109 protein-coding genes, 5 pseudogenes and 1 riboswitch (2 of these 115 running past the window's edge) are annotated in these 112489 nt (G+C 72.4%); of the genes and pseudogenes, 61 read left to right on the top strand and 53 right to left on the bottom strand.

The annotated features are described in order from the left end of the window. Positions 1–658, bottom strand: partial view of a hypothetical protein gene (locus tag AB0F89_RS03355; RefSeq protein WP_367132425.1) — the beginning only. 767 nt of this gene lie to the left of the window's left edge; only the first 658 of its 1425 coding nucleotides appear in the window; the start codon lies at positions 656–658; the stop codon falls past the left edge of the window. Positions 659–907: 249 nt separating this feature from the next. Here AB0F89_RS03355 and AB0F89_RS03350 point away from each other — a divergent pair, with 249 nt between their 5' ends. Next, the gene (locus AB0F89_RS03350; protein WP_367132423.1) at positions 908–1708 is read left to right on the top strand and encodes a Bax inhibitor-1/YccA family protein; all 801 of its coding nucleotides are present in this window, start codon (positions 908–910) and stop codon (positions 1706–1708) included. 67 nt (positions 1709–1775) lie between these two features. On the opposite strand, the gene AB0F89_RS03345 is transcribed toward AB0F89_RS03350, so the two are convergent. Both AB0F89_RS03345 and AB0F89_RS03340 read right to left on the bottom strand, forming a co-directional pair. Further along, entirely contained in the window at positions 1776–1982 is a 207-nt protein-coding gene (locus tag AB0F89_RS03345) for a hypothetical protein (RefSeq protein ID WP_367132421.1), read from the bottom strand. A gap of 56 nt (positions 1983–2038) precedes the next feature. Then, on the bottom strand, positions 2039–3262 hold the full coding sequence (locus AB0F89_RS03340) for an acetyl-CoA C-acetyltransferase (protein WP_367132419.1): 1224 nt from the start codon (positions 3260–3262) through the stop codon (positions 2039–2041). 236 nt (positions 3263–3498) lie between these two features. On the opposite strand from AB0F89_RS03340, the gene AB0F89_RS03335 reads away from it, so the two are divergent. From AB0F89_RS03335 to AB0F89_RS03325, 3 genes are all read left to right on the top strand, one after another. Beyond that, positions 3499–4869: a cystathionine beta-synthase gene (locus AB0F89_RS03335; protein ID WP_367132417.1), complete on the top strand. Its 1371-nt coding sequence runs from the start codon at positions 3499–3501 to the stop codon at positions 4867–4869. A 144-nt stretch (positions 4870–5013) separates the two neighbouring features. Next, on the top strand, positions 5014–6114 hold the full coding sequence (locus AB0F89_RS03330; RefSeq protein WP_367132415.1) for an RDD family protein: 1101 nt from the start codon (positions 5014–5016) through the stop codon (positions 6112–6114). Positions 6115–6196: 82 nt separating this feature from the next. Then, entirely contained in the window at positions 6197–7354 is a 1158-nt protein-coding gene (locus tag AB0F89_RS03325) for a cystathionine gamma-synthase (RefSeq protein WP_367132412.1), read from the top strand. A 48-nt stretch (positions 7355–7402) separates the two neighbouring features. Here AB0F89_RS03325 and AB0F89_RS03320 read toward each other — a convergent pair whose 3' ends face one another. The 3 genes from AB0F89_RS03320 to hppD form a co-directional block, all read right to left on the bottom strand. After that, positions 7403–7675 (bottom strand): DUF2277 domain-containing protein, encoded by a 273-nt coding sequence (locus AB0F89_RS03320; protein WP_367132410.1) that lies wholly within the window; start codon positions 7673–7675, stop codon positions 7403–7405. 22 nt (positions 7676–7697) lie between these two features. After that, entirely contained in the window at positions 7698–7928 is a 231-nt protein-coding gene (locus tag AB0F89_RS03315; RefSeq protein WP_367132408.1) for a hypothetical protein, read from the bottom strand. Between the two features lie 141 nt (positions 7929–8069). Continuing rightward, positions 8070–9251: a 4-hydroxyphenylpyruvate dioxygenase gene (hppD, locus tag AB0F89_RS03310; RefSeq protein ID WP_367132406.1), complete on the bottom strand. Its 1182-nt coding sequence runs from the start codon at positions 9249–9251 to the stop codon at positions 8070–8072. A 74-nt stretch (positions 9252–9325) separates the two neighbouring features. Here hppD and AB0F89_RS03305 point away from each other — a divergent pair, with 74 nt between their 5' ends. After that, the gene (locus tag AB0F89_RS03305) at positions 9326–9838 is read left to right on the top strand and encodes an Lrp/AsnC family transcriptional regulator (protein WP_367132404.1); all 513 of its coding nucleotides are present in this window, start codon (positions 9326–9328) and stop codon (positions 9836–9838) included. A gap of 75 nt (positions 9839–9913) precedes the next feature. On the opposite strand, the gene greA is transcribed toward AB0F89_RS03305, so the two are convergent. Together greA and AB0F89_RS03295 are read right to left on the bottom strand one after the other, a co-directional pair. Continuing rightward, positions 9914–10408, bottom strand: coding sequence for a transcription elongation factor GreA (gene greA, locus AB0F89_RS03300; RefSeq protein WP_367132403.1), 495 nt, complete (start codon positions 10406–10408; stop codon positions 9914–9916). A 185-nt stretch (positions 10409–10593) separates the two neighbouring features. After that, a complete protein-coding gene (locus tag AB0F89_RS03295) occupies positions 10594–11004 on the bottom strand; it encodes a DUF4307 domain-containing protein (protein ID WP_367132401.1) in 411 nt (136 codons plus the stop codon). A gap of 111 nt (positions 11005–11115) precedes the next feature. On the opposite strand from AB0F89_RS03295, the gene mca reads away from it, so the two are divergent. Continuing rightward, complete coding sequence (gene mca / locus AB0F89_RS03290; RefSeq protein WP_367132399.1) at positions 11116–11997, top strand: mycothiol conjugate amidase Mca; 882 nt, start codon at positions 11116–11118, stop codon at positions 11995–11997. A gap of 14 nt (positions 11998–12011) precedes the next feature. After that, positions 12012–12275, top strand: coding sequence for a hypothetical protein (locus tag AB0F89_RS03285; RefSeq protein ID WP_367138676.1), 264 nt, complete (start codon positions 12012–12014; stop codon positions 12273–12275). Between the two features lie 12 nt (positions 12276–12287). On the opposite strand, the pseudogene AB0F89_RS03280 reads toward AB0F89_RS03285, so the two are convergent. After that, positions 12288–13013, bottom strand: a pseudogene (locus AB0F89_RS03280) (metallophosphoesterase); the annotation flags it as partial. A gap of 68 nt (positions 13014–13081) precedes the next feature. Here AB0F89_RS03280 and AB0F89_RS03275 point away from each other — a divergent pair. From AB0F89_RS03275 to AB0F89_RS03230, 10 genes are all read left to right on the top strand, one after another. Continuing rightward, a complete protein-coding gene (locus tag AB0F89_RS03275) occupies positions 13082–15049 on the top strand; it encodes a thioredoxin domain-containing protein (protein ID WP_367132397.1) in 1968 nt (655 codons plus the stop codon). 75 nt (positions 15050–15124) lie between these two features. Next, positions 15125–15682, top strand: a complete 558-nt coding sequence (locus tag AB0F89_RS03270) for a hypothetical protein (protein WP_367132395.1) — start codon at positions 15125–15127, stop codon at positions 15680–15682. 747 nt (positions 15683–16429) lie between these two features. Continuing rightward, the gene (locus AB0F89_RS03265; protein WP_367132393.1) at positions 16430–17200 is read left to right on the top strand and encodes a GntR family transcriptional regulator; all 771 of its coding nucleotides are present in this window, start codon (positions 16430–16432) and stop codon (positions 17198–17200) included. 179 nt (positions 17201–17379) lie between these two features. After that, a complete protein-coding gene (locus AB0F89_RS03260; RefSeq protein ID WP_367132392.1) occupies positions 17380–17739 on the top strand; it encodes a hypothetical protein in 360 nt (119 codons plus the stop codon). Between the two features lie 9 nt (positions 17740–17748). Further along, on the top strand, positions 17749–18066 hold the full coding sequence (locus AB0F89_RS03255) for a hypothetical protein (protein ID WP_367132390.1): 318 nt from the start codon (positions 17749–17751) through the stop codon (positions 18064–18066). Then, positions 18063–18317 (top strand): transcriptional regulator, encoded by a 255-nt coding sequence (locus tag AB0F89_RS03250; RefSeq protein WP_367132388.1) that lies wholly within the window; start codon positions 18063–18065, stop codon positions 18315–18317. Before AB0F89_RS03255 ends, AB0F89_RS03250 begins: the two co-directional genes overlap by 4 nt. A 411-nt stretch (positions 18318–18728) precedes the next feature. Continuing rightward, positions 18729–20129 (top strand): FtsK/SpoIIIE domain-containing protein, encoded by a 1401-nt coding sequence (locus AB0F89_RS03245; protein WP_367132386.1) that lies wholly within the window; start codon positions 18729–18731, stop codon positions 20127–20129. 32 nt (positions 20130–20161) lie between these two features. After that, positions 20162–21775 carry a replication initiator gene (locus AB0F89_RS03240; RefSeq protein WP_367138674.1) on the top strand — a complete coding sequence of 538 codons (1614 nt, stop codon included), beginning with the start codon at positions 20162–20164 and terminating at the stop codon, positions 21773–21775. A 14-nt stretch (positions 21776–21789) separates the two neighbouring features. Then, on the top strand, positions 21790–21978 hold the full coding sequence (locus AB0F89_RS03235; RefSeq protein ID WP_367132384.1) for a helix-turn-helix transcriptional regulator: 189 nt from the start codon (positions 21790–21792) through the stop codon (positions 21976–21978). Between the two features lie 36 nt (positions 21979–22014). Next, the gene (locus tag AB0F89_RS03230) at positions 22015–23238 is read left to right on the top strand and encodes a tyrosine-type recombinase/integrase (protein ID WP_367132382.1); all 1224 of its coding nucleotides are present in this window, start codon (positions 22015–22017) and stop codon (positions 23236–23238) included. A gap of 1 nt (position 23239) precedes the next feature. Here the strand turns inward: AB0F89_RS03230 and AB0F89_RS03225 are convergent, their stop codons facing one another. Both AB0F89_RS03225 and AB0F89_RS03220 read right to left on the bottom strand, forming a co-directional pair. After that, the gene (locus AB0F89_RS03225; protein ID WP_367132381.1) at positions 23240–23560 is read right to left on the bottom strand and encodes a hypothetical protein; all 321 of its coding nucleotides are present in this window, start codon (positions 23558–23560) and stop codon (positions 23240–23242) included. Between the two features lie 112 nt (positions 23561–23672). Beyond that, positions 23673–24350 (bottom strand): hemolysin III family protein, encoded by a 678-nt coding sequence (locus tag AB0F89_RS03220; protein WP_367132379.1) that lies wholly within the window; start codon positions 24348–24350, stop codon positions 23673–23675. Between the two features lie 82 nt (positions 24351–24432). Between AB0F89_RS03220 and AB0F89_RS03215 the strand changes: the two genes are divergently transcribed. Beyond that, positions 24433–25215 carry an isoprenyl transferase gene (locus AB0F89_RS03215; protein ID WP_367132377.1) on the top strand — a complete coding sequence of 261 codons (783 nt, stop codon included), beginning with the start codon at positions 24433–24435 and terminating at the stop codon, positions 25213–25215. Positions 25216–25334: 119 nt separating this feature from the next. Here the strand turns inward: AB0F89_RS03215 and AB0F89_RS03210 are convergent, their stop codons facing one another. Further along, complete coding sequence (locus AB0F89_RS03210) at positions 25335–25694, bottom strand: hypothetical protein (protein ID WP_367132375.1); 360 nt, start codon at positions 25692–25694, stop codon at positions 25335–25337. Positions 25695–26022: 328 nt separating this feature from the next. Next, positions 26023–26352: a hypothetical protein gene (locus AB0F89_RS03205; protein WP_367132373.1), complete on the bottom strand. Its 330-nt coding sequence runs from the start codon at positions 26350–26352 to the stop codon at positions 26023–26025. Positions 26353–26586: 234 nt separating this feature from the next. Here AB0F89_RS03205 and AB0F89_RS03200 point away from each other — a divergent pair, with 234 nt between their 5' ends. After that, complete coding sequence (locus AB0F89_RS03200; protein ID WP_367132372.1) at positions 26587–27825, top strand: DUF885 domain-containing protein; 1239 nt, start codon at positions 26587–26589, stop codon at positions 27823–27825. A 452-nt stretch (positions 27826–28277) separates the two neighbouring features. Further along, a complete protein-coding gene (locus tag AB0F89_RS03195; RefSeq protein ID WP_367132370.1) occupies positions 28278–29567 on the top strand; it encodes a PhoH family protein in 1290 nt (429 codons plus the stop codon). Here the strand turns inward: AB0F89_RS03195 and AB0F89_RS03190 are convergent. The 4 genes from AB0F89_RS03190 to AB0F89_RS03175 all read right to left on the bottom strand — a co-directional run bounded on the left by AB0F89_RS03190 (position 29555) and on the right by AB0F89_RS03175 (position 34981). After that, positions 29555–30295 carry a Pr6Pr family membrane protein gene (locus AB0F89_RS03190; protein ID WP_367132368.1) on the bottom strand — a complete coding sequence of 247 codons (741 nt, stop codon included), beginning with the start codon at positions 30293–30295 and terminating at the stop codon, positions 29555–29557. The two genes, AB0F89_RS03195 and AB0F89_RS03190, sit on opposite strands and share 13 nt — an antisense overlap. Before the next feature lie 166 nt (positions 30296–30461). After that, positions 30462–31901, bottom strand: coding sequence for a GuaB1 family IMP dehydrogenase-related protein (locus tag AB0F89_RS03185; protein WP_367132367.1), 1440 nt, complete (start codon positions 31899–31901; stop codon positions 30462–30464). A gap of 133 nt (positions 31902–32034) precedes the next feature. Beyond that, complete coding sequence (locus AB0F89_RS03180; protein WP_367132365.1) at positions 32035–33570, bottom strand: ATP-dependent DNA ligase; 1536 nt, start codon at positions 33568–33570, stop codon at positions 32035–32037. Between the two features lie 37 nt (positions 33571–33607). After that, positions 33608–34981 (bottom strand): PLP-dependent aminotransferase family protein, encoded by a 1374-nt coding sequence (locus tag AB0F89_RS03175; RefSeq protein ID WP_367132363.1) that lies wholly within the window; start codon positions 34979–34981, stop codon positions 33608–33610. A 47-nt stretch (positions 34982–35028) separates the two neighbouring features. Here AB0F89_RS03175 and AB0F89_RS03170 point away from each other — a divergent pair, with 47 nt between their 5' ends. Beyond that, entirely contained in the window at positions 35029–35931 is a 903-nt protein-coding gene (locus tag AB0F89_RS03170; RefSeq protein ID WP_367132361.1) for a DMT family transporter, read from the top strand. Positions 35932–36009: 78 nt separating this feature from the next. Here AB0F89_RS03170 and AB0F89_RS03165 read toward each other — a convergent pair whose 3' ends face one another. Next, positions 36010–37404: a class II fumarate hydratase gene (locus tag AB0F89_RS03165; RefSeq protein WP_367132359.1), complete on the bottom strand. Its 1395-nt coding sequence runs from the start codon at positions 37402–37404 to the stop codon at positions 36010–36012. Positions 37405–37483: 79 nt separating this feature from the next. On the opposite strand from AB0F89_RS03165, the gene AB0F89_RS03160 reads away from it, so the two are divergent. Next, entirely contained in the window at positions 37484–38455 is a 972-nt protein-coding gene (locus AB0F89_RS03160) for an NAD(P)/FAD-dependent oxidoreductase (protein ID WP_367132357.1), read from the top strand. 12 nt (positions 38456–38467) lie between these two features. Here AB0F89_RS03160 and AB0F89_RS03155 read toward each other — a convergent pair whose 3' ends face one another. From AB0F89_RS03155 to AB0F89_RS03120, 8 genes are all read right to left on the bottom strand, one after another. Continuing rightward, on the bottom strand, positions 38468–38899 hold the full coding sequence (locus AB0F89_RS03155; protein ID WP_367132355.1) for a L,D-transpeptidase: 432 nt from the start codon (positions 38897–38899) through the stop codon (positions 38468–38470). Positions 38900–38954: 55 nt separating this feature from the next. Continuing rightward, positions 38955–39410 (bottom strand): L,D-transpeptidase, encoded by a 456-nt coding sequence (locus AB0F89_RS03150; protein ID WP_367132353.1) that lies wholly within the window; start codon positions 39408–39410, stop codon positions 38955–38957. Positions 39411–39600: 190 nt separating this feature from the next. Further along, positions 39601–40368 (bottom strand): trypsin-like serine protease, encoded by a 768-nt coding sequence (locus AB0F89_RS03145; protein ID WP_367132351.1) that lies wholly within the window; start codon positions 40366–40368, stop codon positions 39601–39603. A 126-nt stretch (positions 40369–40494) separates the two neighbouring features. Further along, the gene (gene glpX / locus AB0F89_RS03140) at positions 40495–41550 is read right to left on the bottom strand and encodes a class II fructose-bisphosphatase (RefSeq protein WP_367132349.1); all 1056 of its coding nucleotides are present in this window, start codon (positions 41548–41550) and stop codon (positions 40495–40497) included. 52 nt (positions 41551–41602) lie between these two features. Then, a complete protein-coding gene (locus tag AB0F89_RS03135; protein ID WP_367132347.1) occupies positions 41603–41812 on the bottom strand; it encodes an exodeoxyribonuclease VII small subunit in 210 nt (69 codons plus the stop codon). Beyond that, complete coding sequence (locus tag AB0F89_RS03130; protein WP_367132345.1) at positions 41809–42216, bottom strand: sugar ABC transporter substrate-binding protein; 408 nt, start codon at positions 42214–42216, stop codon at positions 41809–41811. The genes AB0F89_RS03135 and AB0F89_RS03130 overlap by 4 nt, the downstream gene beginning before the upstream one ends. After that, positions 42197–43501 (bottom strand): exodeoxyribonuclease VII large subunit, encoded by a 1305-nt coding sequence (gene xseA, locus AB0F89_RS03125; protein WP_367132343.1) that lies wholly within the window; start codon positions 43499–43501, stop codon positions 42197–42199. The genes AB0F89_RS03130 and xseA overlap by 20 nt, the downstream gene beginning before the upstream one ends. Continuing rightward, positions 43498–43983 (bottom strand): lipid droplet-associated protein, encoded by a 486-nt coding sequence (locus tag AB0F89_RS03120; protein WP_367132341.1) that lies wholly within the window; start codon positions 43981–43983, stop codon positions 43498–43500. The genes xseA and AB0F89_RS03120 overlap by 4 nt, the downstream gene beginning before the upstream one ends. A gap of 64 nt (positions 43984–44047) precedes the next feature. On the opposite strand from AB0F89_RS03120, the gene AB0F89_RS03115 reads away from it, so the two are divergent. Then, positions 44048–44992, top strand: a complete 945-nt coding sequence (locus AB0F89_RS03115) for a 4-hydroxy-3-methylbut-2-enyl diphosphate reductase (RefSeq protein WP_367132339.1) — start codon at positions 44048–44050, stop codon at positions 44990–44992. A 56-nt stretch (positions 44993–45048) separates the two neighbouring features. On the opposite strand, the gene AB0F89_RS03110 is transcribed toward AB0F89_RS03115, so the two are convergent. After that, positions 45049–45972, bottom strand: coding sequence for a hypothetical protein (locus tag AB0F89_RS03110; protein WP_367132337.1), 924 nt, complete (start codon positions 45970–45972; stop codon positions 45049–45051). 295 nt (positions 45973–46267) lie between these two features. Between AB0F89_RS03110 and AB0F89_RS03105 the strand changes: the two genes are divergently transcribed. Both AB0F89_RS03105 and AB0F89_RS03100 read left to right on the top strand, forming a co-directional pair. Continuing rightward, a complete protein-coding gene (locus tag AB0F89_RS03105) occupies positions 46268–48160 on the top strand; it encodes an ABC transporter ATP-binding protein (RefSeq protein WP_367132335.1) in 1893 nt (630 codons plus the stop codon). Positions 48161–48444: 284 nt separating this feature from the next. Beyond that, on the top strand, positions 48445–51294 hold the full coding sequence (locus AB0F89_RS03100; protein WP_367132333.1) for a BTAD domain-containing putative transcriptional regulator: 2850 nt from the start codon (positions 48445–48447) through the stop codon (positions 51292–51294). Between the two features lie 72 nt (positions 51295–51366). Here AB0F89_RS03100 and AB0F89_RS03095 read toward each other — a convergent pair whose 3' ends face one another. Both AB0F89_RS03095 and AB0F89_RS03090 read right to left on the bottom strand, forming a co-directional pair. Then, positions 51367–54246, bottom strand: coding sequence for an AAA family ATPase (locus tag AB0F89_RS03095; RefSeq protein ID WP_367132331.1), 2880 nt, complete (start codon positions 54244–54246; stop codon positions 51367–51369). After that, positions 54243–55736 carry an exonuclease SbcCD subunit D gene (locus AB0F89_RS03090; protein ID WP_367132329.1) on the bottom strand — a complete coding sequence of 498 codons (1494 nt, stop codon included), beginning with the start codon at positions 55734–55736 and terminating at the stop codon, positions 54243–54245. Before AB0F89_RS03090 ends, AB0F89_RS03095 begins: the two co-directional genes overlap by 4 nt. A gap of 95 nt (positions 55737–55831) precedes the next feature. Between AB0F89_RS03090 and AB0F89_RS03085 the strand changes: the two genes are divergently transcribed. Both AB0F89_RS03085 and AB0F89_RS03080 read left to right on the top strand, forming a co-directional pair. Then, positions 55832–56770 (top strand): DNA recombination protein RmuC, encoded by a 939-nt coding sequence (locus tag AB0F89_RS03085; RefSeq protein ID WP_367132327.1) that lies wholly within the window; start codon positions 55832–55834, stop codon positions 56768–56770. Between the two features lie 37 nt (positions 56771–56807). Beyond that, on the top strand, positions 56808–57650 hold the full coding sequence (locus tag AB0F89_RS03080) for a DUF6542 domain-containing protein (protein WP_367132326.1): 843 nt from the start codon (positions 56808–56810) through the stop codon (positions 57648–57650). 24 nt (positions 57651–57674) lie between these two features. On the opposite strand, the gene AB0F89_RS03075 is transcribed toward AB0F89_RS03080, so the two are convergent. Together AB0F89_RS03075 and AB0F89_RS03070 are read right to left on the bottom strand one after the other, a co-directional pair. Then, positions 57675–58172: a methylated-DNA--[protein]-cysteine S-methyltransferase gene (locus AB0F89_RS03075; protein ID WP_367132324.1), complete on the bottom strand. Its 498-nt coding sequence runs from the start codon at positions 58170–58172 to the stop codon at positions 57675–57677. Then, positions 58169–59437: an AlkA N-terminal domain-containing protein gene (locus AB0F89_RS03070; protein WP_367132322.1), complete on the bottom strand. Its 1269-nt coding sequence runs from the start codon at positions 59435–59437 to the stop codon at positions 58169–58171. The genes AB0F89_RS03075 and AB0F89_RS03070 overlap by 4 nt, the downstream gene beginning before the upstream one ends. 80 nt (positions 59438–59517) lie before the next feature. Here AB0F89_RS03070 and ychF point away from each other — a divergent pair, with 80 nt between their 5' ends. The 3 genes from ychF to AB0F89_RS03055 all read left to right on the top strand — a co-directional run bounded on the left by ychF (position 59518) and on the right by AB0F89_RS03055 (position 61142). Next, positions 59518–60597 carry a redox-regulated ATPase YchF gene (gene ychF, locus AB0F89_RS03065; RefSeq protein ID WP_367132320.1) on the top strand — a complete coding sequence of 360 codons (1080 nt, stop codon included), beginning with the start codon at positions 59518–59520 and terminating at the stop codon, positions 60595–60597. A 78-nt stretch (positions 60598–60675) separates the two neighbouring features. Next, the gene (locus tag AB0F89_RS03060; protein ID WP_367139193.1) at positions 60676–60810 is read left to right on the top strand and encodes a hypothetical protein; all 135 of its coding nucleotides are present in this window, start codon (positions 60676–60678) and stop codon (positions 60808–60810) included. Next, on the top strand, positions 60807–61142 hold the full coding sequence (locus tag AB0F89_RS03055; RefSeq protein ID WP_367132318.1) for a type II toxin-antitoxin system death-on-curing family toxin: 336 nt from the start codon (positions 60807–60809) through the stop codon (positions 61140–61142). Before AB0F89_RS03060 ends, AB0F89_RS03055 begins: the two co-directional genes overlap by 4 nt. 243 nt (positions 61143–61385) lie before the next feature. Here AB0F89_RS03055 and AB0F89_RS03050 read toward each other — a convergent pair. Continuing rightward, positions 61386–61745: pseudogene (locus AB0F89_RS03050) on the bottom strand (Uma2 family endonuclease); the annotation flags it as partial. Between the two features lie 409 nt (positions 61746–62154). Here AB0F89_RS03050 and AB0F89_RS03045 point away from each other — a divergent pair. Continuing rightward, entirely contained in the window at positions 62155–63354 is a 1200-nt protein-coding gene (locus tag AB0F89_RS03045) for a mannosyltransferase (protein WP_367132316.1), read from the top strand. Here the strand turns inward: AB0F89_RS03045 and AB0F89_RS03040 are convergent. Further along, positions 63313–63606, bottom strand: a complete 294-nt coding sequence (locus tag AB0F89_RS03040) for a 4a-hydroxytetrahydrobiopterin dehydratase (protein ID WP_367132314.1) — start codon at positions 63604–63606, stop codon at positions 63313–63315. The genes AB0F89_RS03045 and AB0F89_RS03040 overlap by 42 nt on opposite strands. A gap of 33 nt (positions 63607–63639) precedes the next feature. Continuing rightward, positions 63640–63756: riboswitch (TPP riboswitch) on the top strand. On the opposite strand from AB0F89_RS03040, the gene AB0F89_RS03035 reads away from it, so the two are divergent. The 3 genes from AB0F89_RS03035 (at position 63744) to AB0F89_RS03025 (ending at position 67335) form a co-directional block, all read left to right on the top strand. Then, positions 63744–64775 (top strand): thiamine ABC transporter substrate binding subunit, encoded by a 1032-nt coding sequence (locus AB0F89_RS03035; RefSeq protein WP_367138672.1) that lies wholly within the window; start codon positions 63744–63746, stop codon positions 64773–64775. Its footprint overlaps the riboswitch before it by 13 nt. Before the next feature lie 41 nt (positions 64776–64816). Further along, on the top strand, positions 64817–66364 hold the full coding sequence (locus AB0F89_RS03030; protein WP_367138670.1) for an ABC transporter permease: 1548 nt from the start codon (positions 64817–64819) through the stop codon (positions 66362–66364). Next, positions 66364–67335 carry an ABC transporter ATP-binding protein gene (locus tag AB0F89_RS03025; protein WP_367132312.1) on the top strand — a complete coding sequence of 324 codons (972 nt, stop codon included), beginning with the start codon at positions 66364–66366 and terminating at the stop codon, positions 67333–67335. Before AB0F89_RS03030 ends, AB0F89_RS03025 begins: the two co-directional genes overlap by 1 nt. Positions 67336–67693: 358 nt before the next feature. Here the strand turns inward: AB0F89_RS03025 and AB0F89_RS03020 are convergent, their stop codons facing one another. From AB0F89_RS03020 to AB0F89_RS03000, 5 genes are all read right to left on the bottom strand, one after another. Beyond that, positions 67694–69280, bottom strand: a complete 1587-nt coding sequence (locus AB0F89_RS03020; RefSeq protein WP_367132310.1) for a DUF6345 domain-containing protein — start codon at positions 69278–69280, stop codon at positions 67694–67696. A gap of 186 nt (positions 69281–69466) precedes the next feature. Next, complete coding sequence (locus AB0F89_RS03015; RefSeq protein WP_367132309.1) at positions 69467–69973, bottom strand: GNAT family N-acetyltransferase; 507 nt, start codon at positions 69971–69973, stop codon at positions 69467–69469. Between the two features lie 14 nt (positions 69974–69987). Beyond that, positions 69988–70821 (bottom strand): ABC transporter permease, encoded by an 834-nt coding sequence (locus AB0F89_RS03010; protein ID WP_367132307.1) that lies wholly within the window; start codon positions 70819–70821, stop codon positions 69988–69990. Next, positions 70818–71831: an ABC transporter ATP-binding protein gene (locus AB0F89_RS03005; RefSeq protein WP_367132305.1), complete on the bottom strand. Its 1014-nt coding sequence runs from the start codon at positions 71829–71831 to the stop codon at positions 70818–70820. Before AB0F89_RS03005 ends, AB0F89_RS03010 begins: the two co-directional genes overlap by 4 nt. After that, the gene (locus tag AB0F89_RS03000; RefSeq protein ID WP_367132303.1) at positions 71828–72964 is read right to left on the bottom strand and encodes an outer membrane lipoprotein carrier protein LolA; all 1137 of its coding nucleotides are present in this window, start codon (positions 72962–72964) and stop codon (positions 71828–71830) included. Before AB0F89_RS03000 ends, AB0F89_RS03005 begins: the two co-directional genes overlap by 4 nt. A 138-nt stretch (positions 72965–73102) precedes the next feature. Between AB0F89_RS03000 and AB0F89_RS02995 the strand changes: the two genes are divergently transcribed. Genes AB0F89_RS02995 through AB0F89_RS02985 form a run of 3 tightly spaced genes read left to right on the top strand, consistent with a single transcriptional unit; the run spans position 73103 to position 75959 of the window. Beyond that, positions 73103–73837, top strand: coding sequence for a response regulator transcription factor (locus tag AB0F89_RS02995; RefSeq protein WP_367132301.1), 735 nt, complete (start codon positions 73103–73105; stop codon positions 73835–73837). Beyond that, a complete protein-coding gene (locus AB0F89_RS02990) occupies positions 73834–75117 on the top strand; it encodes a sensor histidine kinase (protein ID WP_367132299.1) in 1284 nt (427 codons plus the stop codon). The genes AB0F89_RS02995 and AB0F89_RS02990 overlap by 4 nt, the downstream gene beginning before the upstream one ends. A 26-nt stretch (positions 75118–75143) precedes the next feature. Then, positions 75144–75959, top strand: coding sequence for an NUDIX domain-containing protein (locus tag AB0F89_RS02985; protein ID WP_367132297.1), 816 nt, complete (start codon positions 75144–75146; stop codon positions 75957–75959). A 150-nt stretch (positions 75960–76109) separates the two neighbouring features. Here the strand turns inward: AB0F89_RS02985 and trpS are convergent, their stop codons facing one another. Then, positions 76110–77075, bottom strand: a complete 966-nt coding sequence (gene trpS / locus AB0F89_RS02980; RefSeq protein ID WP_367132295.1) for a tryptophan--tRNA ligase — start codon at positions 77073–77075, stop codon at positions 76110–76112. A 280-nt stretch (positions 77076–77355) separates the two neighbouring features. Continuing rightward, positions 77356–77529, bottom strand: coding sequence for a hypothetical protein (locus tag AB0F89_RS02975; protein WP_367132293.1), 174 nt, complete (start codon positions 77527–77529; stop codon positions 77356–77358). A 146-nt stretch (positions 77530–77675) separates the two neighbouring features. Here AB0F89_RS02975 and typA point away from each other — a divergent pair, with 146 nt between their 5' ends. The 10 genes from typA (at position 77676) to AB0F89_RS02925 (ending at position 89975) form a co-directional block, all read left to right on the top strand. Continuing rightward, positions 77676–79577, top strand: coding sequence for a translational GTPase TypA (gene typA, locus AB0F89_RS02970; RefSeq protein ID WP_367132291.1), 1902 nt, complete (start codon positions 77676–77678; stop codon positions 79575–79577). Between the two features lie 116 nt (positions 79578–79693). Beyond that, the gene (locus tag AB0F89_RS02965; protein ID WP_367132289.1) at positions 79694–81364 is read left to right on the top strand and encodes an ABC transporter family substrate-binding protein; all 1671 of its coding nucleotides are present in this window, start codon (positions 79694–79696) and stop codon (positions 81362–81364) included. A gap of 291 nt (positions 81365–81655) precedes the next feature. Beyond that, positions 81656–83482 (top strand): ABC transporter family substrate-binding protein, encoded by a 1827-nt coding sequence (locus AB0F89_RS02960; protein ID WP_367132287.1) that lies wholly within the window; start codon positions 81656–81658, stop codon positions 83480–83482. A 149-nt stretch (positions 83483–83631) separates the two neighbouring features. Next, positions 83632–84630 (top strand): ABC transporter permease, encoded by a 999-nt coding sequence (locus AB0F89_RS02955; RefSeq protein ID WP_367132285.1) that lies wholly within the window; start codon positions 83632–83634, stop codon positions 84628–84630. Further along, on the top strand, positions 84623–85579 hold the full coding sequence (locus tag AB0F89_RS02950) for an ABC transporter permease (RefSeq protein WP_367132283.1): 957 nt from the start codon (positions 84623–84625) through the stop codon (positions 85577–85579). The genes AB0F89_RS02955 and AB0F89_RS02950 overlap by 8 nt, the downstream gene beginning before the upstream one ends. After that, positions 85576–86757 carry an ABC transporter ATP-binding protein gene (locus AB0F89_RS02945; RefSeq protein ID WP_367132281.1) on the top strand — a complete coding sequence of 394 codons (1182 nt, stop codon included), beginning with the start codon at positions 85576–85578 and terminating at the stop codon, positions 86755–86757. Before AB0F89_RS02950 ends, AB0F89_RS02945 begins: the two co-directional genes overlap by 4 nt. Next, the gene (locus AB0F89_RS02940) at positions 86754–87815 is read left to right on the top strand and encodes an ABC transporter ATP-binding protein (RefSeq protein ID WP_367132279.1); all 1062 of its coding nucleotides are present in this window, start codon (positions 86754–86756) and stop codon (positions 87813–87815) included. The genes AB0F89_RS02945 and AB0F89_RS02940 overlap by 4 nt, the downstream gene beginning before the upstream one ends. Before the next feature lie 222 nt (positions 87816–88037). Beyond that, the gene (gene mshB / locus AB0F89_RS02935) at positions 88038–88877 is read left to right on the top strand and encodes an N-acetyl-1-D-myo-inositol-2-amino-2-deoxy-alpha-D-glucopyranoside deacetylase (protein WP_367132277.1); all 840 of its coding nucleotides are present in this window, start codon (positions 88038–88040) and stop codon (positions 88875–88877) included. Then, complete coding sequence (locus AB0F89_RS02930; RefSeq protein ID WP_367132275.1) at positions 88874–89266, top strand: hypothetical protein; 393 nt, start codon at positions 88874–88876, stop codon at positions 89264–89266. Before mshB ends, AB0F89_RS02930 begins: the two co-directional genes overlap by 4 nt. Next, positions 89247–89975: a hypothetical protein gene (locus tag AB0F89_RS02925; RefSeq protein ID WP_367132273.1), complete on the top strand. Its 729-nt coding sequence runs from the start codon at positions 89247–89249 to the stop codon at positions 89973–89975. The genes AB0F89_RS02930 and AB0F89_RS02925 overlap by 20 nt, the downstream gene beginning before the upstream one ends. Here the strand turns inward: AB0F89_RS02925 and AB0F89_RS02920 are convergent. Then, positions 89951–90694, bottom strand: a complete 744-nt coding sequence (locus AB0F89_RS02920) for a GNAT family N-acetyltransferase (protein WP_367132271.1) — start codon at positions 90692–90694, stop codon at positions 89951–89953. The genes AB0F89_RS02925 and AB0F89_RS02920 overlap by 25 nt on opposite strands. A gap of 146 nt (positions 90695–90840) precedes the next feature. Here AB0F89_RS02920 and fdxA point away from each other — a divergent pair, with 146 nt between their 5' ends. Then, the gene (gene fdxA / locus AB0F89_RS02915; RefSeq protein WP_367132269.1) at positions 90841–91167 is read left to right on the top strand and encodes a ferredoxin; all 327 of its coding nucleotides are present in this window, start codon (positions 90841–90843) and stop codon (positions 91165–91167) included. Continuing rightward, positions 91164–92261 carry a succinyldiaminopimelate transaminase gene (dapC, locus tag AB0F89_RS02910; protein WP_367132267.1) on the top strand — a complete coding sequence of 366 codons (1098 nt, stop codon included), beginning with the start codon at positions 91164–91166 and terminating at the stop codon, positions 92259–92261. The genes fdxA and dapC overlap by 4 nt, the downstream gene beginning before the upstream one ends. Positions 92262–92430: 169 nt before the next feature. Here dapC and dapD read toward each other — a convergent pair whose 3' ends face one another. Next, positions 92431–93402 carry a 2,3,4,5-tetrahydropyridine-2,6-dicarboxylate N-succinyltransferase gene (gene dapD / locus AB0F89_RS02905; protein ID WP_367132265.1) on the bottom strand — a complete coding sequence of 324 codons (972 nt, stop codon included), beginning with the start codon at positions 93400–93402 and terminating at the stop codon, positions 92431–92433. A gap of 25 nt (positions 93403–93427) precedes the next feature. On the opposite strand from dapD, the gene dapE reads away from it, so the two are divergent. From dapE to AB0F89_RS02890, 3 genes are read left to right on the top strand one after another with little or no spacing between them, the layout of a single operon-like run. Further along, on the top strand, positions 93428–94489 hold the full coding sequence (gene dapE, locus AB0F89_RS02900) for a succinyl-diaminopimelate desuccinylase (protein WP_367132263.1): 1062 nt from the start codon (positions 93428–93430) through the stop codon (positions 94487–94489). Positions 94490–94516: 27 nt separating this feature from the next. Beyond that, positions 94517–95281, top strand: coding sequence for a TIGR00730 family Rossman fold protein (locus AB0F89_RS02895; protein WP_367132261.1), 765 nt, complete (start codon positions 94517–94519; stop codon positions 95279–95281). Then, a complete protein-coding gene (locus AB0F89_RS02890; RefSeq protein WP_367132259.1) occupies positions 95278–95814 on the top strand; it encodes a TIGR00730 family Rossman fold protein in 537 nt (178 codons plus the stop codon). Before AB0F89_RS02895 ends, AB0F89_RS02890 begins: the two co-directional genes overlap by 4 nt. Here the strand turns inward: AB0F89_RS02890 and AB0F89_RS02885 are convergent. From AB0F89_RS02885 to AB0F89_RS02875, 3 genes are read right to left on the bottom strand one after another with little or no spacing between them, the layout of a single operon-like run. Further along, positions 95807–96853 carry a crosslink repair DNA glycosylase YcaQ family protein gene (locus AB0F89_RS02885; protein WP_367132257.1) on the bottom strand — a complete coding sequence of 349 codons (1047 nt, stop codon included), beginning with the start codon at positions 96851–96853 and terminating at the stop codon, positions 95807–95809. The genes AB0F89_RS02890 and AB0F89_RS02885 overlap by 8 nt on opposite strands. Next, positions 96846–97226, bottom strand: coding sequence for a DUF3224 domain-containing protein (locus AB0F89_RS02880; RefSeq protein ID WP_367132255.1), 381 nt, complete (start codon positions 97224–97226; stop codon positions 96846–96848). Before AB0F89_RS02880 ends, AB0F89_RS02885 begins: the two co-directional genes overlap by 8 nt. A gap of 57 nt (positions 97227–97283) precedes the next feature. Then, entirely contained in the window at positions 97284–98774 is a 1491-nt protein-coding gene (locus tag AB0F89_RS02875) for a CocE/NonD family hydrolase (RefSeq protein WP_367132253.1), read from the bottom strand. A gap of 126 nt (positions 98775–98900) precedes the next feature. Between AB0F89_RS02875 and folP the strand changes: the two genes are divergently transcribed. Continuing rightward, entirely contained in the window at positions 98901–99761 is an 861-nt protein-coding gene (gene folP / locus AB0F89_RS02870) for a dihydropteroate synthase (RefSeq protein WP_367132251.1), read from the top strand. Then, on the top strand, positions 99762–100658 hold the full coding sequence (locus AB0F89_RS02865; RefSeq protein WP_367132249.1) for a glucosyl-3-phosphoglycerate synthase: 897 nt from the start codon (positions 99762–99764) through the stop codon (positions 100656–100658). It begins immediately after the preceding gene. Between the two features lie 197 nt (positions 100659–100855). On the opposite strand, the pseudogene AB0F89_RS02860 reads toward AB0F89_RS02865, so the two are convergent. The 5 genes and pseudogenes from AB0F89_RS02860 to AB0F89_RS02840 form a co-directional block, all read right to left on the bottom strand. After that, positions 100856–102046: pseudogene (locus tag AB0F89_RS02860) on the bottom strand (ATP-binding cassette domain-containing protein); the annotation flags it as partial. Between the two features lie 74 nt (positions 102047–102120). Beyond that, positions 102121–102264 (bottom strand): hypothetical protein, encoded by a 144-nt coding sequence (locus AB0F89_RS02855; RefSeq protein ID WP_367132247.1) that lies wholly within the window; start codon positions 102262–102264, stop codon positions 102121–102123. Further along, positions 102261–103775, bottom strand: coding sequence for a thiol reductant ABC exporter subunit CydD (gene cydD, locus AB0F89_RS02850; RefSeq protein WP_367132245.1), 1515 nt, complete (start codon positions 103773–103775; stop codon positions 102261–102263). Before cydD ends, AB0F89_RS02855 begins: the two co-directional genes overlap by 4 nt. After that, a complete protein-coding gene (locus AB0F89_RS02845; protein WP_367132243.1) occupies positions 103762–104586 on the bottom strand; it encodes a cytochrome d ubiquinol oxidase subunit II in 825 nt (274 codons plus the stop codon). The genes cydD and AB0F89_RS02845 overlap by 14 nt, the downstream gene beginning before the upstream one ends. 35 nt (positions 104587–104621) lie before the next feature. Next, positions 104622–105788, bottom strand: a complete 1167-nt coding sequence (locus AB0F89_RS02840) for a cytochrome ubiquinol oxidase subunit I (protein ID WP_367132241.1) — start codon at positions 105786–105788, stop codon at positions 104622–104624. Positions 105789–105876: 88 nt separating this feature from the next. Here AB0F89_RS02840 and AB0F89_RS02835 point away from each other — a divergent pair, with 88 nt between their 5' ends. From AB0F89_RS02835 to AB0F89_RS02815, 5 genes and pseudogenes are all read left to right on the top strand, one after another. Beyond that, entirely contained in the window at positions 105877–106215 is a 339-nt protein-coding gene (locus AB0F89_RS02835) for a PadR family transcriptional regulator (RefSeq protein ID WP_367132239.1), read from the top strand. Further along, positions 106197–106874: a permease prefix domain 1-containing protein gene (locus AB0F89_RS02830; RefSeq protein WP_367132237.1), complete on the top strand. Its 678-nt coding sequence runs from the start codon at positions 106197–106199 to the stop codon at positions 106872–106874. The genes AB0F89_RS02835 and AB0F89_RS02830 overlap by 19 nt, the downstream gene beginning before the upstream one ends. Positions 106875–106902: 28 nt before the next feature. Then, positions 106903–107181: pseudogene (locus tag AB0F89_RS02825) on the top strand (DivIVA domain-containing protein); the annotation flags it as partial. A 223-nt stretch (positions 107182–107404) separates the two neighbouring features. After that, positions 107405–107818, top strand: a complete 414-nt coding sequence (locus AB0F89_RS02820) for an SRPBCC family protein (protein ID WP_367132235.1) — start codon at positions 107405–107407, stop codon at positions 107816–107818. Beyond that, a complete protein-coding gene (locus tag AB0F89_RS02815) occupies positions 107815–108366 on the top strand; it encodes a DNA-3-methyladenine glycosylase I (RefSeq protein WP_367132233.1) in 552 nt (183 codons plus the stop codon). Before AB0F89_RS02820 ends, AB0F89_RS02815 begins: the two co-directional genes overlap by 4 nt. Here the strand turns inward: AB0F89_RS02815 and AB0F89_RS02810 are convergent. Next, positions 108353–109132, bottom strand: a complete 780-nt coding sequence (locus tag AB0F89_RS02810; RefSeq protein WP_367132231.1) for an enoyl-CoA hydratase-related protein — start codon at positions 109130–109132, stop codon at positions 108353–108355. The genes AB0F89_RS02815 and AB0F89_RS02810 overlap by 14 nt on opposite strands. Positions 109133–109145: 13 nt before the next feature. Further along, positions 109146–109925, bottom strand: coding sequence for a PaaX family transcriptional regulator C-terminal domain-containing protein (locus tag AB0F89_RS02805; RefSeq protein WP_367132229.1), 780 nt, complete (start codon positions 109923–109925; stop codon positions 109146–109148). Between the two features lie 262 nt (positions 109926–110187). Here AB0F89_RS02805 and AB0F89_RS02800 point away from each other — a divergent pair, with 262 nt between their 5' ends. Then, a complete protein-coding gene (locus tag AB0F89_RS02800) occupies positions 110188–110355 on the top strand; it encodes a DUF3117 domain-containing protein (RefSeq protein ID WP_012783412.1) in 168 nt (55 codons plus the stop codon). A 130-nt stretch (positions 110356–110485) separates the two neighbouring features. Continuing rightward, on the top strand, positions 110486–111937 hold the full coding sequence (locus tag AB0F89_RS02795) for a M17 family metallopeptidase (RefSeq protein ID WP_367132226.1): 1452 nt from the start codon (positions 110486–110488) through the stop codon (positions 111935–111937). A 274-nt stretch (positions 111938–112211) separates the two neighbouring features. On the opposite strand, the pseudogene AB0F89_RS02790 reads toward AB0F89_RS02795, so the two are convergent. Then, a pseudogene (locus AB0F89_RS02790) lies at positions 112212–112489 on the bottom strand (LysR substrate-binding domain-containing protein) (its annotated part continues 52 nt past the right edge of the window); the annotation flags it as partial.

Here is a 112489-nt window from a genome sequence, read left to right as displayed (position 1 = left end):
CCGGGACGCCGGCCGCCTGGCCGCCGTCGGTCTTGGTGATGTCCACCACCCACGTGTCCGGGGTGCCGATGACCTGGTCCTCCTCGGGCGCGGTGACCTTCGCCGCCCACGGGCCGCGGTTGGCCTTCGCCTCGGCCAGCATCCGGTCGGCGATCCGCTGCGACTCGCCGAACCGGCCGAGCTGCTGGTAGTGGAAGTCGACGTTGTAGGCGATGTGCCGGTAGTCGTTGTTCGGGTCGAGGGTGATCCCGTTGGCCGGGTCCTCGTAGGCCGTCCACGCGTGCAGCAGGTGGGCCAGCGCCGCCGACTCGTCCGGCGACTGCGTGTCCGCGTACTTCAGCAGCAGGTAGGAGATGTAGCCCGCGACGTCGTCGGGCAGCTTCGCGCCGCCCTTGGAGAGCAGTTCGTCGCCGTCCTGGTACTCCACGTTGCCGTCCGGCGCGAGCAGCGAGTACTGCACGCACCAGACCTGCTGGTCACGCCACTTGTAGGAGCCGAGCCAGTCACCGGTGCCCGGCTTCTTGCCGCGGTAGCCCTGGGGGTCGGCCATGTGCCCCGCGCCGGGTCGCACGTCGGGCTCCGCCACGGCCGCGCCGGGCACGGCGAGCAGGGTGAGGCCGGCTGCGAGCACCGCGCCGGCGAGTCGTCTCCACGCCATGATGTCCCTGAACCCCTCGGGCGCGCCGGTGGGCGACGCCGGTCGGTGACAACTGCAGTGGTGAGCCTTACGTGTCCGCGATCACCGCCACAATCCCCTAGCGGGGTGGGATGCCGACTACGCTCCGCAGCGCGGGGTGTGGATTCGAGATCGACAGCCCGAGTAAAGTCGCTTTTACCCGACGGGAACCGATCGACTCGTGTGGTCGTTGAACCCCGTGACGGCGTCAGCACGCCACAGGAGGACGAGGTGCGTACCACCAGCAACCCCGCGTTCCGCAACCTGCCGACCAGCGGCGGTAGCGGTAACTACGCAGGCTTCGGCCAGCCCTACGAGGCGCAGCAGCACGGCGGCTACCAGGGCCCGCCGCCCGCCACCGGCGAGCGCCCGATCACGATCGACGACGTGGTGACCAAGACCGCCACCACGCTCGGCGTCGCCCTGGTCACCGGTTTCATCTCGGCGTGGCTGGTGCTCTCCGGCCAGGTCGCGCCGTTCGCGCTCGCGGTCCCCGGCATGCTCGTCGGCCTGGTCCTGGCGCTCATCATCATCTTCAAGCGCACGCCCAGCGGTCCGATGGTGCTCGCCTACTCGGCGGCTGAGGGCGTGTTCCTCGGCGCCATCACCGGCGTGTTCGAGGCGATCTTCCCCGGTATCGCCTGGCAGGCGATCCTCGGCACGTTCGGCGTGTTCGCCGCGATGCTCGTGGTCTACAAGACGGGTGCGATCCGGGTCACCCCGCGCCTGACCAAGTGGATCATCGGCGCCACCGTCGGCGTGGTCATCCTCATGCTGGGCAACCTGGTCATGGGCCTGTTCGGCGTGAACATGGGCCTGCGCGACGGCGGCACGCTGGCGATCGTGTTCAGCCTCGTCGTGATCGGCATCGCGGCGTTCAGCTTCCTGCTGGACTTCGAGGCGGCCAACGAGATGATCCGCGGCGCGCTGCCGGCGAAGTACGCCTGGCTGGCGGCGTTCGGCCTGATGACCACGCTCGTCTGGCTGTACCTGGAGATCCTGCGCCTGCTGTCGTACTTCCAGAACGACTAGCGGCGCCGCTGCTGTCCCCCGAAGGGCGTCCCGGCCTCGGCCGGGACGCCCTTCGGCGCGTTCCGGGTCAGTCGCGCCAGCGGTGGTCGTCCTCGGCGGTCGTGCCCACCTCGACCAGGCACGGCACGCACAGCGCCCCGCTCGGCGACCGGACCACGAGGTCCGGCGGCACCGAGTGGGCGCACGCCGCCTCGAAGTAGGCCGTCGAGGACTGCTCGGCGGCGAAGGCGTGGCACTGCCGGTCGTAACCGCTGTGCCACCACGCGTACGGCATCGTCCCTCCCCTTGCTCACAGGGTAGGACGCGGACCGGCGTTCGGCGTGACGCGGTTCAGCTCAGCCGCTCCAGCACCATCGCCATGCCCTGGCCGCCGCCGACGCACATGGTCTCCAGGCCGAACTGCTTGTCGTGGAACCGCAGCGAGTTGATCAGCGTCGTGGTGATCCGCGCCCCGGTCATCCCGAACGGGTGACCCACGGCGATCGCGCCGCCGTTGACGTTCAGCCGGTCCAGGTCGACGCCCAGGTCCCGGTAGGACGGGATGACCTGCGCCGCGAACGCCTCGTTGATCTCCACCAGGTCGATGTCCGAGATCGACATCCCGGCCAGCGCCAGCGCCCGCCGCGACGCCTCGACCGGCCCGAGGCCCATGATCTCCGGCGACAGCCCGGACACGCCGGTCGACACGATCCGCGCCAGCGGCGTGATGCCGAGCTCCTTCGCCCTGACGTCGCTCATGATCACCAACGCCGCCGCGCCGTCGTTCAACGGGCAGCAGTTGGCCGCGGTGACCCGGCCGTCCGGCCGGAACACCGGCTTGAGCCCGGACACGCCCTCGATCGTCACGCCCGGCCGCGGGCCGTCGTCGGTCGACACGACCGTGCCGTCCGGCAGGGTGATCGGCGTGATCTCGCGCGCCCAGAAGCCGTTGGCGATGGCCTTCTCGGCGAGGTTCTGCGACCGCACGCCGAACTCGTCCATCTCCTGCCGCGTGACGCCCTTGGTCAGCGCCAGGTTCTCCGCCGTCTGGCCCATGGCGACGTAGATGTCGGGCACCTGCCCGTTCCGCCGCGGGTCGACCCACTCGGAGGCGCCCGACTGGGCGACGGCCGCGGTGCGGGCCTCGGCGTCGGCGAACGCGGGGTTGTGCGTGCCCGGCCACGAGTCGGACGACCCGCGCGCGAAGCTGGACACCGTCTCCACGCCGGCGCTGATGAACACGTCGCCCTCGCCGGCCTTGATGGCGTGCAGCGCCATCCGGGTCGTCTGCACGCTGGACGCGCAGTAGCGGGTGACCGTGGTGCCGGGCAGGTTGTCGTACCCCGCCAGCACGGACACCACGCGGCCCAGGTTGAAGCCCTGCTCGCCGCCGGGCAGGCCGCAGCCGAGCATCAGGTCGTCGATGTCCTTGTCGGGGTCGAGCTGCGGGACCTGCGCCAGCGCGGCCTGGAGGACCTGCACGGTCAGGTCGTCGGCGCGCACATCCTTGAGAGAGCCCTTGCCCGCGCGCCCGATGGGCGACCGGGCGGCGGAGACGATCACGGCCTCAGGCATTGCGGAACTCCTTCGTTTCGCCGCAACGTGTGACGTGCAGCCTAGTTAACGCCCGTTCAGCGCGGCCAGCACTCGTGACGAAGGACGCTGAGCAGCGTCGACCCGCCCAACGCCCTCGCGGCCACCGCAACCACCGCACCGAAGCCTCCCCGTCCCAAGCCCGATCGTCCACCCGGCCGCGCGCCGGGTCACCGATATACGCTCAGCGGGTCATCTCAAGAAGTGGAAGGTCCGTCGTGGAGTACGTCGAGAGCGTCGTAGACCTGGTCGGCAACACGCCGCTGGTGAAGCTGAACGGTGTGGCAGACGGCCTCCGGCCGCTCATCCTGGCGAAGGTCGAGTACCTCAACCCGGGCGGCAGCGTGAAGGACCGCATCGCGCTGCGCATGGTCGAGGCGGCCGAGCGCTCCGGCGAGCTCAAGCCCGGCGGCACCATCGTCGAGCCGACGTCGGGCAACACCGGTGTGGGCCTGGCGCTGGTGGCCCAGCGCAAGGGCTACAAGTGCGTGTTCGTCTGCCCGGACAAGGTCAGCGTGGACAAGCGCAACGTGCTCAAGGCGTACGGCGCCGAGGTCGTGGTGTGCCCGACCGCGGTCGCGCCGGAGCACCCCGACTCCTACTACAACGTCTCCGACCGGCTGGTCGCCGAGATCCCCGGCGCGTGGAAGCCCAACCAGTACGCCAACCCGGAGAACCCGGCCAGCCACTACCACGGCACCGGTCCCGAGGTGTGGCGGCAGACCGGGGGCCGGGTCACGCACTTCGTCGCGGGCGTCGGCACGGGCGGCACGATCTCGGGCACCGGCCGCTACCTCAAGGAGGTCTCCGAGGGCCGGGTGAAGATCATCGGCGCGGACCCGGAGGGCTCGGTGTACTCCGGCGGCTCCGGCCGGCCGTACCTGGTGGAGGGCGTCGGCGAGGACTTCTGGCCGGACGCCTACGACCGCACGGTGTGCGACGAGATCGTGGCGGTGTCGGACGCCGACTCGTTCGAGATCACCCGGCGGCTGGCCCGCGAGGAGGGCCTGCTCGTCGGCGGCTCGTGCGGCATGGCGGTCGCGGCGGCGCTGCGGGTGGCCGAGGACGCCGGCCCGGACGACGTGATCGTGGTGCTGCTGCCCGACGGCGGCCGCGGCTACCTGTCGAGCGTGTTCAACGACAAGTGGATGGCGCAGTACGGCTTCCTGTCGCCCGACACGTCCGGCGCGACCGTCGGCGACGTGTTGCGGCGCAAGGACGGCACCGTGCCCGACCTCGTGCACGGCCATCCCAACGAGACGGTCGCCGAGGCGGTCGCGATCATGCGCGAGTACGGCGTCTCGCAGATGCCGGTCGTCAACGCCGAGCCGCCGGTGATGGCCGCCGAGGTCGCCGGCGCGGTCAACGAGCGGGACCTGCTCGACGCGCTGTTCACCGGCAAGGCGCAGCTGACCGACCGGTTGGACCGGCACATGTCGTTGAAGCTGCCCACGATCGGCGCGGGCGAGTCGATCAGCTCCGCGATGTCCGCACTGTCCTCAGCGGACGGGGCACTGGTGCTGGACGACGGCAAGCCCGCGGGCGTGGTCACCCGTCAGGACATCCTGGGCTTCCTGGCCGGCCGCTGATCGGAGCGCCCCCACCCGCCGGTGACCCGTGTCGCGGATCTCCGGCGGGTTCTCCGGTTGCCCGTGGCCAGGGCGGTGCCATCCGCTAGCGTTGGCCACCGACTCATACACCTACGGCCCGTGCCAAGGGGGTTGGAAACTCCGATGAACGCTCCGCAGCCGCCAGGGAACCAGCAGTTCGGCGGTCACGACCAGCAGGAGCAGGGGCAGGGTGCCCAGCCCTCGAACGCCGACGCGACCCAGGTCGTGCCGAGCGGCGGCCAGCCCCCTGCCTTCCCGCCGCCGGAGGCGACCCAGGTGGTGCCCTCCGGCCAGCAACCCCAGCAGCCGCCGTCGAACCCGGACGCGACCCAGGTCGTCGCACCCGGCATGACCCAGCAGCCGCCGTCGAACCCGTACGGCCAGCCCGCGCAGCAGCCCGGCTCGGGCGCGTTCCCGGCCCAGCAGAACCCCTACGGCCAGCAGCCGCCCGCGCAGTACGGCCAGCAGCCCTACGGCCAGCAGCCGCCGTCCAACCCGTACGGCCAGCCGCAGGCGAACCCGTACGGCCAGCAGCCGTCCAACCCGTACGGCCAGCCGCAGCTGAGCAACCCGTACGGGCAGCCGCAGCAGCAGGCGTGGGGCGCGCAGCCGTCCTACGGCCAGCCCGCTTACGGCGCGCCCACGGGCGGTTACGCGGAGTGGGGCAGCCGCGCGGTCGGCTTCCTGATCGACTACGCCGCGCCGGGCGCCATCTTCGGCGTCCTCGCGGGCATCGGCGCGGCCACCGGCGACATGACGATCTACTTCATCCTCGCCGGCGTCGGCGCGCTGGGCATGCTCGGCTTCATGATCTACAACTCGTGGTACCTGGCGGGCACCACCGGCCAGTCGATGGGCAAGAAGGTCGCCAAGGTCAAGCTCATCAGCGAGGAGACGGGGCAGCCGATCGGCTTCGGCAACGCCTTCGTCCGGCACCTGTGCCACTTCGTCGACTCGCTGCCCTGCTACGCGGGCTGGTTCGCGCCGCTGTGGGAGGCCAAGAAGCAGACGTGGGCCGACAAGATCATGGGCACGGTCGTGGTGAACGCGCCCGCCGGCGCGGCCCCCGGCGGCTACCCCGGCGCCGGTGGCGGTTACGGCCAGCCGAACCCGTACGGTCAGGCGCCCGCGTCGAACCCGTACGGCCAGCCGCCCGCGTCGAACCCGTACGGCCAGCCGCAGCAGCAGAACCCCTACGGCCAGCAGCCGCCGCAGCAGTGGTGAGCGCGTTACCCGGGGTCACCCGACCGCCCGTCGGCATCCAGCCGACGGGCGGTTGCCTTTTCGGCCGCCGTACTCTAGGGGCATGACGGACACCGGCCAGTACGGTTTCGCGACCAGGGCCATCCACGCCGGGCAGGAGCCCGACCCCACGACGGGCTCGGTCATCGTGCCGATCCACGCCACCTCGACCTACGCCCAGGACGGCGTCGGCGGGCTGCGCGGCGGGTTCGAGTACTCGCGCACCGGCAACCCCACCCGGGCCGCGCTGGAGGAGTGCCTGGCGGCGCTCGAAGGCGGCAGGCACGGTCGCGCGTTCGCGTCCGGCATGGGCGCGACCGACACCGCCCTGCGCGCGATGTGCCGTCCCGGCGACCACGTCGTCATCCCGAACGACGCGTACGGCGGCACGTTCCGGCTGATCGACAAGGTGCTGTCGCACTGGGGCGTCGAGCACACGCCGGCGCAGGTGTCCGACGTCGACGCGGTGCGCGCGGCCATCCGGCCGAACACCAAGGTGGTCTGGATCGAGACGCCGACCAACCCGCTGCTGAACATCGCCGACATCGCCGCGCTCGCGCAGGTGGCGCACTCGGCGGGGGCGAAGCTGGTGGTGGACAACACGTTCGCGTCGCCGTACCTGCAGAGCCCGCTGGAGCTGGGCGCCGACGTGGTGCTGCACTCGACCACCAAGTACGTCGGCGGGCACTCGGACGTCATCGGTGGCGCGCTGGTCACGTCGGACGACGAGCTGGACGCGCAGTTCGGGTTCCTGCAGAACGGCGCGGGCGCGGTGCCGGGGCCGTTCGACGCGTGGCTGACGCTGCGCGGGATCAAGACGCTCGAAGTGCGCATGGAGAAGCACTCGGACAACGCGGAGAAGATCACCGAAGCGCTGCTGCGGCACCCGCGGGTCACCGGGGTCTACTACCCGGGCCTGCCCGACCACCCCGGCCACGAGGTCGCGGCGAAGCAGATGCGCCGGTTCGGCGGCATGATCTCGTTCACCGTCGAGGGCGGCGAGCAGGCCGCGCTGGACGTCTGCTCCCGCACCCGCCTGTTCACCCTGGCGGAGTCGCTGGGCGGCGTCGAGTCGCTGATCGAGCACCCGGGCCGGATGACCCACGCCAGCACCGCCGGCTCCCTGCTCGAAGTCCCCGCCGACCTGGTCCGCCTCTCCGTGGGCATCGAATCGGCCGACGACCTGATCGCCGACCTGACCACCGCCCTCACCCCCCGCTAACCCCCGCGAGTCGAACCTCCACGTCCCGCGAGTGTTCGACTCGCGGGGTCAGCGGGGGCCGAAGCGGACGGCGTTGCGTTCGCGGGCCTTGGCGGCTTCGACGTCGCGGTCGCGCGGTGGGGCGTTGGTGACCAGCGAGGCCAGCAGGGTCCGGGTGGCCTCGGCCACCGCCTCGACGGCGGCGTCGAACGCCTCCTGGTTCGCCGCCGACGGGCGGGTCGACCCGCTCACCTTGCGCACGTACTGGACCGCCGCCGCGCGGATCTCGTCCTCATCCGCCGGCGGCTCGAAGTTGTGGAGCACCCTGATGTTGCGACACATGGCTCCACTATCGCCCATCGGCTCAGGGCTTGACGTCGTACCGCGCGTTCTCCACCCGCGGCACGGCGGGCAGCTCGTGCCCGTCCACGCACCCGCCGACGAACTCCACCACGCCGTCGCGCTCCACGAACCGGCCGGTCTCCGCGCACCCCGCGTGGGCCACGGTGAAGAAGGCCGCGCCGGTCAGCGCCACGGCCGTGACCACCGCGCCGACGAGCGGGAGCACCGCGGTGACCCGTGCCGCGAGCGCCATGCCACCCTCCAGGTGAATGCTGTGTGAGCCGACCCGGAACCGAGCGTACCGGTCCCGGAGCACCTGGTAGGGCGTCGTCGGCGTTCCGACGACGACGGGCCGGCCCGGAGGCGCCCGGACCGGCCCGTCGACGCACGACCGTCAGAGGTTGCCCCGACGCTCCTGCTCGCGCTCGATCGCCTCGAACAGGGCCTTGAAGTTGCCCTTGCCGAAGCCCAGCGACCCGTGCCGCTCGATCAGCTCGTAGAACACGGTCGGCCGGTCGCCGATCGGCTTGGTGAAGATCTGCAGCAGGTAGCCGTCCTCGTCCCGGTCGACCAGGATGCGGTGCTCCTTCAGCACCTCGATCGGCACCCGCACCTCGCCGATCCGCGCCCGCAGCTCCGGGTCGTCGTAGTACGAGTCCGGCGTCTCCAGGAACTCCACCCCGGCGGCCCGCATCGCGGTCAGCGTGGTGACGATGTCGTTGGTCGCGAGCGCGATGTGCTGCACGCCCGCGCCCTCGTAGAACTCCAGGTACTCGTCGATCTGCGACTTCCGCTTCGCCACCGCGGGCTCGTTGAGCGGGAACTTCACCCGGTGGTTGCCGTTGGAGACGACCTTGCTCATCAACGCCGAGTAGTCGGTGGCGATGTCGTCGCCGACGAACTCCGCCATGTTCACGAAGCCCATCACCCGGTTGTAGAACTCGACCCAGTGGTCCATCCGGCCGAGCTCGACGTTGCCCACGCAGTGGTCGACCGCCTGGAACAGCCGCTTCGGCGCGCCCGCCGGCCGCACGACCGTGCTCTCCCGCGCCTCGTACCCCGGCAGGTACGGCCCGCTGTAGCGGGACCGGTCGACCAGGCTGTGGCGGGTCTCGCCGTACGTCGCGATGGCGGCCACCCGGACGGTGCCGTGCTGGTCGGTGACGTCGTGCGGCTCCTCCAGCACGGTGGCGCCCTGCGCCCGCGCGTGCTCCACGCACCGGTCGACGTCGGCGACCTCCAGTGAGAGGTCCACCACGCCGTCGCCGTGCTTGCGGTGGTGGTCGAGCAGCGGGCTGCCCGGCCGCACGCCGCCGTTGATCACGAACCGCGCCGAGCCGGACTTCAGCACGAAGGACTTGTGGTCCCGCTGCCCGGTCTCCGGTCCGGCGTACGCGACGAGCTGCATCCCGAAGGCGACCTGGTAGAACCACGCGGTCTGGGTCGCGTTGCCGACCACGAAGACCACGGCGTCCATCGAGCGGACGGGGAACGGGTCGCGCGTCCCGTCGTAGTCGACCAGGCCCACGAGTTGGCGGAGCTGGTCGTAGCTCACGTCGTCAAGCTGCTGCGTCATGCTTCCCAGGATGTGCAAGCTGGTCAGGATGAGCAACACTCTGTTGTTTTACTGGTCACCTTGTACAGTGGTACATGGCTTCCGATTCGCAAGCTGAACACTCTGACCAGGCCGTCGACGCCCTGGACGCGCGGCTGTTGCTGCTGCTCACGGACGAGCCGAGGTTGGGCGTGCTGGAGTGCTCGCGACGGCTGGGCGTGGCCCGCGGCACGGTGCAGGCGAGGCTGGACCGGCTGGTGGCGCGCGGCGTGCTGACCGGCTTCCCGCCGGCGCTCGACCTGGCCGCGATGGGCTACGGGCTGACCGCGTTCGCCGTGCTGGAGATCGCCCAGGGGCGGCGGCACGAGGTGTCCGAGGGCCTGGCCGCGATCAACGAGGTGTGCGAGGTGCACGCGACGACCGGGCCGGGCGACCTGTTCGCGCGGGTCGTGGCCCGGTCCAACGCCGACCTGCAGCGGGTGATCGACTCGATCGTGGACGTGCCGGGCGTGCAGCGGCTGTCCACGTCGATCGCCCTGTCGACCCCGGTCGCCCCCCGGGTCCGCCCCCTGCTGGAGCGCACCACGCGACCGGAGCGCGCCAAGTGACCGGGGCGAGCCGGTGACGTGACAGCAGAAGGGCGGCCACCCCGCGCGGTGGCCGCCCTCCCGGTGTCCGGGTGATCAGCCGGCGTACGGCACGGCCTTGATCAGGGTGACCTTCATCGTGCTGCCGTTGGGCAGCTCGTACTCCCGCGCCTCGCCCTCCTTCGCGCCGAGCAACGCCTTGCCCAGCGGTGACGACGGCGAGTAGACCTCCAGGGCGCCGTGCGCGCCCTCCTCACGGGTGGCGAGCAGGAACTCCTCGGTCTCGTCGTCCCCGTCGTAGCGGACGGTCAGCACCATGCCGGGAGCCGCGACCCCCGACACCGTGGGCGCCTCGCCGACCTTGGCGACCCTCAGCAGCTCCTGCAGCTGGCGGATGCGGGCCTCCTGCTTGCCCTGCTCCTCACGGGCCGCGTGGTACCCGCCGTTCTCGCGGAGGTCACCCTCTTCACGACGCGCGTTGATCTCCGCAGCAATGACCGGGCGATTCTCGATCATCTCGTCCAGCTCCCCCTTGAGCCGGTCGTAGGCCTCCTGGGTCAGCCAGGTCACCTCAGTGTCGCTCACGGTCACCAACTCCTCGTCTTGCTCCGGCCCACGGCGTGGGCTGGCAGTTCCCGGGCGCACCAGCCCGGAACGGAAAAACACGGCCCGCGTCGGGGCCGTGCTGGAACGTCAGAGTAACACGTGCACAACGATCGGCGACGGCGTTTTGTTCCCGGATCCGCCCCTAAACGCGCAGATCACCCGCTTGGCCGCTACCTCGTGGACAGGTACGCCGGAACCTGGTAGGAGCAGCCGAACACCTCGCCGGTGACCGGGACCTTGGACGTCCGGAGCACGGTCGTGGCGCGCACGGTGTCGGCGCCGGGCTCGACCAGCACCTCGCGCCGCCCCGCCTCGTCGCCGTCCTGCGCCCGGGCGCGCACGATGCACACCACCGGCCGCTCCGGCGTCTCCCTGACCACCTCGAACGTGATCTCGACGGAGCTGTCGCCCACCACCTCGAACGCCGTCTGCTTGGCCTCGACGGGCATGGTGCCGAGGTTGCGGTAGCCGACCCACGCGACCAACCCGCCCACCAGCACCGCGATCACGGGCAGTGACCAGCGCGCCCACCGGGGCAGGGTCCTGCGCGGCGCGCCGTACCGGCCCTCCGGCAGTGCCACTGTCCGATCCCTTCCCGCCCGTGGGGAACAATGTCCCTCGACCACTGCGTTGAGTGTCGCAGGGGCCGGACCGGACGGGTTCGGCAGGGGCCGAGGAGGAGCACCACCGCCATGCTTGAGAAGCTGCGCCTGATGGCGGTGCACGCGCACCCCGACGACGAGTCCAGCAAGGGCGCCGCCACGATGGCCCGCTACGTCGCCGAGGGCCACGAGGTCATGGTCGTGACCTGCACGGGCGGTGAGGCGGGCAGCATCCTGAACCCCGCCATGGACCGCCCCGACGTGCTGGAGAACATCGCCGACGTGCGGCGCGCCGAGATGGCCCGCGCCGCCGAGATCCTGGGTGTGCGGCACCGCTGGCTGGGTTTCGTCGACTCGGGCCTGCCCGAGGGCGACCCGCTGCCGCCGCTGCCCGAGGGCTGCTTCGCCCTCGTCCCGCTGGAGGAGTCGACGCCCCCGCTGGTCGAGGTGATCCGCGAGTTCCGCCCGCACGTGATCGTCACCTACGACGAGAACGGCGGCTACCCGCACCCCGACCACATCCGCTGCCACGAGGTGTCGGTGGCCGCGTTCGACGCGGCGGGCGACCCGGAGCGCTACCCCGAGCTGGGTGAGCCGTGGCAGCCGCTGAAGCTGTACTACTCGCACGGGTTCTCCCGCGCGAAGCTCGTGGCGTTCCACGACGCCCTGCTCGCGGAGGGCCTGGAGTCCCCGTACGCCGAGTGGCTGGCGGGCTGGGACGCCGACAAGCCGGACGTGATCGAGCGGGTGACCACCCGGGTCGAGTGCGCCGACTTCTTCCCGGTGCGCGACGAGGCGCTGAAGGCCCACGCCACCCAGATCGACCCGGAGAGCCGCTGGTTCGCCGTGCCGCTGGAGATGCAGCGCTCGGTGTGGCCGACGGAGGAGTACGAGCTGGCCCGGTCGCTGGTCGACAGCACCGTGCCCGAGGACGACTTGTTCGCGGGCGTCCAGGAGAGGGTGACAGCGTGACCTCGTTCGACCCGATCCCGTGGGAGCGGACCACGGCGGTCGTCCTGGCCGGGCAGCCGTCCACGGACAAGGACCCGGGCGGCCAGCAGGAGGACTTCGGCAAGTCCTCCCCGCTGGGCCTGCTGATGCTGGTGCTGTTCTTCATCGCGGTGGTGTTCCTGGTGAAGTCGATGAACAAGCACCTGCGCAAGCTGCCCGCCTCGTTCGACGAGCCGGGGGAGAAGGCGGGCGGGAAGGCGGCCGACGAGGCGGTTGACGAGGCGGTCAAGAAGGACTAGCCGGGCCTACTGCTCGTACCAGGTCCGGCGGGCCGGCACCGAGACCACCTCCCGCTCCGGGTAGCGCAGCGCGGTCAGCCGGCCGCCGAACACGCAGCCCGTGTCCAGGCACAGGGTCCCGTTCACCCACTCCGGTTCCTCGACCGGCGTGTGCCCGTACAGGACCATCGCGGCGCCGCGGTAGTCCCGCGCCCACGGGTGGCGGACGGGGAAGCCGCGGGCGTCGAACTCGCCCGTGCCGACGCCCCACAGCGCCAGCGACCGCATCCGCGCCGACTCGCGGCCGTGGTAGCGCTCGGGCAACCCGGCGTGCGCGATGACCAGCTTGCCGCCGTCCAGCACGTAGTGCGGCACCAGGGAGTCGCAGAACGCCAGCGCCTCGGCGCGGAACTCGGGCGTCTCGCGCGCCAGCTGGGCCAGCGAGTGCTCCAGGCCGTGGTTGACCTGGACGTCGTGCCCGCGCAACGCCCGCACCAGCTTCTCCTCGTGGTTGCCCCGCACGGAGATCGCGTTGCCCGCCGCCGCCATCGCCATCGCCAGCCGCAGCACGCCCGGCGTGTCGGGCCCCCGGTCGACCAGGTCGCCCAGGAACGCCACCTTGCGGCCGTCCGGGTGCACGCCCTCGGCGGAGTAGCCCAGCTCGCTCAGCAGGTCCAGGAGTTCCACCAGGCACCCGTGCACGTCGCCGACCACGTCGAACGGTCCGGTCTCGTGGCGCAGGTCGTGGGGTAACGGCTCGTCGGGGGGTTCCACGGGCCCAGTCTGGTCGACCGGTCCGGCGGTTGTCCGGGAATTACTGTGGAGCCATGACGAACCGGCTCGCGTCCTCGACCAGCCCGTACCTGCTCCAGCACGCCGAGAACCCGGTGCACTGGTGGCCGTGGTCGCCGGAGGCGTTCGCGGAGGCGCGCTCGCGGAACGTGCCGGTGCTGCTGTCGGTCGGGTACGCGGCGTGCCACTGGTGCCACGTGATGGCGCACGAGTCGTTCGAGGACGAGGGCACCGCGGCGTACATGAACGAGCACTTCGTCAACGTCAAGGTGGACCGCGAGGAGCGGCCGGACGTGGACGCGGTCTACATGGCGGTGACGCAGGCGCTCAGCGGCCAGGGCGGGTGGCCGATGACGTGCTTCCTCACCCCCGGCGGCGAGCCGTTCTACGCGGGCACGTACTACCCGCCGACGCCGCACCCCGGCCTGCCGTCGTTCCGGCAGGTGCTGGAGGCCATCGAGCACGCGTGGCGCGAGCAGGGCGACCAGGTGCGCGAGTCGGCGGCGGGGATCGTGGCGCAGCTGGCGTTCCAGCCGCTGCCGCAGTCCACTGTGGACGAGGAGGTGCTGGCGGGCGCGGTGGTGTCGCTGCTCGGCCACTTCGACCGGGTCAACGCCGGGTTCGGCGGCGCGCCGAAGTTCCCGCCGTCGACGGTGCTGGAGTTCCTGCTGCGCCACCACGAGCGGACCGGGTCGGTCCAGGCGCTGTCGATGGCGCGGGCGACGTGCGACGCGATGGCGAACGGCGGGCTGTACGACCAGCTGGCCGGCGGGTTCGCGCGCTACAGCGTGGACGCGGCGTGGGTGGTGCCGCACTTCGAGAAGATGTTGTACGACAACGCCTTGCTGCTGCGTGCCTACACGCACCTGAGCCGCCGTGACGACAACCCGCGGTACCGGGCGGTGGTGCGGGAGACCGCCGACTTCCTGATCCGCGACCTCGGCACGCCGGAGGGCGGGTTCGCGGCGTCGTTGGACGCGGACACCCAGGGTGTGGAGGGCGCGACCTACGTGTGGACGCCCGCGCAGTTGGTCCAGGCGCTGGGGTTGGCGACCGGAGCGCGCGCTGCGGCGCTCTACGGCGTGACGGACGAGGGCACGTTCGAGCACGGCACGTCGACGTTGCGGATGCTCGGCGAACCCGACCCGGAGATCGCCGCGAAGCTGCTGGAGGTGCGCGACCGCCGGCCGCAGCCGGGGCGTGACGACAAGGTCGTGACGGCGTGGAACGGGATGGCGATCGGCGCGCTGGCCGAGGCGGGCGCGGTGTTCGGCGAGCCGCGCTGGGTCGAGGCGGCCGTCGCGGCGGCGTCGCTGGTGCTGGACGTGCACCTGGTCGACGGGCGGCTGCTGCGCACGTCGCGCAACGGCGTCGCGGGCCCGGCGGCGGGGGTGCTGGAGGACTACGGCTGCTTCGCCGACGGCCTGCTGGCGCTGCACCAGGCCACCGGCGACGTCCGGTGGTTCACCGCCGCGTGCGCGCTGCTGGACACCGCGCTGGCGCGGTTCGCGGGCGACGAGCCCGGCGTCTACTTCGACACCGCCGACGACGCCGAGGCACTGGTGCAGCGGCCGTCGGACCCGTCGGACAACGCGACGCCGTCCGGCGCGTCGTCGCTGGCGTCCGCGCTGGTCACGGCGTCCGTGCTGGGCGGGCCGTCGAGCTACCGGGAGGCCGCCGAGGCCGCCGTCGCGCGAGCCGGGCTGCTGGCCGCCAGGGAGCCCCGGTTCGCCGGGCACTGGCTGAGCGTGGCCGAGGCGCTGGCGCTGGGCCCGGTGCAGGTGGCCGTGGTCGGCGACGCGCCGGACCTGGTCGCCGCCGCGCGGACCGGCGTGCACGGCGGCGGCGTGGTCGTCGCGGGCGCCCCCGACTCCGCACCGCTGCTGGCCGACCGACCGCTGGTGGACGGCGGCCCGGCGGTCTACGTGTGCCGGGGGTACGTGTGCGACCGGCCCGTGACGACGGTGGGCGAGCTGGCGGAGGCGCTGACCGTCCACCGGTAGCGAACCCGGGTCCGCGGCGTGGGCTGCGGGCGTAGCGTCTGCATCGACGTAATCATGTAATCAAGGTGGTGCGAGATGCGACGTGCTTGGGGAGGACGGGGCGGCTGGCAGCAGGCTGACCACCCGCCGGCGGACGACGCGGCGGCCTGGTTCAGCGGCCGGCTGCCCGACGGCTGGTTCACCGGGACGCCGGACGTCACGGTGGACCGGGAGGAGATCCTGGTCGTCGGCGCGCTGCCCCCACTGGACGGCGGGTTCTCCGACGACGCCGAGCGCGCGGCGGCCGAGTCGGGCCGAATCAGCCGGTTCCGCGAGCAGACCAGGGACGAGCGGATCGAGATCGCCCGCCAAGCCGAGCACCGGTACCGGCGCAAGGTCGCCTGGGGCGCGCGGCTCGGTGGCACGGAGGAGCTGTTCACCACGCTGTCCGTGCCGGTGATGACGCGGCTGCGGCAGCCGGAGCGGGTGGTGCTGGACACCCTGGTCGCGGCCGGGGTGGCGCGGTCGCGGTCGGAGGCGCTGGCGTGGGCGGTGCGGCTGGTCGGCGAGCACGCGGACACGTGGCTGACCGAGTTGCGCGAGGCGATGACCAGGGTGGACGACCTGCGCGCCCAAGGCCCCGACCTGGGCTGACCAACCACCACCCACTTCGTCGGCCCGAGCCCCCGCGCCGACCTACCCACCCACCAGACCGGCGCCGGTCAGGAGTAGATGGCGAACCAGATGGCGATGATCTGACCGCCGGTCGGACGCCTTGTGCCTGAAGACGTCTGAAACAGCGTTCTAGCTGGGCATACGTCGTTCGTGATTTCTCGCTCGGTCTCGCCGTCTTCGGACGTTCGACGGCCTGAGGACGGCCTGGTCCTGGTCTGTCCGCGCCACGGGCACCACCTCGCCGCCAACCGGTCGAGGTGGTGCCCGTTCGCGTGTCGGGCACTTCCTCACTCGGACACCCCTCCCGGTGGCAAGGCGGCGAAGCCGTCGCGGCAGTCGATCGCCGTGCCCGGCCCGCCCGAACCACGTGACCGCGCGATCGTCCCGACCGGTGCCGCTGGCAGGCTCATGGTTCTGGCGGCCGTTGTCGCCCGGCGCGCCGCCACCCGGCCACGTGCACCGGCTCCGCGCACGGCCGACGGGCGGAGCGGAGCGGGAGCCCGGCGTGCCGTGATGCGGGGAGTCGGTGCCAACGTGCGCCGGACTGCGTCGAGCGCCGCCGCAGGCGGCGCGCCTTGATCTCATACAGCGCAATTCGTCAACGCTCAGTACCGGGCCGGGGTGTCCATCCATTCGGGATGCATTCATCGTGGCCCGAGGTCTCAAGGCACTGCAGGGTGCAGTAAACTCGTCTACCCAAGTAGACAACTTGAGGGGAAGTGTGCGGTGCCCGTTGATCCGTCTAGTGATCGAGCCGTCTTCCGGCAGATCGCGGACGAGTTGAGGTCGTCCATCAAGGACGGTACCTATGGTCCTGGCTCTCGACTGCCTTCGGAGAACGAACTCGCGAAGCGATACGACGTCACCAGGGTGACGGTCCGTCGAGCGCTCGGAGAGCTGGCCGCCGAAGGGCTGACCGTCTCGCAACATGGCCGTGGCGTTTTCGTGCGCTCGACTCCGGTGATCGTTCGAGCAAGCTTGGCCCGGTTCTCGCGCAAGCGGCGGCAAGAGGGCGACGGTGCTTTCGCGGCAGAGGTGAAGCGGCTTGGAATGGTGCCACGCCAGCGGTTGACCGAAGTCGGTGAGATCGACCCACCGGATTTTGTGGCTGATGCTCTGAACTTGAGCAGTGGTGAAAAAGTGGTGGTCAGGCGGCGGGTGATGTTCGCCGACGACCTACCGCTCCAGTTGGCGGACAGCTACTTCGCGAGCTCTTTGGCCGCTGGAACCAAGCTGCTCGATGAGGACTCCGGACCGGGCGGCTCGTATGCCAGGGTGGAGGAGGAGGGGCACACACTGGCGCGGTTTCGTGAGGATCTGACCGCGCGCATGCCCACTCCCGAGGAGGCACGAGCCCTGCAGCTTGGTACGGGCGTGCCGGTGGTTCAGCTCCGGAGGATCGCCTACGACCAGGACGGCCGGGCGGTGGAGGTCTTCGACAGCGTGGTTGCTGCCGACAAGTACCAGTTCACATACGAGTTCGACGCACCCGAGTAGCCCCGACTGACCAGTTTGCGCTGGTCAGCGGACTGCTCTTACTGCTTGCATACTTGTGTACACTAGTAGTCGAGTGAACAAGAGGCGCGCGGCGCGCCACGAGAGGTGGAACTATGGCGATTCCTGCTGGTCACAGGTTTTCGATCACGTTCGATGAGCTGTTCCCGCAAGGGTTCTTCGTGTTGAAGGTGGAGCGGGCGCAGGAGTTCAGCGAGGGCAAGGCACCGCGTCCGGCGGTCGACAAGGTGTCGGGGTTGCCGGTGTGGACGGTCCAGGGGACCGACCCGTCAGCGCGCGGGAAGAACACCGGGGCGGTGGTGAAGATCGCGTCGGAGTACCAGCCGGTTCCGCCGGAGGTGCTGCCCGGTACGCCGTTCCGTCCGGCGGTGTTCGTGGGGTTGAGGGTGTCGCCGTACGTGCGGGACGGCTGGGTGAACTGGACGGTCTGGGCGGAGGAGATGGTGTCGCCGCAGGAGGCGGCCAAGGGGCGTCGGGGCAAGTCGGACACGTCGGCGGGCGCTCCGTCGGTTGCGGCCTGAGGGGGGATCGTGGAGTTGCAAGGGTTGTTCACGCCGGGTCCGGAGTCCAAGGCTGAGGTGGTCAACTATCCGGGTACGGACTGGTACGGGCTGCGGTTGACGCTGGACCCGGGCGAAGTCGTGCTGGGGATGCCGGAGGGTGAGGACGGGCGGGAGAGGTTGGCGGCCTTCCTGACCGAACTGACCAGGTGTGCCCACTTCCTGACGGGAGTGCTGGACCCGTCGCCGAACCACGTTTTCCAGCCGGGTTACGGCTCGTCCGGTGGCACGGTGTGGTCGGATGCCTCGATCTACGGGGAGTCGGGGCCGGGGAGCCGTCCGCGATGACCGGTGTCGCCGGGGTCAAGCCGAAGTTCGCGGTATTCCTGCGGGCGGACTCGTTCGGGCGTGCGATGGCGTTGGCGGGGTTCCGGTCGGAGTACGCGTTGGCCAAGGCGATGGGGCTGAACCGGGCGTCGGTGAAGCGGGTCCGGACCGGCGAGTCGATGCCGGGTCCGGGGTTCATCGCCGGTGCGTTGAAGGCGCTCGCGCCGATGGTGTTCGAGGACCTGTTCGAGGTCGACGACAACGAGGAGTGACCGCGCCGCAGGTGCGTGACAACTGAACAGATCGCGGCTGGTCGGTGTGGTCGCGGGGAGGCAGTCCAAGTCTTGGCGGGCTCCGGCTGTCTCCCCGCGACTCACCTGACTGGCTTCGCCATGCACTTTTGTTGACACACAAGGGATTCCAGTCATGACAAGGGTATCTCGTCGCGGGGGACGTGCGTCAAATCGGGCCGTCGCCCCGTCAGGGTGGAAGCCGTCCAACGGCACCAGGTGCCGGCGGTGCAAGCGGTTCGGCGTGTTCGCACCCGGACAGCTCGACTGCTGCGCGTGCTTGGGGTGGCTCGCGCTGATCTTTACCTCGGCCAGGGGTGTGGCGTGATGGCGCGGTGGGTTGATCCGGCTCCGTTCGAGGGCGCTCGGCCTCGGGTGCCGTGGTGGGCGTTGATGCCGGGCAAGCTGAAGTGGTTGGCGTTCATCGTGGCGCTGGTGTGGCTGCTGCTGGTCGGTGTCGTGCGCCTGGTGCTCGTCGTGGTCCGGTACCCGGTGGTCACGCTGGTGCCGCTGACGGCGGCCTGGTGCTGGACGCGGTTCGGGCTGTCGCCGCTGGTCCTGGCCTTGCTGAGCCTGACGGCGGGGCTCACTGTCTGGGCTGGCCTGGACCGGGCGTCGTTCCTGCGGCACGTGTGGTTCCGGCTGGTCACCGAGTACCGGCGGGCGACGGTGTACGTGCCGCGTTGGCGCACCACGATGCGCCTGGCCGAGCTGGCCAAGGACGACCGGGGACGTGAGTATCGGCCCAAACTGCGGCGGGTGCGATCCGAGGGATGGCGCGACCGGGTTCGGGTGCGGCTGATCCCGGCGCAGGCACCGGAGGCGTGGGAATTGCGCCGTGACGGGTTGGCGCACTCGTTCGGGGCGCAGTCGTGCCGGGTGCGAGTGGTGCGGCCGAAGGTGATCGAACTCGACTTCGTCCACCATGACCCGTTGGCACGGTCGCTGCCGGTGCCGTTCCTGTCCGACGATGCAGACGCGGTCGACCTCAAGCGAGTGGTGGTCGGGCGCACGGAGACCGGTAAGCCGTGGCGGATTCGCTTGCAGGGCAACCAAGTTCTTGGTGTCGGTGTGCAGGGTGCGGGCAAGGGCTCGGTCTTGTGGTCGATCATCTGGCACCTTGCTCCGGCGGTGCGGGCCGGACTCGTGCGCCTGGTGGGCATCGACCCCAAGGGCGGTATGGAGCTGGGGCAGTGCCCGGACGCGTTCGCCCGGCTGGTGTTCGACAACGGCCGTGAGGCGGTCGAGCTGCTGGAGGAGCTGGCGGCGGAAGTCAAGGAACGGGCCGCGCGGTACCGGGGTGTGAGGCGGCTGTGGGCGCGCTCGAACGGTGAGCCGTTCACGGTGCTCGTGGTGGATGAGCTGGCGGACCTGATCGCCTACCAGCCGGACAAGGGCCTTCGGGAGCGCGCCACCCGCGCCATCCAGACCATCACCTCACAGGGCCGTGCTCCGGGCTTCTGCGTCCTGGGCTTGGTGCAGGACCCGCGCAAGGAGGTTGTGGGATTCCGGCACCTGTTCGGCACCCGCGTGGCGCTGCGCTTGGACGAGTCGGCGCAGGTGGACATGGTCCTTGGCGACGGTGCCCGTGCTCGTGGTGCGGCGGCTCACGAGATCAGCGAGCAGACACCCGGCGTGGCTTGGGTGAAGACGGACGGCAGGGGAGAGCCGGAGCGGGCTCGGGCCTTCCACGTCACCGACGCGGACTTGGTCGAGCTGGGCGTGTTCCTGGCTGACGCGGCCGTGCACGAGTTCCCCACTCGACCGGATGGCACGGGGGAGGTGGCGGCGTGACGACCCCGGCTGTGCCACTGGACGTGGCGGGCATGACGTCGGCCGAACGTGCCCGGATGCCGTTGTCCCTCGACGTGGTCAAGGCGGCGGCCGAACAGCACGGCGTGTGCACCCGGCCCGTGCTGCGGGAGGTCGTGGACCTGGACACCGGAGAGGTGCGGATCGTCGGTGTCCGCTGCAACTCCACCCAGGCGTCCAAGTGCCCGGCCTGCGCCGACCGCAACCGCCGCTCTCGCATGGCTCAGTGTCGTGAGGGTTGGCACCTCGACCATGAACCCATCGCCGAACGGCACGCGCCGACCCGCGACCAGGTCGAGCTGGTGACCTACCGCTCGGACCTGACCGCCGAGTACCGCCAGGCCGTGGCGGAGGGCGCGCTCGATCAGGTGGAAGACCTCCGCGAAGGCATCCGGGAGGCGGACACCGATCTGAAGCGGGAGGGAGTCCGCGGGAACCTCCCCGCCGTGGAACGGCCCGGAAGAACGGCGCCGGTCAGGTCCACCCGGCGCAGGCAGGACACGCCGAACCTTCCCCGCCGGAAGGTCGCCAAGCGCACGGTCGGGCGTGAGTTCGCGGGCAAGTACCGGCCATCGACGTTCATCACGCTGACGCTCGATTCGTACGGCAAGGTCGGACCGGACGGTGCCCCGGTCGACCCGGACTCCTACGACTACCGGCGGGCGGCCAGGGACGCCGTGCACTTCGCCTCCCTGGTCGACCGGTGGTGGCAGAACCTCCGGCGGGTCGTCGGCTTCGATGCCCAGTACTTCGGCACGGTCGAGCCGCAACGCCGCATCACCCCGCACGCGCACTTCGCCGTGCGCGGCTCGATCCCGCACAAGGTCATCCGCCAGGTCACCGCTGCCACCTACCTCCAGGTCTGGTGGCCTGACCATGACCACCTCAAGTACGGCGGTGACCGGCTGCCGGTCTGGGACATGCGCACCAAGGCGTTCGTGGACCCCGGCACCGAGCAGCCCTTGACCACCTGGGCCGACGCCGTGGCCGAGCTGGACGCTCCGGCGCACGTGGCTGAGTTCGGCCGTCAAGTTCACTCGAAAGGCATCCTCGGCGGCACGGAGGAGTCCGGGCGGCACATCGGCTACCTGACCAAGTACCTCACCAAGTCCATCACCGAAGTGGTCGACGTCGACACCTCGCCCCGGCTCGCAGACCACGCGGACCGCCTGGCAGCGGAACTGGCCGTCACGCCGTGCTCGGAGCGATGCGCGATCTGGCTGCTCTACGGCGTCCAGCCCAAGGGCGTGACGTCCAAGACCACCCCTGGCCACTGCAAGGGCAAGGCGCACCGCCGAGACACCCTCGGCCTGCCCGGTCGCCGCGTCCTGGTCTCGCGCCGCTGGTCGGGCAAGACGCTCGCCGAGCACAAGGCGGACCGCGCCACGTTCGTCCGCGAAGCCCTCAAAGCCGCTGGCATCGCCAAGCCGAAAGACGACCGGTCGCGCCTCCAGTGGGGACCGGTCCGACCAGGTGACCCGCACGCCCCATCCCGGACCGAACTCCTCATGCACATGATCGCCCAGCGGCTCACCTGGCAGACGGAGTACCAGCAGGCTCAAGCCACGCTCGCGCGCCTAACGCCATCGGCGCGCGATGTTTCAGCAACGCCGCAGGTAGCGGCTTGACCAGGGGGAACGCCATGAATGACAGGCAAGGGGCTGACCGGCTCTGGACCGTCGAAGACGTGTCCACCTACCTCGGTGTGCCGGTGAAGACGCTCTACCAGTGGAAGTGGCGTCGATACGGGCCGCCGGTGCGGAAGGTCGGCAAGTACCTCCGCTACGTGCCCGCCCAGGTGCGTCGGTGGGTCGAAGACCTGGACGCGTAGCTGTTTCAGCAGTTCAACCGATAGGAGGAGTCTGCCGTGGGGCACGTCCAAGATCGTTGGTGGAAGGAGGAGCGCGACCCCGTGACGGAGAAAGTCACCAGAGTCAAGACCTCCTTGTACGGCAAGGGCCTGCGCTACAAGGTCCGCTACCTCGACCCGCAGAACAAGGAGAAGAGCAAGAGCTTCCCGGACCGCCAGAAGAAGCGGGCGGACGACTTCCTCCTAGAGATGGAGTCGGACAAGCGGGAGGGCAAGTACGTCGACCCCAAAGCCGGGGAGATCAAGTTCTCCAAGTACGTGGAGACCTGGTTCGGCGGTCAGTCCCAGGACGCCGCCACCCAGGAGAACCTGCACAACCAGGTGAACAAGCGCCTAGTCCCGTTCTTCGGCGGGATGGCCATGAAGTCGATCAGCATCCCGAGGGTCCGGGAGTGGCTGGGCTCGATGGGTGACGCGGGTCTGAGCCTCCGCTACCAGCAACTTCTGTTCGACCGGCTGTCTTCGATCCTGAATGCGGCGGTGGAGGAGAAGATCATCACCGGCAACCCGTGCAAGGCGCGGAGCGTGCAGCGGCCGTCACCGCCGGAGCGGCGCGTCAGGCCCTGGCCGGAGACGCGGATGCGGGCGGTCCAGCTCGCGCTGCCGGTCGAGTACAAGATCGCCTTGGTGCTCGCTGCGGGTACCGGCCTGCGCCAGGGCGAGATCTTCGGCCTGGGCGTGGACGAGATCGACCGGGACGCCCGTGAGCTGCACGTCGTCCGTCAAGTCAGGATCGTCGCCAACCAGCTCGTCTATGCCCTGCCCAAGAGCAAGAAGGCGCGAACGGTGCCGCTCGGTGACGGCGTCCTGGACGCGCTGGACGATCACATGACAGCGCACCCGCCGGTCGACGTCACGCTTCCATGGGACCGGCCGGGAGGTGATCCGGTGACCGTGCGCCTGGTGCTCACGATGGACGGCGGCGCGGTCAGGCGTCAGGTGTTCAACATGGGCATCTGGCGTCCGGCCTTCGAAGCAGCAGGGCTGGAATACCGGGAGCGGGAGGACGGGATGCACGGGCTCCGGCACCTCTACGCGTCCAGCCAGTTGGAGAACGGCGTATCCATCAAGGCTCTGTCCGCCCACCTCGGCCACCACGATCCGGGCTTCACGCTGCGGACCTACACGCACCTGATGCCGACCAGCCACGACAAGAGCCGCAAGGCCGCCAACCGCCTCTTCAAGCCCAAGAAGCGACGTGACGGCCTGGAGACGGCGTGACCTACGACGTGGTCACCTGGTTGGCGTTCACCTGGAACTCAGTCCGACCATCGGGCGTCTCGATGCCCCAGGGTCGTCGGGTCGAGATCGTGAGCACCTCTGCGCCGTCCGGCAGCCCTTCTCGTCCGATGACTTCGCAGCTCACCTGCACATCCACCGGGTACGCCGCGTCAGGTGTGAGGGGATCAGCTCCGTCGAAGATGGGCGGCTTGTCGAACAGGCTCCACACAACTCCGTGCACGTCTGTGAGCTGGACTTCGACGCATCCGGGGAACGGCTCATCGCTCACCCAGCGCACGGCCCGTCCTGCCACTGATGTCATGCGGCCGAGTATCGAGGGCCGTGGCCCAGGCAGCCATCGCGTTTCTCGAAGTGACGGCCTGGAGACGGCCTGATCATGGGAATCAGGGGTGGGAAGACAGTAAAACCGCTGGTCAGGAGTAGATGGCGAACCAGATGGCGATGTAGTGGCACAGCGCCGCCAGCACCGTGGCCGCGTGGAAGAACTCGTGGTAGCCGAAGACCTGTGGCCAGGGGTTGGGCCAGCGGGAGGCGTAGAAGATGGCGCCGGCGGTGTAGAGGAGGCCGCCGACGAGGAGGAGGACGAGCGCGGCGACGCCGACGTGGTTCAGCAGGTCCGGCAGGACGAAGACGGCGACCCAGCCCAGGGCGATGTAGATCGGCACGCCGAGCCAGCGCGGGGCGTGCGGCCAGGCCAGTTTCAGCGTGACGCCGCCCAGGGCGCCGAGCCAGACCACCAGCAGCACGACGTTGCCGGTGTTCGGCGGCATGGCCAGCAGGGCGAACGGGGTGTAGGTGCCGGCGATGAAGACGAAGATCATCGAGTGGTCGAGGCGCTTCATCCACGTCCGCGCCCGCACGCTGACCCAGTTCACCCGGTGGTACAGCGCGCTCACGCCGAACAGGCCGAGCACCGTCGCCCCGTACACGGACGTGGCCAGCGCGGCCTTCGCGGACACGGTGGCGGCGGCCAGGGCGATCAGCACCGCGCCGGTCCCGACCGACACGACGAACGACCAGAGGTGCAGCCAACCCCGCAGGCGAGGCCGCAGGGCGGGCTCGGGCGGCTGGGGATGAGTCGACGTGGTCACCCCGCTGAGGTTACGGGAGCGTAGGTGGCCGGGGCAGCACGTGTCAGCGTGACCGCCCCCACCCGGCGTACGCTCTTCCAGCGTGGGTCTTCGCGAGCGCATCAAGGACAAGCTCCTCCTGCCGGTCTACGAGTACCGGCTGAACCGGTGGCTCGACGGCAGGCAACGACCACGCCACGTCGGCGTGGTGCTGGACGGCAACCGCCGGTGGGCCAAGGAGGCGGGCTTCGCGGACGTCGCGCACGGTCACCGCGCCGGCGCGCGCAAGATCCTCGAACTGCTGACCTGGTGCCGCGAGGCCGAGGTCGAGGTCGTCACGCTGTGGCTGCTGTCCACCGACAACCTGGACCGGCCGGCCGAGGAGCTGGGTCCGCTGCTCGACATCATCGCCGACATCGTGGACGAGCTGGCCGAACCCGGTAACCCGTGGCGCGTCCGGCACGTCGGCGCGCTCGACCTGCTGCCCACCGAGACCGCCGCCCGGTTGTCCGCGGCGGCGCTGCGCACCAAGGGCCGCACCGGCCTGGAGGTCAACGTCGCGGTCGGCTACGGCGGCCGGCAGGAGATCGCGGACGCGGTGCGCAAGCTGCTGCAGAAGCACGCCGAGGCCGGGGGCACGATCGAGGAGCTGGCCGAGGTCCTGGACGTCGACCACATCGCCGAACACCTCTACACGTCCGGCCAGCCCGACCCGGACCTGCTCATCCGCACGTCGGGGGAGCAGCGGCTGTCCGGGTTCATGCTGTGGCAGTCCGCGCACTCCGAGTTCTGGTTCTGCGAGGCGTACTGGCCCGAGTTCCGCCGCACCGACTTCCTGCGCGCCCTGCGCGACTACGCCATCCGGCACCGCCGCTTCGGCTCCTGACGCCGCGAGCCCCGACACGGCGAGCCCCGACACGGCGAGCCTGACGCCGCGAGCCCCACAACGCCGAGGGCGGCGCACCCCGGACCGGGGAGCGCCGCCCTTGACGGACTGCGACTGGATCAGTCGTTGTCGTGCGAGTTGCCCGCGTCGTTGCCGTCGTTGTCGTCGTTGTCCGTCGTGATGCAGGTGCTCTCGTCGTTCTGCGCCAGGATCGGGATCGCGATGACGTTGACCTCGGTCTCGCAGATGTTGATGTTGCTGAGGAGGTCGGAGTCGTTGCCGAAGTTGATGAGGCCGAACTGGTCGGCGACGTCGCCCTCTTCGCCCTCGTCGTAGTCGACGTTCGTGTACTCGACCTCGTCGATGTAGCCCACGGCGTAGTACGAGTCGTCGTCCATGTGCGGCGACGCGAACGCGGGAGAGCCCAGCATCATGAGACCAGCCGCGGCGATGGCGACGGCGCCTGCCTTCTTCAACATGTAGAACACACTCCTCTAGTGGGGGATTTGTGTGACGCCCAACCGCGCTCGTCATTGGCGAGCATTCGGGGAGTCTGGCGGCTCAGGCGGTATGCCCTCGCTTCGATAATTTACCGGTCTGCGTTGTGGATTGCACCCGGCTGACACCATCGTGTGAACGCAATGTTTTTGAGTTTGGTTCTCGGGCTTGTTCCGACATTGCGCCACGTTCTTGCGCCACCGATTCAGCGGTATTGCGCGCTACCGCTTTCCCGGTGGCCGGCGCACCACGCCCGGCCGTGCGGCGGCGTGGTGCGCCCGGACGGCCCGTGAACAGGCCGCGGCCTGCTCAGTTGCCGTCGTTGTCGTCGTTGTCGGTCGCGATGCAGACGCTCTCGTCGTTCTGCGACAGCACCGGGATGCCGATGACGTTGACCTCGGTCTCGCAGACGTTGAGGTTGCTCGCGACGTCCGAGTCGTTGCCGAAGTTGAGCAGACCGAACTGGTCGGCCACGTCCCCTTCTTCACCCTCGTCCACGGAGAGGTTCCACGAGCCGTAGCTGTGGCCGTCGTGGCCGTGCCCGTGCTCGTGGGGCTCGCCGGCGAAGGCGAATGCGGGAGCGCCCAACAGCATCATTCCGGTCACGACCGCGGCGACGGTGCTTGCCTTCTTCAGCACTTCAACACTCCTCTTTGGGGGTTCCCCCGGTCGATCCAGCGCTGCTCGGAAGCCCGGATGTCGGTTGTCTGTGCGCAAACTACCGAACCGCCGCCCCCATCTGGATCTCTGTGACACCATTGTGTGATCCACCGAAGGTGGCTATCCCTCGTTACGGTGTCTTTTCCCGTCGCAATTAGTCCGTGCGGAGCGCCTGTGGTAAACCGGGCGGTCATCTCGTATGGTCTTCAGTCCGTGGACGGCGACCGGATCGTGCGGGAGTACCTGTTGCTCGGGCTGCGGCTGGACAAGCTGTCCCCGGGCCTGGTCGACTCGTTCACCGGCGACCCCGCGCTGCGCCGCGCCGTGGACCGCGAACCGAGGCCGCACCCGACCGCGCTGGCCCGCCAGGCGTCGCTGCTGCGCCGCGAGCTGCCGGGCGCCGGCCTGGCGCCGGAGCGCGAGCGGTTCCTGGAGGCCCACCTGGTCGCCGTCGAGACGACCGCGCGCAAGCTCGCCGGCGTGCGCGTCGGCTTCGTGGACGAGGTCCGGGCCTACTTCCAGGTCGACATCGCCCCCGGCCACCCCGACACCTACCGCCGCGCGCACGCCCGCCTGGACGAGCTGCTGCCCGGCCCCGGCACGCTGCGCGAACGGCTCGCCGACCACCGCGCGCTGGACGAGGTGCCGCCGCGCCGCCTCAAGGGCACCGTGCACGCCCTGTCCAGCGCGCTGCGCGACCGCGTCCGGCAGCGGTTCGAGCTGCCCGCCGAGGAGGTGGTGGAGTACGAGGTCGTCACCGACAAGCCGTGGAGCGGCTTCAACTACTACCTGGGCGGCTTCCGGTCGCGGGTGGCGGTCAACGCCGACCTCGGCCACCGGATGTCGAACCTGCCGCACCTGGTCGCGCACGAGTCCTACCCCGGCCACCACACCGAGCACTGCCGCAAGGAGGTGGGCCTGGTCGGCAAGCGCGGGCATGCCGAGCAGGCGCTGTTCCTGATCAACACGCCGCAGTGCCTGATGGCCGAGGGCATGGCCGAGCTGGGCCTGCACGCCGTGGTCGGCGCGGGTTGGGGCCGCTGGGCGGAGGAGGTGGTGGCCGACCTCGGCCTGCGGATGGACGGCGAGCTGTCCGAGCGCGTCGAGGCCGCGCTGTCCGGGCTGCTCACCGTGCGTCAGGACGCCGCCTTGATGCTGCACGACCGGCGTGCCCACCCGGATGACGTGGTGGACTTCCTGTGCCGCTGGCTGCTGGTCCCCGAACGCCGCGCCCGTCACATGCTGCGTTTCCTCGGTGACCCTCTGTGGCGGGCGTACACGACGACGTACGTGGAGGGTGTGCGACTGGTCCGCGCGTGGCTCGACCTGCGTGCGCACACCGACACCATGAGTGACCGCTACCTGCGGTTGCTCGACGAACCGCTGGTGCCGGCGGTGTTGGCGGAAGAGGTCGCGGCGGGGGTGCCCTGGCTGTCCCGCGACCCCGGGTGATCTACCTCGCCGCACCACCTCTGAGCTGCACGGACGATGCCCCGTTGGGCCGTTGTGATGCCCCCGGATCGGCCGTGGAGACCCCCACTGGGCGGATTTCGCCAATTTTGCGGCCAGGTGACGAATTGACGAATCACCTGTGTGGCTGCCTGCATAAGAGGGACCGGCGGAGGTAACTTCCGGTTGGCGGGACGCGTCCACTGCGGACCGCGCAGGGAGGCCCTGATCGTGGCGGTGTGCGCGAGGGGGCCGGCACCCGGCCCTCGTGGTCGGTGCGCCTGAGCTAGACGGCGTGCCGGTCGATCGGGGTGGTGCCTGGCCCAGCGAGGAGCGGACGCGGGTGCCGCGTTCGTGAGGGAGTTGCCGTGAACGCACGACGACCCGCGAGCCGTTCCTCAGGCTCATCGCGCAGCACTTCCGGGCGCTCTGACGCGCCGACGACCAACACGTACGTGGTGGACACGTCCGTGCTGCTCTCCGACCCACTGGCCACCACGCGGTTCGCCGAGCACGAGGTCGTGCTGCCGCTCGTGGTGATCAGCGAGCTGGAGGGCAAGCGGCACCACCCCGAGCTGGGTTGGTTCGCCCGGGAGGCGTTGCGCCTGCTCGACGACCTGCGATCGCGCCACGGCCGGTTGGACCGCCCGGTGCCGATCGGGGAGCACGGCGGCACGTTGCGCGTCGAGCTCAACCACTCCGACCCGGAGGTGCTGCCCGCGGGTTTCCGCACGGACTCCAACGACGCCCGGATACTGGCCTGCGCGCTGAACCTCGCGGCCGAGGGCGACACCGTCACGCTGGTCACGAAGGACATGCCGCTGCGCGTCAAGGCGGGCGCGGTCGGGCTCGCCGCCGAGGAGTACCGGGCGCACGACGTCACGCTGTCCGGGTACTCGGGGATGTCCGACCTGGACGTCGACCAGTCCGTGGTGGACGCCCTGTACCGGGAGAGCGTGATCGACCCGGCGCTGTTCGACCTGGCGCACGTCGCCGAGCTGCCCTGCCACAGCGGGTTGCGGCTGCTGGCGGGCACGTCGAGCGCGCTGGGCCGGGTCACGCCGGACAAGCGGCTGCGGTTGGTGCGCGGTGACCGGGAGGCGTTCGGGCTGCACGGCCGGTCGGCCGAGCAGCGGGTGGCGCTGGACCTGCTGCTGGACACCGAGGTCGGCATCGTCTCGCTGGGCGGACGGGCCGGCACCGGGAAGTCGGCGCTCGCGCTGTGCGCGGGTCTGGAAGCGGTCATGGAACGCCGCCAGCACCGCAAGGTGGTGGTCTTCCGCCCGCTGTACGCGGTGGGCGGCCAGGAGCTGGGCTACCTGCCCGGTTCCGAGAGCGAGAAGATGCAGCCGTGGGCGCAGGCGGTGTTCGACACGCTCGGCGCGCTGGTCAGCCAGGACGTGGTCGAGGAGGTCATGGACCGCGGCATGCTGGAGGTCATGCCGCTGACCCACATCCGCGGCCGGTCGCTGCACGACTCGTTCGTGATCGTGGACGAGGCGCAGTCGTTGGAGCGCAACGTGCTGCTGACCGTGCTGTCCCGGTTGGGCTCCAACTCGCGGGTGGTGCTGACGCACGACGTCGCGCAGCGCGACAACCTGCGGGTCGGGCGGCACGACGGGGTGGCGGCGGTGATCGAGAAGCTGAAGGGCCACCCGCTGTTCGCGCACGTCACGCTGACGCGGTCGGAGCGCTCGCCGATCGCCGCGCTGGTCACCGAGATGCTGGAGGACTACGCCTCCTGATCGTTCGACCGCCTGGGCGCCTCCCCCGCCTCGGTGGGGGAGGCGCCCGGCTTCGGGCGGAGCTTCGCGTCCGCGATCGCCACCAGCCAGGCGATGACGGCGGCGGCCAGCACCACGAACAGCGTGTTGCGCAGGGCCGTGCTGAAGCCCAGTTCGGTGACGTCCAGGAAGGGGTAGGGGTACCAGTCGGTGATCGCGCCGTGGATGAACGTGTAGGCGATCCACAGCACGGGCCAGCCGAGCAGCGCCCAGGCGGCGGTCGACCGGTCGACGCGCGGCCGGGGGCCGAACAGCAGCCAGCCGAGCACGGTCAGCACCGGGGCCAGGCGGTGGAAGCCGAGGTTCACCCACCAGGCCGGGCCGACCGGGTGGACCAGCGGTGCGAGCAGGAGCGCGAACACCAGGCCGGTGATGGTGATGCCGAGCAGGGCGTCCAGCCGCGCCACCCGCCAGGCGCGGCCGTCGCGGGCGGGGTCCAGCGCCAGGGTGATCGCCACGACCAGGACGAACAGGTTGCTCTGGATGGTGAAGTAGCTGAACAGGCGGACGAACCGGACGCCGACCGCCACCTGCGCTTCGGCGTGCCCGGCGTTGACGTCCGCCCCGCCGGTGGAGATCAGCGCCAACTGGGTGATCAGCGACGCGGCGATCACCGCGGCCAGCACGCCGTGCCACACGCGTGAGCCGGTGTGCCAGGCGGTGGAGCGGTGTGCGGTCGCGGTGCTCATCGCCAGATCATCGGACCGGTTCAGCGGCCCCGCCGGCCGAGCGCCGCACGGCCCGCACCGCAGGGCCTGCGCCGATCGTGCGGTGCCGACCGTGCAGTGCTGACTGTGCGGGGCGGGCCGTGCGGTGCTGGGTCTGCGGTGCGGGCTGTGCGGTGTTGGTCTGCGGTTACCAGCCGGAGGGGAGCGGGCGGCCTTCGGCGAAGCCGGCGGCGCTCTGGATGCCGAGCGTGGCCTTGGCGTGGAACTCCTCCAGGGTTTGCGCGCCGGCGTAGGTGCAGGCGCTGCGGACGCCCGCGGTGATCGAGTCGAGCAGGTCCTCGACGCCGGGGCTGGCCGGGTCCAGGCGCATCCGGGAGGTGGAGATGCCCTCCTCGAACAGGCCCTTGCGGGCGCGGTCGAAGGCGTTGTCGGTGCGGGTGCGGGCGGACACGGCCCGCTTGGAGGCCATGCCGAAGGACTCCTTGAACAGGCGTCCCTGCTCGTCGCGCTGGAGGTCGCCGGGCGACTCGTAGGTGCCGGCGAACCAGGAGCCGACCATGGCGCTGGACGCGCCCGCGGCGAGGGCGAGGGCGACGTCGCGCGGGTGGCGGACGCCGCCGTCGGCCCAGACGTGCTTGCCGAGCCTGCGCGCCTCCGCGGCGCACTCGGCGACGGCGGAGAACTGCGGGCGGCCGACGCCGGTCATCATCCGGGTGGTGCACATCGCGCCGGGGCCGACGCCGACCTTGACGATGTCCGCGCCCGCCTCGACCAGGTCGCGGACGCCCTCGGCGGTGACGACGTTGCCGGCGACGACCGGGACGGTCGGGCGGGCCTCGCGGACGGCCTTCAGCGCGGCGAGCATCTTCTCCTGGTGACCGTGGGCGGTGTCCACGACGAGCGTGTCGACGCCGGCGGCGAGCAGTTCCTCGGCCTTGGCGGTGACGTCGCCGTTGACGCCGATGGCGGCGGCCACGCGGAGCCTGCCCGCGTCGTCCAGGGCGGGCTGGTAGACCCCGGCGCGCAGCGCGCCGAGGTTGGTCATCACACCGCGCAGGCGACCGTCGGCGTCGACGCCCAGCGCGACGCGCTGCGTGCCGCCGTACAGCCGGTCGAAGACCTCGCGCGGCGGGGTGTCCAGCGGGAGGGTGACGATCCGCTCGTCGGCCACGTCGTGCAACCGGGTGAACCGGTCGACGCCCGCGCACGCCGCCTCGTCCACGACGCCCGTCGGCCGGCCGTCGTCGTCCACCACGACCACGGCGCCGTGCGCCCGCTTGTGCAGCAGGTTCACCGCGTCCGCGACCGAGTCGTCGGGGTGCAGCGTGAGCGGGGTGTCCCACACCGCGTGCCGGGCCTTGACCCAGCCGACGATCTCCGCCACCGCCTGCGGCGCGACGTCCTGCGGCAGCACCACCAGCCCGCCGCGCCGCGCCACGGTCTCCGCCATCCGGCGTCCCGCCACCGCGGTCATGTTCGCGACCACGATCGGGATCGTCGCCCCCGTTCCGTCGGAGGTCGACAGGTCGACGCCGAACCTCGACTCGACGGCCGATCGGCCGGGCACGAGGAAGACGTCGTCGTAGGTCAGGTCGTAGCTGGGCCGATGCCCTTCGATGAACCGCACGAGAGCTTGACGATACCCGCGTTCCGGTGAATCCGCCCTGGTTGTGCGCACCAAAGGCCCGATGGGTACGGGATTCGCGGTTGTGGGTTCCTCCAAGGCCGCAGTGCTGCGGTCACCCCGGCGCGCGGGCCGCTCACGTCGTGGCCGGACCCCCTTCCCCGGCTCCCGCCGACCGCTTCGGCAGCAGCGCGCGCACCGCCTCGATCGTGTCCGCCTCACCCGCCTCCTTGTCCGGCCGGTACCGCAGCACGCGGGCGAAGCGCAGCGCCACGCCGCCCGGGTACCGGGGGCTGACCTGCACCCCGTCCAGCTCGACCTCGATCACCAGCTCCGGCCGCACCAGCACCGCGAAGTCGGTCTTCTCGGTCGCGATCGCCAGCAGCTCGCGGGTCTGCCACGCCAGCAGTTCGTCGGTCAGCCCCTTGAACGTCTTGCCCACCATGATCGGCGGCCCGCCGTCGGGGTCGCGCGCGCCGAGGTGGAGGTTGGACAGCAGCCCCGCCCGCCGCCCGCTGCCCCACTCGACGCCCAGCACCACCAGGTCCAGCGTGTGCACGGGCTTCACCTTCTGCCACGCCCGCCCGCGCCGGCCCGCCGCGTACGCCGACTCCAGCGACTTCACCACGACGCCCTCGTGCCCGGCGGCCAGCGACTCGTCCAGCACCCGTGCCGCCTCGTCCTGCGCGGACGTCACCACGCCGGGGACGACGTGCGCCCCCGCCACCCGCCGCAACGCCGCCAGCCGCACGTGCAGCGGCTCGTCCAGCAGGTCGACGCCGTCCAGGTGCAGGCAGTCGAAGAAGAACGGGCTGAGCAGCAGCTCCCGGACGTCCTGCGCGCCGAACCGGCTCATCGTCTCCTGGAACGGCCGGGGCTTGCCCTCGTCGGTCAACGCCAGCGTCTCGCCGTCGAGCACCACCGACTCGCACGGCAGCCCGCGCACCAGCTCGACCAGCTCCGGCACCGTCCCGGTGATCTCGCGCAACGTCCGGGTGAAGACCCGCACCCCGGCGCCGGACCGGTGCACCTGGATGCGCGCGCCGTCCAGCTTGTGCTCCACCACGCACGACCCCAGCTCGGCCAGCGCGCCCGGCAGCGACTCGGCCGGTGACGCGAGCATCGGCCGCACCGGCCGGCCCACCTCCAGCCGGAACGCCGCCAGCGCCGCCTCGCCGCTCATCGCCGCCACCGCCGTCCCCGGCAGCGACCCGGACAGCATGAACGCCCGCCGCACCACCTCGCCGGGCACGTCGGCCGCCCGCGCGATCGCGTCCAACATCACCCCTTCGAGGGCGCCTTGGCGCAGCTCACCGGTCAGCAGCCGACGCAGGAAGTCCTGCTCCGCCGCCGTGGCCCGGCCGAACAGCGAGGTCAGCGCCGCCGCCCGGCGCGCCGCCGCGCCCTTCCCGCCGATCGCCGCGAACCCGCCCAACGCCTCGTCCACATCGGACACCGCCAACGACGGCCCGGCCGCGGGCGGCACGTCCAGCTCGAACACGGTCCGCCAGCCCGCGCCGACCCGGCCCTGGCTGGGCACGCCCACCAGGAACGACACCACCGCGGGCGTGCTCATCCGGCGCACCAGCCCGGCCAGGGCCTCGACCTTGGCCAGGCGGGAGCGCGTCGCCGCCACCGCGGCGGACGTCTCGACGACTTCGCTGAACAACACGTCGACCATGGTGCACCCGGACACCGACAAAAACAGGTCAGGCCGCGGCGCGCAGCGCCCGGACGGCCTCCCGGAGCCGGTCCGGCGTCAGCGCCGCGTACCCGAGTACCAGCCCGGGGAACGTCGGCGTGCGGGCGTAGTTCGCCAGCGCCGGCGCGTTGACGCCACGCCGCGCCAGCCGCTCCTGCAGCGCCACGTCGTCCGTGCCGGCGGGCAACCGCACGACCACGTGCAGCCCGGCCGCCACCCCGATCGGCTCCCAGTCCGGCAGCACGGCCCGCAGCTCGGCCAGCAGCGCGTCCCGCCGCGCCCGGTACAGCTGCCGGGTCCGGCGCAGGTGCCGGTCGTACCCGCCGGTGCTCAGCAGCCGGGCGAACGCGGCCTGGTGCAGCGTGCCGGTGCCGAGGTCGTCCAACCGCTTGCGGTCGACCACGACGTCGCGCAGCGCGGGCGGCAGCAGCAGCCACCCCAGCCGCAACGCGGGCGCGAGGACCTTGCTGGCGCTGCCCTGGTACACCACGCGCGTCGGGTCGAGCGCCTGCATCGCGCCCAGGGCCGGCCGGTCGTAGCGGTGCTCGGCGTCGTAGTCGTCCTCCACCACCACCCCGTCGCACGCGCGCGCCCACTCCAGCAGCGCGCGCCGACGTTCCGGGTGCAGCACGACACCCAAGGGGAACTGGTGCGCCGCCGTGACGAACACCGCGCGGCAGTCCGTTGTGGACAGCAGGTCGACGCGAAGCCCGTCGTCGTCGACGGGGACGGGTCGGATCGCCAGGCCGTGCGAGGCCAGCATCTCGGCGGCGCCGAAGTGGCTCGGCTCCTCCACCGCGACGCTGCGGTGCCCGGCGGCCTGCAACACCCGGCCCAGCAACGAGATCCCCTCCGCCGCGCCGTTCGTGACGACCACTTCGGACGGTCGGGCGGCCACCGCGCGCACCCGGCCGAGGTAGTCCGCCAGCTCGTGGCGCAACGGCCCGAACCCGGCCGGGTCGGGGTAGCCGAGGTCGTCGGTGGACAGGTCGGCCAGCGCCGTCCGCTGCGCCCGCAGCCACTCGTCGCGCGGGAACGCGCTCAACGCGGGCACACCCGGCCGCAGGTCGTGGCGGAACTTCGGCGCAGGCGCAGGCGCCGGTTCGGGGGCCGCGCCCGGCCACGAGAAGGCGGCCGTCACGGTGGTGCCGGAGCCGCGCCGTGCGGACAGGTAGCCCTCGCCGACGAGCTGCGCGTAGGCCGACGTGACCGTGCCGCGGGCGACGCCGAGCTGGGCCGCGAGGTCGCGGCTGGACGGCAGCCGGGTGCCGGGCGCGAGCCGCCCGTCCCGCACGGCGCGGCGCAGCTCCGACTCCACCGCGCGCCTGCCGTCGAGGGCGGGGAGGAGGAGTTCGCGATAAGTGGTCCAGTCGGCGGGCATCGAAGTGGAGCTTAAGCCTGGACCACCGGTCGGTGAGAGTCCTGGCCATGACAAGGATCGCGGTCGGGTCGGGCGTGCTGTCGTCGGTGATCGTGGGGGCGTCCGTGCCGGTGACGGGGTTGCTCCAGGAGTACCCGCTGCTCACGGGTCAGGCGATGCGGTACGCGTTGGGCGCGGTGGTGCTGCTCGCGTGGACCCACCTGCGGGGCGGGCGGCTGCCGCTGCCGGGTCGGCGGGACTGGCCGGCGCTGCTCGGGCTGGTCACGACCGGGATGCTCGGGTTCAACGCGTGCGTGCTGCACGCGCAGCGGTACGCCGAACCGGGGTTCGTCGCGGCCGTGCTCGGCGGGAGCCCGCTGGTGCTGGCGCTGGTCGCGCCGCTGGTGGCGGGGCGCAGGCCGGCCGGTGCGGCAGTGGTGGGCGCGGTGGCCGTGGTCGGCGGGGTGGTGCTGCTGTCCGGCGGTGGGTCGTGGCACGGGCCGGGGCTGCTGCTGGCGCTGCTGACGATGGCGGGTGAGGTGTCGTTCACGCTGTTCGCGGTGGGTGTGGTGCGGCGGCTGGGCGGGGTGGCGGTGGCGACGTGGTGCTGCCTGCTCGCGGCGGTGGCCGGCGGGGCGCTGGGGACGGCGTTCGGTGGGTGGCAGGCGCCGACCGCGCGGGAGGGCGTGGCGCTGGTGGTGCTGGGGGTGCTGGTGACGGCGGTGGCGTTCGGGCTCTGGTACTTCGCGGTGGCGCGGTTGGGCGCGGACCGGGCCGGTGTGCTGATCGGGTTGATGCCGGTGGCCGGGCTGGCGGCGTCGGTGGCGCTGGGCGCGCAGGCGTTGACGGCGGTGGCGGTGGCGGGCGCGGCCTCGGTGGCGCTGGGGTGCGTGGTCGGGCTCCGGGGCCGGTCGACGTCGACCGACCCCGGATCGGCCCGGAAAGCCCAGCTCGCGCGTTCTGAGCGTTGAACTCAGGGGTCCTGGACGTAGGACACGGTGGTCGCGAACGTAGGACACGCGGGGCGTGGAGGTACGACTCGCGGGGGGTCAGGAGTTGCCGGTGGCCATGCGGAGGACGTCGAGGGCGGCGTCGAGGTCGGCTTCGGAGAGCTTGGCGGGGACGTGGCCGCGTTCCAGGACGACCTCGCGGATGGTCTTGCGCTCGCGCAGGGACTGCTTGGCGATGGAGGCGGCCTCCTCGTAGCCGAGGTAGCGGTTCAGGGGGGTGACGATGGACGGCGACGACTCGGCGTGCTCGCGCATCCGCTCGACCTGCGGTTCGACGCCCGTCAGGACCTTGTCGGCCAGCAGGCGGGCGACGGCGGCCAGCAGGCGGGACGACTCCAGGACGTTGCGGGCGATCACGGGCAGCATCACGTTCAGCTGGAAGTTGCCCTGCGACCCGGCGAACGCGACCGCCGCGTCGTTGCCGATCACCTGCGCGACCACCATCATCGTCGCCTCGGGGATCACCGGGTTGACCTTGCCCGGCATGATCGACGAGCCCGGCTGGAGGTCCGGCAGCGCCAGCTCGCCCAGGCCGGTGCGCGGGCCGGAACCCAGCCAGCGCAGGTCGTTGGCGATCTTGTAGAGCCCGACGGCGGTGGCGCGGAGCTGCCCGGACACCTCCACCACGCCGTCCTGCGTGGCCTGCGCCTCGAAGTGGTCGCGCGCCTCGGTCAGCGGCAGGCCGGTGACGGCGGCCAGCTCCGCGGACACCGCCGCGCCGAAGCCCGCCGGCGCGTTCAGCCCGCTGCCCACGGCCGTGCCGCCGATCGGCAGCTCGGCCAGCCGGGGCAGCGACGACGTCAGCCGCTCGACCCCGTACCGGACCTGGGTCGCCCACGCGCCCGCCTCCTGGCCCAGCGTGATCGGCACGGCGTCCATCAGGTGCGTCCGACCGGACTTCACCAGCGACGTCCAGTCGGCGGCCCGCGCCTCCAGCACCGAGGCCAGGTGCTCCAGCGCCGGGATCACGTCCCGCGCGACCGCCTCCGTCGCCGCGACCCGCAGCGTGGTCGGGAACGTGTCGTTGGACGACTGCGACGCGTTGACGTGGTCGTTCGGGTGCACCTCGCGGCCGAGGGCGCGGGTCGCCAGGGTGGCGATGACCTCGTTCGCGTTCATGTTCGACGACGTGCCGGACCCGGTCTGGAACACGTCGACCGGGAAGTGGGCGTCGTGCTCGCCCGCCGCGACCGAGTCGGCGGCTTCGGCGATCGCCGCGGCGACTTCGGGTTCCAGCACCTCCAACCGCTCGTTCACCCGCGCCGCGGCGGCCTTGAGCAAGCCGAGCGCGCGGATCTGAGCGCGTTCCAGACCACGTCCGGAGATCGGGAAGTTCTCCACCGCGCGCTGCGTCTGCGCACGCCACAACGCGTCTGCCGGCACCCGGACCTCGCCCATCGTGTCGTGCTCGACGCGGTACTCCTGTTCAGCCATACCACCGAGTTTGGACCGCCCGTCGGGGCACGGCCCGATAGGAGTAGGAACAGTGGCGCTGAACACCTATGGTCGAGGGATGGAGCTTGAGGTCGACCTGCTGATCGTCGGTGCGGGCCCCACCGGGCTGTTCGCGGCGTACTACGCGGGGTTCCGGGACCTGTCGGTCGCGCTGGTCGACGCGCTGCCCGAGGCGGGCGGCCAGGTCACCGCGATGTACCCGGAGAAGATGATCTTCGACGTGGCCGGGTTCCCGGCGGTGCGCGGTCGCGACCTGGTGTCGGCGCTCGTGCGGCAGGCCGACCAGTGGAGCCCGACCTACCTGCTCGGCCGCCAGGCCCGCACGCTGTCCGAAGTGGACGGTCGACTGGAGGTCGGGCTGGCCGACGGCGGCGTGGTGCGCGCGGGCGCCGTGCTGATCACGGCGGGCATCGGCGAGTTCCGGCCGCGCCCGCTGCCCGCGGGCGACGGCTGGCTGGACCGCGGCATGGTGCACTTCGTGCCGAAGCTCGACGTGCACCTGGGCCAGGACGTGGTGGTGGTCGGCGGCGGCGACTCGGCGTTCGACTGGGCGCTCGCGCTGCACCCGATCGCGGCCAGCGTCACCCTCGTGCACCGCCGCGCGACGTTCCGGGCGCACCCGCCGACCGTGCGGCAGGTCCGCGACCTGGGCGTGGAGCTCATCACCGACGCCGAGGTGCTGGAGCTGCGCGGCGAGCCGGACCTGGCCGAGGTCGAGGTGGCGGTCAAGGGCGGCGACCGCAAGGTGCTGCCCGCGCAGGCCGTGGTCGCGGCCCTCGGCTTCACCGCCGACCTCGGGCCGATCGAGTCGTGGGGCCTGGAGCTGGACCACCGGGCGGTGCTGGTGGACACCACCATGCGCACCGCCCGGCCCCGGGTCTACGCGGCGGGCGACGTCGCGCAGTACCCGGGCAAGGTCAAGCTGATCGCCACCGGGTTCGGCGAGGCCGCCACCGCGGTGAACAACATCGCCGTGCTGCTCAACCCGGACGCCCACCTGTTCCCGGGCCACTCCAGCAACGCCACTTGAGGCGCCGGCCCCTTAAGGCACTACCTGGACCTGCTCACCGGGGAACAGGTTGTCGTAGAACACCGACGACTCCTGCGGTCCCAGGTGGACGCAGCCGTGCGACTGGACGTTCGGGTCGCCCTGGTGGAACGCGATGCCGTCCGCGGTGAAGTACACCGAGTTCGGCATCGGGGCGTTGTACGGGACGCTCCAGTCGTCCTTCACCTTGCGCAGCACCGGGAACGTGCCCACCGGCGTCTCGTAGCCGGGCATCCCGTGGGACACCGGGACGGGACCGTAGCTCGCGTTCCCGTTGTAGATCAGCCACGCCTGGTTGGTCGACAGCTGCAGGCAAGCGCCGTTCTGCACGGTGCACGGCGTGCCGGTCGAAGCGGAGGCGGGGGTCGCGAGGCCGAAGGAGAGGGCCGCCGCGGCGATCGCCGTCGTGCCGATCATCTTCCTCATCGCTATCACTCCTCGGTGAAGGATTACCCACCGAGGAGTGATCCGACACACCCCGTTACGCAGTTACCTGGACCTGGTCACCCACCTGGAGGGTTTCGAAGTACTTCGCCGCCGCTTCGCGCGACAGGTGGATGCAGCCGTGCGACGGGTCGGTGAGGCTGCCCTCGTGGAACGCGATGCCGGTGCTGACGAAGTAGGTGGAGAACGGCATCCACGCCCGGTAGGGCACGCTCCAGTCGTTCTCGACCTTCCACAGCACCGGGAAGTGGCCCACGGGCGTCTCGTAGCCGGGTCGGCCGGACGTCGTGGGCACCGGGCCGTAGCTGATCCGCCCCTCGCTGATCAGCCACGACTCGTTCGTCGACAGCCGCACGCACGCGCCCTCGGTGATGTCGCACGGCGTGCCGGGCACGGTCACCGGCGGGGGCGGCGGCGCGGGCTGCGGGTCCGGCGTCGTCGTGGCCTCGGCGGCTGCCGTGGTCTCGGGAGCCGCCGTGGTGTCCGGAGCCACGGCGGCCGGGGATGAGGAAGAAGACGGCGGCGGACCGGCCGCCCCCGAAGCCCCGGACGTCCCGCAAGCCGTTGCCGTGAAAGCGATCGCCACCAGCAGAACCGCACCGCGCATCGCGCGCCCCCCAAGGATATGGAACAGGGCCGCCCCACCCGGAGGTGGGACGGCCCTTCGAACACCGGGGCGAGGCTTACACCGCGCCCGCGTACTGGCTGATCCACGAGCGGAACGCCGGCACGTCCATGTAGATCGACGGGCCGGTGGCGCAGGTGGAGCTGTTGTTGCCCGCGCGGCTGGTGGCGCCGATCAGCTGCCACGTGCCGTTCACGGACTTGATCTGCGGGCCGCCCGAGTCGCCGTAGCAGGCGCCCGCGCGACCACCGGGGTTGTTCGTGCAGATCTCGACCGAGCCGTAGATGCCCAGGCAGCTGCCGTCCGACACGATCGACGTGTTCAGCTCCTGCAGGGTGACCGGCGCGCCGCAGCCGCCGGCCGGGGCGCAGGTCTGGCCCCAGCCGATGATGCGGGTGGCCGTGCCCGTCGCGCCCGACGTGGACGCCACCGCGATCGGCGTCTGGCCCACCGAGGTGGCCAGGCGCACCAGCGCGATGTCGTACGACGAGTGCGTGATCACCTGGGCGCCGGACGCGACCGTGCCGCCGCTGGTGCGGTTGGTCGTGCCGATGCGGGCCCGGATCGAGGACGCCGACCGGCCCTGGACGCAGTGCTTGGCCGTGACGACCCAGTTGGCCTTGATCAGCGAACCGCCGCAGAAGTGGCTACCCGAGGTGCTCTGCAGGGACACCATGAACGAGTAGGTCTGCGTGGCGTTGCCGCCGCCCACGATGAACGGGGTGACGCCGCCGTCGGTCGCCGGGGCCGCCGCCGCCCCGGCCGCCGAGGCGAGAGCCGCGCCGACCGCCACCGCGAAGGCGGTGAACAGGGTACGAACCTTCATCGCTTCCTCTCCGTCCCCGGCGCAGGGTGCTCGGGGACGGATCGGAAACTAGGGATGAACGCGACGTGATCACCACAGCCGATCGGCCGGTAACGGTGGGTTCACAGTTGACAGCGCTCGGTAGGGCTACGGCAGCGGCGGCAGGGCGTCCTCGCCGGCCGTCGGGAGGTCGAAGTCGACCGACGAGTACTCGCGCAGCTTGGTGAGCCGGTGGAAGCCGTCGATCATCCGCACCGTGCCGGACTTGGACCGCATCACGATCGACTGCGTCGTGCAGCCGCCCGCCCGGTAGTGCACGCCGCGCACCAGGTCGCCGTCGGTGACGCCGGTCGCGCAGAAGAACACGTTGTCGCCGCGCACCAGGTCGTCGGTCAGCAGCACCCGGTCCAGGTCGTGGCCCGCGTCCAGCGCCTTCTGCCGCTCCTCGTCGTCCTTGGGCCACAGCTTGGCCTGGATCGCGCCGCCCATGCACTTCAACGCCGCCGCCGCGATGATGCCCTCCGGCGTGCCGCCGATGCCGACCAGCAGGTCGATGCCGGTGTTGGGCCGGGCCGCCGAGATCGCGCCCGCCACGTCGCCGTCGGAGATGAAGTGGATCCGGGCGCCCGCCGCGCGCACGTCGCGCACCAGCGACTCGTGCCGCGGCCGGTCCAGCACGCACACCGTCACGTCGGAGACGTCGCTGTGCTTGGCCCGCGCCACCCGGCGGACGTTCTCCGCGATCGGCGCGGTGATGTCGATGACGTCGGCCGCCTCCGGCCCGGTCGCCAGCTTCTCCATGTAGAACACGGCGGACGGGTCGAACATCGCGCCCCGCTCGGCCACCGCGAGCACCGCCAGCGCGTTCGGCATCCCCTTGGCCATCAACGTGGTGCCGTCGATCGGGTCGACCGCCACGTCGCACTCGGGGCCGTTGCCGTCGCCGACCTCCTCGCCGTTGAACAGCATGGGCGCCTCGTCCTTCTCGCCCTCGCCGATCACCACGACGCCGCGCATGGACACGGTGCCGATCAGCTTGCGCATGGCGTCCACGGCCGCGCCGTCGCCGCCGTTCTTGTCGCCGCGGCCCACCCAGCGCCCGGCCGCCATCGCGGCGGCCTCGGTCACCCGGACGAGCTCCAGCGCGAGGTTCCGGTCTGGTGCCTCGCGACGGCGCTCGGACGGGCTGCTGCCTGTGACCATGACGTTCCTCCTGCGAAGATTACCGACCGGTAAAGGCAATCCTCGCACGTCGTCACGCCTCGGCCACGTCCTCCTCGGTCACACTGAGTGCTTGATCGATCCGCTCCCGGGCGCCCGCGAGCTGCCGCTCGCACGTCTTCGCCAGGGCCTCGCCGCGTTCCCACAGCGCCAGCGAGTCCTCCAGCGACAGGCCGCCCGCCTCCAGCTTGCGGACCACCTCCACCAGCTCGTCCCTGGCCTGCTCGTAGCCCGGCTCGCTCACGTGGACAACTTCCCCAATCGGTTCTGGACGTGCACCACGACGGTCGCCACCGCCTGGTCGTAGCCGATGAACGCCTCGGCGAACTCCGCGCCGTCGCCCTCGCGCACCGCGTCGTCGATGCGGTGCTCGGCGGCCACGACCCGCCTGCGGTGCACCGAGCCGTGGCCCAGCCACCAGGGCAGCCCGGCGTAGCCGGAGGTCGCCTCGGACAGGTCGTGCAGCCGGTTGATCAACGCCTGCCCGCCGGACGTGCAGCCGGCCACCAGGGACAGCCAGCAGTCGGCGGCGGCCCGGTCGGCCGACTCGGCGCGGTCGCGCACGGTGGCGGAACCCTCGTCCGCGCAGTCACCCGCGGCGGCCATCGTCAACGGCAGGAACGTGGGCTCACGTGCCGGGTTCGGCACCACGGCCTCCTTCCTCTGCCTCGTCGCCGCCTCCGGCGGCGGTGGTCTGGTGACCGCCGCTCACGACCGCGTGCACGGCGCCGTCGGCCACGCGCACCCGCAACCGCGTGCCGGCGGGGGCCTGGGAGGTCGACCGGAGCACGCCGTCCACCCCGTCGGGGGTGACGAGCTGCACCACGGCGTAACCCCGCGCCAGCGTGGCGGCAGGCCCGAGGGTCGTCAAGCGCGCCGCGGTGGCGGTGAGACCGGCGGTCTCCGAGTCGAGCCGGTTGCGCACCGCCCGCCTGGCCCGCTCCCGCAGCCGGTCCACGTCCTCCGCCCGCCGGTCCAGCGGGCCGTGGGGATCGGAAAGCGCTGGTCTGGTCCGCAGCGCCGCGAGCAGCTTGCGCTCGCGGTCCACCCAGCCGTGCAGGGCGCGCCTGCTGCGGTCGCGCAGCTGCCGGATGCGCTCGCCCTCCTCGGCGACGTCCGGAACCACCCGTTTGCCCGCGTCGGTCGGCGTCGAGCAGCGCAGGTCGGCCACGTGGTCCACCAGCGGGGTGTCCGGCTCGTGCCCGATCGCGGACAGCACCGGCGTGCGGCACTGCGACACCGCGCGGCACAGCGCCTCGTCGGAGAACGGCAGCAGGTCCTCCACGCTGCCACCGCCGCGGGCCAGCACGATCACGTCCACTTCGGAGTCGCGGTCCAGAGTCGACAGTGCGGTGAGGATCTGCGGCACCGCCAGCGCGCCCTGCACCGCGACGTTGACGACCCGGAACCGCGCGCCCGGCCAGCGCGCCCGCGCGTTGGTCAGCACGTCCCGCTCGGCGGCCGACGCGCGACCCGTGATCAGGCCGATCTTGTTCGGCAGGAACGGCGGCTTGCGCTTGCGCCTCGGGTCGAACAGGCCCTCGGCGTTCAGCAGCTTGCGCAGCCGCTCGACGCGGGCCAGCAGCTCGCCGACGCCGACCTGGCGGATCTCGTCCACGCGCAGGCTCAGCGTGCCGCGGTTGGGGAAGAAGTTCGGCTTGCCGTGCACCACCACCCGGCTGCCCTCGGCCAGCTGCAGCTCGCGCACCATCCCCACCGGCGCGGTCAGCTGCATCGACATGTCCACCGAGGGGTCGCGCAGCGTGAGGAACGCCGTCGCCGTGCCGGGCCGCGCGCTCAGCTGGGTGACCTGGCCCTCCACCCAGACGTCGCCGAGCCGGTTGATCCAGTCGAAGATCTTGCGCGCGACCGTCCGCACCGGCCACGGGTTCTCGGGACTGGACTTCTCCGGACCGGTCTTCTCGGGCGTCACCGCGTCTTGAGGTTCGCGATGCGACGGGTGAGCATGCCGGTGAACTCCGGGCGGGCCGCGTGCGTGCGCTCGTGCGCCAGCAGCTCCTCCAGGTCCTCCGCCGCCAACCCCTTCAGGCGCGCCCTGAGCTGCGCCAACGTCAGCTCGTCGTAGTTGGGCAGCACGGCGGGCGGCTCGGCGGCCAGCGCCTGCTCCTCCTCCGCCCACGGGTCGTCGGCGGGCAGGTCCGCGACCTCCGGCTCGTCCTCGTCGAACGTCGCCCACTCGGGTTCCCGCTCGACGGGCCGCAGCACGGACAGCGCGTCGTCACCCTTGATTGCGAGTTCCGTCACCCGCTGCTGCACCCGCATGGACAGCTGCAGCGCCTCGCTGACCACGGTGACCGGGAGGCCCACGAGCTGCTTCGGGAGCTTCCTGGCCTGCTCGACGGCGGTGACCGCCAGTCCCGCGGCGAGGCGGACGGTCAGGGGCAGTGGCTTCATGCCCTACAGCCTGCCGCAGTCGGCCGTCGTATGCCCACATCCGGCACGCCGTACCCTAGAGGTCATGGACAAGCGAGTGCTCCTGGCCAAGCCGCGTGGCTACTGCGCCGGCGTGGACCGTGCCGTCGTGACCGTGGAGAAGGCGCTGGAGCAGTACGGCGCGCCGGTCTACGTGCGCAAGGAGATCGTCCACAACAAGCACGTCGTGGAGACGCTGTCCCGGCGCGGCGCGATCTTCGTCGACGAGACCGACGAGGTGCCCGAGGGCGCGCTGGTGGTGTTCTCGGCGCACGGCGTGTCGCCCGCGGTGCACGCGGAGGCGGCCGACCGCGGCCTGCGCACCATCGACGCCACCTGCCCGCTGGTGACCAAGGTCCACAACGAGGCCAAGAGGTTCGCCCGCGAGGACTACGACATCCTGCTGATCGGCCACGAAGGACACGAGGAGGTCGAGGGCACGTACGGCGAGGCGCCCTCGCACATCCAGCTCGTGGACACCGCCGAGGACGTCGACAAGGTCGTGGTGCGCGATCCGTCCAAGGTGGTCTGGCTGTCGCAGACCACGCTGTCGGTGGACGAGACGATGGTGCGGGTGCGGCAGCTGCAGGACCGGTTCCCGGACCTCCAGGAGCCGCCGTCGGACGACATCTGCTACGCCACGTCCAACCGGCAGACCGCGGTGAAGACCATGGCGCCGGAGTGCGACCTGGTGCTGGTGGTCGGGTCGAAGAACTCGTCCAACTCGGTGCGGCTGGTCGAGGTGGCGCTGCAGGCGGGCGCGCGGGCGTCGTACCTGGTCGACTACGCCCGCGAGGTCGACCCGGCGTGGCTGGAGGGCGTGACGACGGTGGGCGTCACGTCGGGCGCGTCGGTGCCGGACATCCTGGTGATGGAGCTGCTGGAGTTCCTGGCCGGGCACGGCTACGGCGAGGTCGAGGAGATCACCACGGCGAACGAGAAGATCGCCTTCGCCCTGCCGCGCGAGCTGCGCAAGGACATGGTCCGCTAGGACCCCTCACGCCGAAGCGAAGCGCCCCGGCGGTGGGGGCGCTTCGCCGCGGGGGCTCAACCCCGGTCGTAGCGGTGGTCGGGCGGGCTCGGCGGCCACGCCACCCCCGGGTCCTTGTACCAGATCGGCTCGCAGACGCCCGTCTCGCCGCACTTCTTCGCCCGGTCCCGCCACCCGGCCATCGCCAGCAGCCCCGCCTTGTCGCCGCGCGACAGCACCTGGTTCCAGCTGGTGATGTCGTCCACGGTCCGGCCGCCCATGAGCGCGTAGTCGCCGTGGAACTCCGAGAAGTAGTGGTTGAGCCCCATGTGGTGGGCCAGCTCGTGCATGACCTTCAGCGCGATCTGGTAGCGGGCCTCGCGGTCGCCGTCCAGCGCGCCCTCGGCCAGGTCCTCCCACTGCGGCAGGTGCGCGAAGCTGATGTTGCCGCCGGTGAGCGCCACCCCCCGCCGGTCGAGGGTGGAGCCGGGGTAGGCGATCCCGACCGAGCCGGTCAGCTGCGGGTCGAAGGTGATGCTGATCTGGTTGGCCGGGCGCGGCGTGGTCAGGTAGGACTCGCCCTCGTAGTCGAGGTGTTCCAAGCGCCCGCCGACCCACTTGTTGGTCTCCAGGACCATGGTGGAGAGCACGTCGTCGATGCCCCTCAGCCACCGCTCCTGCTGCGCCAGCCGCGGGTCGCTCTCGGGCAGGCCGCGGCGGTTGCGGTAGAGCTTGACCGTGTAGTGGTCCACCAGCTCGTAGTAGGCGGGGTTGGCCAGGCCGCGGTACTGGGACAGGTTGAACCCGTAGGAGTTCCGCTGGTCCCGCGCGTCGCCCTGGTACGGGTCGACCAGCATCTTGTCCGGCTGGTACGGCGTGCGCCCGAGGCCGGGGTCGAACGGTGGTTCGGCGGCCGAGGCGGGCACGGTCAGCACCGCCGACGCCAGCACCGCGGCGAAGGTGGCGACGCCGAGGCGGGCCAGAGCGGGAAATGTGCGCATGACCTTTCTCCGTTCACGATTCGCGCGCACCGACAATGCGCGCGGAAGCAGGGAGGAGATCGCCCGGGGGTGCGGGGGCGGCGTTTCCGCCCGGGTCTTCCCGCCTGTCGGGGGAGGTCCACCGGGCGTTAGCCGCCCGGCGGGAATTGTTCTTATTCCATTTCACCGGGGCGCGCCGGAAGTGTCCGCGGCGATGATCGCACGGCGGTACGACAGTCCGGCGACCCCGAAGCACTGAGCTGCGCTGATCGTGAACGCGGTTGGCGGCGGGGTGGGAATCGCGTTTCCTGGGACGATGAGCACCGTGCTGATCGGGGTGGAGAACGTCGCCACCCCCAAGTGGGCCCGTCGTCGCGGTGAGACGTCGGTGAGCCTGGGCAAGGCCCTCAAGAGCCTGCCCTCGGCGGTGTCGATGGTGGTCCGGCTCGCCTGGCGCACCTCGCCCCGGCTCACCCTGCTGGCCGGGCTGGTGCACGTGCTGTCCGGCTGCGTCACGGCGTTCGGGCTGCTCGCCACCGCCGACGTGTTCGCCGCCCTGCTCCGGGACGGCCCGACGCCGCAGCGGGTGGTCGAGGCGCTGCCCGCGCTGGCGGTGGTGGTCGGGTCGTTCGTGGTCCGCGCCCTGCTCGACACGGCGGTCGCCGCGGTCGAGAGCTTGCTGCGGCCGCGGGTCACCCGGGCGGCCAACGACGAGGTGACGGCGGTGCTCGTGCGGGCCTCGCTGCTCTCGTTCGAGGACGCCGACTTCCGCGAGCTGGCCCGCCAGGGCGGCCGGCGCGGCGTGCGGTCGCTGGAGAGCAGCCTGCGCTACCTGGCCGACCTGGTGTCGGGCGGCATCTCGCTGGTCGCCGCGGTGGTCACGGTCGGCTGGCTCAACCCGTGGCTGGCGCCCGCGCTGCTGCTGGCCGCCGTCGCGAACGCCTGGGCGTCGGCCCGCGCGTCCAAGCTGCGCTACGAGCACTTCCTGGACTCGGTGACCCGCAACACCCGCAAGGGCGTCGTGGAGGAGGTCGCCACGGACCGGGACTTCGCCCTCGAACGGCACGCCCTCACGCTGCAGGAACGCCTGCTCGCCGAGCACCGGCGCATCTCCGACAGCCTGGTCGTGGACGAGATCCGGATGGCGCACCGGACGAACCTGGTGCGGCTGACCGGTCGCGCGCTGGCGGGCGTCGGCACGGCCATCGCCTACGTCGTGCTGGGCGTGCTGCTGCACACCGGCGACATGGAGCTGGCGCTGGCGGGCACGGCGGTGCTGGCCATGCGCACCGGCTTCTCGTCGCTGGCGAGCACCACCCGCGCGGTCAACTCGCTGTACGAGGACTCGTTCTACATCGACTTCTACCGCAAGCTGCTGGTCGAGGGCGCGGAACGGGCGCAGGGCAGCTCGCCGGTCGTCGCGCCGGCCGACCCGGAGCGGATCACGCTGACCGACGTGTCGTTCACCTACCCCGGCGCGCCGCGGCCCGCGCTGCGGGAGGTGAACCTGACCGTGGCGAAGGGCGAGGTCGTCGCCCTGGTCGGCGAGAACGGGTCGGGCAAGACGACCCTCGGCAAGGTGCTGACCGGCCTGTACCCGGCGTCGTCGGGCACCGTCGCGTGGGACGACGTGGACCTGGCGGCGGCGGACCCGACGTCGGTGCACTCGGCCATCGCGGTGATCGCGCAGGACCCGGCGCAGTGGCCGATGACCGCGCGGCACAACGTGACCGTGGGCCGGCTGGAGCGCGAGGACGAGCGGGCGTGGCAGGAGGCGGTGGCGAAGTCCGGCGCGGACGAGGTGCTGGCCACCCTGCCCGCCGGGCCGGACACCGTGCTGTCGCGGCAGTTCAACGACGGGCAGGACCTGTCCGGCGGGCAGTGGCAGCGGATGGGCATCGCGCGCGGCATGTACCGGGACGCGGCGGTGCTGGTGGCGGACGAGCCGACGGCCGCGCTGGACGCCAAGGCCGAGGCGCGGGTGTTCGAGGGCCTGCGCGAGGCGACCGCGCGGCGCACCACGATCCTGGTGACGCACCGGCTGGCGAACATCCGCAACGCCGACCGGATCGTCGTGCTCGACCAGGGCCGGATCATCGAGCAGGGCACGCACGAGCAGCTGATGGCGTCGCGCGGGCACTACTTCGAGCTGTTCGAGCTGCAGGCCTCCGCCTACCGGGGCGGGCTGCTGGCGTCGGCGAGCGACTAGCGGCCGGGCCCACGACCGGGCGCCTGCAGGGGGAGCTGCGTGGCGCCCGGGCGTGGCGTCCGCGTGCCGGCGGTCGTGGGGGTCCGCCGAGCGATCGGCGTCGTGGCCTACCCCCAGTGAGAGGTCACGCGCACCGATCCGCGCGACCAGCGTGGTGCACGCCGGTACACCGCCGGTACATCCCCGATCCGCCGATCGGGTGTCGGCGCGGGTGGTCCTGCGCTACCTTCGGGACCGCCCGCGGCCGTGGGGACGGTCGAGCCGGGCGCGGGGGAGTGTGCCGAGTGCTGTTCCGGGTCCTGGGCGTGGTCGACCTGTTGCGGTCCGACGGCGCGCGCGTCCCCGTCGAGGCGCGCAAGCCCAGGGTGCTGCTGTCCACGCTGCTGCTGCACGTCGACGAGTGGGTGAGCGTGGAGCGGCTGGTCGACGCCCTGTGGCCGGGCGGCCCGCCGCCGTCGGCGGAGCAGAACGTCAAGACCTACGTCTGGAAGCTGCGCCGGCTGCTGGCCGAGGACCCGTCCGACGACCGGATCTCGGGTGGCCGGGCCGGTTACCGCCTGCGGGTCGCGGACCACGAGCTCGACGCGCGCCGGTTCGAGGACCTGGTCCGGACGGGCCGGCGGCACGGCGAGGAGGGCCTGCACCGGGAGGCCGCGGCGGCGCTGGCGGAGGCGGTGGGGCTGTGGCGCGGCGAGCCGTTCGGCGACCTGGTCGGGCCGGACGTCGAGAGCGTGCGGACCGGGCTGGGCGAGCGCCTGCTGGCCGCCCGGGAGGGGCACGCGGCGGCGTTGTCGGCGATGGGCGCGCACGAGGAGGCCGTGGTCGCGCTGACCGACCTGGTCGGGCGTCACCCGTTCCGGGAACGGCTGCGCGGTTCGCTGATGACCGCGCTGTACCGGGCGGGCCGCCAGGCCGACGCGCTGGACGTGTACGACGAGGGACGGGTGCTGCTGGACCGGGAACTCGGCCTGCGGCCCGGAGCGGAGCTGCGCGGGCTGCACCTGGACATCCTCAACCAGAACCTGGCGGTCGACCGGGACCCGGGCGCCCCGCCGCGGCCGAAGCCCGCGCAGGTCCCCGCCGCCGTCGTCGGGTTCACCGGGCGCGCCGGGCACCTCGCCGAGCTGGACGCGCTGCTGGACCGCGCGGACGACCGGCAGCCGCCGCCGATCGCGGTCGTCACCGGCACCGGCGGGGTGGGGAAGACGGCGCTGGTGCTGTTCTGGGCGCACCGGGTCCGCGACCGGTTCCCGGACGGGCAGCTCTACGTCAACCTGCGCGGCTACGACCCCGAGCTGCCGGTCGGGCCGGGCGACGCGCTGTCCGGCTTCCTGCGCGCGCTGGGCGTCGACTCCCGGGACATCCCCCAGGACGTGGCCGAGCGCGCCGCCCGCTTCCGGTCCCTGCTGTCGGGCAGGCGGGTGCTCGTGGTGCTCGACAACGCCCGCACGGCCGCCCAGGTCCGGCCGCTGCTGCCCGGCTCGCCCGGCTGCCTGGCCGTGGTGACCAGCCGCGACTCGCTGCGCGGCCTGATCGCCACCGAGGGCGCCCACCGCTGCCGGCTCGACCTGCTGCCCGCCGACGAGGCCCGTGACCTGCTGGTGGCGCTGATCGGCGACCGGGCGGCGGCGGACCCGGCCGCGGTGGACGCGCTGGCGGCGTCGTGCGCCCGGCTGCCGCTGGCGCTGCGGCTGGCCGCCGAACTCGCCACCGGCCGCCCGTCCGCGTCGCTCGCCGACCTCGGCGGCGAGCTGACCGGGGAGCAGGACCGGCTGGACCCGCTGGACCTGCTGGACGACGACGGCGACCCGCACGCGGCGCTGCGGTCGGCGTTCTCGTGGTCCTACCGGCAGCTCGGACCCGCCGCCGCCAGGGTGTTCCGGCTGCTGGGCGCGCACCCGTGCCACGAACTGGGCGTAGCCGCGATCACCGCGCTGACCGGCGGACCGGCGCGGCGGCACGTCGACGTGCTGGTGCGGGCGCACCTCGTGGAGCAGACGGCCGACGACCGGTTCCAGATGCACGACCTGCTGCGCAGCTACGCCCGGGAACTCGCCGCCGAGGTCGACGGCGAGGCGGGCCGCCGAGAGGCGCTGACCGCGCTGGCGGACCACTACGTGACCAAGGTCGGGGCCGCGATGCGGCTCTACGACCCCGCGCAGCACGGCGAGCCGACCGCGCCGACGGCCGGCCTGGCGACCCGGGACGACGCGATGGCGTGGCTGGAGGCGGAGCGGGCGAACCTCCTCGCGGTCGCCGAGCACGTGGCCGGGCACGGCGACGCGGCGCACGTCGAGGGGCTGACCACCGCGCTGTGGCCCTACTTCCACGTCCGCGGCCACCACGACGAGTCGCTGGCGCTGCACGCGCACGCGCTGGCAGCCGCCCGCCGGCGGGCGGACCGCGTCGCCGAGGGCGTCGCGCTGACCGGCCTCGGCATCGGCTGCGAGCGGTTGGGGCGGTACGAGGAGGCGCTGGGGCACCACGAGCGGGCCGTCGCGCTCGGGCGGGAGACCGGTGACGCGAGCTGCACCGGTCGGGCGTTGAAGAACCTCGGCGTCGTGCTGCGCCGGCTCGGCCGGTTCGAAGAGGCGGAGCGGACCTTCGGTGAGGCGCTGGCCATCGCCCGGGCGATCGGGAACCGCCGCGGCGAGTCGGGTGTGCTGGGCAGCCTGGCGCTGCTGCACGTGGCGGCGGGTCGGCACGAGGAGGCGGTCCGGGCCGCGCGGGAGGCGATGGCGGCCGTGCCGGACGCCGGCAACGACCACGCGCTGGTCGACCACCTCCAGGCGAACCTGGGCCTGGCGCACCTCCGGCTCGGCCGGTTCGACGTCGCCCGCGGGCACCTGTGCGAAGCGCTCGCGGGCGCGCGGGCCACCGGCAACCGCGACCTGGAGTGCGAGGTGCACGACAGCCTGGGCGAACTCGCCACCGCCGAGGGCGACCCGCGGCGGGCGGTCGACCACCACCACCGGGCGCTGGCGCTCACCCGGCACACGGGGGACCGGCACGAGGAGGCTCGGGCGCACGCGGGCCTCGCCGGCGCCTACGACGCCTGGGACCGCCCGGAGGACGCCCGCCGGCACCGCTCGCTGGCGACCCGGTGCGCGCCGGGGGCTCGTCAGGCGGGCTAGGCCGTCAGGCGGGCGGCTGGCCGTCTGGTGAGCGGCTGGGCCGTCTGGTGAGCGGCTGGGCCGTCAGGCGGGCTAGGCCGTCAGCTCCAGCGAGGAGCCCTCCCGCGCCTTGCGCACCCGCAGCCGGGTCGGGATGCGCTGCCGCAGCTCCTCGACGTGCGACACCAGCCCGACCACCCGGCCACCGGCCCGCAGCTCGTCCAGCGTGGTCATCACCAGCTCCAGGGTCTCCGCGTCGAGCGTGCCGAAGCCCTCGTCGATGAACAGCGTGTCCAGCACCGCGCCCGCGGCCACCACGTCGGCCAGCCCGAGCGCCAGCGCCAGCGACGCCAGGAACGACTCGCCGCCGGACAGCGTCTTCGCCGGCCGCTGCTGCCCCGAGTAGTCGTCCATCACGTCCAGGCCCAGCCCGCCCCTGGTGCCGCGCGGACCGGCCTCGATCGAGTGCACGAACCGGTAGCGGCCCTGGCTCATCCGCTCCAGCCGGGCGCCGGCGGCGACCGCGACCTCCTCCAGCCGGGCGGCCAGCACGTAGGTGCGCAGGGTCATGCTCCGGGCGTTCTGGCCCATGCCGTTGATCACGTCGGTCAACGCGTCCAGCTCGGCGAACTCGGCCTCCACCGGCTCCAGCCGCAGCCACGCGGCCCGCAGCTGCCCGGCCAGGGTGGCGGCGCGGGCGGCCCTCGTGCGGGCGTCGGTCCACGCCGTGGTGGCGTCGGTCGCGACGTCGCCCGCCCGGCGGAACGCCTCCTCCGCGCCGGTCACGTCGACCTCGTCGGCCGGGTCGACGTCGGGCAGCTCGGCCAGCGTGCTCTCGGCCGCCGTCCGGGTCTTCTCGACGTCGCGGACGCGGTTCTCCAGCTCGGCGATCGCGGCGGCCGGCCGGACCGCGGCCAGGGCCTCCGCCACGTCGGCGAACCCGGCCTCCGCCGCCAGCCGCGCCACCTCCAGCCGGTCGTCGGCCAGCCGCTCCTCGTGCTCGACCACGGTCGTGCGGCACGCGGCCAGCCCGGTCAGCGCGTCGGCCAGGTCGCCGAGGTGCGCCCGGCGCGTCACCACGTCCGGGAAGTCGCCGCGCGCCTCCTCCAGCCGCGCGCCCCGCTCCTCGACCGCGTCCGCCAGCTCCTTGCGCTGCGCGCCGGCCTCGGCCAGTTGGCGTTCCAGCGCGCCACGCTGTTCGAGCGCGCGCCGCACCTTGTCCTCCAGCTCGGCCAGCTCGTTCTGCCGGACCTCCAGCTGCTCGGCCTGCGCGGCCACGGACCGGTGCTCGCGCTCCAGCTCGGCCGGCGGGCGGTCGCCCAGCTGCTCGCGCAGCAACGTCAGCCGCGCCCCCAGCTTCTGCGACTCCGCCTCGGCCGCCTGACGCCGTTCGAGCGCGCGCTGGTCGTCCTCGGCCGCCCGGTCCTCGTCGGCCGCCGTCACCATGTCCAGCACCGGCTGCGCGGGCGACGGGTGCTCGGCCGAACCGCACACCGGGCAGCCCCGACCCGCGTGCAGCTGCCCGGCCAGCTCGACCGCCATGCCGTCCAGCCGCTCCTGCCGGATGCGCAGCAGCCGCTCGCGGGCCTTCTGCTGCGCGTCCACCGCGTCCCGGCGCGCCTCGTCGGCCTCCCGGAACGCCCGCTCGACACCGGGCAGCTCACCCGCGGCGGCGGCCAGGCCGGAGGTCTGCGGCAGGCGGGCGGCGGCCTCCGCCGACTCCTCGACCGCGGTCTTCGCGGCGGCCAGCCGGGGCGGCACCTCGTCCAGCTGGGTGACCAGCGCGGCCAACCGCTGGGACGTGGTCGCGACGTCGCGGTCCAGCTGCGCGATCCGCCGCTGGTCGGCGCGCTGCCGCTCGGCGTCGGCGGCCAGGCCGGTCAGGCCGCCCGCCTCCTCGCGCAGGCGCTCGCCGTCACCGCGCAGGTCCGACCCCTGGTAGCCGAGGGCGGCCACCGCGTCGGCCGCGGCCCGCTCCCGGGCGACGGCGGCGGCCAGCTCGCGCTCCAGCTTCACCGCGCGCTCGTGCGCGGGCACGACGACCGCGGCCTGCCTGGCCGCGTCGCGTTCGGCGACCCACGCCCGCAGGCTCGGCTCCACCTCGGCGAACCGGTCGAGGTTGCGCCGCGCCTCCCGCACCCGGCGCACCCGCTCGTGCCCGGCCCGCGCCTCCTGCCACACCAGCTCCGCCTCGGCCCGCCCGGCGGTCGCCCGCGCCGCGACCTGCTCGGCGTCCCGCTCGACCTCGTCCAGCCGCTTGAGCAGCGAGCTGAGCCATTCCGCGTCGCCACCGCCCTCCGGCGGCTCCTCCAGCGCCACCTCGGCGACCCGCTGCACCAGGCCGCGGTGCACCAGGCCGAGCTGTTCGACCTCGCGCTTGCGCTCCCGCCTGCGGTCGCGGAACCACCGCTCGACGTCCAGGAAGCGCTCGGTGCCGAACAGCTTCTCCAGCAGCTTCTCCCGCTCGGCGGTCTCGGCGCGCAGGAACCGGGCGAACTCGCCCTGCGGCAGCAGCACCACCTGGAAGAACTGCTCGGCGGTCATCCCGAGCAGGCCCTCGACCTCGCGGGCCACGTCGTCGATCCGGGTGTGCCCCTCACCGGTCCACCCGCTGACCCACGTCAGCGACACCTGCGCCTGCTGCCTGGTCGCGCCGTCACCGCGCTTCTTCGGCCGTTCGTACTCCGGGCTGCGCTTGAGCCGGAACCGCCTGCCGCGCACGGTCAGCTCCAGCTCGACGTAGGTCGGCGTGTCCCGGTCGGCGTAGTCGCAGCGCAACCTCTTCACGTCGCCGCGCGCGCCGGGGACCTTGCCGAACAGCGCGAACGCCACCGCGTCGAGCAGCGTCGTCTTGCCCGCGCCCGTGTCGCCGTGCAGCAGGAACAGGCCGTCGGCGCCGAGCAGGTCGAAGTCGACCTCCTCGTGCCGCGCGTACGGGCCGAACCCGCTGACCGCCAACCGGTGCAGCTTCACGCGTCCTCCTCCCGGGCGGCGGCGGCGAACGCCTCGCGCAGCAGGTCCAGCTCACGCCGTCCCGGCTGGTCGCCGCGCACGTCCTCGATGAAGCAGCAGGCGATCTCCTCGTCGGTGCGGCCGCGCACCCGTTCGGCGAAGCGCAGTTCACCGGTCCGCCCGCCCTCCGGGCGCCATTCGACGTGCACGGCGTGCGGGAAGCGCTTCTGCAGGCGCCGCAACGCGTCCAGCGGTCGGACCTGGTCGGTCAGGGTCACGGAGAGGAAGTGGTCGTGCACCGGCTCGTGCCCGGGGTCCAGCAGCAGGTCTTCCAGCGTGCCGTTCAACGTCGACAGCGAGCGGGGCACCGGCAGGGATCGCCGTTCCACCCCGGCCAGCCCACCCGCGTCCAGTTCCACCAGCCAGACCGACTTGTGGTGTCGTGCTTCGGAGAACGAGTACGCCACCGGACTGCCCGAGTACCGCAAGTGGTCGGCGAGTGTCTGCTGCCCGTGCAGGTGGCCGAGGGCCACGTAGTCGACCCCGGAGAACACCGAGCCCGGCACGTCCTGCACCCCACCGACCGCGATCGTGCGCTCGGACTCGCACGGCTCGCCGCCGGTCACGAACGCGTGCGCCAGCACCACCGACCGAGCGCCCGGCCGACCGGCCAGATCCTGCCGGACGCGCCGCATCGCCTCGGTCAGCACCCCGGCGTGCCCCCTGACCTCACCCACCCCACCACCGCTGTCCGCCCCACCAACCCTGCTACCACCGCTCGCTTCACTAGCACCGCTAGCTCCGTCCAGCCCACTAGCCTCGCTGTCACCGCTCGCAGCGCTAGCACTGCTAGATCCACTCGTCCTACCTGTCCCGCTGTCGCCGCCTGCCGTGCTAGCGCTGCTGTTGTCGCTTGTCTTGCTAGCGCTGCTGGCCCGGCCTGATTCGCTAGCTTCGCTCGTACTGCTAGCGCCGCTAGATTTGCTAGCCCTGGCAGTCTCGATCGCTCCGCTAGCTCCGGCCGCTTTGCTGGCGCTGCTCTTTTTGCTAGCGGCGCTAGATTTAGTAGCTGCGCTTGTTTCGATGCCGAGGGCGTGGCGGGCTGTCTCCGGCTCAAGGAACGGGATTCCGTACACCGCCACCGGGCCGTGGGCGTCGGCGAACAGGACCGGCTGGTGCAGCTCGGCCACCCGCGTCCGCAAGTGCAGGCCGCCGGCCTCGGCGAACGCGCCCAGGAAGCCGAGCCTGGCCGCCGAGTCGTGGTTGCCCGGCGTGATCACGATCTTCGCGCCCGCCGCGCGCAACCGCTTGAGCACCCGCGAGCACACCGCGACCGCCTCCGCGTTCGGCACCGCCCGGTCGAACAGGTCACCCGCGACCACGACCACGTCGACCCGCTCGTCCGAAATCGTGTCCGCCAGGCCGCTGAGCACTGCTTCCTGCTCTTGCAGCAGGTCACGACCGTGGAAGGTGCGGCCCACGTGCCAGTCGGACGTGTGCAGGATCTTCACGCCGGCCACCGTAGGCCGGCCGGCCCCCAACCGTGGAACCCCGCCCGGCGTGTCGCTCGAACGTGTGGTCGGACGCGGGTTGGGATGATCGGGGGATGACAGCGGTCCTCAGCACGGCGGCAGTGGTCGTGGCGCTCCTGCTCGCCGGCGCCCTGGTGTTCCTGTGGCGGCTCTACCAGGACGGGGTGCGGCGCACGGATGCCGCGCTGGCCGCCGTGCAGGCCGAACGCGCCCGCGGTGACGCCCAGTGGGCGGCGTTGCAGCGGTACGAAGTGGCGTTCTCGTCGGTCAGCGGTCGCGGTGAGCTGGGCGAGAAGGTGCTGGTGGAGACGGCGCGGGCGCTCGGCCTGCGCGAGGGCGTCCACTTCGACCTCCAGGTGGACGTCGCGGGCGGCGGTTCCGTGCGGCCGGACCTGGTGCTCAACGTCGGCGGCGGGCGGCGGGTGCCGGTGGACGCGAAGATGAGCATGGCCACGTGGGCGGAGGCGGTGGAGACCGACGACGCGTCCGAGCGGGTCGACGCGCTGCGGGTGCACGTGCGCAACATCCGCGCGCGGGCCGCGGAGCTGGCGGGCAAGGGCTACCAGCGGTGGGCCGACGCCATCTACGGGACGATCATGTTCGTGCCGAACGACGGCGCGGTGGTCGCGGCCCTGGACACCGACCCCGAGCTGCTGCGCTGGCTGCTCGACCGGCGGGTGTTCCTGTGCGGGCCGACCGGGTTCGCGGTGATCGCGTCGGCGGCGATGTTCGCGGTCACCGACCGGGCGCTGGCCGACGACGTCGAGCAGGTCAGGGCGGCGGCCGGGCGCGCGCACCGGGCCGCCGACGGCGCGATCGACGCCGTCAACCTGTCCAGCACGCACCTCCAGCGGTTCCTGTCGGCGCGGCGGCGCGAGCTGGACGCGCTGGAGGGTTTCCGGGCGGCGGTGGAGCCGCTGAGCAACGCGTCGGCCGACGTCACGCCCCTGCCACTGGTGAGGCGGACGGACGAGGCCGGTCTCGGTGCACCCTTGGACGCCCGGGAGGCGTAATAGAGTGTGTCGGGACTGAGCCGAACGAGGAGTGTGCGTGACCGCTGCTATGCGTGACGACTCGCGCAGCGAACCGGAGGACGACGAGCTTTCCGCCGTCCGCTGGAACGACCGCGCCATGTTCGGCAGCTTTAGGGGTTTGCCCTGGTGGGCGGCTGTGCTCATCGCGTTCGTGGTGGCCATCGTCGGCACCTACGTCGACGTAGGCTCGGCCGCTCAGACCGTGGGCTGGGTGTTCGGGATCACGTTCTTCGTCGGCTGCGTCGGCGCGGTCGTGTTCGTCGAGCGCCGCTCGATGTTCGGCCCGGTCGTCCAGCCGCCGCTCGTGCTGGCCATCGTGGTGCCGCTGCTGGTGGTGTTCACCCAGGGGCTGCCCGAGGGCGGGCTCGCGTCGGCGGGGCTGAAGCTGGGCAAGCCGCTGATCGACGGCTTCCCGGCGATGGCGATCACCACGGCGTGCACGGTGGTGCTGGGCATCCTGCGGGTGATGAGGCAGAAGGACCCGAACCGGCTGACCAAGGACGAGATCCGCGAGGCCAAGCGCAAGCCGGAGAAGTCGCGTCGCGCCGACAAGGCCGACCGCGCAGACCGGTCCGACCGCGCCGAACGGGCTGACCGCGCTGACCGGGCCGCCGCCGAGAAGCCGCAGCCGTCGGAGGACCGCCCCAAGAAGCGCCCCCGAGCCGACCGGGCCGATCGCGCCGACCGGGCCGACGCTCCCGCCGAACGCCGCCGCCCCGCCGCCGCGGACGGTGACGAGAGCCGCCCCAAGCGCCCCCGCCCGGCCAACGCCACCGGCAACCCGGACCGCCCCCGCCGTCCCGCCCCGCCCCGCGAAGGCGGTCGTCCCCGCCGCCCCCGCCCCCGCGACGACGAGTGACCGCGCGGGCGGCCCGCCGCCCGGTCAGGACTCGTGGCCCAGCAGCCAGCGCTTCACGTCCGGCCCCCAGCGGAAGTCGCCCGGCGCGCCGCCCGTGCGGATCACCCGGTGGCACGGCACGAACAGCGTCACCGCGTTGCGCGCGCACGACGTCGCCGCGGCTCGCACCGCCGCCGGCCGGCCCGCCAGCAGGGCGAAGTCGGCGTAGCTGATCGGCTTGCCCGCCGGCACCGTCCGCAGCGCGTCCCACGCCTGCCGCATGAACTCGCCCGCGCGCTGGCGGACCGGGACGTCGTCGATCGCCGACAGCTCCCCGGCGTGGTAGGCCCGCACCGCCCTGGTCACCGCGCCCAGGTCGCGGCGGGGCGTCAGCGACGTCGGCCGCAGGGACGGCGACACCTGCGGCAGCAGGTCGTCCACGTCCGAGGTCCAGCCGCTGGCCAGGACCACGCCGTCCATGGCGACGACGGCGGTGAAGGGGCCGATCGGGGTTTCGGTCGTGGACACGTGTCCAGTGCTCATGCGGTCCTCCCGAGGTGCATCGCGGCGTAGGAGCGCCAGGGGCGCCACGCGACGTTGTCGCTGGTCAAAGGGATGTCAGGGGCGCCGAGCACGCGCATCACCACGTACGAGGCGACCTCCGGGCCGACGCCGGGGAACGCGGTCAGCTCGGCGTGCAGCTCGTCCGCGTCCCGGCCCACGTCGACCTTCAACGTGCCGTCCGCCAACGCCCGAGCCACCGGCGAGTCGATCGCCGCCGGCGCCGGGTACAGGTGCGTCACCGGCCCGTCCGGCTGCTCCAACGCCTCACCGCGCACGTCGTGCCCGAGCGCCCTGAGCAGGGTTTCCGCGCCGTCGACGCTGCCCGGCAGCCGCACGCCGGGCCGGGCGAGCACCGACGGGCGCAGCGCCGGGTCGGCGGCCAGGAAGTCGTCCACGGCCACCGGGTCGGCGTCGAGGTCGAGCAGCCGCCGCACCCGGCTCACCGCGCTGCCCAGGTCGCGCAGGTCGGTCAGCCGCAGCGAGCACGACACGTGCCCGGCCGCCGGTTCCAGCCGCACGGTCGCCTGGCCGTGCGGCAGGCGCAGCGACCGCGCGTAGCAGCGGTCCGTGACGTGCTCCACGCCCGGGATCGCGGTCGCCCGGAAGTGCGCGAGCAGGCCCGCCGCGTCGAACGGCGGCCGGTACGGCAGGCGCAGCGTGATGCGGCCCGCCGAGGTCGACGCGGCCCGGGCCGAGCGCATCGCCGACGGGGTGGCGGCGAACACCGCCCGGATCGTCTCGTTGAACTGCCGGACGCTGGCGAAACCGGCCGCGAACGCGACGTCGGCGAACGCCAGGTCCGTCGTCTCGATCAGCAGCCTCGCCGAGTGGGCGCGGTGCGCGCGGGCCAGCGCGAGCGGTCCGGCGCCCAGCTCGGCGGTCAGCACGCGGGTCAGGTGGCGTTCCGAGTAGCCCAGGCGCGCCGCGAGCCCCGGCACGCCCTCGCGCTCCACCACGCCGTCGGAGATCAGGCGCATGGCGCGGGCGGCCAGGTCGGCCCGCAGGTTCCACTCCGGCGAGCCGGGCACGGCGTCGGGCAGGCACCGGCGGCACGCCCGGTAGCCGGCGGACTGGGCGGCGGCCGCGGTCGGGTAGAACTCGGCGTTGCGGCGCTTCGGCGTGATGGCGGGGCAGGACGGCCGGCAGTAGATGCGGGTCGTGCGCACGGCGAGGATGAAGCACCCGTCGAACCGGGCGTCGCGGGCGGCGACGGCCCGGTAGGCGCGTTCGTCGTCGAGGAGCATGCACCTCACTCTGCCAGCGCGAAGAGGTCCGGTCTCGCGGGAATCGGACACGGCGGCGGGGGCGCGTAGACTCACCTCCCGTGAGTTTGACCCTCGGCATCGTCGGCCTGCCCAACGTCGGCAAGTCCACCCTGTTCAACGCCCTCACGCGCAACGACGTGCTGGCGGCGAACTACCCGTTCGCGACCATCGAGCCGAACGTCGGCGTGGTGCCGCTGCCGGACGCCCGCCTCGGGAAGCTGGCGGAGATCTTCGGCTCGGAGCGCGAGGTGCCGGCGGTGGTGTCGTTCGTCGACATCGCGGGCATCGTGAAGGGCGCGTCGGAGGGCGCCGGCCTGGGCAACAAGTTCCTCGCCAACATCCGCGAGGCGAACGCGATCTGCCAGGTCATCCGGGTGTTCGACGACTCCGACGTGATCCACGTCGACGGCCGCGTCGACCCGGTCGCCGACATCGAGACGATCAACACCGAGCTGATCCTGGCCGACCTCCAGACGCTGGAGAAGGCCGTGCCGAGGCTGGAGAAGGAAGCCCGCACGCAGAAGGACCGCCGCCCGGCGCTGGAGGCGGCGAAGCAGGCCCGCGACATCCTCGACGGCGGTCGCACGCTGTTCGCCGCGCAGTCCGAAGTGGACGGTTCGCTGCTGCGCGAGCTGAGCCTGCTCACCGCCAAGCCGTTCCTGTACGTGTTCAACGCCGACGAGGGCGTGCTCACCGACGAGGCGAAGCTCAAGGAGCTGCGCGAGCTGGTGGCGCCCGCGGACGCGGTGTTCCTGGACGCCAAGGTCGAGGCGGAGCTGCTGGAGCTGGACGAGGAGTCCGCCCGCGAGCTGCTGGAGTCGATCGGCCAGCACGAGCCGGGCCTGCACGCGCTGGCGCGAGCCGGTTTCCACACCCTGGGCCTGCAGACCTACCTGACGGCCGGCCCGAAGGAATCGCGGGCGTGGACCATCCCCAAGGGCGCCACCGCGCCGCAGGCGGCCGGCGTCATCCACACGGACTTCGAGCGCGGCTTCATCAAGGCCGAGGTGGTCTCGTTCGCGGACCTCGTGGAAGCCGGCTCGATGGCCTCCGCCAAGGCCGCGGGCAAGGTGCGCATGGAGGGCAAGGACTACGTCATGGCCGACGGCGACGTGGTGGAGTTCCGCTTCAACGTGTAGTCGCGGCCCGACACCTCCCGCGCAGGAGTCAGCGCGCCACCCCTCGACGGCGTCCGGCGAAAGATCGGTGGTGTGGCGATGACGTCAAGGCCGACCGAGGAGCAGGAACGCGCGGACGCCGCCGCGCGCCGGGTCCGCCAGGACCGTGTCCGGGCACTCTCCGGTGAGGGCCGCGAGCGGTACGCGGGGTTGCTCGACCGGCTCTCGCAGTGAACTTCGAGTACCCGCCCCTGGAAGACCTGCCGGCCCACGACCTCGGCCGCCCACCGTCGCGGTCGTCGCTGACGGGGCGGGACGCCTACGGCGGGGTGGACGAGAAGGCCGCCGTGCTGCTGGAGCCGATCGTACGCAACCACCCGTTGATCGACGGCAACAAGCGGCTGGGGTGGCTGGCGGCGTTCGTCTTCCACGGCCTCAACGGAATCGACTTGGACGCACCCGAGGACGACGCCTACGACTTGGTCATCGGTCTCGCCACCGGTGCGGTGGACCACGTCGAGGCGGCGCGGCACCTCGGCTCCTGGACTCGTCGGTCGGTCCCCTGAACGTGGAGTTCCGGTTCAACGTCCGATCGGCGCGAGAGATCGTTGGGCCGCGTCGAGGAGTTCGACCACGCACGATGAGCCGTCCGGTCTGAGCAGGGGGGCGGTCCCGGGGCACGGCCGCTATTCCGGCAGCGCTTTCGGCTCGTCCGCGCACCAGTCGGAAACGACCGGGGCGTTCCTCACGTCGGCCGCTCTTGCCACTGTGACAGTGGGGTGGCACGGAGGAGCGGGTGACCGCGATGGTCAGCGGTCGGGCACGAGCTTCGCCAGGTCGATGTCGATCTCGAACGGCACCGGGACGTGGAGGGAGTCGCGGAAGACGCCGGTCGACGTGTAGGCCCTGGTCGGCTCGTCCAGTTCGTAGACGTGCACGACCGGGCCGGTGGCCTCGTCCTCGACCAGCCAGTGGTGCCGGATGCCTGCCGCGGCGTACTTGGGCAGCTTCACCGTGCGGTCCCGGAAGGCGGACTCGGGTGAGACGACCTCGACCACCAGCAGCACGTCGCCCGGCTCGAACCACGTCCGATCCGGGTCGTAGGGAGCCGACGACACGAGGACATCCGCTTCCGGGCGGTTGCGGGCGTCGAGCCGGATCGTCATCTCGCGGTCGACCTCGGCACCGTGAGGCGCTTGGCCCTAGAGCGCGGCGGACGCATCCAGTCGGGCAAGTCGGCCATGTCCTCACCGTAGTGCGGTTCGGTGACCTGAGCTGCGCCTGAGCCGGGACCGCCGGTCCCCGACCGACCCCGGGCAGCAGTCGGGGCGGTGCGTTCGACGCACCGCCCCGAGGTACTGTGCACGTGCGTCAGCGCACCTGCTTGCGACTGTGGCGGGCGAGGGCGAAGACGCCCCCCGCGGTGGCGAGCATCCCCAGTGCGGAGACGGTGAACACGACGATGTCGGTGGTCATGCGGTTTACCCCTTGCGTTGATCTCCCACTCGTCTTGACGCTCGGGTACCCGGTTTCGTGGCCCGGCAGTCGTGTAATTCACACCTTCGTGGAGGTAGAGCAGTGACGTTGCGCGCACTTGAGGGGCGGGTGCTCGCCTTCGCGCCGTGGATCCTGGGCGCCTCCCTGCTCGGGCACCTGGCCATGGTGGCCTTCCAGACGAAGATGACCATGGTCGACCTGATGGTCTACCGGAACGCCTCGCCCGAGCTGTTCACCGGCCTGCTCTACGAGTGGCGGCTGGAGGAGTTCTCCGACCAGTTCGCCCTCCCGTTCACCTACCCGCCGTTCTCCGCCATCGTCTTCGTGCCGCTCTCCTGGGTGCCGTGGGGCGTGGCCCGGTGGTCCTGGCAGCTGGTCAGCCTCGCCTGCCTGTGGTTCATCACCCGCAAGTCGCTCCAGCTCGCCGGCCGCGCCGACCCGCGCCGCGCGATGCTGTGGACCGGCCTGTTCATCTGGGTCGAGCCGGTCCGCACGACGCTGAACTACGGCCAGATCAACCTGGTGCTGGCGGCCCTCCTGCTCGGCGCGATGGTCAGCGCCCGCCGCTGGAAGCAGGGCGCGGGCGTCGGGATCGCGGCCGGGTTGAAGCTCACGCCCGCCATCTCCGGCCTCTACTTCCTGGTCAACCGCCAGTACAAGGCGGCGGTGTGGTCGGTCGTGGCGTTCTTCGGCACGGTCGCGGCGGCGTACGCGGTCTCGCCGAGGCTGTCGAACGAGTACTGGTTCCACCTGCTCGGCGACGCCTCGCGGGTCGGGCCGGTCGGCTCGGCGATCAACCAGTCGCTGCGCGGCGCCCTGTCCCGCACGGTCGGCCACGACATCGGCACCGGGCCGGTCTTCGTGGCCGCCGTGGTGGTCGCGGCGGTGCTCGCCGGGTTCGCGCTGCACGCGGCCGTCAAGGCCCAGGACGTGCTGGCGATGATCGTGGCCGTGCAGTTCCTCGGCCTGCTGGTCTCGCCGATCTCCTGGAGCCACCACTGGGTCTGGGCGGCGCCCGCCCTGATGTGGCTGCTGTACGCGGCCAAGCACCGGCTGGCGGCCGTCACGGCGGTGGCGTGGCTCCTGGCGATCGGCAGCTACCTGATCTCGTTCCTGCTCAACGCGCAGCCGTCGATCTGGGTCATCCCGCGCCCCTGGTACTACGCGGCGCTGGGCTGGGTCTACCCGGCGGTGGGCGTGCTCACCCTCGTCACGATCGCCGTGGTCCTGCGGCAGCGGTCAACCGAGGACGTCGAGCACTCCGTCGATCTCCTCCGCTAGGGACACGTCCAGCGCGGTGATCCCGCCGGTCGAGTGCGTGCTGCAGCGGAACGTCAGCGTGCGCCAGCGGATGTCGATGTCCGGGTGGTGGTCGTCGTTCTCGGCGATCTCCGCTACCCGGTTCACCACCTGCAACGCCCGCGCGAAGCTGTCCAGCTCCACCGTGCGCACCAGCGCGGCGTCCTGCGCGCGCCACGAGGGCAGCGACCCCAGCGCGGCGGTCACCTGGTCGTCGGTCAGCAGTTCGGCCATGGGACCGATCGTGCCACCGCGCGGGGTAGGCTGCGCGTTCACCACGGGAGTCCGGTGTTGCGCCGGGCTGAGAGGAAGGCGCGCGAGCCTTCGACCGTCCACACCTGATCCGGGTCATGCCGGTGTAGGGAGAGATGATGTTCCGACGAGTGCTGCCCGCAGTGACCGCGTTCGCGCTGCTCACCGCCTGTTCGGTGACCACCTCGGACGCGCCGGCGCCGGGGGAGCGGGTCGTCACGCTGGTGACGCACGACTCGTTCGCCCTCACGCCCGAGCTGCTGGAGGAGTTCAAGACCGGGACCGGCATCACGATCAAGCCGCTGGCCAGTGGTGACGCCGGCGAGGTCACCAACAAGCTGGTGCTCACCAAGGACGCCCCGATCGGCGACGTCGCCTTCGGCGTGGACTCCACGTTCGCCTCGCGCGCGTTGGCGGAGGACGTGTTCGAGGAGTACGCGAGCCCCGAGGCGCAGAAGGGCGCGCAGCGCTACCAGCTCGACCCGCCGAACCGGCTGCACGCGGTGGACGTCGGCGACGTGTGCCTGAACATCGACGTCGCCGCCTTCAAGGACATCGGCGAGCCCGAGCAGTACGCCGACCTGGCCGACCCCAAGTACCGGGACATGCTGGTGGTCGAGGACCCGGCCACCTCCTCGCCCGGCCTGGCGTTCCTGCTCGGCACGATCGACCAGTTCGGCGACAACTGGACGAACTACTGGGGTCAGCTCAAGGCCAACGGCGTGAAGGTCGTCAGCGGCTGGGAGGAGGCGTACACCCAGGACTTCTCCGGCTCCAGCGGCAAGGGGCCGCGGCCGATCGTGGTGTCCTACGCGTCCTCGCCGTCGGCGGAGATCGGCGACGACGGCGCGCCGCGCACCAAGGCGCTGCTGGACACCTGCTACCGCCAGGTCGAGTACGCGGGCGTGCTGAAGGGCGCGAAGAACCCCGAGGACGCGCGCAAGGTCCTCGACTTCCTGCTCGGCGAGAAAGTGCAGGCTGACGTGCCGGGCCAGATGTACGTCTACCCGTCCCGCGAGGGCGTCGCGCTGCCCGAGGCGTGGGCGAAGGCCGCGCCGCTGCCCGCCACCGCGCGGTCGCTGCCCGCCGCCGAGGTCGACGCGAACCGCGAGCAGTGGGTGCGGCAGTGGCGCACGCTGGTCCAGGGCTGAGGTCGGGACCGGGTCCGAGGCTCGCCTGGTCGCTGGCCGCGCTGCTGCCCCTGGCGTTCCTGGGCGTGTTCTTCGCCTGGCCGGTGGCGGCGATCGTCGGGCTCGGCCTCGGCGAGGGCGGCGTGCTGCCGGTCCTGGCCCGCGCCGACACCTGGGACCTGATCGGGTTCACCCTCGGCCAGGCCGCGGCGGCGACGGCGCTGGCGCTGGTCACCGGCCTGCCGGTGGCGTTCCTGCTGGCCCGCTGCCGGGTCCGCGGCGCGGGGGTGGTGCGGGCGGCGGTGATGGTGCCGTTCGTGCTGCCGACCGTGGTGGTGGGGCTGGCGTTCCGGGCGCTGTGGCCTTCCGGCGGCGTGCTGCCGATCGTGCTGGCCAACGCGTTCTTCAACGTCGCCGTGGTCGCCCGCACGGTCGGCGGCCTGTGGGCGCGGGTCGACCGGCGGGCGGAGGACGCGGCACGGGCGCTGGGCGCGTCACGGCTGCGCGCGTTCACGTCCGTGGTGCTGCCGTCGCTGGCGCCGGCGATCGGGTCGGCCGCGTCGGTGGTGTTCCTGTTCTGCGCCACCAGCTTCGGCGTGGTGCTGGTGCTCGGCGGCGCGCGGCACCGCACCCTGGAGACCGAGATCTACCTGCGCACGGTCGAGCTGTTCGACCTGTCCGGCGCGGCGGCGCTGTCGCTGGTGCAGTTCGCGGCGGTGATCGCGGTGCTGGTGGTCGGCGGGCTGGCGCGGCGCAGGCGGGAGAAGTCGCTGCCGCTGCGGGTGGAACCTCCCAGGCGGCCCGCGGGCGGTGAGTGGGCCGTGGTCGTGGCGGCCTGGCTCGTGGTGTCGGCGCTGCTCACGCCGGTGGTGGGGCTGGTGGTGAGGTCGCTGGCCACCCGGGACGGCTGGAGCTTCGCCGGGTACGCGGCGCTGGCCGGCACCGGTGAGCGCGGCACGCTGGCGGTGTCCGGGCTGGACGCGGCGGTGCGCTCGGTGCGGGTCGCGACCGACGCGACGCTGGTGGCGCTGCTGGTCGGGGTGGTGTCGGCGGTCGTGCTGGTGGGCCTGCGGCGGCACGGGTCGTGGTTCGCCGAGACCCTGGACACGGCGCTGATGCTGCCGCTGGGCGTGTCCGCGGTGACCCTCGGCTTCGGCTACCTGGTCACCATGGACGCGCTGCCCGGCGACTTCCGCACGTCACCGCTGCTGGTGCCGCTGGCGCAGGCGCTGGTGGTGACGCCGCTGATCGTGCGGATCGTGCTGCCGGTGCTGCGGGCGGTGGACGAGCGGCTGCGGCAGGCGGCGGCGACGCTGGGCGCGAGCCCGTGGCGGGTGTGGCGCGAGGTGGACTTCCCGCTGGCGGCGCGGTCGCTGCTGGCGGCGGCCGGGTTCGGGTTCGTGGTGGCGCTGGGGGAGTTCGGCGCGACGAGCTTCCTGGCCCGGCCGGACGCGCCGACGTTGCCGGTGGTGATCGCCCGGCTGATGTCGCGGCCCGGTGAGCTGAACAGCCAGATGGCCTACGCGGCGTGCGCGGTGCTGATGGTGGTGACCACGGCGGCCGTGCTGGTGATCGAGCGGCTGCGCGTGCCGAGCGGCGGGGAGTTCTGATGTCGTTGCGGGTGGACGGGTTGAGCGTGCGGTACGGCGACGTGGCGGCGGTGTCCGGGGTGGACCTGTCGATCGCCGACGGCGAGGTGGTGGCGCTGCTCGGGCCGTCCGGCTGCGGCAAGTCGACGCTGCTGCGCGCGGTGGCCGGGTTGGAGCCGCCCGGCGCCGGGACCGTGACGTGGGACGGCGTGGACCTGGCCGGGACGCCCGTGCACCGGCGTGGTTTCGGGCTGGTGTTCCAGGACGGCCAGCTGTTCCCGCACCGGGACGTGGCGGGCAACGTGGCGTTCGGGCTGCGGATGCGGCGGGTGGAGCGGGAGGCGCGGGAGAAGCGGGTGGCGTCGCTGCTGGAGCTCGTCGGCCTGGCCGGGTACGGCGGGCGGCGGGTCACCGAGCTGTCCGGTGGCGAGCAGCAGCGGGTGGCGCTGGCCCGCGCCCTCGCGCCGCGGCCGAGGTTGCTGCTGCTGGACGAACCGCTGTCCGCGCTGGACCGGGCGCTGCGGGAGCAGCTGGCGGTCGATCTGGCGCGGCTGCTGCGCGAGGCGGGCGCGACGGCGCTGGTGGTGACGCACGACCACGACGAGGCGTTCACGCTGGCCGACCGGGTCGCGGTGATGCGGGCGGGTCGCGTCGTGCAGGTCGGCGTGCCGACCGAGGTGTGGCGGCGGCCGGTCGACGTGGAGACGGCGCGGTTCCTCGGGTGCGGCAAGGTGCTGGCCGCCGACGCGGCCCGGGCGCTGGTCGGGGTGGACGGGCGGGTCGGGCTGCGGGCGACGGCGCTGCGGGTCGACCCGGGCGGGGCGGTCGAGGCGGAGGTGCTCGAACGGGTGCACCGACGTGACCACGTCCGGCTGCTGGTGCGGCTGGGGGACGAGGAGTTCGAGGCGGTCGCCCCGGTCGCCGCGCCACCGTCCCCCGGCGACCGGGTGCGGCTGGCCGTGGACCACGACGGCGTCGCCCTGATCGGCTGACCTGCGCCGCCACGGTCGTCCGCCGCCGTTGTCCACAGTTCTTCGAGGGCGGCTGCCCCCCGGCTCTGCCCCACCGCGACTACGAGCGGCGTTCCGGTGTTCCGACAACGCATTCCGGTGATCGACCCGACCGGCCGACCGCGGCGGGGATCGGGTGTGCCAGGGCCGAGGCACGGGTTGTGCTGACCTGTCCACAGCCCTGGCCGTCGTTACGGGAATCGTCTTGCCCCGCCGGCAGAATCAAAGCAGGGGTCCCCTGGGAGGGGACCCCTGCGATGCGTTGTCAGACGGCCAAGACGGTCAAGACGATCAGGTGATCAGGTGATCAGGTGATCAGAGCCGTCAGTCGGTCAGGCGGTCAGCTGGCGCCGGAGATCTTCCAGTACCCCACCGTGGGCAGCGTGTCCGGCCCGACCGGACCCATGCCCCAGAAGTGGTCGTCGAAGTTGGCGATCCACGAGTTGCCGATCGGACCCATGGTCGCCCACCGCACCCACGACGGCTGGGTGTCGATCGCCGCGCGGGACCACGCCACGCGCACCTTCAGCTTGTTGGTCAGCAGGTAGTTGGCGTACCTGGTGCCGAACGCGCCGCACTGCACCACGCTGGTCTCGAAGCTGTTGATCTGGTGCAGCCCCCGGAACGCCTGGCCCCACCGCTGCCACCACGCCTGGCCGCTCGCGGTCGGCTGGAGGAGGTTCGGCGTGTGCAGGCTCATCCACTCGGCGTCCCGGTTGCCCCAGCGCGCCTCGGTGTTGCGCAGCGTGCTGTCGTTGACGGCGCTGCACCCGGCGAACGACAGGCCGAACGCGCCGCCCAGCCCGCGGTGGTAGTTCAGGTCGACGTCGTCGGCGTACAGGTGGTCCTGGCCGCCGGGGAACGCCGGGTCCTTGAAGTCCTGCTCCCACGTGTTCCCGCCGGTCCAGCTGTGCTGCACCGGGATGCCGGCGCTGGTGAACCGGCTGTTGAAGCCGTTGACGTCGGCCGGGACGTTCGGCAGGCCCTGGCACGTCCCGGTGCCCGAGCTGCCGACGTCGATCCGGGTGGTCCACTGCGCGCCCACGTCGGAACGGGTGGCCGAGCGGGGCGGCACGGACGGGTCGAGCGGCGGGGCGGTGCTGCCGACGAGGGCGGGCAGGTAGATCACCGGCGACGACTCGGCGGTGTCCGCGCCCTGGCAGCGGAAGTACGGCTCCAGGTGCGTGGTGCCGGTGCCGAGCATGTTGTTCGCGTAGGTGTACTCCACCGAACCGAGCGAGTTGGCGCCCAGGACCTCGGCGCACTTGCGGTAGCCCTCCTGGAGGTCCACCACCGGCTTCGTGCCGACGGCGGCGAGGGTGCGGGTGGCGTAGGTGAGCTGGGTGACCGCGCCCGTGCCGTCCAGGGAGACCCGGACCTTGGAACCCGGCCCCTCCAGCGGGATGCCGTCGAGCTGGAACGCGAACGACACCGTGGTGTCCAGCTGGCCGCTGATCACCGGGTTGCCGTTGGCGTCGTGGATCTCGACCACCGTGTGCGACGCGCTCGCCGTGGCGTTGGCGGGCAGCAGCCCGACGCCGCGCAGGGCTTCCGTGACGCGCTTGGTCGCGTCGGCCAGGGGCACGCCCCGCAGCGCTCGGATCGCGTTGAGGTCGAGCTGGGTCTGCCGGGTCGCCCGACCGCTCTCGTCGGGCGCGCCCGCGCCGCGGTCGATGCCGGGCACGTGCAGGTGACGGGCCTCGTCGGTGAACGTGACGACGCCCTCGCGCGTGCGTTCGACGGTCTTCAACCCGAACGCCCGCTGCAGGGCCGTCGCCTGGTCCAGGGTCAGGCCCTCGGAGCGGACGGCGTAGATGGGCAGTTCGCCGGCCGCGGTCGCGGTCGCGGCGGTGGCGCCGGTGAGCGCGGCGGCGCCCAGCATCCCGGACAGGGCGAGCAGCGTCGCTCCCCGTCGTCTCGTGGACATGCGTTCCCTCCTCCTGCGCCGCGGGGCAGGGCCCGCGGCACGTGAGGAGGATTTGCGGCGAAAGGGGTTGATACCGGACAGACCGCGCGCCACTCGATCGCGCCAACGTTGTAACTCCGTTGGCGCACAAGGAAATGCTCGAACCCGCACATCAGCGGTCGGCGGGCTTCGGGTATCCGCACGGGGTCAGGGGCGGAGCTGGAGAGCGTATTCCACGTCGCCGTGTTCGGCGCCCTCGACGTGCTCCGGCCACTCCTCGTGGAACGTCCGCACGTGCTCCAGCCCCACCTTCTCCAGCACCCGCCGCGACCCGGTGTTCACCACCATCGCGTACCCCACGACCCGCTCCACCCCGGTCGCCCGCGCGTGCTCCACCAACGCCGACGCGCCCTCGGTGGCGTAACCGCGACCCCAGAAGTCGGGGTGCAGCCGATAGCCCAACTCGGCCGCACCCGCGCCCGCCGCGCTCAGCTCGAACCAGCCGATGAACGCGCCGGACGCCTTCTCGTGCGCCGCCCACCAGCCGCCGCCGAGCACCTTCGGCAGCACGACCCGCTCCACGTCGGCCCGCGACACCGGTTTGCCGTCCTCGATGAACCGCATCACCCGCGGCTCGCCGAGCAACCACGCCAACGAGTCCACATCGGACTCCACGAACCCCCGCAACGCCAACCGGCCGGTCTCCAGGTGCACCGGCCGATTGTCGGCTAGCTGTCCTTCGTCGCCAACCGCATTGCGGCCAGCGACAGCCCGATGACGATGTAGCACGCGGCCAGCGCCGTGCTGCGCCACAGCTGCTCGGTCGGCAGCGGGTCGCGCATGACGTCGATCAGGCCGCTCCACGCCGACGTGATGAGGTACGGGTGCAGCCAGTCCAGCGCGCTGAACACGCCGAGCACCTGGAACACGATCACACCGGCCATCGTCGCGGCCATCACCACCAGCGGGTGCTCGGTGCACGCCGAGATCGCCAGCGCGATCGCCGCCACGCCCCACACCTGCACGGTGACCAGCAGGACCGCCAGCAGGATGCGGCCCAGCGCGCCGCCGAGCGACAGCGTGCTGCCGGACAGCGTGAGCATCCCGCCGCCGCCGAACAGCACCACACCGGTGATCGCGCCGACGACCGCGATCAGCACGACCGCGAACAGCGACATCGTGGCCACGCCGAACGCCTTCACGCCCAGCAGTCGGACCCGCCCGATCGGCGAGATCATCAACCCGCGCAGCGTGCCGTGCTGCGCCTCGCCCGCCAGCCCGTCGGCCGCCCAGATGGCGCCGACCAGCGGCATCAGCAGCGGCAGGGCCAGGAATAGGGTGAACACCGGCAGCACCAGGCCGTTGCCCGCGACGATCGCGGCCAGGCCGGGTCCGGCGGGGCCGTCGCCGTCGACCGCGAACCACAGCCCGATCCCGGCCAGGACCGGCACCAGGCACAGCGACGCCAGTCCGATCACCGTCCGCGGCCGGCGCAGGATCCAGCGCAGCTCCGAGCGCAGTTGCCTGCCCAGCGGAGCGCGCGTGGCGACCAGCGCGCTCATCGGGACCCCTCCTCGATCGTGTCCACCGCGGACAGGTTGTGCTCGGACTCCTCGGCCTCGGTGAGCCGGGCGAACAGCTCCTCCAGGCCGGTGCGGTGCCGGCGCGCCTCGTGCACCGGGACGCCCGCGGTCACCAGCGCCTCCACCACGGCGGGCGCGGTCGTGCCGATCAGCTCGACCCGCACGCCCCCCTCGAACGGCCGCGCCGAGATCCGGCCCGCGCGCAGCGCGTTCAGCGCGTCGTCCACGTCCGGCGTGACGATCAGCAGCGAGCTGCTGTCGGCGTGCAGCAGCTCGGCCAGCTCCCCCTGCGCCACGACGGTCCCCCGGTGCAGCACGGCCACGTGCGTGCACGTCGCCTCGATCTCGCTGAGCAGGTGCGACGACACGACGACCGTGCTGCCCGCCTCGTGCAGGTCCGCGATCACCCTGCGCACCTCGCGGGTGCCCGCCGGGTCCAGGCCGTTGGTCGGCTCGTCCAGCACGATCAGCTCGCGCCGGACCAGCAGCGCCGAGGCGATCCCCAGCCGCTGCTTCATGCCCAGCGAGTACCCCCGGTAGCGCCGGTGCGCGGCGGCGGTGAGGCCGACCCGCTCCAGCGCGTCCTCCACGGCCCGCGGGATGTCGGCGGTGGCGAGCAGCGGCTCGAACGCCGCCGCCCGCCGCAGGTTCTCCCGACCGGACAGGAACGGGTGGAACCCCGGACCCTCGACCAGCGCGCCGACGTGCGGCAACGCCTCCGCGGCGCCGTCGGGCAGGGCCTTGCCCAGCAGCTCGACCTCCCCCTCGGTCGGCCGCACCAGCCCGAGCAGCATGCGGATCGTGGTGGTCTTGCCCGACCCGTTCGGGCCGAGCATCCCGAGCACCGCACCTCGCGGCACCTCCAGGTCCACCCGGTCCACCGCGACGGTGCTCCCGTACACCTTGCGCAGCCCCCGCGTCCGGGCCGCGAGGACCGGGGTGGAGCCGGCGGTCACCGGCTCCACCCGCGCGCTGGTCGAGGTGGTCACTTGACCTGGCCGATCGCGTCCACCAGCACCTGCTCCGGCACCGCGCCCGCGGCCACCCGGCCGTCGTCGGCGATCAGCAGGCCGCCGACCCGGGTCGTGATGAGCGTGCCCGAGCCCCAGTCGCCGCTGACCTGCTTGCCCAGCTGCTGGAGCAGGCCCCGCACGTCCTGCTGACCGAACTCCGGCCGCTCACCGCCGCGCTCGCCCCGCTCCGGCTGCTGCCGCATCAGGTCGCCCAGCGCGTTGCCCGGCACGCGCGCCGCCAGCACGACGTCCCAGCCCTCGCCGATGACCTGGGGGTTCGCCTCGCTGAACGCCTGCTCGGCGGCGGCCTTCCGCTCCGCCGACGGCTCGTCCAGGTCCGGCACGACCACCTCGGCCCCGGCGGGCGGGGTGAAGGTGAACAGCGACGCGTCCTGCGGGCCCACGTTCAGCTCGGAAAACCCGACCTGCACGGCGGGCGCGTCCGTGCCGTTGGTCAGCACGGCCACCCGCAGCGGCGCCCGCAGCTCCGCGTCGACCGCGACGCGCACCTCGCGCAGCACCGTCTTCTCGGTCGGCTTCGGGGTCAGCACCAGCTCGTACACCGGCCGGTTGGCCACCCGCGCGGTGCCGTCGACGGTGACGTCGCTGAACTCCTGGATCGCGGCCACCACCTGCCGCGACAGCGTCACCGGGTCGGTCGGCGCGGCGTCCTGGTCCACGCCCAGCCCCGGCTTGCGCCCCTCCTGCTCGAACGAGCCGTGCGGCATCTTCCGCACGGTCTGCTCGGCCGAGTCCCACAGCCACGCCGTCTCGCCGTCGTCGACGAGCGTGCGCTCGGAGTCGCCGGCGGGCAGCTGGACCCGCAGCTTGCCCTGGCCGTCGGTCCACATCCGCAGCGTGCTCGGACCGTCCGACAGCTGCGGCACGCCGGCGATCGCCGGGATGCCCAGGTCGTTGTTCACCGCGACCGAACCGCCGAACGCGGCCGGCTTCGCGTTCAGCACGGACTCCACCAGCGCCTCGGCGGTGACGTCCGGCAGCACCGGCGCGGGCCCGGCGCCGGCGGGCATCGCGAGCACCCCGAGCCCGGTCGCGCCGGCGATCACGCCGACCGCCGCCGCCGCGACGGTCACCCTTCTGCGGTTCATGTCCCCTCCTCCTACCGGGCAGCCCCTTGCGACCCGACGACGCAGACACTCCTCCGGCGGCCCTGAGATCGCGCTGAGAGCGTTCTGGAGCCTGAGAGCGCACTGAGACTCCCGCGCCGATTGTCCTCCTCGCGGGGCATGCTGTGGGGCGTGAGACCACGGGTGCTGGTTGTGGACGACGAGATCGGCGTGCGGCGCGCGTTGGAGCGCGGCCTGTCCGCGGAGGGCATGGAGGTGGTCACCGCCGCCGACGGCCCCAACGCCCTGCGGGTGGCGTTGACCGGCGCGTTCGACGTGGTGCTGCTGGACATCATGCTGCCCGGCCTGTCCGGCTACCGGGTGCTGCAGCGGATGCGCGCCGAGGGCGTGCGCACGCCGGTGCTGATGGTCTCGGCCAAGGACGGCGAGGTCGACCAGGCCGACGGCCTCGACCTCGGCGCGGACGGCTACCTGGTCAAGCCGTTCTCGTTCGTGGTGCTGGTGGCGCAGGTGCGGGCGCTGCTGCGGCGCAACTCCGCCGACCTGGCGCGGCGGCGGCTCAAGCTGGGCGAGCTGGTGGTGGACCGCGCGCTGCGCGAGGTGAGCTGGGCCGGCGAGCCGGTGTCGCTGTCGCCGCGCGAGTACGCGGTGCTGGACGTGCTGGCCAGCCGGGCCGGGTCGGTGGTGACCAAGGACGAGCTGCTGCGCGCGGTGTGGGGCGACGAGCAGGCGGCGACCCGCAACGCGGTGGAGGTCTACGTCGGCTACCTGCGGCGCAAGCTGGACGCGACGGGCGCGGGCGAGGTCGTGCGGACCGTGCGCGGCCACGGCTACCTGGCGTCCACGCCCGACCTGGACGCGGCGCTGGGTGCGGCGGGGACCAGGCGCAGGTGAACCCGCGGCGGTGGTGGCTGCGGCGGTGGTGGCTGCGCCGCACCCTGCGGTTCCGGATCACCGTCGTCGCGACCGGCGTCGCCCTGCTGTGCCTGCTCGCGTTCACCCTGCTGGCGCCCCAGCTGATCGGGATGGTGCAGGTCAAGGCGGTGGACCGGGAGCTGGCCAAGGCGGAGAACGCGCGGGTGCTCGACACCGCGGGCAACCCGCTGGACGGCGGTCCGCGGCCCGACCTGACCGCCGCCGACGTGCGCCGGCTCAAGGCGGGCGAACCCGTGCTGCGGATCGACGGGCCGAGCGCGCACCGGTGGACCGGGCGGGTGGTGTTCGCCGCCGACGGCACCCCCGAGCTGCACGTCGCCGGCGACACGCTGGTCGGCTACCGCGAGGCGAACCGGCTGGGCACGCGGTGGCTCGCGGTGGCCGCGGTGCTGGTCGCCGGGCTGGTCGGGATCGCCACGTGGCTGGCCGTGCGGTCGTCGTTGCGGCCGGTGGAGCGGATGCGGGTGGCGGCGGCCGAGCTGCCGCGCGGTCAGCGGCTGCCGGTGCCGGCCGCACGGGACGAGCTGCAAGCGCTTGCGGAGGCGTTGAACGCCCTGCTCGCCCGGCGCGACGAGGCCACCGAGCGGCTGCGCCGGTTCACCGGCGACGCGGCGCACGAGCTGCGCTCGCCGGTGACGTCCGTGCGGGCGCAGGCCGAGGTGGCGGTGGCGCACCCCGACCCGGACTTCTCCATCGAGGTGCTGGAATCGGTGGTGGAGGAGTCCGAGCGGCTGTCCGCGCTGGTCGACGCGCTGCTGATCCTGGCCCGCGCGGACACCGGCGAGCTGCCGCGCGCCGAACCGGTCGACCTGGTGCTCCAGGCGCAGGCCGCGGTGGACCGGCTCGGCGAGACGGAGCTGCTGGTGCGGCTGGCCGCGCCGATGAGCGCGTGCCTGATCTCCGCCGCCGGGACCGAGGTGGAGCTGGTGCTGGACAACCTGCTGCGCAACGCGGCCAGGTACGCGCGCACGTTCATCCGGATCTCGGTGCTGCCCGCCGCGCGCGAGGTGCGGCTGCTGGTGGACGACGACGGGCGCGGCATCCCCGAGGAGCACCGGGAGAAGGTGTTCGACCGGTTCTACCGGGTCGACTCCGACCGCGGCCGGGCGACCGGCGGGTTCGGGCTCGGGTTGGCGCTGGTCGCGCACCTCGTGCGGCGGCGTCGCGGCACGATCCGCGCGGGCGAGTCGCCGGAGGGCGGCGCCCGGCTGGAGGTGCGCTGGCCGCTCTACCGGTGAGCGCGGGGGTGGCAGGATCGGCGACCGTGCCCGAGCTGAGAACCACCACCCTGGTCGACGCGCCGCTGCGGACCGTCGCCGCCGCGTTGCTGGACGCCCGACTGCTGGCGCGGGCCGTGCGGGGGCTGGGCGTGCGGATCTCCGGTGTCGGGCCGGTGCTGTTCGCGGGCGCGTCGCTGGCGGGGTCCGTCGGGCCGGTGACCGGGCGGCTGGTCGTGACGCGGGCCGACACCACCGGTGTGTCGGCGGAGCTGGTCGGCGGGCCGCTGCCGCGGTTCACGCTGGTCACGGACCTGCTGCACACCGGCGGCGGCACGATGGTGGTCGACTCGGTGGAGTGGACCAGCCCCGGCGGGCCGTTCGGCCGCCTCGCCGACGTCGTCGTGGGCCGCGGCCTGGCCCTGAAGGTGCTGGAAGCCCGTGCTGCCGCCGTTTCGGCTCGGAGCGTCGAACTCCTGCACGCGCGCGTAGTAGTAGGGGCCGCGATCATCCGCGATGGCCGACTCCTGGCCCAACAGCGCTCCTACCCGCCGGAAGCCGCCGGCAAGTGGGAACTGCCCGGCGGCCGGGTGGAACCGGGCGAAGCGGACCACGCCGCCGTCGTCCGCGAGTGCGCCGAGGAGCTGGCCGTCACCGTCACCCCGGGCGCCCAGCTGGGCCCGGACATCCCCCTGCGCCCCGACCTGCTGCTGCGCGTCTACCTCGCCGACCTCGCCACCGGCGCCCCGACCCCCGTCGAGCACCGCGCCCTGCGCTGGCTGACCGCCGACACCCTGACCACCGTCGACTGGCTCCCCGCCGACCGCGTCCTCCTCCCCACCCTCCACCCCCTCCTCACCTAACCCCCGCGAGAGTCCAACGTTCAGCACGCGAGAGTCCTACGTTCACGCACCCCGAGTTCAACGCTCGCGGCTAACGGCGTTAGGGCTGAGCGTTGAACTCAGGGGCGCTGGACGTAGGACTCTCGCGGCTTGGAGGTTGGACTCTCGGGTTCAGGTCAGGCCGGAGAGGCGGAGGGCGGCGTCGAGGCGGTGGGTGCAGCGCTCGCGGGAGCGGGTGGCGCCGCGGGCGCGGGCGCGGTCCAGCTCGGCGGGGTCGTCCAGCAGCTGCCGGGTGCGCTCGCGGACCGGGCGCAGCTCCTCGACGACCGCCTCGGCGGTCAGCTCCTTCAGCGAGGAGTAGTCGCGCACGGTGCCGGCCAGCTCCTCGGCGGCCTTGCCCGTGCACGCCGCCAGGATCTCCAGCAGGTTCGCCACGCCGGGCTGCTCGTCCGGCGCGTAGCGCACCTCACCCCGGTCGTCGGTCACCGCGCGCCGCACCTTCCGCCGCACGAGGTCGGGCGGGTCGAGCACGAACACCGTGCCCGCCGCGTCCGCCGCCGACTTGGCCATCTTCCGCGACGGGTCGGCCAGGTCGCGCACCCGCGCCGCGGTCGGCGGCACCACGGCCTCCGGCACCGCGAACACCTCGCCGTACGTGCCGTTGAACCGCCGCGCCAGCACCCGCGCCAGCTCCACGTGCTGCCGCTGGTCGTCGCCGACCGGCACCTCCTGCGCGCCCTGCAGCAGGATGTCGGCCGCCATCAGCACCGGGTAGGTGAGCAGGCTCAACCGGACCGACGCCCGACCGCCCGACTTCTCCTTGAACTGGATCATCCGGGCCGCCTCGCCGTACGTGCAGGTGCACTCCAGCACCCACGTCAACGCCCCCAGCTCGCGGACCAGGTCGGACTGCACGGCCACCGAGCGCGGGTCGACGCCGGTGGCGACGAGCACCGCCAGCTGCTCCCGCGTCAACGACCGCAACCGCGCAGGGTTGTGCGACGTCGTCATCGCGTGCAGGTCGCTGATGAAGTAGACGTCCTCTTCGGTCCCCTCGGCCGCCCACCGCCGCATCGCGCCGAGGTAGTTGCCCAGCTGGACGTGGCCGGACGGGGTGATGGCGGAAAGCCTGATCATCGTCATCCCTTCGGGTGTCACCCACCCGATGCGATGCCCCCGAACGCAAGAAGGCCGCCCCGAGCGGGCGGCCTGCGTGTGGTTGCGCGCAGTTCTCAAGGCCGCCGGAAGGCGGACCACCAGAACGTGTGAAGAGTGCGCACGCCGGCGATTCTAGCGGGTCACCCCGGCCGCCGGGGAGCCCTCCCGGACCGCGCCCGAGCAGGCCAGGGTCGGCGAAGCGGTGCCGGGCCGGTAGCGCCGCCCGCGCCCCACCCGGCGCCCGGCCGGGCGGTGGGCCTCACGCGGCCAGGTCACGGCCCTTCTTGCCCTTGCGCTCCTGCTTGGCGGCCTTCTTCGCCGCCTTCTTCTTCGCCTTGAGCAGGGCCACCACCGGGCAGCTCTTGCAGCGCGGTGTCGAACGGCAGCACTTCTTCTTCACCTTGACCTTGCCCACGCGGCGTGCTCCACTCATCCAGGTGTCCTCAGAGTAGGTGAGGCTGACCTCACCTACCGTCCGTGTGTGGTAAGGGCGCCACGCCCGGTAAGCTGTACTCAGGCTGCGCGCGATCCACGTCCGGCGCCTGGCTTCCCTCGCACAGACAGCTCTAGGAGTTCCGCGTGCCCACGGCCACCGCGTCGATCAAGGAAACGCTGGTCCGCAACGACCTGCGCAACGTCGCGATCGTCGCGCACGTTGACCACGGCAAGACCACTCTCGTCGACGCCATGCTCCGCCAGTCCGGCGCCTTCTCCGAGCGAGCCGAGCTCGTCGACCGGGTCATGGACTCGGGCGAGCTGGAGCGCGAGAAGGGCATCACGATCCTCGCGAAGAACACCGCGGTCCGCCGGCACACGCCGGACGGCCCGGTGACCATCAACGTGGTGGACACCCCCGGCCACGCCGACTTCGGCGGCGAGGTCGAGCGCGGCCTGTCCATGGTCGACGGCGTCGTGCTGCTGGTGGACGCCTCCGAGGGCCCGCTGCCGCAGACCCGGTTCGTGCTGCGCAAGACGCTGGCCGCCGGCCTGCCGGTGATCCTGGTGGTGAACAAGGTCGACCGCCCCGACGCCCGGATCTCCGAGGTCGTCGAGGAGGCCCACGACCTGCTGCTCGACCTGGCGACCGAGGTCGGCGCCGACGACTCGGTGCTCGACCTGCCGGTCGTCTACGCCTCGGCCCGCGCCGGCCGGGCGTCGCTGAACCAGCCCGAGGACGGCGGCCTGCCCGACGAGGAGAACCTGGACGTCCTCTTCGAGGTCCTGTTCAAGCACGTCCCGGCCCCGATGGGCGACGCGGACGCGCCGCTGCGCGCGCTGGTGACCAACCTCGACGCGTCGTCGTTCCTCGGCCGCATCGCGCTGTGCCGCATCGAGGCCGGCCGCGTCCGCAAGGGCGAGACGGTGGCCTGGTGCCGCGAGGACGGCTCGATCCACAAGGTCCGCATCACCGAGCTGCTGATCACCGAAGCGCTCGACCGCGTGCCCGCCGAGCAGGCGCGGGCCGGTGACCTGGTCGCCATCGCGGGCATCCCGGAGATCACCATCGGCGACACGCTCGCCGACGTGGACAACCCCGAGCCGCTGCCGCGGATCACCGTGGACGAGCCCGCGATCTCGATGACGATCGGCGTCAACACCTCGCCGCTGGCCGGCCGCAACGGCGGCACCAAGCTGACCGCGCGGGTGCTCAAGGCCCGGTTGGACTCGGAGCTGGTCGGCAACGTCTCGGTGCGCGTGCTGCCCACCGAGCGCCCCGACACCTGGGAGGTGCAGGGCCGCGGTGAGCTGGCGCTGGCCATCCTGGTCGAGCAGATGAAGCGCGAGGGCTTCGAGCTGACCGTCGGCAAGCCGCAGGTCGTCACCAAGACGGTCGACGGCAAGCTGCACGAGCCGTTCGAGCGGCTGACGATCGACGCGCCGGAGGAGCACCTGGGCGCCATCACCCAGCTGCTGGCCAACCGCAAGGGCCGGATGGAGAACATGTCCGGCCACGGCTCCGGCCGGATCAAGCTGGACTACGTCGTGCCGTCGCGCGGCCTGATCGGCTTCCGCACCGAGTTCCTGACCGAGACCCGCGGCACCGGCATCGCCAACGCGGTGTCCGAGGGCTACGGCCCGTGGGCCGGCGAGATCCGGACCAGGCACAACGGCTCGCTGGTCGCCGACCGGTCCGGTCAGATCACCGCGTACGCGATGATCCAGCTGGCCGACCGCGGCACGTTCTTCGTCGAGCCGGGCGCCGAGGCGTACGAGGGCATGGTCGTCGGCGAGAACCCGCGCGCCGAGGACCTGGACGTCAACGTCTGCCGCGAGAAGAAGCTGACGAACATGCGCACGTCGACCGCCGACGTGATGGAGACGCTGGCCCGGCCGCGGAAGCTGTCGCTGGAGGAGGCGCTGGAGTTCTGCGCCGCCGACGAGTGCGTCGAGGTCGCGCCGGAGGTCGTCCGGGTCCGCAAGGTGACCCTGGACGCCAACCAGCGCGGTCGCGAGCGCAACCGCAACAAGCTGCGGGGCTGACACCCGTTCCTTATATATAGGGTGCGCTGACGGCGCCCCGGGCTCCGGCCCGGGGCGCCGTTCGCTTGGTGGGACCTGAGCGTCGACCGCCGGCGCCGTCTGGCACGCTCGTACCCATGGGGAAGCGAAAGGTCCTGGCGGTGCTGGCTGCGCTCGTGCTGGCGGGTTGCACGGCGACACCGCCGCCGCCCCTGGTGCCCTCGACGCCGGGCATGACCGTGGTCCCGAAGGAGAAGCAGAACGAGGTCGTCGTCGGCCTGGACGACATCAAGGGCGGCTACAACCCGCACACGCTGGCCGGGCAGAGCACGGTCACCACGGCGCTGGCCTCGCTGCTGCTCCCGTCGACCTTCCGCACCGACGCCGACGGCAGCCCGCGGCTCGACCTGGACCTGGTGGTCAGCGCCGAGGTCACCAGCGCCGAGCCGTACACGGTCACCTACGCGCTGCGACGGGACGCCAGCTGGTCGGACTCGGCGCCCATCGCGGCCGAGGACTTCGTCTACCTGTGGCAGCGGATGCGGCAGGAGCCGGGCGTGATCGACCCGGCCGGCTACCGGCTGATCGACGACATCACCAGCCGCGAGGGCGGCAAGGTGGTCGAGGTCGTGTTCAGCGAGCCGTACCCCGGCTGGCGGAGCCTGTTCCACGACCTGCTGCCCGCCCACCTGCTCAAGGACGCGCCCGGCGGGTGGGCGGCGGCGCTGGCGGACAGCTTCCCGGCGACCGCCGGGCCGTTCGCGGTCCGCACGCTCGACCAGCCGCGCGGCGAGATCGTGCTGGAGCGCAGCGACCGGTTCTGGGAGGCGCCGCCCGCGCTGGACCGGCTGGTGCTGCGCCGGGCGAGCCAGCACGACACGATCGAGGCGCTGGAGACCGGCGACGACCAGGTCGCCCTCCTGCGCGCGGACGCCATCGCGACCAAGGACGTCGAGGAGTTGGCCAAGGCGAACCCCCTCACCACGGTGGTGGTCCCCCGTCCGGAGGTCGTCCAGCTCCTGTTCCGCCCCGCGTCGCCCCGGATGCAGGACATCCGCGTCCGCACCGCCGTGATGAACGCGCTCGACCGCGACGACCTGATCGCCACCGGCACCCGCGGCGGGCCCAGTTCGGCGCTGCGCGCGGACGCCCAGGTGATCCCGCCGAGCAAGCGCGGCCACACCCCGACGATGCCCCCGGAGGCCGGTGACCCGGTGCAACTGCTCACCGAGGCGGGTTACACCCGGCCGGCGGGAGGCCAGTGGGGGAGGGAGGACAAGCCCCTGGAGCTGACCATCGCCGCACCGGCCGGCATCGAGCCGTACGTGACCATCGCGAACCGCGTTCAGAGTCAACTGTCATTGTCCGGAATCGCCGCACGCGTCCTGACAACGCAGCCCAATCAGTTGTTCGGCCAAGATCTGTCGGATACCGACGCGGCCAATGAGCCGGTGGACATTGCCGTGGTGCCGCTGGTCGACACCGGCGATTCCGCGGCCGTTCTGGCATCCGCATTCGGCTGCCGGCCGTCACCGGAGGACGGCGGTACACCCTTTCCGGCGAATCTGTCCGGTTTCTGCGACCAGGCGGTCCAGCCGGTGGTCGAACAGGCGCTGCGCGGCGAGGTGCTGCTCGCCGACGCCCTGGAGACGATCGAGCCGCTGCTCTGGCAGCAGGCCGTCGCGATGCCGTTGTTCCAGGTAGCGGACCTGATGGTGGTCCTACCGGACGCCGTCGACGTGACCGCCGGTGCTCCGTTCGCCGGCCCGCTGAGCACTGCCCGCACCTGGCGCCGCGAAGATCGTTGACCGTTGACCCGGACGTAACACTGGCTTCAAGATGCGCTCGTGGTGCAGTATTGACAGTATTCTCGTCGTCCGGTTAACGAACGCTCCCGCCCGGTAACGACGGAGTCGCGTGCTGCGACCAACGTGTCACCCTTTGGTCACGATCGGCCGATGGGCAGTGACCGTGCCGCGCACAGCTTCTTATCGTGCTGCAACGGTGTGTCGGTTCGGGGCGCGTTTGGCACATCACGGTTATGGGTGGAAGTCGGCCCAAACGGTCGCTCCAACCCAGTGCTAGGAGGGCACGTGTCGATGAGGAGATCAAAGGCTGTCTCGGCGCTTGCGCTGTTGACCGGAGCCGCGCTGGTGCTGAGCGCGTGTGGTGGCGGCGGCTCGAGCGGCGGCGACCAGAGCGGGCCGCAGGACCTCGACCCCGGTGCGATCGGCGGTCAGGACGAGCTGTTCAAGCGTCCGAAGGTGGAGGACATCGGCGAGATCGCGGTCGCCGTGGAGGAGGGCTTCCACAACTACAACAACAACATCGGCGCGACGAACAACTTCTCCAGCACCATCGCGCTGTCGAACGTGCAGCCTTCGCCGTACATCACCGAGCTGGTCGACGGCAAGGTCGTCATCAAGATCGACGGTGACCTGATGGAGTCCATCAAGGTCACGTCGAACGACCCGCAGACGATCGAGTGGAAGGTCCAGAAGGCCGCCGTCTGGTCCGACGGCGAGGCCATCGACTGCGACGACTTCCACCTCAAGTGGCTGGCCGCCACCAGCAAGGCCACCACCAAGAGCGAGGACGGCGAAGAGGCTTCGCTCTTCGACTCGTCGCCCACGGGCTACGAGAACATCGAGAAGCTCGAGTGCTCCGAAGACGGCAAGACCATCACCACGACGTTCTTCAAGGACCAGCCGTTCGCGGACTACCGCGGCCTGTTCTCGCAGCCCGGTAGCGACAGCCTGCTGCCGGCGCACGTCCTGGAGCAGAAGACCGGCGTCGCGGACATCACCAAGGTGCTGCCGAGCCAGAACGACGAGACGATCAAGACCGTCGCGACGTTCTACACCACCGGCTGGCTGGGCTTCGACGCGTCCGTCGCGCTGTCCGGCGGCCCCTACCAGATCACCTCCTCGGACCTCAAGGACCAGACGGTCCTGGAGCGCAACCCGAAGTGGTGGGGCAACCCCGGTGGCCCGGCCAAGGTCATCCTGAAGACGAACACCGACGCCCAGTCCGCGGCCCAGCAGCTGCAGAACAAGGAAGTCGCGGTCATCGCCCCGCAGGCCGACCCGGCCGTCGCGCAGCAGCTGCGCGACGACAGCGCGTTCAAGGTCTACGCGGCCGGTGGCCAGACCTACGAGCACGTCGACTTCAACATGGCGCTGCCGCTGTTCAAGGAGAACAAGGAGCTGCGCCTGGCGATCGCCCAGTGCTTCGACCGCGAAGCCCTGGTCGAGAAGCTGGTGTCGGACGTGGACCCGAACGCCAAGCCGCTCGGCAGCCTGACCTTCCAGCCCAACGAGGTCGGCTACGAGGACCACTACGGCGACGTCGGCAACGGTGACGTCGCGGCGGCCAAGAAGACGCTCGACGACGCCGGCTGGAAGCAGGGCGCCGACGGCATCTACACCAAGGGCGAGTTCCGCGCCTCGTTCAAGCTCGGCCACAAGATCGTGCAGCGTCGTGCCGACACGGCCCGCATCCTGCAGGACAAGTGCAAGCAGGCCGGCATCGAGATCGTCGCCGACCAGGCCGCCGACTTCAACGACAAGCGCCTCCCGGCCAGCGAGTTCGACGCCGCGCTGTTCGCGTGGGTCGGCCAGCCGCTGAAGGCCGGCGCCTACGGCAACTACGCCCAGAAGGACAAGGGCGGCTCCGGCAACTACAACAACTACGACTCCGCCGCGCTGACGGAGAAGTGGTCCGCCGCGAACGCCGAGCTGGACTACCAGAAGCGCATCACCATGATGAACGAAGCGGACAAGATCATGCGGGAGGACCTGCACAGCGTCCCGCTGTTCCAGCTGACCGACTTCGCCGCGTCGAGCGCGGACATCGGCCCGATCTCCTACATCGGTGTCGGCGGCGGTGTCACCTGGAACGTCTACGCCTGGCAGAAGCAGAAGTAGTGAACCGCCGGGATTGAGTCCGGGTAGGTAGAGCAATACCCAACCGCCGGGGGGCCGGTGCCACAAGCACCGGCCCCCCGGACGGTGTCCGCGTCCGGTAGGCTCCCACGCTCGCACGCGGGGGTGCCTAGGGAGACTAGAGACTCGTCATGTTCCGTTACATAATCCGGCGGTTGTTGATCTCAATTCCGCTGTTGATCGTCGCTTCAATCCTCTGCTTCGGACTAGTGAACGCCATGGGCGATCCCCTTGGTGAGTGGAAGCTCGCGAAGCCGAGAACTCCGGCGGAGATCACCGCCGCTTACGAGCGGACCGGCTACGACAAGCCGTTCGCGGAACGCTACGTCGACTGGGCCGGCAACTTCGTGACCGGCGACTGGGGCGAGTCCGTCGTTCCCGGCAACGCCGGCAAGCCCGTCAAGGACGAGCTGGTCAAGGCGTTCGGCGTGACGCTGCGGCTGATCCTCGGCGCCGAGTTGATCGCGCTGCTGCTCGGCATCGCGGTCGGCGTCATCGGCGCGGTCAGACAGTATTCGATATTCGACTACACCGCGACCGGAATATCGTTCGCGATGTTCTCGATGCCGCTGTTCTGCGTGGCCCTGGTGCTCAAGGCCGGCGGCATCAAGCTGAACGACTGGCTGGAATCCCTCGGCGCCGACCGGTGGATCATCACGGCGGGTCCGCCGGGTGACGGCTTCAGCGGCGGCTTCGGCGAGCAGCTGTTCCAGTACAGCGGCGCGTACATCCTGCCGACGATCTCGCTGGTGGTCATCCAGTTCGCGCTGTACAGCCGTTTCCAGCGGGCCTCGATGCTGGAGACGCTGAACGCCGACTACGTGCGCACGGCGCAGGCGAAGGGCATTTCGCAGGGGCGGTCCATCTTCCGGCACGCGTTCCGCAACGCCCTCATCCCGATCATCACGGTGTCCTCGCTGAACATCGGCGCCGGCTTCGGCGGCGCGGTCATCACCGAGACGGTCTTCAGCTGGTCGGGCATGGGCAAGTTCATCGTCGAGGCGATCGAGATGAAGGAGCCCTACCAGGTCCTGGGCTTCATGATGCTCACCGCCGTGTTCATCATCGCGTTCAACCTGATCGCGGACATCCTGTACGCGTTCCTGGACCCGAGGATTCGCCTTGACTGAGATCGGTTCCCCCGTGGCGCAGGCGCCCGCGCCCCCGCCGGGCGAGGCGAGCACGTTCGACACGACCACGGCGCGCAAGCAGTGGCAGGTCATCCTGCGCCGGTTCGCCCGGCACAAGGCCGCGCTGTTCGGCCTGATCCTGTTCGTGATCCTGGTCCTGTTCGCGTTCTTCGGCGGCCTGTTCTGGAAGTACCCCTACACGGACCTCGGCTTCAAGCGGTACCTGCCGCCCAGCGCCGACCACCCGTTCGGCACGGACCGGCTGGGCGGCGACATGGTCGCCCTGATCATCCGCGGCACGCAGTTCTCGCTCCAGATCGCGATCGTGGTGGCCGTGCTGTCCACCGTCATCGGCGTGGTGCTCGGCGCGCTGGCCGGGTACATGAAGGGCTGGGTCGACACCCTGATCAGCCGCTTCATCGACCTGCTGCTGGTCATCCCCAGCCTGATCATCGCGGCCGTGCTGGTGCGCAACAGCTTCGTGGTGTCGGTGGCGGGCGGCAGCGGCGGCAGCAACTGGCTGATCGTCGCGCTGTACCTGGGCCTCATCGGCTGGCTGTCGATCGCCCGGGTGATCCGCGGCATGGTGCTGTCGCTGCGCGAGAAGGAGTTCGTGGAGGCCGCCCGCGCGCTGGGCGCGTCCACGTTCCGGATCGTGTTCCGGCACATCCTGCCCAACACCATCGACGTGATCATCGTGAACGCCACGCTGGCGATCGCGCAGGCGGTGCTGCTGGAGGCCGCGCTGTCGTTCATCGGCCTCGGCGTGCAGAGCCCGGACACGTCGCTGGGCCTGATGATCAGCCTGAACAAGAACGAGCTGACGCTGCACCCGTGGTTGTTCCTCACCCCGTTCGTGTTCATCGTGCTGATCTCGCTCGCGGTGAACTTCATCGGCGACGGTCTCCGGGACGCCTTCGACCCGCGGCAGAAGAGGGTGAAGGCATGAGTGAGGTGGACGTGATGGGCGCGCCCGAGTCGTCGGCGTGGGGCAACACGACCGGCGAGAAGCTGCTGCGGGTCGAGAACCTGTCGGTGGACTTCCCGACCGACGACGGCACCGTGCACGCGGTGCGCGACGTGTCGTTCACCCTCGGCCCCGGCGAGGTGCTGGGCATCGTGGGCGAGTCGGGGTCGGGCAAGTCGGTGTCGTCGATGGCGATCATGGGCCTGCTGCCCAAGACCGCGCGGATCGGCGGCTCGATCAAGTTCAGGGACCGCGAGCTGGTCGGCCTGAACTACAAGCAGATGCAGCCGGTGCGCGGCAACGGCGTGTCGATGATCTTCCAGGACCCGATGACGTCGCTGAACCCGGTGTACACGGTGGGCTGGCAGCTCGCCGAGGCGCACCAGGCGCACCACGACGTGTCGAAGAAGGCGGCCTGGGCCAAGGCCGTCGAGGCGCTGGAGCTGGTCGGCATCCCGCAGCCGGACCGCCGTGCGGCGCAGTACCCGCACGAGTTCTCCGGCGGCATGCGGCAGCGCGCGATGATCGCCATGGCGATCATCAACGACCCGGACGTGATCATCGCGGACGAGCCGACCACGGCGCTGGACGTGACGGTGCAGGCGCAGATCCTGGACACGCTGCTGCGCATCCGGGACGAGACGAGCGCCGGGATCATGGTCATCACGCACGACCTGGGCGTGGTGGCGGGCATGGTCGACCGCGTGCAGGTGATGTACGGCGGCACGGTGGTCGAGCAGGGCACCGTGGACGAGGTCTTCGAGGCGCAGCGGATGCCGTACACGGTCGGCCTGCTGGGTTCCATCCCGAACCCGGAGATGCTGGGCAAGCGGCTCACCCCGATCAAGGGCGCGCCGCCCTCGCTGATGAACCTGCCGCGGGGCTGCTCGTTCTCGCCCCGCTGCCCGCTGGCCATCGACGAGTGCCGCGAGACCGAGCCGCTGCTGCTGGAGACCGACCGGGCAGGCCACTTCGCGCGGTGCCACCGCTCCGCGCACCTGGCCACGATCGAGAACCCGCAGCGGCTGTTCGCCCACGACGAGATCGGCGTGGTGGAGAACCCGGCGGCGCTGACCATGGCGAACCCGGGCATGCCGGTGAGCGAGGACGTCGACGTGGTGGAAGCGCGGCTGCACGAAGAGGAGAAGCCGACGTCATGACGACCTCGACTGACTACAACCCCCAGGCCGGGGGACTCGACTCCGGCGGCCGTCCGGGCGAGAACCCGCTGCTGGAGGTCAAGGACCTGGTCAAGTCGTTCCCGGTGCGCGGCGGCGGCATCATCCCGCGCACCGTGGGGCAGGTCCAGGCGGTGTCGGGCGTGAGCTTCGACCTGTACCCGGGCGAAACGCTCGGCCTGGTCGGCGAGTCGGGCTGCGGCAAGTCCACCACCGGCCGGGCCATCCTCCAGCTGCACAAGCCGACGTCCGGCTCGGTGCGGTTCGAGGGCCGCGAGCTGACCACCCTGCGCGGCAGCGGGCTGCGGCAGGTGCGCCGGGACATGCAGATCGTGTTCCAGGACCCGTACGCCTCGCTGAACCCGCGCTGGCAGATCAACGAGCTGATCTCCGAGCCGTTCAAGATCCACGGCATGCCGGAGGGCAGCGGCAAGGACGTGCAGCACCGGGTCAACGAGCTGATGGAGCTCGTCGGCCTGAACCCGGAGCACCGCAACCGGTACGCGCACGAGTTCTCCGGCGGCCAGCGCCAGCGCATCGGCATCGCCCGCGCGCTCGCGCTCAACCCGAAGCTCGTGGTGCTGGACGAGCCGGTGTCCGCGCTGGACGTGTCGGTGCAGGCGGGCGTGGTGAACCTGCTGGAGGAGCTGCAGGAGCGCCTCGGCCTGGCGTACCTGTTCGTGGCGCACGACCTGTCGGTCGTCCGGCACATCTCCGACCGGGTCGCCGTGATGTACCTCGGCAAGATCATCGAGATCGGCGAGCGGGAGGACATCTACGCGCGGCCGATGCACCCGTACACGCAGGCCCTGCTGTCCGCGGTGCCGGTGCCGGACCCGAAGGTGGAGCGCCGCCGTCAGCGGATCGTGCTCACCGGTGACGTCCCGTCGCCGGTGAACCCGCCCTCGGGCTGCCGCTTCCGCACCCGCTGCTGGAAGGCGCAGGACATCTGCGCCGTCGAGGAGCCCAAGCTGGAACGGCGCGGCGACGGCCAGGGCACGCTCTCCGCGTGCCACTTCGCCGAAGTCGTGCCTGTGTAGATGGCCGCTGCTCCGCAGACGGCAGGCTCGGTCGCCTGAAAGTCGACCGTTCGCGCCCCGTTCCCGGCGATCGAAGAGCGTGATCGCCGGGAACGGGGCGCGAACGGTCGACGCGACCTCGCGGGGTCGGTCGCGACCTGCCGACTTCCGGGCGACCTCGCCGCCGCCTGCGAAGCAGCGGCCATCGAACACAGCGAAGCGGCGGCCATTTACTCTGATCCGGTGACGCTCACTGCTCCACCACGGTTGCTGCTGGTACACGCACACCCCGACGACGAAAGCCTGTGGACGGGGGGCACCATCGCCCACTACTCGGCGATGGGCGTGCACGTCACCGTGGTCACCTGCACCCTCGGCGAGGAGGGCGAGATCATCCCGCCCGCGCTGCGGGAGCTGACCGCGGACGCCGCCGACCAGCTGGGCGGGTACCGGGTCGCGGAACTGCGGTCGGCGTGCGCCGCGCTGGGCGTGACCGACCACCGGTTCCTCGGCGGCATCGGCCGCTGGCGGGACTCCGGGATGGCGGGCGTCGAGGCCAACCAGCACCCGCGCGCGTTCGTCAACGGCTCGCTCGACGAGCAGGTCGCCGCGCTGTCGGACATCATCACGTCGGTGAAGCCGCAGGTCGTCGTCACCTACGACGCGTTCGGCGGCTACGGCCACCCCGACCACATCAGGGCGCACCAGATCACCGCCGCGGCGGCCGTCGACGTCGACCGGGTGTTCCACGCGGTGACGTCCCGCGCGGCCACCGAGGCGGGCGCGGCGGCGCTGGCGGAGATCGCCGACCTGCCGTGGCGGCTGCCCGAGCCGGGCGAGCTGCCGGTCACCGACGACGCCGCCATCACCACCGAGATCGACATCTCCGAGCACCTGGTCGCCAAGCTGCGGGCGCTGCGCGCGCACTCCACCCAGATCAGCGTGTGGCAGGACGGCTCCGGCCGGGCCGCCTACGCGCTGTCCAACGGCATCGCGCAGCCCGTCGTGCAGGCCGAGCACTACGTGCTGGCCAAGGGCCCGGCGGCCGGCGCCGAGGCCGACCTGTTCGGGGGGCTCGATTGATCGATCGCCTGGCTCTCGCCGGGATCGCGGCGGCGGCGTTCGTGCTCGCGGTGCTGGAGCTGTTCTTCCTGCCGCTGCGGTTCGACGGCACGCTGCTGCCCCGGGTGGACGACCTGCCGTTCCCGATCACGGTGCTGGTCGCGGCCCTGACCACGCCGCTGCTGGTGCGTGCCGCGTCGGAGCACGCGCGCCGCACGGTGGCCGCGGTGTCGCCGCTGCTGGTGTGGGCGGGCACGCTGCTGCTGTTCGGGGCGTTCGGACCGGGCGGCGACGTGGTACTCCTCAACGACTGGCGCACGCTCGTGCTGTTCGCGGGCGGCGCGTTGCCGGGCGCCATCGCGGTGGGCGCCTTCCTGGGGAGGAGGGTTGGTGCCCGAGACGATCACTGACCGGGACGTGGTGCGGGCGCTGCGGCCGTTCGTCCGCGCGACCGGGCCGCTGCTCGACACCCTGCGCGACGCCAACCTGCTCGGCCTGCGCGACCGCGAGGTGGAGCGGGACGCCGACCGCAAGCTCGTGGACAAGCTGTGGGACCAGCTGGCCTCGGTGCCCGTGCCCGGCACGGCCGCGTGGGCCCGGATGGACGTGCGGCAGCGCGACGAGTTCTGGCTCAACCGGGTCGGCAGGCTGGTGTCGCTGATCGCCGCGATCCCCGGCATCGGCGGCGCGCTCGCCGACCGGCTGCCCATCCAGTCCGCGCTGGGTGCGGCGGGGCAGGGGCTGCTGCTGTCGGCGATCGCGGGCGAGCACGGGTTCACCTCCACCGAGGACCGGGTGCGGCTGCTCGCGCACGTGCTGTTCCAGCGCGAGGTCGACGGGCTGCCGGTCGACCGGGACAAGGAGGACGAGCAGACCGCCGAGCTGACCGAGGAGCTGCGGGAGCGGTCCACGTTCCGGGCGATCGGCGCGACGATCTGGAAGCTCGCCAAGGTCCTCTGGAAGCTGGAGGACGAGCTGGACAAGCGCCCGCAGGGCAAGCTCTACCACCAGGCGCTCGGCATGCTGCCCGTGGTGGGCGTGGTCGGCGACTACTTCGGCGAGCGGTCGGCGTTGAAGCGGGTCCGCAAGGTCGCCTACGAGTGGTTCGCCACCCAGTAGCGGTAGCGGTGGTGCTCGACGCAGCCCAGCGACTCGTAGAGCGAGATCGCGGGCTTGTTGTGCTCGGCCACCTGCAGGGCGCACGTCGTCGCGCCGCGTTCCAGCCCCCACGCCGCCAGACCGCCCATCAGCTCGCGGGCCAGGCCGAGCCGGCGCGCCCCGGGCCGCACCGCGAGCCGCGCCACGTGCAGCAGGTCGCCGACCACGGCGCCGCGCACGGCGGCCAGCACCACCCCGTCCCGCTCGACCACGCCGAACCCCACCACCGGGCCGGACGCCAGCACGTGCCGCTGCGCGGGCGTGGGGTCCGGTCGCGCGGTCAGCTCCCACCATCCGGGAACCGGTGCTCCGAGGATGCTCACCTCGGCCGACTTCGGGGTGGCGAACCCAGCCGGCCGGCCGGTCATCACCAGCGACTCGACGCCGCCCGGGTGGTCCACGTCGACCCGCCAACCGGCCGCCCCGACCCGGCTCTCGACGGGCGCCCCGACCACCACGTGCGCGGTCGGCGCGATGCCGTTGGCGGTGGCGGTGGCGAAGTCGATCACCTCGGCGAGCGCGTCGGCAACCGGCAGACCGGGGTCTCCCGTGGTCAGGGCGCTGTTCGCGCGCCCGGTGAACCCGCCCGCGGCCCGCAGCCGCCACTGGCCGAGCGGCCGGTCGACCAGCGCCGGCCACGCGTCCGCGCACCGCTGCTCCAACTCGACCACCGCCCGCACCCCCGCATCGTGCCCGGCGCAGGTGGGTGGCGGTCTGTGAGCTGCGGCACGGTGCTGATAAGGCGAGCCTGACCGTTGGACAATCGAATCCGCCGCGTACTCTCCGGCTTGCGCGGTGTGGACCAGAACAAGAGCAGGAGAGCGCAGTGACCTATGTGATCGCCCAGCCGTGCGTGGACGTGCTCGACAAGGCGTGCATCGAAGAGTGCCCCGTCGACTGCATCTACGAAGGCGACCGGATGCTCTACATCCACCCGGATGAGTGCGTCGACTGCGGTGCTTGCGAGCCGGTGTGCCCCGTGGAGGCCATCTACTACGAGGACGACGTGCCGGACGAGTGGAAGGAGTACACGAAGGCGAACGTGGACTTCTTCAACGAGCTGGGCTCCCCCGGTGGCGCGTCCAAGGTCGGCAAGGTCAGCGCGGACCCGCCGTTCATCAAGGCCCTCCCCCCGCAGGCGTCGCACGAGTGACCTCTCGCACCACGCGGCGGCTCCCGGACTTCCCCTGGGACTCGCTGGCCGACCACGCCGCCAAGGCGCGCACGCACCCCGGCGGCGTGGTCGACCTGTCCATCGGCACCCCGGTCGACCCCGTCCCCGAGCTGATCCGGGACGCCCTCGGCTCGGTCGCCGACGTGCCCGGCTACCCGACCACGCACGGCACGCCCGCGCTGCGGGAGGCCGTCGTCGGCGCGCTGGCGCGGCGGCACGGCGTCACCGGCCTCGACCCGGCGGCGGTGCTGCCGACCATCGGGTCCAAGGAGCTGGTGGCGTGGCTGCCGACGCTGCTCGGCCTCGGACCGGGCGACGTGGTGGCCATCCCGGCGCTGTCGTACCCGACGTACGAGGTGGGCGCGCGGCTGGCCGGCGCCTCGGTGGTGCGGCTGGCCGACGGCGAGCCGCCGCCGCCCGGCACGTCGCTGGTGTGGCTGAACTCGCCGTCCAACCCGACCGGTCGGGTGCTGTCGGCGGCACGGCTGGCTCAGGCCGTGGCCGACGCTCGCGCGGTGGGCGCGGTCGTCGCGTCCGACGAGTGCTACCTGGCGCTGGCGTGGACGGCGTCGCCGGTGTCCGTGCTGGCGCCGTCGGTCAGCGGGGGGTCGCCGGAGGGGCTGCTGGCGGTGCACTCGCTGTCGAAGTCGTCCAGCCTGGCCGGGTACCGGGCGGGGTTCGTGACCGGCGACCCGGCGCTGGTGGCGTCGTTGCTGGAGGTGCGCAAGCACGCCGGGATGATCGTGCCGCGGCCCGTGCAGGCGGCGATGACGGCGGCGCTGGACGACGACGCGCACGTGGCCGTGCAGCGCGAGCGCTACCGGGCGCGGCGTGACCTGCTGCTGCCCGCGTTGACCGCGGCGGGGTTCACCGTCGACCACTCCGAGGCGGGCCTGTACCTGTGGTCGACCCGGGGCGAGGACGCCTGGGACACCGTCGCCTGGCTGGCCGAGCGCGGCATCCTGGCGGCGCCGGGCACGTTCTACGGCCCGACCGGCGACCGCCACGTCCGCATCGCCCTGACCGCCACCGACTCCGCCATCACCACCGCCACCACCCGCCTCACCCCCTGACCCGAGAGTCCAACGCTCAAGCCGCGAGAGTCCAACGTTCGCGACCCCTGAGTTCAACGCTCGGACCGACCGCTCGGTCTGCCGAATGTTGAACTCAGGTGCGCTGAGCGTTGGACTCTCGTGCTCTGAACGTTGGACTCTCGTGCGTTGAGCGTTGGACTCTCGCGGGTTAGTCGTTGGAGTGGAGGGCGGTGTTCAGGGCGACGCCGGAGCCCTTGCGGGGGAGGACCTTGACGGCGCCGGTGGTGGAGTCGCGCAGGAACAGCAGGCCGGACATGCCGGACAGCTCACCCGCCTTGACGACCGCGCCGTCGGCGCCGGTGACCTTGGTGCCCGCGGTGACGTACAGGCCCGCCTCGACCACGCAGTCGTCACCCAGCGAGATGCCCACGCCGCCGTTCGCCCCGATCAGGCACCGCTCGCCGATCGAGATGACCTGCTTCCCGCCACCGGACAGCGTGCCCATGATGGACGCCCCGCCGCCGACGTCGGAGCCGTCGCCCACGACCACACCGGCCGAGATGCGGCCCTCCACCATCGACGCGCCCAGCGTCCCGGCGTTGAAGTTCACGAAGCCCTCGTGCATCACGGTCGTGCCGGACGCCAGGTGCGCGCCCAGCCGCACGCGGTCCGCGTCCGCGATCCGCACGCCCGTCGGCAGCACGTAGTCCACCATCCGGGGGAACTTGTCCACGCCGTGCACCGACACCGGCCCGCGCGAGCGCAACCGCAGCCGCGTCTGCTCGAACCCGTCCACCGCGCACGGCCCGAAGTTCGTCCACACCACGTTGTTCAGCAGCCCGAACACGCCGTCCATGTTCGCGCCGTGCGGCCGGACCAGCCGGGACGACAGCAGGTGCAGCCGCAGCCACACGTCGTAGGTCGAGGTGGGCGCGTCGGCCAGCGACCCGATGCCGACCCGGACGCCGATGACCTCGACGTCGCGCTCGGCGTCCGCGCCGAGCTGCTTGGCGGCGGCCTCGCCGAGCGCCGCCGACACCTCCGCGGACGACAGCAGCGCCACGCCGGCCTCCGCGTCACCGAGCGACGGCGACGGGAACCACGTGTCCAGCACAGCGCCGGTGGGGGTGACGGTGGCGAGTCCGACGCCGTACGCGCCGGTGGGATTTGCGGTGCTCACGGGTGCCAACGGTAACGTGCTCCGAGTGGCCGACACCCTGCACCTCGCCGCCGATCCCGTCGCGCTGACCGCCGCGCTGGTCGACGTCCCCAGCGTCTCCGGCGACGAGGAGCGCATCGCCGACCTGGTCGAGCGCGCGCTGCGCGAGCAGACCGCCCTCGAAGTCGTGCGCAACGGCAACGCGGTGCTGGCCCGCACGAACCTCGGCCGCCCGTCCCGCGTGGTGCTGGCGGGCCACCTGGACACCGTGCCGATCAACGACAACCTGCCGTCCCGGCTGGAGGACGGCGTCCTGCACGGCTGCGGCACGGTCGACATGAAGGGCGGTGACGCGGTGATGCTGCACGTCGCCGCCACCGTCGCCGAACCGCGCCACGACCTCACCTTCGTCTTCTACGACTGCGAGGAGGTCGAAGCCGTCCGCAACGGCCTGGGGCGCGTCGAGCGCGAGCTGCCGGAGTGGCTGGCGGGCGACCTGGCGATCGTGTGCGAGCCGTCCAACGCCGTGGTCGAGGCGGGCTGCCAGGGCACCATGCGGGTCGACGTGCGCACGTCGGGCGTCCGCGCCCACACCGCCCGCGGCTGGATGGGCGTGAACGCGATCCACGCCCTCGGCGAGGCGCTGCGCCGGCTGGAGGCGTACGAGGCGCGCGAGGTCGAGATCGACGGCTGCCGCTACCGGGAGGGCCTGCAGGCGGTGCGGATCGGCGGCGGCGTCGCGGGCAACGTCGTGCCGGACGAGGCCGTGCTCGCGGTCAACCACCGCTTCGCGCCCGACCGCACCCCCGAGCAGGCCGAGCGGCACCTGCGCGAGCTGTTCGACGGCTACGACGTCACGGTCACCGACTCGTCCGCGGGCGCGCTGCCCGGCTTGACCGCGCCGACCACCCGGGAACTGGTCGAGGCCGCCGGCGGCGCCCCGGTCGCCAAGCTGGGCTGGACGGACGTGGCCCGGTTCGCCGCCCTCGGCATGCCCGCGGTGAACTTCGGCCCCGGCGACCCGACGCTGGCGCACACCCAGCGGGAACACGTCCCGGTGAACGACATCGGTCGGTGCGTCGAAGTCCTGCGCCGCTTCCTGGGCTGAGCGCGCGCCGCGGCTAGACTCCCGGCAATGACGGATGGCGTGGACGAGCACCCCAGGGAGAAGCAGCGCGGGCCGGTCGTCCTGCGGCGCGGGCGTCGCGACGAGCTGACCACGACGGACCAGCGGTTGCTGGACTCGCGCGGCCACAGCGACTGGGTGCACACCGACCCGTGGCGGGTGCTGCGGATCCAGGCGGAGTTCGTGGAGGGCTTCGGCGCGCTGGCCGAGGTGCCGAGCGCGGTGACCGTGTTCGGGTCCGCCCGCACCGGCCGCGACCACCCCGAGTACGAGATCGGCCGCAAGCTGGGCGGCGCGCTGGCCGAGGCCGGGTTCGCGGTGATCACCGGCGGCGGTCCGGGCGTGATGGAGGCGGTCAACCGGGGCTGCTCGGAGGCGGGCGGGTTCTCGGTGGGGCTCGGCATCGAGCTGCCGTTCGAGCAGGGCCTGAACCCATGGGTCGACCTGGGCGTGAACTTCCGCTACTTCTTCGTGCGCAAGACCATGTTCATCAAGTACTCGCAGGCGTTCATCTGCCTGCCGGGCGGGTTCGGCACGCTGGACGAGCTGTTCGAGGCGCTGACCCTGGTGCAGACGAAGAAGGTCACCAAGTTCCCGGTGGTGCTGTTCGGCAAGTCCTACTGGCAGGGCCTGTACGACTGGGTGCGCGACTCGGTGCTGGAGAGCGGCAAGGTCAGCGAGAAGGACCTCGACCTGCTCCACCTGACCGACGACATCGACGACGCGGTGCGCGTGGTCAACGAGGCGCACAAGGCGTGGGCGGACGCGCATTGATCACAGTGACCGTGTACTGCGGGTCGTTGAAGACGGTCCCGCGGAGCTACCTGGACCTGGCGGCCGACGTCGGCGCGCGCATCGCGGCCCGCGGCTGGTCGCTGACGTGGGGCGGTGGCCGCACGTCGATGATGGGCGAGGTGGCGCGGGCGGCCCGCGAGGGCGGCGCCCGCACCACCGGCGTGATCCCGCGCGGCCTGGTGGACCGCGAGCTGGCCGACTCCGACGCCGACGACCTGCTGGTGGTCGAGACGATGCGCGACCGCAAGGCGTTGATGGAGGCGCACGGCGACGCGTTCCTGGCGCTGCCCGGCGGCATCGGCACCTGCGAGGAGCTGTTCGAGGTGTGGACGTCGCGGGTGCTGTCCGTGCACGCCAAGCCGGTGGTGGTGCTGGACGTGGACGGCCACTACCAGGGTCTGGTCGCGTGGCTGGACGAGCTGCGGGAACGCGGCTTCGTGTCCCGGTTCGCGATGGACTCGCTGGTCGTCACCGACGACGTCGAAGCCGCGCTCGACGCGTGCGCTAGCTGACCCCGGCCCCCGCGAAGCCCCGGGCCGCGGCCAGCCGGGCGGCTTCCTCGGCGAACATGCCGACGTCCAGCGGCACGAAGGGCGAGACCTTCACCTCCAGCCGGGGGCCGACCGCCCTGGCCTGCCAGGTGCCCAGCACGTCGCCGTCGACGAGCAGCGCGCCGCGCCGGCCGAGGACGCGCCACACCTGCTTCTGGTGCGCCTTGTCGGGCACGAGCAGGTCGCGGTCGCGGGCGTTGAGGTACGGGTCGAGCGGCGGCAGCAGGCGCACCAGCTCGGGCTCCGGCGGGTCCTCGAACGCCGCCACCCGGTCGGCGGGCAGCCACGCCCGCTTGGAGAGCGCGACCAGGTCGTCCGGCCACGCGTCCTTCACCTCGCGCACCGGCGCGCCGAAGTAGGCCGCCACCTCCGACGGCCCGGCCGGGCCGTGCAGCCGCAGGTAGTCGCCGATCAGCGCCCCGAACCCGCTGGACGTCCGCGGCACGTCCGCGCGCCCCTCCAGCGGCACGAACGTGACGGTCCTCGCGGCCGGGTCGAACCGCAGCCCGGCGGGCAGCGCGGCGAGCCGGAAGACCGGGTCCAGCACGTGCGTGGCGTCGCAGCCCCGGCACCAGCCGGTCAGCTCGGGCCGCACCAGGGGCGTGAGCCGGGACGACGCCTCGCCCTTCGTCATCGGCCCGGTCACCACCTCGCGCAACGCCGACGCGACCTCGTGCAGCGCGGCCAGCCCGTCCTCGACCGGGGGCCGGCCCATCCGGGTCACCGCGTCGGCGTCGCTCAACGGCCACAGCCGGGCCGCCAGCGCCGGCACGTCGGCCGTGCGGTGCCAGTGCGGCGCGCCCCGCACGCTCCACGTGAGGGTGAACGCGTCCAGGTCGGGCGGTGGCGAGTCCAGCCGCGCGGCCAGCGCGGGCACGGCCGACCGCTCGGAGTCCTGCAGCCCGAGGTCGAACACCCGCAGGTCGGCCGGGCCGGCGGCGGTCCGGTCGAACTGGTGCGCGGCGACCCGGTAGGCGATCACCCGTTCCCGGTCAGCCAAGGTCGTGGTCCAGGGTGATCAGCTCGTGCTCCAGCCGGGCGGTGCCGGAGATGCCGGCCAGCTCGCCGGTGCCGGACCCCGGCACGACGTGGCCCCAGAACCGCTCGCCGGCCGCGGACATGATCGCGCCGTGCTGCAGCACGAACGTCCCCGACCGGCCGTCCAGCGTGCCGACGAACCGCTCGGTGCCCACGTAGCCCGCCGAGCCGTCCGACGGTTGGCACATCGTCAGCTCGGCGGTGCTCGTGCCCTCCAGCGCCCCGCTGTAGACCTTGTCCACGAGCGCCCGGCCCAGTTGCGGCTCCGCCTCGTCGTAGACGGTCTGGTCCCACCGGGTGATCTTGAACGTCGACTTCGATTCCATGCGGGGCATCCTGGCACCTGTTCGCGCCCGGTGCCGTCAGGCGCGGTCGGGCTCCGTGAGGTGTGGTCAGCCTCGCGGCACCGCCAGCCACGAGTCCGCGCCGAACGCCACCGACGAGCCCAGCGCGCTGGACCCCCGGTAGCGGGCGTCCACGGTGTCGACGACCAGCACCAGCCGGTTGCCCGCGGCCACGTTCCAGACCACCGGCTCCAGGTCGAGGTCGACGGTCCTGGTCGCGGTGCCGGTGAGCGTCACCGGCTTGTGCGTGACCAGCGCGCCCAGGCCGAGCGCGTTCACCTCGTAGAGGTAGGCGTAGAGCGTGGTCCGCGCGGCGCTGGGCGTCACGGTCAGGTGGGCGCGCGGCGTGCCGCTGACCGTGGTGGCGGTCCACCGCACGGGTCCGCGCCACACGGCCGCCGCGCCGCGGTCGATGAACGGCGTCGACACGCCGACCGGGACGTTCAGGAAGGCCTGGAGCGCGCCGGTCACCAGGACCGCGCCGCTCTCGGCGATGGTCGGCCACCCGGCGCCGATCCGGTCCGCGGCCAGCGGCACGGTGTCGGTCCCGGTGGTGGCCGCCGCCCAGGTCGGGAACGAGCGCCAGCCGCCGCCGTTGTTCGGCTTGACCTGCACGGGGTGCTCGCGGTCGATGCCGTTGGCCACGCCCTTGAGGTGGTGGTCGAACCAGCGGCCGACCGACGCCCAGATCTCGTTCGGCAGCCCGGCCGCGCCGAACAGCTCGGCGGTGGCGTGGTCGCCGGGCGAGAGCATGAGCCGCTTCGGGCCGGTCAGCGCGCCGAAGAAGTCGGTGACCTGGCTCGGCGCGAACAGCCCGTCGTTCCACGCGTTGCCGATCATCACGGCGGCCTTGATGGAGGACACCTTCGACGCGGGGGAGCGGGGCGGCGAGATGGGCAGCACGTCGGCGAACCGGTCCTCCCGGTAGGCGGCCTCCGCCTCGCGCAGCACCGGTCCGGGCCGGCCGGTCAGGTGCCCGGCGGCCATCAGCAGCTCGACGGCCTGGGCGCTGACCGTCTCGTTCGGGTAGAGCGAGCGGGCCAGGTCGGTCCACGTGCTCAGCGCCGCCACGGCCTTGACCCGCGGGTCGGCCGCGGCGGCCAGCAGGGACTGGCCCGCGCCGTAGGAGATGCCGCCGACGCCGACCCGCGCCGGGTCGCCGGCCGCGTGCGCGACGCCCCAGTCGATCACCCGGCTGACGTCGGCCACGGTGTCCGGCCCGGCGACGTCGATCTCGCCGCCCGAGTCGTGAAAGCCCCGGGAGGTGTAGCTGATCACCGAGTAGCCGGACTGGTAGGCGAGCTTGGCCGCCGCGCCGACGTACTCGATGTTGTTGACGCCCCAGCTGGACGGCAGCACGAGCAGCGGGAACGGTCCGCTGCCCTGGCCGGTCGGGGTGACGACGAAGGCCCGGAGCGGGGTGCCGCCCTGGCCGGGGATGGTCTCGTAGGACACCGCGAAGCCGGGTGCGGCCTGGGCGGGCGGCGCCAGGACGAGCGCCACGAGGGCGGCGAGGAGCAGGGCGGGTGATCGGCGCACAGGGTCCTCCTTGACCGTGACCGGGATCACGCAGGGTGTTACCGGCGAGTAAAGCGGATCTCTACTGGCGGGTAGCATCGTCTGTGACGCAGCTCACCGGCCCGGGTGACGTGGCACGATGCGGTCATGCGGTTCGGGTCACGAGAGGTCGCCGGGGATCGCGCGCTGGTGATGGCGATCGTCAACCGGACGCGCGACTCGTTCTACGACCGCGGCGCGACCTTCTCCGACGAGGCGGCGATGACCGCGGTGGACCGGGCGGTCGCCGACGGCGCGGACATCGTCGACATCGGCGGGGTCAAGGCGGGCGCCAAGGGCGAGGTGGTGGACGCCGCCGAGGAGGCGCGCCGGGTCGTGCCGTTCGTCGCGGCCGTCCGCGAGCGGCACCCGGACCTGGTGATCAGCGTCGACACGTGGCGGCACGAGGTGGGCCGCGCGGTGTGCGAGGCGGGCGCGGACCTGATCAACGACACGTGGGCGGGCGCGGACCCGGCGCTGGCGGAGGTGGCGGCCGAGTTCGGCGTCGGCATCGTCTGCTCGCACACCGGCGGCCTGCCGCCGCGCACCGACCCGCACCGCGTCCGGTACGCCGACGTGGTGGCGGCCGTGGCGGCGGAGCTGGTGGAGCGGGCCGAGCGGATGGTGGCGCTGGGCGTGCCCGCGGCGGGCGTGCTGATCGACCCGACGCACGACTTCGGCAAGAACACCTGGCACGGCCTGGAGCTGCTGCGCCGGCTGGACGAGCTGGTCGCCACCGGGTGGCCGGTGCTGATGGCGTTGTCCAACAAGGACTTCGTCGGCGAGACCCTGGGCGCGGAGGTGGCCGACCGGGTGGACGGCACGCTCGCGGCGACGTCGGTGGCCGCGTGGGCGGGCGCGAGGGTGTTCCGGGCGCACCAGGTGCGGCAGACCCGGCGGGTGGTGGAGATGGTGGCGAGCATCGCCGGCGCCCGGCCGCCCGCGCGGGCGCTCAGGGCGTTGGCGTAGATGTCGGACTGGTTCGCCGCCAACACCTGGCAGAGTCCTTCGTGGACGGTCGAGGAGCTGTTGGCGCGCAAGGGCGGCCGCACGGTCAGCGTGGTGCTGCCCGCGTTGGACGAGGAGGCCACGGTCGGCGACGTGGTCGGCGTGGTGCGCCCGCTGCTCGGCGGTCTCGTGGACGAGCTGGTGGTGGTGGACTCGGGTTCCACCGACCGCACAGTGGCGCGGGCGGCGGCGGCCGGCGCGCGGGTCGTGCACCGGACCGACGTGCTGCCGGAACTGGCGCCGCGACCGGGCAAGGGCGAGGTGCTGTGGCGGTCGCTGGCGGCCACGACCGGCGACCTGCTGGTGTTCCTGGACTCCGACCTGGTCGAACCGGAGCCGGACTTCGTGCCCGCGCTGCTCGGCCCGCTGCTGACCCGGGACGTGCACCTGGTGAAGGGCTTCTACCGGCGTCCGCTGCGGCTGGAGGGCACCGGCGGCGGCCGGGTCACCGAGCTGGCCGCCCGGCCGCTGCTGAACGCGCTGCGGCCGGAGCTGGCGGGCGTCGTGCAGCCGCTGGGCGGCGAGTACGCGGGCACCCGCGAGTTCCTGGAGTCGGTGCCGTTCGCGCCGGGGTACGGGGTGGAGATCGGCCTGCTCCTCGACGCGCACGCCCGCTACGGGCTGGACGGGATCGCGCAGGTCAACCTGGGCGTGCGCAAGCACCGCAACCGGGACCTGCACCAGCTGGGGCCGATGGCGGCTCAGGTCGCGGTGACGGCGCTGCGCCGCTGCGGCGTGCCGGTGTCGTCGTCGTTGACGCAGTTCGTGCCGTTCGACGGCGAGTGGCTGCCGTCGCCGGTGGACGTGCCCGCCGAGGACCGGCCCGCCATGCGCTCGGTGCTCCAGCGGTCGCGGTAGTGGCCGGGGATCGCCAGCAGCTCGGCGTGAGTGCCCTCCTGGGTGATCCGGCCGTCCTCGAACACCAGGACCCGGTCGAAGTCGACCAGCGGCGCGAGGCGGTGGGTGACCAGGACGACGGCGCCGCGGGCGTGGTCGAGGACGCGGCGCAGGACGGCGTCGCCGTGCTCGACGGCCAGGCCCTCCACCGGCTCGTCCAGCAGCAGGACGTCCGGGTCGGCGAGCAGGGCGCGGGCCAGCAGGAGGCGTTGGCGCTGGCCGCCGGACAGCGCGTCGCCGTCCTCGCCGACGACGGTGTCCCACGGGACGTCCAGGTCGACCAGGGCGGCCACCCGGTCCAGGTCCTCCGACGGGGCTTCGGGGCGGGCCAGGCGGACGTTGGCGGCCGCGGTGGCGTGGAAGACGTGCGCGTCGTCCAGGACGCCCTTGGCGACGCCGGGGTGGTTGGCGGCCAGGGCGCGCAGGAACGTGCTCTTGCCCGCGCCGCTCGGACCCACGACGCCGACGCGGCCGGCGGGCAGGTCGAGGCGGGCCGGTTCGGGGGCGGGCGGGGTGGCCAGCGCTTCGCGCACGCGCCGGACCGAAGGCCGGACCTCCGCCCAGCGCTGGGCGGCGGGCGTCAGCGGCAGCGCCACTTCCAGGACGGCGACCGAGCCGAGCACGACGTGCGCGGGCGCGCCGGACCGCAGGAGCGCCAGCGCCACGCCGAACTGCACGACCACGGCCAGCGCCGCCACCACCGCCGCGCCCGACCCGCCGCGCCGCTCGTGCCCGGCCAGGTCGTCGACCACCCGGCCGGTGGCGGCCAGCTCGCGGTCCAGCGCGCCGAACGCCGTCAGCTCCGCCGCGCCGTCCAGCAGCACGACGGTCCGCTCCGCCAACGCCGCCCGCAACGGCGCGAGCCGGCCCAGGTGCCGGACCGCCAGCCGGTGGGCGATGGCCGGGAGGACGCACGCGACGAGCAGGAACCCCACCGCCAGGGGCGCCGCGAACCCGGTGGCCGCCACCGCGACCACGCCGACGACCGCCACCACCACTGCGGGCAGCAGGCAGCGCAGCAGCGCGTCCTGCACGGAGTCCACGTCGGACACGAGCCGGGCCAGGGCGTCCCCGCCGGTCAGCGGTCGCCGCAGCAGGGCGTCGTAGACCCGGCCGCGCACCTCCGCCAGGTGCCGGAGGACCGCGGAGTGCCCGGCCAACCGCTCGGCGTACCGCAGGCCGCCGCGCGCCACGGCCAGCGCCCGCACGGCCACGATCGCCACCGCCAACGCCGACAGCGGCGGCTGATCGGCGGCCCGCACGACGAGCCAGACGGCCGTGGTCAGCAGCCCGATCCCGGCCAGCTCGGCGGCCACCCCGGCCACCACCGCGAGCACCAGCCGCCTCATCGAGGCGCCACCGCCCAGCCCGCCGCCGCCGAGTCCGCCGCTGCCCAATCCACTGCCGCCCGCTCCCAGCCACTTCACCGGAACACCACCGTCCAGCCCGCCACCGTCGAGTCCGCCGCGCCCAGCCCCAGCCGTCTCACCCGAACACCACCGCCCAGCCCGCCGTCGTCCAGTCCGCCCAGCCCCAGTCCGCCTCGCCCCAGTCCCCGCCGTCTCACCGGAGCACCACCACCCGGTCCACCTCGCCGAGCACCACCGGCCGGTGGGCGACCACCAGCGCCGTCCGCCCGGCCGCCAGCCGGCGCGCGGCCCGCAGCACCACCTCCTCGGTCCCGCCGTCCAGCCGGGACGTCGGCTCGTCCAGCAGCAGCATCCGCGCGTCCTCCCGCACCAACGCCCTGGCCAGCGCGACCCGCTGCCGCTCGCCGGACGACAGCGGGTGCTCGGCGTCCACCAGGTGCCCCAACCCCACCTCGACCGCCGCCGCCCGCGCGTCACCGCCCGAGGACCCCAGCGCGATGTTCGCCCCGACCGTCCCCGGGAACAGCGTCGGCCGCTGCGGCACCCAGGCGAGCTGCCGCAGCCACGACTCCCGGTCGACCTCCCGCAGGTCCACCCCGCCCACCAGCACCCGCCCCGACACCGGCGTCACGAACCCCAGCAGCACCGCCAGCAACGTGCTCTTCCCGACCCCGCTCGGCCCGACCAGCGCCACCCGCTCACCGGGCGCGACCCGCAACGACACGCCCGCCAGCGCGGCCCGCCCCGGGTAGCGGACCACGACCCGGTCCACCACGACCTCGGCCGTCCGCAGGTCCGGCGCGACCACCCGGCCGACCGACACCGCGGCCTGCCCACCGGTCCGCTCACTGGCCCGCACCGCCTCCAGCACCGCCAGCCCCTCGGCCGAGGCGTGGAACTGCGCGCCGGCGGCCCGCAGCGGCAGGTACGCCTCCGGCGCCAGCAGCAGCACCAGCAGCGCCACCGACAACGTCACCCCGCCGTCCAGCAGCCGCAGCCCCACCGGCACGGCCACCAGCGCCACCGACAGCGTCGCCACCAGCTCCAGCACCAGCGCCGACAGGAACGCCACCCGCAACGTCCGCATCGTCGCCGCCGCGTGCGCCCCGGCCACCTCCCGCACGGTCACCGCCTGCGCCGCCGCCCGCCCGAACACCTTCAACGTCCCCAGCCCGCGCACCACGTCCAGGAAGTGCCCGCCCACCACGGCCAGCCCCGCCCACTGCGCCCGCGTCCGGTCCCGCGCGTGCGCGCCGACCAGCGCGGCGAACACCGGCACCAGCGGCAGGGTCAGCAGCACCACCACGGCCGACGCCAGGTCGGCGAACGACAGCCGCACCACCACCGCCACCGGCACGACCGCCGCCACCACGAGCTGCGGCAGGTACCCGGCGAAGTACGGCTCGACCGCGTCCAGCCCCTTCACCACCAGCGTCGCCACCGACCCGGCCCGCCCCGACGACCCGCACGAGTCCCGCAGCGCCCGCTTGCGCAGCGCGGCCTTCGCCGAGGCCGCGAACCGCTGCGCCACGACCCGCCCGCCCCACACCACGAGCCCGCGCGCGCCGACGACCGCCACCAGCCACCAGGCCGACCACGCGCCGGTCAGCACCGCTGCCAGCACCTCCGCCTGCGCCACCACGACCACCGCCGTGACGACCGCCAGCGCCGTCAGCACTGCCACGTACCACCGGTCAACGTGCCGCACGGGACATCCGCCACGTCGCCCACTGGAACACCAGCACCAGCGGCACCACCACGACCGCCGCCCACGTCAGCACCCGCAACGTCGGCAGGTCGGCCATCACCGGGACGGACACCACCGCCGCCGCGCCGAACACGCCCACCACCGGCAACGCGCACAGCAGGGCGCTGCACGCGAAGGCCACCGCGTGCCGACCCGCCCGCAACGCCGCCCAGACCCCGCCCAGCAACCCCAGCGCGCCCACCGCCGTCACCCCGAACGCGGGCTCGGGCACGGACCCGGCCGTCACCACCGCCGCCACCGCGAAACCGGCGCCCGGCAGCACGAGCGCGACCGCGATCCGCGTCGCCCGTTCCCGCAGCTCACCGGGTAACCGCCAGGCCAGGAACACCGCGCCGTGCAACGTGAACAACGCCAACAGCCCCGCGCCCCACAGCACCGGCGGCCCGCCGAGCACCCGCCCCAGCAGCACGCCCCAGCCGACCGCGACCACGAGCGCCCCGCCGACGAGCGGGAAGTCCCACCCGGGCGACCGCAGCTGCACCGCGACCGTGAAGCACACCAGCCCGGCCAGCAGCACCGAGAACACCGTGTGCTGCGACGACAGCAGCTCGCCCTCCAACCGGGGGAACGCGCCGAACAGCACGCCCACCGCCGCGACCAGCCACACCTCGTTGCCGAGGAAGAACGGCGCGACGGCCCGCAGCACCAGCCGCCGCTCCCGCTCGTCCCGCCCGACCAGCCGCAACAACACCCCGACCCCGTAGTCGAACCCGGCCAGCGCGAAGTAACCGCAGGTCAGGAACGCGAGCATGGCAACCCAGACACCTTCCACGACGTGCACCCCCGCTACAGAGCCGGGACGAGCGGCGACACGGGCGCCTCGTCGGACGACACCGGCCCGCGCCGCGCCAGCCGGGCGATCAGCACCCAGTCCGCGACCGCGAGCACCGCGAACACGGCCGTGAACGCGATGAACGACACGAGCACCTGGTCCCGGCTGACGTGCGACATGGCGTCCCGCGTGGTCAGCACCCCCTGCACCAGCCACGGCTGCCGCCCGACCTCGCGGAACAGCCACCCGCCGATCGCCGCGACGAACGGCAGCGGGATGCCGACCACCATCAGGTAGAGCGGGAAGCGCAGCCGGATGACCCAGTCGCGGAACAGCAGCGGCACCGCCGCCCAGCTCACCAGCAGCAGCACGAACCCGATCTGGATCATGAACCCGAGGCCCGTGCCGTCCAGCGCGCCGACCGTGTCGAACTTGTCCGGCTGGTACTGCCGCACGATCGGGAACTGCCCGAACCCGAACCCGACCAGCGGCGGCGTGGCCAAAGCGGTCAGCACCACGCCCAGCCGCAGCGACCGGCGGAAGAAGTCGACCTCGGTGGTGCGCCGGAGGAAGTGGTAGGCGCTGACGCCGGTCAGGAACACGCCGCCGACGGTCAGCGACGCGAAGCACACGTGCAGGAACGCCGTGCCGAACGTCGGGTTGGTCAGCAGCGCGGAGAAGTCGACCAGCCGCAGCACGCCGTCGCGCGACTCGTGCCCGGCGGGGTTGTGCAGGAACGCGTTCGCCACCATGATCCAGAACGCCGAGGCGAACGCGGTCAGCGCGACCAGCCAGATCAGCGCCAGGTGCGCCCACTTGTTCAGCCGGTCCCAGCCGAAGATCCACAGGCCGAGGAACGTCGACTCCAGGAAGAACGCGACCAGCGTCTCCAGCGCCAGCGGCGCGCCGAACACGTCGCCCGCGAACGTCGACAGGCCCGACCAGTTCAGCCCGAACTGGAACTCCATGACGATGCCGGTCGCGATGCCGAGCGCGTAGTTCACCACGTAGAGCCGGCCCCAGAAGCGCGCCATCCGCGCGTGCACGGGGTCGGCGGAGAACGCCGCCCGGGTCTGCGCCACCGCCACCGCGGTCACCAGTCCGAGCGTGAGCAGCACGAACAGGAAGTGGAACGACGTGGTGGTGGCGAACTGGAGCCGGGCCAGTTCGAGAGCATCCATAGGTAGGCACATTATATGTAGTGCCGCTACGCAACATCGGGGATGTCCCGGATACCGACCCCCGTCCCGATCCGTAGAGTGGCTACCCATGAAGTCCGACGCGTTGCGGGGTCATCTCGACGCGCTCCTGCTGGCCACGCTCGACGGCGGCCAACTGCACGGCTACGCCATCATCGAGGCGTTGCAGCGGCGCAGCGGGGGAGCCCTCGACCTGCCCACCGGCACCGTCTACCCGGCCCTGCGCCGGCTGGAGACCGCCGGCCTGGTGGCCAGCGAGTGGAGCACCGTCGGCGGCCGGCAGCGCCGCACCTACCGGCTCACCAAGGCCGGTCAGCGCGCCCTGGCCGACGAGCGCACCGCGTGGCGCGAGTTCACCACCGCGATCGAGGGCGTGCTGGGGGGCGGGCCGTGGCCGGCGCAGGCGTGATCGACGACTACGTGGCCGCGCTGGACCGACGGCTGCGCGGCCCTGAGCCGGTCAAGGACGACCTGCTCGCCGAAGCGCGCGACAGCCTGCGCGACGCCGCCGCCGCGCACCGCGACGACGGGCTCACCGAGGAGGACGCGCAACGCCGCGCCGTCGCCGAGTTCGGCCCGGTCGCCGCCATCGCCCGCGAGTACCAGGGCCTGCTCGGCCTCGCCCACGGCGCCCGCACGCTGCGCTCGGTGCTGCTGGTCGTGCCGCTGGCCTACGTGATGTGGGAGCTGAACCGGCTGTTCTGGATCGGCTCCTGGGCCGACTTCGACGCGCCGCCGCCCGGCTGGTACCTCGCCGTCGCCCGGTTCAACGACTCCTCGGCGTGGTTCGCGGCGGGCGCCGCCGTGCTCGCGCTGCTGGCCGGGCGCCGGTTGGCGCGCACGTCGGTCAGCACGACCACCCTGGCCAGGGCGGCGGGCGTGGTCGCCGTCGGCGCGGTGGGCGTCACCCTGCTGGGCAACGTCGCCATCCTGGCCGCCACCGCCTACCTGGACGTGGCGCGGCTGCTCGCGTCGCCCCCGGTGATCGCGGCGACCGTCGTCTCGTTCGCCGTCGCGCTGAGGCTCGCCGTCCTGGCGCGGCGGTGTCTGGTGTTCTCGTCGGTGTGATCGGCCCGGCATGTGCCACGATCGTCCCGTGACCTCAGCGCTCATCTACATCGTCGTCATGGCGCTCGTCGCGGCTGTGGTGTTCCTGCTGGCCGCACTGGTGTTCGGGCGTGGCGAGGAGCTGGCGCCGCTGCCGCCCGGCGCGTCGCCGACCCGCCTGCCCGCCGACGACGTCACCCCGGAGGACGTGCGCGACCTGAAGTTCCAGCAGGTCCTGCGCGGTTACAAGATGACCGAGGTGGACTGGGCGCTGGACCGCCTGGCCGGCGAGGTCGAGCGGCTGCGCGGCCGGGTGGTCGAGCTGGAGGCCGAACTGGGCATCGACCCGTCGACCACCACCCGCCCCGCCCCCGAAGCCACCACCGAAGCCCCGCCCGGCACCGCCACCGCGCCCGGCACCGCCACCGCGCCCACGACCGGAACCGCGCCCGAGGCGGCGACCGGAACCGCCACCGCGCCCGCGACCGCCGCCGGAACCGCGACCGAGGCCGGGACCAAGACCCCGGCCGGCACCGAGCGGGAGCCCGAACGTGACCCGGCTTGACCTGCGCGTCCAGGTCGAAGCACCCGCCGCGACCACCTGGGCGGCGCTGACCGACTGGGCCAGGCAGGGCGAGTGGATGCTCGGCACCACCGTCCGCGTCACCAGCGGTGACGGGGTGAGCGAGGGCAGCGGGCTGTCCGCGTTCACCGGCGTCGGCCCCCTCGGCTTCACCGACACCATGCGCATCACCGCCTGGGAACCCCCGGTGCGCTGCGCCGTCGAGCACACCGGCAAGCTGGTGCGCGGCACCGGCGAGTTCGTGGTCGTCCCGCACGGCGACGACCGCAGCGAGCTGGTCTGGTCCGAGGACATCGCGCTGCCGCTCAACCTGGCCTTCGCGCCGGGCGTGCTGTGGTCGCTGCGCCGGTTCGCCGCCTTCGCCCGGGAGTACCCCCAGTGACCGACCTCGTCCGCTGCCCGTGGGGCGACAGCACCCCCGACTACGTCGACTACCACGACACCGAGTGGGGAGTGGAGCTGCGCGGCGAGTCGGCCATGTTCGAGCGGATGGCGCTGGAGTCGTTCCAGTCCGGCCTGTCCTGGATCACCATCCTGCGCAAGCGGGAGAACTTCCGGACCGCGTTCGCGGGCTTCGAGCCGAAGCTCGTCGCCGAGTTCGGCCCCGACGACTTCGACCGGCTGATGGCCGACGCGGGCATCGTCCGCAACCGGGCCAAGATCAACGCCACCATCGGCAACGCCCGCGCCGTCGCCGAGCTGGAGGTGCCGCTGGACGACCTGCTCTGGTCGTTCGCGCCCGAACGGCACGAACGACCCGCCACGATCGCCGACGTGCCCGCCGTCACCCCCGAGTCGAAGGCGATGGCCAAGGAGCTGAAGCGCCGCGGCTTCGTGTTCCTCGGCCCCACCACCTGCTACGCGCTGATGCAGGCCACGGGCATGGTCGACGACCACATCGCGACCTGCTTCCGCGCTACCGACCGGTGAACGTCGGCTTCCGCTTCGCCACGAACGCGGCCACCGCCTCCCGGTGGTCCGCCGTCGCGCCCGCCTCCGCCTGCGTTCGCGCCTCCACCTCCAGCGCCGCCGCCAGCTCACCGGAGAACGCCATCGCCTCCTTGATCTTGGCGTAGGCCGTGGTCGGCCCGGAGGCCAGCTCGCGGGCCAGCGCCTGCGCCGTCGACAGCACCTCGCCGTCCGGCACCACCTGGCCCACCAGGCCGATCCGCAGCGCCTCCGCCGCGCCCACCGGCTGCGCGAGCAGCATCATCTCCATCGCCCGGCCGTGCCCGATCAGCCGCGGCAGCGTCCACGACGCGCCCGAGTCCGCGGTCAGCCCCACGTTCGCGAACGCCATCAGGAACTTCGCGCCCTCCCCGGCGATCCGCAGGTCGCTCGCGAACGCCAGCGACGCCCCCGCGCCCGCCGCCATCCCGTTCACCGCCGCGATCACCGGCTTCGGCATCCCGACGATGGCCCTGACCAGCGGGTTGTAGTGGTCCTCCACGGTCCGCAGCGGCGCCGGGTCACCCGCCTCCAGCAGCGCGACGTGCTCCTTCAGGTCCTGACCCGCGCAGAACGCCCTCCCCGCGCCGGTGATGACCACCGCGCGCACGGCGTCGTCCGCTGCGGTCTCCACCACCGCCGCCAGCAGCCGCTCCTTCAACGCCACCGTGAACGAGTTGAACGACTCGGGCCGGTTCAGCGTGAAGGTGCGAACGCCGTCAGCGTCGTCGACGAGGAGTTCGGACACGGGTACCTCCGGATCAGTGGTGGGCGAGGGAGTCGTCGACGAACCGGGCCACCGCGGGCGCGAGGCGGTTCGTGTGCCGGTCGAAGAACCCGGCCGCGTCCGCGCCCGGCCAGTCGGCGGGCAGCAGCTCCCGCGGCAGCCCGGGATCGCGGAACAGGAACTTGCGCCAGGCGTGCAGGAACCGCTGCGAAGCCGCGAACGCCGCCGCGGGCGACGTACCGTCCACAGCGGACATCACCGGCTCCTGCTCGGCCACGAACCGCGCGTAGTCGCGACCCAGCGTCGCCAGGTCCCACGCCCGCGCCGCCAGCTCCGCCGGATCGCCCTCGTGCTCGCCGTGGAACGTGCTGCCCAGCACGCCCTCGCCCGCGAGCACGTCCGCCAGCTCCGGCGACGGCCGCGGTGCGATCCACGTCACCGGGCCGAGCGCCCCGTAGCCGAGCAGCTGGAGCGAGGAGGCCAGCCGCTCCCGCGCCTCCCGGGCGGGCAGCTCCTCCAGCACCACCACGTGCCACCGTCCGTCCCACGTGGACGGCCGGGTGCGGTAGATGCGGGCCGCGGCCTCGTCCAGCCGCCGTTCCGCGCGAGGTGTCATCGCGTAGCCGGGGCCGCCCGGCAGCCGGACGGGCTCCAGCCAGCCCTGCCGCACCGTCCGCGACACGGCGGTGCGCACGGCGGGCGCGGCGAAGTCCAGCGGCTCCAGCAACCGGACCAGCGCGGCGATCGTCGCCGCGCCACCCCGCTCGCGGAGGTGGCCGCCGTAGACGTCGAAGAGCGCGGAACGGGCTCGCACGAGATCCGAGTCTGTCAGGGGGACCCCGCGACACGCCACAGCGCCGTCAACGGTCACGACCAGGTGACGGTCGGCGGTCGGCGCGGAAGTCGTTGGGACACGGCCATCCTGGCCCTGATCTGCGGCTTGGTGAAGATCGCCAATCGGCCGCCGGCGGGCCGGAAAGATCGGTTCGGTTTCGCTGCCGAGTCCGCATAGGGGAGAATGGGCCGAGTATCCGGCCCTGGTCGGACGGGGAAGATGTTGACGGAGGGAGCACGCGATGGCGGCCATGAAGCCCCGGACCGGCGACGGTCCCCTCGAGGTGACCAAGGAGGGGCGCGGCATCGTGATGCGCGTTCCGCTCGAGGGTGGTGGGCGCCTCGTCGTCGAGATGTCGGCGGACGAGGCCAACGCCCTGGGCGACGCCCTCAAGGCAGCCGCCGGCTGACCGGCCGGACCGAGTAAGCGTCGAGGCCCCGGTTTCCACTGTGGAACCGGGGCATCGCTACGCCCGCACCCCCCACCTGCGGCTGGTCCGCCCGGTGTGACCTGACCCACCCCTCTCGTTGGAGGTTCCCGTGCGAGCACCCCTGCCCACCCCGCTGGTCGCCGTCGAGGTGGCCGACACCCTCCGGCGAGGTGTGCCCGCGGTGCTGGTGGCGTTCCCCGGCGAGCCGGTGCGGCTCGGGCCGGGTGGCGAGCAGGTGGACGACCTCGGCGAGGTGACCGGCCAGGCCGGCTCGACGTCCAGGCACGGGCGGACCTGGGTCGTCGGGGTCGGCGAGGGCGGGCCGGGCGACTGGCGCAAGGCCGGTGCGGCGCTGGTCCGGGCCCTGCACGCGGACGCGGAGAAGAGCGGCGGGACGACGTTCGACGTGCGGTTGCCGGCGGACGTGCCGGTGGCGGCGGTGGCGGCGTTCACGCTGGGTGCGGCGGTCGGCGGGTACCGGTTCAAGGTGACTGGGGAGGAGCCGCCGAAGCGGGTCAAGTCCCTGCGCCTGGTCGGCGCCCCGGGTTCGGCGGCTTCGGCGGCTTCGGTGGCCGATGCCGTGCGGAAGGCGAACGTGCTGGCAGCGGCGACGTCGCTGGGGCGTGACCTGGCCAACGCGCCGTCGAACGTGAAGGACCCGGCCTGGCTGGCCGCCGCGGCCGTGAAGGCGGCCCGCGACGTGCCGGGGCTGGAGGTGGCGGTCAGGGACGAGGGGTGGCTGGCCGAGCAGGGCTTCGGCGGCGTGCTGGCGGTCGGCGGCGGCTCGTCCCGCCCGCCCCGGTTCATCGAGCTGACCTGGCCCGGAACCGCTGCCGGCCGGCCACACCTGGTGCTGGTCGGCAAGGGGATCACGTTCGACACCGGCGGCATCTCGATCAAGCCCGCCGACGGCATGCACCTGATGCGCACCGACATGTCGGGTGGCGCGGCGGTCATCGCGGCCCTGGTCGGGATCGCGCGGCAGGGCCTGCCGGTCCGGGTGACCGGCCTGGTGCCGGCGGCCGAGAACCACGTGTCGGGCTCGGCGTACCGGCCGGGTGACGTGATCACCCACTACGGGGGCACGACCACCGAGGTGACCAACACGGACGCCGAGGGCAGGCTGGTCCTGGCCGACGCCCTGGCCTACGCCGTCCGCAACCTCGGGCCGGACGTGCTGGTCGACGTGGCGACCCTGACGGGGGCGATGAAGATCACCCTGGGCCTGCGGACCGGCGGCCTCTTCGCGACCTCGGACGACCTGGCCGGGCAGATCGCCGAGGCCGGCGCCCGGGTCGGGGAGTCCTGGTGGCGCATGCCGCTGCCGGCGGACCTGGTGGAGGACGTGCGGAGCGACATCGCGGACGTCCGCCAGTGCCCGCCGGGGCCGGGCGGGATCACGGCGGCGCTGTTCCTGCGGGAGTTCGTCGGTGACGTGCCGTGGGCGCACCTGGACATCGCCGGACCGGCGCGGGCTGATCGGGTGTACGACGAGGTGGTGGCCGGTGCGACGGGCTTCGCGGCCCGCACGTTGATCGAACTGGCTGACACGATCGGGTGATCATCGGCCGAATGTGTACGGAAACGCTGTTACGCCACCTCGGTTGAATCGAGGAACCGCAACCCCCAACCACCCCTCCAACCCCAGCCCACCTGACCCGGCCCGGCCCGCCTGACCCAGCCAGCCGGCGAACAGGGGAGTCGAGCGGACTACGCGACCGGCAGGCCGCAGGATCGGCGGGCTGCGGGGCCGGCGGGCTCGCGGGGCGTGCGGCCGGCGGGTCGGCGGGATCGGCGGGCTGTGCGGCCGGTGGGTCGCGGGGTCAGTGAGCCAGCGCGTGGTCGCGGAAAGCGCGCACGGCGGGCGGTAGTGGGGTGTCGGTCCGCCAGACCAGGGCGATCTCCCGCGCCGCGCGCGGCGTGAGGGGGATCTCCGGCAGGCCCGACGGCGACTCGGCGCGCGGCAGCAGGGCGACGCCCAGGCCGGCCGCCACCAAACCCCGGACGGTCTCCGTCTCCTGCCCCTCGAACGCCGGCACGGGCACGAAACCGGCCGCCGCGCACAGGTCGTCGGTGATCTGCCGCAGCCCGTACCCCGGCTCCAGCCCCACGA

It is taken from the genome of Saccharothrix sp. HUAS TT1 (assembly GCF_040744945.1).
GTDB lineage: Bacteria > Actinomycetota > Actinomycetes > Mycobacteriales > Pseudonocardiaceae > Actinosynnema.
This window is presented reverse-complemented; position numbering and strand designations above follow the sequence as displayed.

Excerpts from the sequence above, each read along its gene's own strand:
- AB0F89_RS03075 (WP_367132324.1), bottom strand. The coding sequence starts at position 58,172 with ATGAGCACTGGACACGTGTCCACGACCGAAACCCCGATCGGCCCCTTC.
- AB0F89_RS03235 (WP_367132384.1), top strand. The coding sequence starts at position 21,790 with ATGAATGACAGGCAAGGGGCTGACCGGCTCTGGACCGTCGAAGACGTG.
- AB0F89_RS03115 (WP_367132339.1), top strand. The coding sequence starts at position 44,048 with ATGGACAAGCGAGTGCTCCTGGCCAAGCCGCGTGGCTACTGCGCCGGC.
- AB0F89_RS02975 (WP_367132293.1), bottom strand. The coding sequence starts at position 77,529 with ATGAGTGGAGCACGCCGCGTGGGCAAGGTCAAGGTGAAGAAGAAGTGC.
- AB0F89_RS03085 (WP_367132327.1), top strand. The coding sequence starts at position 55,832 with ATGACAGCGGTCCTCAGCACGGCGGCAGTGGTCGTGGCGCTCCTGCTC.
- mca (WP_367132399.1), top strand. The coding sequence starts at position 11,116 with ATGCTTGAGAAGCTGCGCCTGATGGCGGTGCACGCGCACCCCGACGAC.
- AB0F89_RS03025 (WP_367132312.1), top strand. The coding sequence starts at position 66,364 with ATGTCGTTGCGGGTGGACGGGTTGAGCGTGCGGTACGGCGACGTGGCG.
- AB0F89_RS03305 (WP_367132404.1), top strand. The coding sequence starts at position 9,326 with ATGGCTTCCGATTCGCAAGCTGAACACTCTGACCAGGCCGTCGACGCC.
- AB0F89_RS03155 (WP_367132355.1), bottom strand. The coding sequence starts at position 38,899 with ATGAGGAAGATGATCGGCACGACGGCGATCGCCGCGGCGGCCCTCTCC.
- AB0F89_RS03340 (WP_367132419.1), bottom strand. The coding sequence starts at position 3,262 with ATGCCTGAGGCCGTGATCGTCTCCGCCGCCCGGTCGCCCATCGGGCGC.
- AB0F89_RS03275 (WP_367132397.1), top strand. The coding sequence starts at position 13,082 with ATGACGAACCGGCTCGCGTCCTCGACCAGCCCGTACCTGCTCCAGCAC.
- AB0F89_RS03120 (WP_367132341.1), bottom strand. The coding sequence starts at position 43,983 with ATGAAGCCACTGCCCCTGACCGTCCGCCTCGCCGCGGGACTGGCGGTC.
- AB0F89_RS03240 (WP_367138674.1), top strand. The coding sequence starts at position 20,162 with ATGACGTCGGCCGAACGTGCCCGGATGCCGTTGTCCCTCGACGTGGTC.
- hppD (WP_367132406.1), bottom strand. The coding sequence starts at position 9,251 with ATGACGCAGCAGCTTGACGACGTGAGCTACGACCAGCTCCGCCAACTC.
- AB0F89_RS02955 (WP_367132285.1), top strand. The coding sequence starts at position 83,632 with ATGTTCCGTTACATAATCCGGCGGTTGTTGATCTCAATTCCGCTGTTG.
- AB0F89_RS02880 (WP_367132255.1), bottom strand. The coding sequence starts at position 97,226 with ATGCCCCGCATGGAATCGAAGTCGACGTTCAAGATCACCCGGTGGGAC.
- AB0F89_RS02845 (WP_367132243.1), bottom strand. The coding sequence starts at position 104,586 with ATGCTCGCGTTCCTGACCTGCGGTTACTTCGCGCTGGCCGGGTTCGAC.
- glpX (WP_367132349.1), bottom strand. The coding sequence starts at position 41,550 with ATGGTCACAGGCAGCAGCCCGTCCGAGCGCCGTCGCGAGGCACCAGAC.
- AB0F89_RS03210 (WP_367132375.1), bottom strand. The coding sequence starts at position 25,694 with ATGTTGAAGAAGGCAGGCGCCGTCGCCATCGCCGCGGCTGGTCTCATG.
- AB0F89_RS03145 (WP_367132351.1), bottom strand. The coding sequence starts at position 40,368 with ATGAAGGTTCGTACCCTGTTCACCGCCTTCGCGGTGGCGGTCGGCGCG.
- AB0F89_RS03040 (WP_367132314.1), bottom strand. The coding sequence starts at position 63,606 with ATGGCCGAACTGCTGACCGACGACCAGGTGACCGCCGCGCTGGGGTCG.
- AB0F89_RS03070 (WP_367132322.1), bottom strand. The coding sequence starts at position 59,437 with ATGCTCCTCGACGACGAACGCGCCTACCGGGCCGTCGCCGCCCGCGAC.
- AB0F89_RS02960 (WP_367132287.1), top strand. The coding sequence starts at position 81,656 with ATGAGGAGATCAAAGGCTGTCTCGGCGCTTGCGCTGTTGACCGGAGCC.
- AB0F89_RS02940 (WP_367132279.1), top strand. The coding sequence starts at position 86,754 with ATGACGACCTCGACTGACTACAACCCCCAGGCCGGGGGACTCGACTCC.
- AB0F89_RS03010 (WP_367132307.1), bottom strand. The coding sequence starts at position 70,821 with ATGAGCGCGCTGGTCGCCACGCGCGCTCCGCTGGGCAGGCAACTGCGC.
- AB0F89_RS02945 (WP_367132281.1), top strand. The coding sequence starts at position 85,576 with ATGAGTGAGGTGGACGTGATGGGCGCGCCCGAGTCGTCGGCGTGGGGC.
- AB0F89_RS03250 (WP_367132388.1), top strand. The coding sequence starts at position 18,063 with ATGACCGGTGTCGCCGGGGTCAAGCCGAAGTTCGCGGTATTCCTGCGG.
- AB0F89_RS03345 (WP_367132421.1), bottom strand. The coding sequence starts at position 1,982 with ATGCCGTACGCGTGGTGGCACAGCGGTTACGACCGGCAGTGCCACGCC.
- AB0F89_RS02995 (WP_367132301.1), top strand. The coding sequence starts at position 73,103 with ATGCTGTGGGGCGTGAGACCACGGGTGCTGGTTGTGGACGACGAGATC.
- AB0F89_RS03020 (WP_367132310.1), bottom strand. The coding sequence starts at position 69,280 with ATGTCCACGAGACGACGGGGAGCGACGCTGCTCGCCCTGTCCGGGATG.
- AB0F89_RS03175 (WP_367132363.1), bottom strand. The coding sequence starts at position 34,981 with ATGCCCGCCGACTGGACCACTTATCGCGAACTCCTCCTCCCCGCCCTC.
- AB0F89_RS03270 (WP_367132395.1), top strand. The coding sequence starts at position 15,125 with ATGCGACGTGCTTGGGGAGGACGGGGCGGCTGGCAGCAGGCTGACCAC.
- AB0F89_RS02895 (WP_367132261.1), top strand. The coding sequence starts at position 94,517 with ATGACGGATGGCGTGGACGAGCACCCCAGGGAGAAGCAGCGCGGGCCG.
- AB0F89_RS02800 (WP_012783412.1), top strand. The coding sequence starts at position 110,188 with ATGGCGGCCATGAAGCCCCGGACCGGCGACGGTCCCCTCGAGGTGACC.
- folP (WP_367132251.1), top strand. The coding sequence starts at position 98,901 with ATGCGGTTCGGGTCACGAGAGGTCGCCGGGGATCGCGCGCTGGTGATG.
- AB0F89_RS03110 (WP_367132337.1), bottom strand. The coding sequence starts at position 45,972 with ATGCGCACATTTCCCGCTCTGGCCCGCCTCGGCGTCGCCACCTTCGCC.
- AB0F89_RS02840 (WP_367132241.1), bottom strand. The coding sequence starts at position 105,788 with ATGGATGCTCTCGAACTGGCCCGGCTCCAGTTCGCCACCACCACGTCG.
- AB0F89_RS03225 (WP_367132381.1), bottom strand. The coding sequence starts at position 23,560 with ATGACATCAGTGGCAGGACGGGCCGTGCGCTGGGTGAGCGATGAGCCG.
- AB0F89_RS02865 (WP_367132249.1), top strand. The coding sequence starts at position 99,762 with ATGTCGGACTGGTTCGCCGCCAACACCTGGCAGAGTCCTTCGTGGACG.
- AB0F89_RS03190 (WP_367132368.1), bottom strand. The coding sequence starts at position 30,295 with ATGAGCACCGCGACCGCACACCGCTCCACCGCCTGGCACACCGGCTCA.
- AB0F89_RS02835 (WP_367132239.1), top strand. The coding sequence starts at position 105,877 with ATGAAGTCCGACGCGTTGCGGGGTCATCTCGACGCGCTCCTGCTGGCC.
- AB0F89_RS03170 (WP_367132361.1), top strand. The coding sequence starts at position 35,029 with ATGACAAGGATCGCGGTCGGGTCGGGCGTGCTGTCGTCGGTGATCGTG.
- AB0F89_RS02965 (WP_367132289.1), top strand. The coding sequence starts at position 79,694 with ATGGGGAAGCGAAAGGTCCTGGCGGTGCTGGCTGCGCTCGTGCTGGCG.
- AB0F89_RS03320 (WP_367132410.1), bottom strand. The coding sequence starts at position 7,675 with ATGTGTCGCAACATCAGGGTGCTCCACAACTTCGAGCCGCCGGCGGAT.
- AB0F89_RS03315 (WP_367132408.1), bottom strand. The coding sequence starts at position 7,928 with ATGGCGCTCGCGGCACGGGTCACCGCGGTGCTCCCGCTCGTCGGCGCG.
- AB0F89_RS03245 (WP_367132386.1), top strand. The coding sequence starts at position 18,729 with ATGCCGGGCAAGCTGAAGTGGTTGGCGTTCATCGTGGCGCTGGTGTGG.
- AB0F89_RS03165 (WP_367132359.1), bottom strand. The coding sequence starts at position 37,404 with ATGGCTGAACAGGAGTACCGCGTCGAGCACGACACGATGGGCGAGGTC.
- AB0F89_RS03330 (WP_367132415.1), top strand. The coding sequence starts at position 5,014 with ATGAACGCTCCGCAGCCGCCAGGGAACCAGCAGTTCGGCGGTCACGAC.
- AB0F89_RS03035 (WP_367138672.1), top strand. The coding sequence starts at position 63,744 with ATGTTCCGACGAGTGCTGCCCGCAGTGACCGCGTTCGCGCTGCTCACC.
- trpS (WP_367132295.1), bottom strand. The coding sequence starts at position 77,075 with ATGATCAGGCTTTCCGCCATCACCCCGTCCGGCCACGTCCAGCTGGGC.
- AB0F89_RS03060 (WP_367139193.1), top strand. The coding sequence starts at position 60,676 with ATGACGTCAAGGCCGACCGAGGAGCAGGAACGCGCGGACGCCGCCGCG.
- AB0F89_RS03160 (WP_367132357.1), top strand. The coding sequence starts at position 37,484 with ATGGAGCTTGAGGTCGACCTGCTGATCGTCGGTGCGGGCCCCACCGGG.
- AB0F89_RS03105 (WP_367132335.1), top strand. The coding sequence starts at position 46,268 with ATGAGCACCGTGCTGATCGGGGTGGAGAACGTCGCCACCCCCAAGTGG.
- AB0F89_RS03325 (WP_367132412.1), top strand. The coding sequence starts at position 6,197 with ATGACGGACACCGGCCAGTACGGTTTCGCGACCAGGGCCATCCACGCC.
- AB0F89_RS03000 (WP_367132303.1), bottom strand. The coding sequence starts at position 72,964 with ATGAACCGCAGAAGGGTGACCGTCGCGGCGGCGGCGGTCGGCGTGATC.